The sequence below is a fragment of the Algibacter sp. genome (assembly GCF_039977455.1).
Taxonomy (GTDB): domain Bacteria; phylum Bacteroidota; class Bacteroidia; order Flavobacteriales; family Flavobacteriaceae; genus Algibacter_B.
Window position 1 is genome coordinate 288,358 of sequence record NZ_JBDWDG010000016.1, and the last position, 115,343, is coordinate 403,700.

A 115,343-nucleotide genomic window follows, 5' to 3' on the forward strand; every position below is an offset into this window, starting at 1 on the left:
GTAACATCATCTCCAAATTGGCCTAAAAACCACCAACTAAGATCATCAGGAGCTGGTCCTACGGCTATAGCTCCATTTTCAGGTGCAATCATCCATGTTCCTTCTATTGGTGACGGGCCTGAAGCTGTTTTCCAAAAATATAGGTTATCTATAAATATTAGACCGCCACTAGGTGTTCCAACAAATTTAAATTGCATAAGATTTTCTAACGGTAAACCTTGATCAGAAAAATCTGTTAATGGTATATCAAAACTATTCCACTGATTCGCTAATAATTGTTTAGTTACAAACCTTTCATCCTCGGGAGCAACACCACCTGGAAGTGGATAAATATCAATTGATAAATCTTCAGCAGACCAAATATCAATATGTAAGGTTTCCATAGAAGTGGCGTCAACAGGAGAGCCTATATTGATCCCTTCATAGTTTAAATTACTATACTGAATCATTGCATCACCATTCAATTCGAAAGGAGTATAAACTGTTGATTGTCCCCAATTTGGAAAAAAGTCTGTATCTGCAATATCTGTATAAACATCACTAAAAATGGATATAACGTCATTTTGACTACTAAAAGGAGAAGGAGCCGATTCTAGGGGTTGTAATATAGCTGTTACCTCAAATTCTACAACGTATTCTGTGGTTTGAATTGCTGCACTCATTGCAACAATTCTAATTGTATATGTTCCAGCATTTGTATATTGATAAGATATAGCTTCATCAATATTAAAATTAACAGGGTCGTCTTTTCCAGGTTCTCCAAAATATGCGGCAAAAGATGTAGCATAATCTGCGGTTGCTGTAACGTTTACTTGCTTTGAAATAGCCGCATCATTCTCAATAGTTACCACTAAGTTTTCTGGAGCTTTAAAAGATACTACTACATTTTGCGTTATTGAGGTTGTTAATCCATTTAAACCAACAGCTGTAATTGTAGCATCATAAACACCTTCTTCGTAAACGTGTTCTAACCTATTTCCAGGAATAATGCCTTCGGTACTAGCAGAACCGTCACCAGGCGTTATTGTATATGTTGCAACCCCGTCTCCTAGAGGTGTAATAGTTACAAGTCCTGTGTTATCTTGTGTTACACTTACTGCCGACGAAATATTAGCAGGGGCAGTAATGCTATTAACAAAATCTGTATCTCCATATGCATCTTCCTCACAACTCCAAACTAGAGTTATAATTAAGATGGTACTAAGAATATATTTTAATGTTTTCATAATGTATTTTTTAAGTTTTTAATAGCCCTCGTTTTGCGCTAATCCAGAAATATCTATTTCACGTTGCGGAATTGCAAATAATCCTTTTGTAGCAGTACTATATCCACTACCTAATACTGTGGCTGCTTGTCCAGTTCTAACTAAATCGAAAAAACGATCGCCTTCCATACCTAATTCTAGTCTTCTTTCATCCCAAATAGCTTGTACTGTTGCATTAACTCTATGGTTTTCGTCACCAAAGGCTCTGTCCCTTACCATATCTAAATACATTTGGGCATTTGCTGCACTACCAGAGGTAGCTCTAAGATTTGCTTCTGCAGCCATTAATAAAACATCTGCATAACGAATAATACGTTGATTGTTTTCGTAATTCAGTTCTATTTGTCCGCTTGTTTGCCCTTTTCTTGGCAAATACTTTTTATTATATAAATCGGTGTTTTTAAATGGTGCAACTTTAAAGGTTACATTAAAACTAGGATTGGCAGCTGCATAAGCTGCAACATCAAAACATGTAGCGTCTTTTCTTTGATCGCCATCCTCAAAAGCATTTGCTAAATCTTGAGTTGGTAAGTTTGTACTCCAGCCCGGGTTATAAGGCATATCGGCAGTACCGCTTAAGCCTCTAACACCACATTGTTGAACAGCATAATTTCCTTGTCCTCTAGTTTGACCACTCCAGTTGTAATATGGAGAACCGTTTGAGTATTGTACTTCAAAAATAGACTCTGGGCCATTTTCATTTTCTAATAAAAAGATACTATCATAATCTGCAATTAAACTAAAAGGGCCATTTACTACGTTTTCAAGCATTGGAACAGCTAAATCAAATTTTTCTTGATATAAATACACTTTTCCTAATAAGGCTTGAGCAGCGTATTTAGTAATACGACCTTGTTGAGATGCTGTTGGTGATAAAACACTAATAGCTTCCAATAAATCGGTTTCTATTTGTGCATATACATCTGCTTGAGGTGCTCTTTGTAATGATCCAAATTCATTAATACCTAATTTATCGTTGATAAATAAAGGCACATCACCAAACATTCTTGTTAAGTTAAAATAATAATATGCTCTTAAAAAGCGAACTTCTCCAAAAAGGGCTTCTTTACCTTCAAAATTTACTGTGTTTCCTAAAAGGTTAACATCTTTATATTTTAAAAGATAATTAGTTCTATTAACACCTTCGTAAGCTGATTTCCATAAATCTTCTAACGTACTATTATTTGCTAAAAGTTGATAATCGAAATCGTCTATATTTTGAAGTGTAAGTACATCGGAAGCATTTTCACCTCCAGCAACAGCATTATCAGAAGCAACGTCACCAATAACAACCATTTGGTTTAACCATTGTGTTGGTGAATAGCAGCTAACTGCCATAGTTTGATAATCTGATTCTGTTTGTAAATAATCTATTTCTGTTACAGCATACTCATCATGCGGATCGAATTCAACAACATCTGAACAACCCGTAAAGATTGAAAGTATAATGATTAACCCAATACTGTTTTTTATATTTTTCATACTAATATATTTTTTGGATTTTAAAATTTAAGGTCTAAACCAATTAGAAATGTTCTTGATTGTGGATAAGCCCCTCTGTCTATACCTGTATCTAAAATACCACCTGATATTTCAGGGTCATAGCCAGTATATTCCGTAAGTGTTAATAAGTTTTTAGCTTGCGCATATATCCGCACTTTACTAAATACATTATTTGAAGTTTCAGGTAAGGTATACCCTAAAATTAAACTCTTAATTTTTATAAAACTTCCATCTTCTACATATCTATCAGATGGTCTAATATTACTATTTGAATCATTAAATGTATAACGCGGGTTACTAGCATCGTTTGTTGTTCCTTCACCTGTCCATCGGTTTAAAATACCTCTATCTTTATTAGTATATAAGGCATTACGCTCGTAAGCTCTAAAAATATCGTTTCCTACAGAAGCATAAGTAAACATGCTTAAATCGAAGTTTTTATATTCAAATCCTAAATTCCAACCTAAAGTAAAATCTGCAAACGGATCTCCAATATCTGTTTTGTCATCATCATTAATAATACCATCATTATTAATATCTACAAAACGAATATCTCCTGGAGCCGCTCCTGCTTGAGTGGCATGTGCATCAATTTCAGCTTGATTTTGAAATAATCCATTAGTTTGAAACCCGTAAAAATAACCCGGAGAAAAACCTTTTTCGAATCGTGTAGCATTGTGTGCTTGACCATTAAAATAAGAACCACCGGTTACAAATGCAGTACCATCAGAATTAGTTTCTGTAACTAAGTTTTTAGAGGTCGTAAAAGTTAGTGAGGTATTAAAATTAAAAGCATCTCCACTGGTATTATAACCTAAAGTAAAATCGACACCTTTACTTTCTGTACTACCAATATTAGATTGTACAGGCTCTGATGTACCAGCATAAAGTGGCGGTGCATCTGTAAATAATAAACCTGCTACGGATTTATTAAAGTAATCAACTGTTACAGATAATTGGTTATTAAAAAATTTAGAATCAAAACCTATGTTATATTGTGTTTGTTCCTCCCAGCTTAATGTTGGGTTACTAAATGAATTTACTGTAGCTCCAGAAACAAACTCTGTTCCAAAAGTATAGCCATTACTATTTGCGGTTGAGTTATAACTTGGTCCGCCAACTGTAATGCTTACATATTGTGGATCCACATTTTCGTTACCTACTGTACCATAACTTCCTCTTATTTTTAAGAAATTAATGGTTTCAGAATTATAGAAATCTTCGCTAGAAACGACCCAACCTAAGGACCCAGCATAGAAATTTGCAAATTTATTATCGTCACCAAAAGCGATAGAACCATCGCGTCTTGCTGAAAATGATGCTAAATACTTATCTTGATAATCGTAGTTAATCCTACTAAAGAAAGACATATTTCTACGTTCTAAGTCTTGATAACTATACCCTGTATAAGCATTTGTGTTTAATTCTGTATTAACACCTGTAGCAGCACTAATATCTGCCCAAGCCCAAGAGTTATCTCTAACATCTTGTCTAGTAGTCCCTATTTCGTCACCCGTAGATTTACTTCTTGAAAGCCCTAAAACAACATCAAAATTATGTTTTTCATTAAGATTAAAACCATAAGTTAAAAAGGTTTCAAACGTATAGCTAAAGTTAGATTCTTCAGTTTCTGAAACACTGTTATGGAATGACGGTATTATACTTGTAGTACCATCACCATTATCAACAGTTTGCATTGGTACTGTGCCGTTTGGTAAATATTGACTAGATACATTATTTGGTCCGTAATAGGCTAATGGCGTAAAAGTTTTAGAAACATTATCCCACTTAGTATACCCTAAACGCGATGTAATTTTAAGATTATCTAGTATATCATATTGAAACTCGAATTTACCATATAACTTATCGCCGTTATTTTCATTATAAGTATCATCTAATCGTTGAACTGGATTAAATATTTCTGATAATAATAAATTACTATACCCATAAGTTGCAAAATCGTTAGGGTTGGTATTATAAACTGATACCGTAGGGTCGAAGTTTATAGCATTACCTAAAATAGAGTTAAATGAATTTTCTGCAATGGTTTTGCCTTTTATATTGGCATAACTCGTGTTAACTAAAAATTTTAATTTTGATGTTAATTGAAAATCTAAATTTGCTGTAAAGTTTACTCTATTAAAATTAGATTTATCATTACCACCAACAACACCACCTTGGCTTAAATATCCAGCTGATAAAAAGTAGCCCACGTTTTCTGAACCTCCTCTAGCTGAAATAGAATGTGAAGTTAAACTGGCGTCCTTAAAAACTTCGTCTTGCCAATCTGTACCTCTACCTAAACTAGAAATATCGGAGAAAATTAAATTTCCTCCAGCTGCCACACTACCTTCATTAGCCATTATAGCATATTCTGTTGCATTTAATAAGCCTAATTTTCTAATAACAGATTGTGTACCTGTATAGGTGTTATAATTGAATTCTGTTTTTTGATTTTTTCTTCCGCCTTTAGTCGTAACAACAATAACACCGTTACCACCTTTAACACCATAAATAGCTGTAGATGCAGCATCTTTTAAAATATTAAGCGATTGAATATCTCCTGAACTAATAGAATTTAAATCATCTAAAGATTGTGGCACACCATCAATAATAACTACTGGATCTCCTCCTGTGAAAGAAGGAATACCACGTACTAAAACTGTTGGTTTACTTCCTGGTGCTCCACTTTGAATTACAGAAACACCAGAAGCACTACCTTGTAAAGCTTCTTCAACCCGGGTAGGTTTTAGGTTTTCAATTGTTTCTGATTTAACTGTGGAAATAGCACCAGAAACTTTAGTAACTTTCTGCGTACCATAACCAACTACAACAACTTCTTCTAATTGTGCTAAATCTTCTTGTAATTGTACAGTTAATTTGTTGTTGTTCGATACCACTATTTCCTTAGTTACATAACCAATGTAACTAACCATTATAGTGGATCCTTTTTCTACTCCTGTTAAGATAAAGTTACCATCAAAATCTGTAGTGGTTCCTTTAGAGGTGTTCTTAACAATGATGTTCGCTCCAGGAATAGGAAAACCAGTTTCATCCTGAACATTTCCGCTTATATCTATATTCTGCGCACCTACGAAGGTTATAAAGAATAAAGCTAAAACTTGTAATAGCGTGTGTCTCATAAATATGTTAGTTTTTGTTTAAGGTAAAATTAAGAAGACCTTAAGGTATTATTAACAAAAAACACCTCAACAAAAAATATACATGATAAAAAAAAGTATCAAATTATATGAAAAACCCAATAATTATAGGCTTTTATTATCAAATTATACCTTAAAATATAATATGTAAAAAAGTAAAAAAACACTCAATGTTGTGGTGTTGTATAGGTGGAAATTAATCTTGTTGTGGAAATTAAATTTCTAAAATGTAATTTGTAAGACTAGATTCGCGAGCTAAATCCATTTTCTTTCTTAACCTGTAACGTTTCACCTCTACACTTCGTGAAGAAATATTTAATAAAGGTGCTATTTCTTTTGAAGATAAATTTAAACGTAAATAGGCACAAAGACGTAAATCGTTTGCTGTTAAACTTGGATGTAAACTTTTAATCTTTTTTAAAAAATCTTTATCGGCATTATTAAAAGCTTCTTGAAACAGATTCCAATCATCGGTATTATTAAGGTTTTTATCAATAATTTTTATAACCTTATTAATATTTTTTCCTTCGGCATTTTCTAATTCTTTTTTAATGGTATTTAAAAATTCGTTTTTCCTTATAAGATTCATTGTAGAAAGACCCAATTCTCTATTTTTAGCATCAATATCTTCTCTTAATTTTTCGTTCTTAAAGCGCATTAATTGCTGCTTATTCTCTAATTCTTTAAGACTTAATTCTCTTGTGGCTTTTAACATTAGTCTTTCGCGTTGCTTTCTATAATACCGCTTATAAATAATATGCATAAACAGGGAAAATAATAATATTGCAAGCACGTAAAGCGCAATTGCTAGGTTTGATAAATACCATGGCCTTTGTATCTGGAAAGTAAATGTTTTAATACCTTCTGTAAATTGATAGCCAACTCGACCTCTTACACTAAACGTATATTCACCAAAAGGAAGGTTTTCAAATAAAATAGTACCCTTACTAGACCAATCGCTCCAATTGTTATATAAACCAACTAGCTTATATTGATATTCTGGTTTTTGTATTTTAGAAAACTCCGAAATACTATATGAAAACTGGATATTGTTTTCTTTGTTTTTAAATTCGGGAACAGTAGTTATATCAACATATTTAATACTATCTTTTACTTTAGAGGTACTTACTTTTATTTGATTTATGGTAATCTCATGATCTTGGTTACCTAGTTTATCTAAATCCAAAACAAAATATCCGGTGGTGGAACCAAATAAATACTTTTGGTCTCCCAAATGTGTAACGCTTTCATAATCTAACACCCCTTTTCTTAAATCTTCGGAAAAAGAAATGCTGTTAATTCTATTGTCCCCACTTAAACTAGATGTCGTAGCATACTTAATTCCTTGAGATGAAAAGCTCCATAATTTATTTGTTAAACTATCTGAAACAATTATACCTGAACTAAAATTATCTTTATCAATTAACTGACTTAATACACTATCCTTTACAAATTTATTAGAAGCTTTTTGATACTTAAAAACGCCGTTAATATTTGAATATAAAATATCGCCGTAGTGTTTTGTTAAACTAGAGTTATGCTTAATAGGCATTAGGCTATCCTTGGTAATTTGTATTATTTTACTAAACCCTTTATCCATTTTAATATTAAATGCCCCCTTATATTCATGGACAAGGTACACCTCATTATTATCAATAAACTCAAAGAATCTACTAGAAATATCGAAACCTTTTATTTTATTTCTAAACTGCCATTTGCCATTACTTTTATGTAAAACATTTAATCCGTTATAATTCCCCTGAATTAGTAAATCTTTATGCTTAGCAATAGGTTTAATTTGCCAAGTACCCTGAACATTAGCTATTTTGGTAGCCTTTTTGTTATTAACTATAAAAGTACCTGAATTATGCCCACAGAACAACGTATTATTAATAATATCTAAACACCAAACTTGCCCTTGAGTACCTTCTAAAAATTCTACTTTTTGGTTACTATCTAATGGTTTACAAAATAACCCTTGATTTGTACCCAAATAAAGCTTGTTATTATATATTTTAGAAGTATAAACACTACCTATCTTACCATTATAATCATAGTAAATATGATAAGGCGATTTAATATTTATGCAGTTTATTCCGTTATCTAAACCTAGCCAAATATTTTTATCGATATCCTCATAAAGTGCTAAAATTGTATTATTACTTAAACCATTAGATTGGTTAATTTTATAATTTACATCGCCATTTTGAGTAATATGAATAAGGCCATTAGAGATGGTGCCTAAAATAAAGCTCCCATCTTTAAGTTGTATACTACTAAAGACACTTATATTTTTTAAAACTGCTGAAGCAGAACTAATCCAAGGATTTAATTTATTATTTATTAGTTGAAAAAAACCATGGTCTTGCGTAAGAATAATAGGTGTTCTATTTGAAGTAAAAATATTTACAATAACATTGTTTTTAATAAGATCGTTATTAGAAACTAAAACGCTATTTCCATTTTCTATTTTATATAAACCATTATTTAAACTTTGAAAATAGAAATTAGTATCTACTTTAAAAAGTCTAGATATTTTAGTTGGAGAGTTAACAATACCATAACTTTTAGTTACTTTATTATAAATAATAATACGATCTAGAGATTGAAATAATATGGAATTATCCATAGACATGATATTCCAAAACTCTTCATCTTCCAGTAAATCGATTTCTAAATGTTTGGAAAGTGATGTATAATTTAAAACCCCATAATTATTTTTTTTCCAATACCCAAAATCGTGATAACTCCCCGTATAAATCAAACTATCTATAACATGAACAGCCCTAATATTGGTTTGGTTTGGCGAATCATAAAACGTCCATTTCGCGCCGTTATATTCTAGCAACCCTTTATTATTAGCAACATATATAAACCGACTACTAGATTGCGAAATAGACCAATTTTGTGGTTCTGCCCCATAATCTTCGGGATAAAATACATTTATCGGTGGTCTTTCTTGAGAAGCTGCTTTTAAAAAAAACAAACACAAAAAAAGAGACACTAGGTATTTACTATATTTCACTAGTTTTAGTTTTGTTTAGTTACCAAGGTAGTAAAAACAGCTTGTATAAGCAACACTGTATAGTTTATGTATTGAGAAATTAAAATGATATAAACGCAAAAAACCTTCTAAATAGAAGGTTTTTCTTATATACTTATTTTTTATTTTTAGGAGAACTTATTCTTCAACCTTTGTGATACTTCCACCTAAAATTTTACTTTCTTCAATTTCTTTTGGATTTCCATAAATTAAAATTTCACCACCAGCTCTCACCTTGGCTACTACTTTTTTACTAGCATTTACTTGAGCTTGGCCAGCTGCTTTAATAGAAACTTGGCTCACTTCTGTTTTTAATTCTTTACCGTTATAAATCCCGCCAGTATAAATAGAAATATCTTGATTATTTGCTTTACCGGATGCCTTAACCGTACCACCAGTTACCGCACGAACATTAGTATATTTAACACCGAGGATGACATCAATATAAGCGCCTTCTTGAGCATTTAAATCTATTTCGAATTGCTCAATAAGATCTTTTGAATGTACTTTTGCACCTTCATTAGCATCAATAACATCAACATTAGTATAAAATAATTTTACTTTAGTATCATTACCATCAAAAGCTTCTTCAAACTTCATTTTTATTTTTAAAGTACCATTTTTATTATTTACTAAAACGTGTACAGCATTCTTTCCGGTAACGGAAACTTTATCGATATCCGATTTTATTAGTTCTACTTCTATTAAATCATAAACTTTTAATTCGTTAAACTCTCCAACAGTTTTTTCTATTGGATTTTGTGCTAAACACACAGTTGTTACAAACAGTACAATTACTTTAATTATAGTTTTCATTGGTGTTATTGTTTTTTATTTTAACGCAAAACTATCAAGAATTATTCCATTAGTTATTTACTTTATGAAAACTTTATTATACGCTATTATAAAACATTAACAGCAGTACCTGTAACAGATATAAAGAAATAGGATCCGGCTTCGGTTTCCATATCTAATTGAATGCCTACAATAGCGTTAGCTTTTAAATTAGCAGCATTTTCTTTTAAATTTTGAAAGGCTTCTTCTTTTGCTTTATGAATAACCTCTGAAATTAAAGCATTGTTTTTTTCGGTTTTAAAAGAAAAAGATGTTTTTATAACACTTGATACACCGGTAACAATACCTAAGTAATCATTAATTTTAAAACCTTCTATTGAATTTGTTGTTGTTAATACCATGAAAAATTATTTTGGTTATGCTTTTAGTTTGCGTTAGGGATTGAGGCTTTGTTGAAGCTCTTTTTGCATTGGTGCACATATGCAACACAAAAAAGCGACTGCCGAAATGTTTACATTCATGAGTTCATTAATTTATAATGGAAACTAACGAACTAAATCCCGCTACTTGTGGTAACGCCCTAATAGTTATAAATATATTATTGTTGTGGTTTTCCTAATAGATTAAAATCGAGATGTTTTTTAACTAAATCGGTGTTTTTAACTTTAACGACTACCTCGTCACCCAATTGGTAAACCATGCCGTTACTTTTACCAACCATAGCGTATAGATCTTGATCGAAGGCGTAATGATCGTCTTTCATATCGCGAACGCTAACCATACCTTCGCATTTATTAGTAATTATTTCTACATAAATCCCCCAGTCTGTTACGCCAGAAATGACACCAACAAAGGCTTCGTCCTTATGGTCTTCCATAAAACGAATTTGCATGTATTTAATGGAGTCGCGTTCGGCTTTTGTTGCTAGGTTTTCCATATTACTGGAATGGTTACATTTTTCTTCGTAATCCTCTTCACTAACCGATTTTCCGCCATCTAAATAGTGTTGTAGTAACCTATGGGCCATAACATCTGGATAACGACGTATTGGCGATGTAAAGTGGCTATAATAATTAAAAGCTAAGCCGTAATGCCCAATGTTATGGGTGGTATATTCGGCTTTACTCATACTCCTAATAGTTAAAGTATCAACCAGGTTTTGCTCTTTTTTACCGTTTACTTCTTTTAGTAAATTATTTAAAGATGCGGTTGTACTTTTTCTATCTTTGAAATTTAATTTATAACCAAAACGACCTACAACATTTTGTAATGAGGCTAGTTTACTATCGTCTGGCTCGTCGTGTACACGGTAAACAAATGTTTTTTTAGGTGATTGTTTACCAATAAATTCTGAAACTTTTCGGTTTGCCAATAGCATAAACTCTTCGATAAGTTTATTGGCATCTTTACTAGTTTTAAAAAATACGCCTACTGGATTAGCAGCTTCGTCTAAGTTGAATTTTACTTCTACTTTATCAAACGAAATGGCTCCATCGCGCATGCGTCTCCCTCTCATAATTTTTGCTAATTCGTCCATTTTTAATATGGCATCGGCTAATTTTTGATCGGTTTTATATGTTTTCCCTGTTAAAGAAACCTCTGCGGGAATAACATTGGTTTTAGATTCTATTACCGCTTGCGCTTCCTCGTAAGCATAACGTGCATCACTGTATGTTACCGTTCTGCCATACCATTCGTTTTTAATTTCTGCTTTATCATTTATTTGAAAAACTGCCGAAAATGTATATTTTTCTTCGTGCGGACGTAAAGAACAGGCGTTGTTTGATAATACTTCTGGAAGCATGGGTACCACACGATCTACTAAATATACAGATGTGGCACGCTCGTAAGCTTCATCGTCTAAAATAGTACCTTCTTCCAAATAATGTGATACATCGGCAATATGAATTCCTATTTCGTAGAGTCCGTTATCGAGCACTTCAAAAGACAGAGCATCATCAAAATCTTTAGCATCTTTAGGGTCTATGGTAAAGGTTAAATCTTTACGCATATCGCGACGTTTTGCTATTTCTTTTTCGGTAATAGACGTGTCAATGTTGTTTGCAAAAGTCTCTACTTCGTGTGGAAATTCTAATGGTAAACCATATTCTGCAAGTATAGCATGAATTTCGGTGTTGTGTTCTCCTGGTTTACCGAGAACTTCAAGTACTTTCCCGTTTGGAGAATCGGCCTTTTCTGGCCAATCCTCTAATAATACTAATACTTTATCGCCATCTTCGGCTTTATTTATTTTGTTAATAGGTACAAAAATATCTTTGTACATTTTATTACTATCAACTACTACAAAAGCAAAATTCTTTTTCTCGTGTATTTGAATAAGACCAACATACTCTGACTTTGCACGTTTTATTATATTGGTAATCTCACCTTCTGCCTTACCACGTTTTCTTCGTTTGTAGGCATAAAACTCAACTTCATCGCCATGTAATGCTTTGTTAATATTATTGGATGCTATAAAGACATCGTCTTCAAAATCGTCGCAAATAATATATCCGTTTCCTTTAGCCGCTAAATCTAGTTTTCCAATGTGATATTCTGTGTTAACAACAGCTTTAAATTTACCTCGTTCTACTTGTTCTATTTCTTGTTGGGTAGCTAATTTGGCAAGCGTTTTTATAATTTGATTCCTACTACTGGCATCGTTAACTCCTAATTTGGCCGCAATTTGCTTATAATTAAAACTCTGGTTTCTTTCTTTTTTTAAAATACTTAAGATGGTATTTGTTAAGTTGGAAATACCTTTCTTTTTGGATTTTCCTTTTCTTTTTTTACTCATGTAATTATTGTAATCTTTATATTTCCTAAGGTATTGGAAATTTGTTATTAAATAGCATTATTAATGTGAAGAATTTGCTTTTTCTTTTTACAAAGCTACGGTTTTAATATTAAATGGGTGTTTTGTTAATATTATTTTATGAAAAAAGGCTCACAAATTAATGTGAGCCTTTTTAAGTTTTTATTCTATAACTTAGCTTTTATTAATTTTTAACAACCTGTTTAAATACTGTTCCTCCCTTATTTTCAAGCCGTAATATATAAATCCCCTTTTTTAAACTACTAAAATTTATAGTTTGTTTATTGGTATTTAAAACTATTATGCCTTGTAAATTTATGACTGTAATCTTATTAATAGTATGAATACTTTTTACTGTTAAAATATTACAAACAGGATTTGGAAAAATATTGTAATCAGCATCTTCTGTTTTGTTAATTTCTGTGCAGCTTTCGCTTATTTTTGCATGCTTATCAAAATTAATGTGTTTAGAGGTATAACTATTTTTATTTAAATAACTAATGTCTTCTTTATCTACCTGAATACAATATAACTTACTATTTTTTGTTGTATTTAATGCAGTAAATTTTGTTTCTTTTTCATTTTTCAGGTTTAAACTTTCTAATTGATTAGAAGAGCAATCTAAGGCCGTTAATGCTGTATTTGAACTTAAATCTAATTGGATGAGTTTATTATTTTGACAATACAATGTTTCTAAAGCAGTAAAATATTCAATACCCGTTAAATCTGAAATACTACTTTTACTAATATCTAATTTTTTTATACTTTTAATGGCACTTATAGATACATAATTATCTAAAAAATCGTCATAGCCGAGATCTATTAAATGTTGCTCAAAGTAATTATCAGGTAAGTAAGCAGATAGATCATTATTACTACAATATTCAGAATATCTAGCAATATTATCTTTACCATTATACCAATTAGCATTACTATATTCTGTAAAATCTACTTGAATACAGGTTAAATCTGGGTTTTGTTTCGCATAAAAATATTCAATTTGCCTGTTATTACCATTTTTTAAATTTAATCTAGTTAGTTTATTATTACTACATTCCATTTTTCTTAAATCTGTATGAAAACTCAAATCTAAACTCCCTAAATCATTTCCAAAACAACTCAACACTTGTAAAGCTAGATTGGAACTCAAATCTAAACTTCTTAAGTGATTTTTATAACAAAACAATTCTCGTAAAGCTAGATTGGAACTCAAATTTAAGGTACTTAATTCATTACTATTACAGTCTAAATATTCTAACTGCGGATTAGAGAACAAATTTAAACTGGTTAATTCATTATCATCACAAACCAACGTTTTTAAAGATGTGTTTGAATTTACGTTTAAGGCTATTAAATTATTAACACTAGAATGTAAAGATTCTAAAGCTATGTTAGAACTTAAATCTAAAACGATTAATTCATTACTTCTACAATCTAAAGATTCTAAAGCTGTATTAGAACCCAAATCTAAACTGGTTAATTCATTATTACCACAACTCAACATTTTTAAAACTACATTAGAACTCAAATTTAAAGAGGTTAATTCATTAAAACTACAACCCAATATTTCTAAAGCTGTATTAGAATTCAAATTTAAAGCGCTTAATTCATTATTAAAGCAATGCAACTCTATTAATGCTGTATTAGAACTCACATCTAAAGTGCTTAAATCATTCAGTGCACAATTCAAATATTCTAAAGCCGTATTAGAACTCACATCTAATCTAGTTATATTATTATCCTGACAGTAAAAGGTTTTTAAAGCAGTAAAACCTTCAATACCTGTTAAATCTAATATATTTTTATTATTTATATTTAAACTTGTTTCTCCACTTATATTAGATGTTAATACATAATTATCTAAAGCATCATCAAGTCCTAAATCTATTAAGGCTAGTTCGAAGTTATCATCGGGCACGTAAGTTCGTTGTGCTGAAAGTGTTGTAGTAACTAATAGTAAATAAATAATAAAGTTAAATTTGTTCATGATTTCTCAATTTTAATTATTGAATTAATAGTGTAAAAAACGAAATCATTTATATATTAAATAACAAATATTTTAATACATAAAGTATTGTTTTTTTACACACTTAAATATATTTAGTATTAATTAAAAACCATTCTTCTATTGTAACATTATATGCAATTATTATAACATTTTAAGATAATTTATTGAATTGAAAGGTTATGTTATTTAATTTTTGAAATAGTAAAAAAAAACGTTTTTTTATCTTAGAAATAACGGAATACCTTTTTAATATTAATAAAAAAGGCTCACAAATTAATGTGAGCCTTTTTAAGTTTTGAAAGAATTATTACTATTCTTTGAGTATTTTTTTGGTTGATTTGCCTTGGTTGGTTTCAACTTGGATAAAATATATGCCCTTGGATAGTTTAGAAACATCCATAGTATTTTGCATCTCTTGATTAATAAGTTGCCCTATATGATTATAAATACTTAGTTTTTTTAGTTCAAAACCATTTTGAAGATGAATAGTAAGCTTTTCTGAAATTGGATTTGGATATAACCTAAAACTAATATCCGATATTTCGTGTACACCTAACGATTCGCAACTTTCACTAAATTCAGTAAACTTATCTATACAAAAATGTTTAGCTCCATCACTTTTCCAATAATTACTACTATAATCCTTATTATCTACCTGTATACACATTAAACCATTATTTCCAGTAGTATTTAAATAAGTAAAATTAGCATTATTGCCATTTTTTAAATTTAACGCTTCCAATTGATTATCGGAACAATTTAAATATGTTAGTGCGGTGTTTAAACTTAAGTCTAAGTTAGTAAGTTTATTGTTTTGGCAGTACAATGTTTCTAAATCAGTAAAATATTCTATACCGGTTAAATCTGAAATATTTTTATTACTAATATCTAGTTTTTGTATATAAATTAATTTATCTAACAAAACATAGTCATCTAAAATATCATCAATCCCTAAATCAATAAAATATTGCTCGAAAAAATTATCAGGTAAATAAACCAAAAAAGGGTTAAAACAACTATTATTATAATTAGCAATATCATCTTTATGAGACCAATTTGCGTTACTATAAGCGGCATCATCTACCTGAATACATGTTAAATTAGGATTTGAGGTGGCCTCAAATCCTAATACTACGTCGCTATCAAAATTTATATTATTTCCGTTTTTTACATTTAAATATGTTAATTCGTTATCCGCACATCGTAATCGTACAAGGGTAGTATTTGCACTTACATCCAAACTTGTTAATTGGTTTGTAACGCAGTATAGCAATTCTAACTTTGGGTTTAAACTAACATTTAATTGGGTTAATTCATTACTATCACAATTTAAAGTTTTTAAATTTGGAGTGCAAGCAACATTGAGAGATTTTAAATCATTAACATTACAAAACAAGGTTTCTAATAATCCATTAGAACTTAAATCTAAACTTGTAATATTACTATAAGAACAATCTAAACTTACTAAACTTGTAAAATCCTCAATACCAGTTAAATTTATAATACCAAAATCATCATTTCCAAATCTACTATTACTCACATCTAAATTTGTAATATTATTTATATTACCTGATACTACAAAATTGTCTAAAACATCATCATAACCTAAATTTATTAATGCCTGTTCAAAATTATCATCGGGTATATATGTTAATGATGGTAACAAACAATATTCATCGTAAAAAGCAGTATCATCTTTAAAAGACCAGTTCGCGTTACTATAAGCAGCATCATCTACTAAAATACAGGATAGATCAGGATTACCACTAGCATCAAAACCTATTACAATATCAGAATCAAAATTATGGTTATTTCCATTTTTTACATTTAAAAACTCAAGCTTATTATCCCCACAACGTAATCTAACAAGATTATGATTTGATCTTACATTTAAACTTGTTAATTCGTTAGTTTCACAAATTAAAACTTCTAAAGCCGGGTTAGAAGTTACATTTAAACTTATTAAATTATTAGATCTACAAATAAGCCATTTTAAAGCTGTATTAGAACAAACATTAATACTAGTTAGGTCGTTAATTTCGCAAAACACATACTCTAAAGCAAGATTGGAGCTTAAATCTAAACTTGTTAAACTATTAATACTACAGTTTAATTCTTCTAAAGCAGTAAAATCCTCTATACCGGTTAAATCCTGTATACCAAAAATATCGTCATCAGAAAATCTAGAATTACTTACATCTAAATTTGTTATACCATCAATATTACTTGTTAGTACATAGTTATCTAAAACATTATCATAGCCCAAATTAATTAATGCCTGCTCAAAATTATCATCAGGAACATAAGTTTGTTGTGCAAAGAGCATTGAGAAATAAAAGAATACGGAAAGAAAAGAGTAAAATGTTTTCATCATACCAAATTTTAGGTTAATAAATTAATTTGCTAAAATTCTGTGAGGAAAACTAAATTGCTTTTTAGTTGTAGATATACAATGTACGAAATAATTCCATTTTAATTAAATTAATACCATATTTTCTGTATTTTTTAGACTTATATATATTCATTTTTCTTTTAAAATTTAAAAAAATAAATGGTGGTTATTATAGTGTGTTAATAGCGGTATAACTTTTTTAGTAATAATGAAAAAAGGCTCACAAATTAATGTAAGCCTCTTTAAAAAAAAATAAAAGTATTATTCCTATTCTATTACTATTTTTTTAGCCGATTTACCAAGGTTGGTGTCTACCTCAATAAAATATAAACCACTAGCTAACTGGCTTACATCTATTTTTGAAGTTTTTACAGAATATAGATATTGACTTTGAATGTTGTAAATATTAATTTGCTTTAATTCTTGACCTTGAGTTAATTCGATATTTAAAACATTATTTACAGGGTTTGGATAATATGAAAAGTAGTCCAAATTCAAGTTTTTAGTTGATAAAACGTTATTATTTATATCATAAATGCGTACATGTCCCGAATTTTCTCCTCTCCCATCATTTAAAGGCGCTCCAATGGCAACTATGTTTCCACCGGACGATAAACTCACTGAAGTACCCGATGAATCTGCTGTATTTTCACCATCTATATCATTACCCAATTGAATCCAATTGCCGTAATTATTTTTAAAAATTCGAACATGGCCAGCAAATGTTCCTCCATCATTATTTTTTGTTGCTCCAATTGCTACGATATCACCTTGGTCTGAAAGACTAACTGAAAAACCAGAGGTATCATAAGGATTTTCTCCATCAATATTATTACCTAATTGTACCCATTTATTATCTTGATTTTCAAAAATACGTACATGGCCGGACTTTGTTCCGCTTCCATTGTTATTATAAATAGATCCTATAGCTATAATATTACCATTTGAAGATAAATGCACAGAGCTTCCTGAATTATCATATTCATTTTCTCCATCAATATCGTTACCTATTTGTATCCAATTATTATCTTGATTTTCAAAAACACGAACATGACCAGAATCTTCACCGTTACCATCATTTAAAGTTGACCCAATGGCTATAATTTTACCATTTGAAGATAGACTAACTGAAGAACCAAATTGATCTGAAGCTGCTTCACCATCAATATCACTTCCTATTTGTGTCCAAGTGTCTGAAATGTTTTGATATACTCGCACATGTCCAGAATCCGTTCCATTATCATCATTAAGATAAGCTCCAATAGCTAAAATATTACCATCTGCAGATAAACTAATAGAACTTCCAGAATAATCATAAGCATTTTCACCGTTTATATTTTCACCTATTTGAGTCCAAACACCAGATTTATTTTCGAAAACACGAACATGTCCCGAAGCCCATCCATTAGCTCTATTTCCATATGCACCAATTGCAACAATATTTCCATTTGCAGATAAGCTTACAGATTTCCCAGAAAAATCTGTATTTCCTATACCATCTATATCTGAACCTATTTGTGTCCAATTATTTATTTCATTTTTATAAACACGTACATGACCGGAATGGGCATTTCCACCACTTTGATTATCGGGTGCACCAATTGCAACTATATTACCATCTGCAGATAAGCTTACAGAAGTTCCTGATTTATTATTACCTGCTTCACCATTAATATCTGAACCTATTTGTTCTTGCGATAAAGCGATTAAAGGAACGAATACTAAATAATGTAAAAAATTTTTCATTTTAAAAGTCTTATTTTTATTAACTATTTGCAAATAAACGAATTATAGATAAAATAGACTTGAATTTTACTAGTGTTTTTTTTATGAATTTTAGGTTAAAATGATAGTTATCCACATATATATATATATATTCATTTTTCTTTTAAAATTTAAAAAAATAAATGGTGGTTATTATAGTGTGTTAATAGCGGTATAACTTTTTTAAGTTTTATTTTGATATATATCTTATAGAATCTTGTTGATACGAAATGAACAATTTTAAAATACTTAAGTCGTTTAATTTAAAGCGATTTATAATTACTATTAACAATTGTTAATAACTGCTATTAACAACTATTTTTAATAAGTATTATAAACTTTTTGACTCACAACTGCACATATAAGACTTATAACTTAACTATAAATTTACATTAACTAATTTGCATGTTAACTAAAGGTTATTGATTGTAAAATTTATTGGATAATCAATGTTTTTCTTTTAAAAACTAATTAACAGTTATTAACATGTCATGCACATAATAGTACACATTGTTTATAAGTCTAAATAATATTCTATTATAATATAGATTCCCTTTTTTATTTTTCTTTAATACAATAATGTAACTTCTTTATACAATACAGGTTAAGTAAAAAGGCTATCTCAATCCATAATTTACTACCTTTGTAAGTATAAAAATCAATATACATAATAATGACTATTTCTATAGGAAACGACCACGCAGGTACCGATTATAAATTTGCAATAATAGAACTTTTAGAAACTAAAGGTTATAAAGTAATTAACCATGGCACTGATGTTTTAGATAGTGTAGATTATGCAGATTTTGTACACCCTGTTGCAAATGATGTTGAAACTAACAAAGCAGATTTTGGTATTTTAATTTGTGGTAGTGCAAATGGTGTTGCTATGACGGCTAATAAACACCAAAAAATTCGTGCTGGTTTATGCTGGACTAATGAAATAGTAGAATTGATTAGGCAACATAATAATGCTAATGTATTATGTATTCCTGCAAGGTTTACAGCTATTCCTCAAGTATTAAAAATGGTAGAAACATTTTTAAATACCGAATTTGAAGGGGGAAGACACCAAAATAGGATAGATAAAATTCCATTGTCTTGTTAAATGGAGCATCATCATGCTAATAATCACTCGCATGCTCATTGCGACTTAAAAGGTCGTAACCTACTTATTTCTATTTTTTTAAACATTATTATAACTATTGCCCAGGTTATTGGTGGTTTAATTTCTGGAAGTTTAGCTTTATTAAGTGATGCATTGCATAATTTTAGTGATGTTATATCTTTAATTATTAGTTATTTAGCAAATAATTTAACTAAAAAGAAAGCGTCTTTTCAAAAAACCTTTGGTTATAAACGTGCCGAAATTTTAGCTGCATTTATTAATGCTGCCACGTTAATTGTTGTTGCTATTTTGTTAATTATTGAAGCTGTAAAGCGATTTCAAAACCCTCAACAAATTGAATCTGGTTTAGTAATATGGTTGTCTATAGTTGCCATTTTAGGAAATGGTTTTAGTGTACTTTTATTAAAAAAGAATTCTGAAACTAATATGAATATGAAAAGCGCCTATCTTCATTTATTAACGGATTTGATGGCAAGTGTGGCTGTTTTAATAGGCGGTCTTTTAATGAAATATTATCAACTTTTTTGGGTAGATAGTGTGTTAACTTTTGCGATAGCAATTTATTTAGTTTGGATGGGCTTTGATTTATTAAAGGATTCAACCAAAGTACTTATGCTGTTCACACCGGATACCATATCTATAAAACAAATTGTTAACGAAATAAATGCATTTGAAACTGTAAAAAGTATTCATCATGTGCATGTTTGGCAACTTAATGAAGACGAAATTCATTTAGAAGCCCATATCGATTTTAATCAAGATATTAGCCTATCTCAATTTGATACTATTTTACATGATATAGAACATTTAGTATTTGAAAAGTACGATATTAATCATGTAAATATTCAACCAGAATTTGGGAAAAATGATACCAAGGATATTATTGTTCAGGATTAAGTTCCTGCAACGGCAGGAATCTGCTTCATATTTTGATAAATTATAGTTTTAACTTCAATTATAAAGGTTGCTACGACCTATAAATAAAGCCTTTAAACAACTAATTATTATGTTAGATATTAAAGTAAAATCTTTTAATGAACTTACTACAAACGAGTTGTATTATCTATTGCAATTACGTAGTGAGGTATTTGTTGTAGAGCAAGATTGTGTTTACCAAGATATTGATGGAAAAGATGAAAAGTCATTACATATATTAGGTGTTAAAAACGGCAAAATAGTGGCTTATACTCGAATTTTTAAACCTGGCGATTATTTTGAATGTGCTAGTATTGGTAGGGTAGTAGTGGCCCAAAATGAAAGGAAGTACAAATATGGTTATGATATTATGAAGGCTTCCGCGGAAGCGATAAAAACATATTTTAATGAAACCACTATAAAAATATCGGCACAAGTATATTTATTAAAATTCTATAATAATTTAGGTTTTAAAGAAGTTGGAGATACGTATTTAGAAGATGGTATTCCTCATATGGCAATGATAAAAGGCTAGTTTTCTAGCGTTTTAATGCAAAATAACCTCGTACCACCTCATGTGTATTTAAAATAATTTCATACCAATAACTACCACTATTTAATAATTGGCCATTATACGTCCCATCCCATCCCATAGTAGTACTTGGTAAAAATTTTAAAAGCTTGCCGTATCGGTTATAAATTGAAATGTTATTAACAAGGTTTAATCGATCATAAACTTGCCAAACATCGTTTATACCATCGTTGTTTGGTGTAAAGTATTTTGGAATAAAATAATCTTCGTTATTAATAATCACGGCGAAACTAGTTTGGTTGCTATAGCAAAGCGTTTGGTTAAAAACGTAAATAGTTTGGGTACTGTTAATTACATCTCCAGTATTTAAGGCTGTTCCCATGCCATTAGGCTCAGTAAAATAATTCCCATTATTTAGTGATGGTAAGGTATAACTTGTTCCAAATACAGTCTCTAAGCTATCAACAGGAATAAAATCGCTGCAAGCGTCATTAGAATTTACATAATTAGTAAAATTTGAAGGTTGCCAAGTCGTATGGTCGGCATCAGGATTATCCACTACAACACAATTTAAATCTGGATTTAAATCAAAATCCATTAGTGTGATGTTTCCGTTATTCCCGTTTTTTAAATTTAAACTACATAAGGTGTTACTACTGCAATTTATTTCGGTTAAATTAACATTATAAGAAAGATTTAAAGTAGAAATTCTGTTTTCAAAACATAGTAATACCGTCAGTTTACTATTATTTTCAAGGTATAAAGTTGTAATGTTATTTTGTTCGCAGGATAAATATGATAGGTTAGTAATATTACTAACATTTAAATTAGTTAAGCTATTGGATCCGCATTGCAATCTGTTTAAACCAGTGCTACTTGAAATATCTAAGGACGATAAATTATTACGTTCGCAAATCAATACATTTAAATTAGCATTGTTTGAAGTATCCAAACTTGTAAGCTGATTATCTTCGCAACGTAACGAAATTAAACTAGGGTTTTGCGAAACATTTAAGTTTGAAAGTTGATTATTGAAACACCATAAAATCTGTAAATTAGTATTGGAGCTAACATCAATACTTGATAATTGATTGTTTTGAACAAAAAGTTGGTTTAAGCTTATAAAATCTTCAATACCTGTAAGGTCGGAAATAATTAATCCGGTAACATCAAAGCTTAAATCTAAGCTTGTTACAGAATTTATATTAGAAGTTGGTACAAAATTATCTAAAGGTCCAGCATCTAAGCCTAAATCGATTAAAACTTGTTCAAAACTATCATCTGGAATAAATGTATTTTGAGAAAGGCAGCAAAAGGAAACCAAATAGAAACTAATTAGGAAAAATTTAGTTTTGGTAGCCATTTAAATTTAGTTGCTAGGTTTACTAACGTATGTTATAAGAATTTCAACGCGTCTATCTAATTCTGGATCGCCACCAAGAGGAAATTTTCGTCGTAACCCAATGTGTCGCATACGTTTTTTATCGATACCTTTTTTAGCAAAATAGTCATACACATATTTTGCACGAGCAGCAGATAAATCTCTTTTTTTAGTTTGTCTATTAACAGCATCTCTGCTATATTGTGTACAACACACATGCCCTTGAATAGTAAAGTATATATCTTCGCGTTCTAATAGCGCATTAGCAATAGAATCTAATATTTTTTTTGAACTTGGGGTAACCGAAGCATAACCCGTTTTAAATAAAATATTTTTAAATAAAATTTTATCGCCTTTATTGCCTTCTTTAATAAGATCTTCAATACCTTTTTCTATTTTAGGTTTTGGCGTGCTATCTACAACCTTTTTAACCACCGGTTTTGGTAGTTTAGGTTTTACTATAATTTCTACTTTTCGGTTTAAACCTCGTATTTTTAAAAGATTTTCTTCTTCAATTATTTTTAAAAGTATTTCACCTTTACCATCTACATTAGATATTAAATCTTCGCTAATTTCGTTATTTGCAAAAATAGCTTTAATAGCATCTGCACGCTGTTGTGAAAGTAATAAGTTGTAGGTGTCTGCACCTCTATCATCACAAAAACCAAATATTGAAATAGATTCTATGTCTATATCATTTAGGTTAGATATGAATAAAAGTAAACGGTTTTCTTCGGTGTTTGGAACTTCGTATTTATCGGTATTAAAATATACTTCGTGTGTTAAATCTTTTTGAGAAAAAGAAAAAACAGAGCTTAAAGTAAAACATATTAACACTAATAATTTAGTCATATATAGGTTTTGAATAGGTGATAAATATACTATATTTAATCTAAAATCATGCCAGAAGTCAACAAGTATGGGGTTCTTCGTAATTTAATAAGTCTGCTTTTAATTTAAAAAACCTTGATATGTTATTGGGTTAGCAAGTATATTTGTAGCCTTTTTAATTTCGTTATCATGTATTTCCAAATATTCATACAAGCCTTCTCTATATACATATTGCTTAACAATATCTTTGGTTAATAATTCTAATAAATAGTTTTTATTTTCATCTATTATATCGGTTTTCGATGTCTTTAAATTAGAAATTAAAGTATTGTAATCGTATTCAATATTATCGTTTAATTCTTCTTTTTGTGCTATTTCAAAAGCTTTTTTAAGGGCCTTTTCGGTATCTGTTTCAAATGAAAAATTATTTGTTTTTAAGAAGTTTTTAAAATCTAAAAAATCAGCATCCGTTAGTTTTAAACTGTTAATATCGCTAATGCTGTGGCTGTAATGATATTTCGTAGCATAGTCAAAAATTAAATTATTGTTAATAATAGCCGTTGTAATAGGCGAAATTTTATACGAACCAACTTGGGCATCAGGAAAAACACCACCCCCATCAAAAACTTGTCGTCCATTTTTAGTTTTAAAGGCATTATAATTTTCTTGTTTTACTTTAACGGCTTCTCCTTTTTCATTTCTATTCCAATAATCTAAAGCCTGAATACAACGTCCAGAAGGCGTGTAATATCTTGAAATAGTAATTTTAACCTGTGTACCATAAGTTAAAATTTTAGGGCGTTGTACTAAACCTTTTCCAAAACTGCGAGATCCAACAATTACCGCTCGGTCTAAATCTTGAAGTGCTCCAGATACAATTTCGCTAGCCGAGGCACTTTTGCCATCAATTAAAATAACTAAAGGAATTTCGGTATCAATAGGTTCATCCGTTGTAAGATAGGTACGGTTGTATTTTTTTACCTTGGATTTTGTAGTTACTACCAATTGATTTTTTGGCACAAAAAGGTTTACAATTTTTATGGCTTCTCTTAGTAAGCCACCGGGGTTGCCACGAAGGTCTAAAACGATATTTTCGGCACCTTGGGCTTTTAAATCGCGTAAAGCATAATTAGTTTCGGCATGGGCTTTTTTGTTGAATTTACTTAAAACAATATAACCGGTTTTATCGTTTATCATAGAGAAGTGTGGAACTGCTTTAATCTCTACTTCAGCACGTTTTATACTTGTTGTTTGAGTTTTTCCTTGGCGTTTAAAAACAACCTCTACTGAGGAGTCTGGAGGACCTTTAAGTAAATTGCCAGGATAATCATCATAACCTTCAATTAAAGTATTACCTACTTTTATAATTTCGTCTCCAGCTTTTAAACCTGCTTTATCTGCAGGGTAACCTTTGTAAGGTTCTATAATAATTAGTTTGTCTTTTTGGGTTCTTATTTTCGCACCAATACCTGTATAGTCGCCCGTATTGTTAATCCTAGCCGCTTCAACATCTTGTTCGTTCATAAAATTAGTATACGGATCTAAATCTGCAAGCATACTTTTTATGGCGGTATCCATTAAATCGCCAGGGTTTGTTTCGTCCACATAATTCATATTTAATTCCTTAAATAATGTGGTGAAAATTTCTATTTGTTTGGCAATTTCAAAAAAATCGTTTTTAAAAGCTGTAGTTGAAAAAAACAGAACACCAGCTAGTATTGGAATTATGATTTTCTTTTTAAATATATTTTTCATGATTGATTATTTTTCTGAAATTCTGTTTGTAAACTTTTCAAACAGAATTTTCATTTTATTTTCAACGAGGTCTAGGCTAGGTTTGTCTTTTCCAATGTACAAAATCATAAACGCATGCTGAGTTGTTAAATTGTTAAAATAGTTTGATTTATTTAATCGGTAAACTTCTCTTAATAAGCGCTTTATTCGGTTTCTGTCTACAGCAGTTTTAAAGTTACGTTTACTAACGGAAACTCCTGTTTTTGCAATTAAATTACCATTAAAAGCGGTACCCAAATACACCAAACGTAATGGGTAGGCCGATACTGATTTCCCTTCAGTAAATAATTGGTCAATCAATTTTTTACTTTTAAGCTTTTCTTTTTTACCGTAAGTGTAATTCAATAGGTTTGTTTTAAGGCACCAAAGGTAAGAAAATAAAAAAACCACTTATTAACTAAGTGGTTTTTGAAATTTAATTTTTTTTACAAATGTTTACTCAATAAGTACGGCATCATTTGGCATATCAAAATAAGCGTTTTCAATGTTTGGTTTAAAAGAAATATTATCAACAGTAATGGTTGTTATGTGCTCACCAGCTGTTTCATTTTCTGTTAACCAATGTGTATGATATCCTGTTGGAAACTCAATACCATTAACCGTTTGATAGCCTTGAATTTCCATAAATTTTTCTGGAGAATGTTTCATTTTTCCGTTTTTAAAATATTCTGGATAAGAAACGATGTAGCGTATAACCGCTAATTTATGTGTTGTTTTACTAAAATACAGGATATAATAATCATCTGGAGCATCACCTGTACCTGGACTAAAAGTTACTTTGATAGTATTAAAAGCTTCATTATTATGCGTTTTATCTTCTAGTTTTTCAAAATTTACGCCTTCGCCATCAAAAACAAAAGGTTGCGATAAAAAGTAATGAGGTGTTAAGGCCCAAAAACGCATATCGAAAGGAAAAGCTAAAGAGTCCTTTGTTTTTTTCCATGATTTTTCACCTGTCCATCCAAACTCATCGGTTGGGTCTGTAAGGCTTTGGTGGCGTGCTTTGTTACTCCAAGTATCGATAGTTTGATGGGTATTACGACGTGTTTTTCCATCTAAAGGTAAATAGTCGAAATGAAATGATAATGGCCCATTACTGTACCATGTTTTAAGTCCGCCATGGGCTTCCATAGCTTGCCAAATTACTTTTCCGGCTTCAGTACTTTGCAATAATTTTTTAGATTTTTCAACACGGGCATTAATCCAAGATTCTGGTTTTATAGCTAAATCTTTAGTCGTGGTTTCTAAGCTTGTAGGTTCTGTTTTTTTCTCTGTATTTTTTTTACAGCTTGTGGCAAATAAAGATGCACCTAAGGTTAAAGTTAGTAGTATTTTCTTCATAATTTTTGTTGCTAATTTTTTTTTTACGAAGTAACTCTTTAAATATTTAAATTATGTTAAATTCATTTTAAATGCTTTATGACTTTTTCTTAAAGTTTTGGGTGTGTTAAAGCATTAGGCATAAAAAAACCACTTCGTTTTTACACTAAGTGGTTTGTTATTATAATAATATGAAATGTTATTTTTTATTATTCTCCTTATTAATATCTGCCATTAATTCTTTAGGATCTATTTGAACGGATTTTACTGTTTTTGATGTTTCGAAGGTATATGTTGGATATGCCCACGCCCAATCTTTAATGGTAGTCGCCGAAGTTGGTTTTTCACCTCGCATTATTTGTAAAGGGATGTAAAAATCTTCAGTTGAACCATCATTATAAGTTACTGTAACATCTAGAGGCATTGGCATAACGCCTATACGCTCTAAGGTAATGGATTTGCCATCAATATGTTTTACACCATAATCAATAGTGTTAGTAGTTTGTGCAAAATCTATTAAATACCAATCTAGTTCTAAACCAGATACTTTTTCGGCAGTTCTAATAATATCTAAAGGCTTTGGGTGTTTAAATGCAAAGTCTGTAAAGTACTTTTTAATGGTTTTTTTAAGGTTGTCGTCGCCAATAACATAACCTAATTGCGACATAAATACGGCCCCTTTACTGTAAGCCGAAATACTATAGGCTTGATTGTATGTATAACGATCTGCATGTGTGGTAAGCGGTTGTTCCTTTCCAGAAGTTGCTAAATATATATATCCTTTATAAGAACTTTCGTTAGGATTTGCTTTTCCTTCATTAAAGATATCATTCATAGCCCAGTTACTAATATAGGTGGTAAACCCTTCGTCCATCCACTCATGTTTAGCTTCGTTTGATGCTAATAAAAACTGAAACCAAGTATGAGCCAACTCGTGTGCTGTAACACCGGCTAAACTTCCAAAACTACGTTCACCGGTAATTAATGTACACATGGCATATTCCATACCGCCATCGCCACCCTGAATTACTGAGTATTGATCAAAAGGATAGTTACCAATATGTTCTGAGAAATACTGCATCATTTCAACCGTTTTAGATTGTAATTTTTTCCAGTTTTGCTTGTGTTCTGCGCTTAATGTGTTTTTGTAATAGAAATTTAAAAGCGGACCATTAGGCACTTGTTTAGTATCATGAATGTAATCTGGATCTGCAGCCCAAGTAAAATCGTGTACGTTTGGTGCTTTAAAATGAAGTGTCTTTTTATTGCCTTCAATTTTAGGATTATCTTGTAAATAGCCTGTTCCACCTACAACATAATCTTTATCGATGGTTAATTTTACATCATAATCACCCCAAACACTAATAAATTCGCGACCAATATATGGGTCTGCATGCCAACCTTCAAAATCGTATTCGGCTAATTTAGGGTACCATTGTGTCATTGAAAGCGCTACGCCTTCCTTATTGTTTCTACCAGAACGACGAATTTGAACAGGGACTTGAGCATCAAAAAGCATATTAAAAGTTACGCTTTCTCCGGGTTGAATAGGTTTTGCTAATTCTACCTCTAGTACCGTACCAACAGTTTCATGTTTTAAATCAACACCATTTTGTTTTAATGAGTTTACTTTAATAAAACCAATTTCATTTGGACTTAACTTGCTAATTCTGTCTCCAACTCTAGAATCTGGGTCTGCAATAGTTCTTGAACGCACATCCATTTCGCTCCCTGGTTGAAAAGCGTTAAAATATAAGTGATAAAATACTTTATTTAAAACATCTGGAGAGTTGTTTGTATAGACTAATTCTTGTTTTCCTTTATATTGATAGTTGTTTACATCCATATCAATATCCATTTTGTAATCGACATGTTGTTGCCAATAACAAGATGCTTTGGTAGTAGAAGTTGATGGCGTTTGTGGCACAGAAACAGCCATGTTTTTTTGACTACTACAAGACAGTAATAATCCGATAATTAATGTGGAAAGAATAAAACGATTCATAGATTTGTGTAGTAAAAAAAGGTTGTTAAATGATGTTTTAACATCAAAAAACAACCTTTATAATTTATAATATTTTATTTAGCTAATTTAGCCGCCATAATTAAAGCATTATAGGCATTTACCATTTTTGCAGATTTACTTAAATCTGCAAACGGACGAATATCTTCAGAGTTTCCTCCAACAATAACTTTAGAATTAATGGCTAAACCAGAATCCATTATTATTTGTTTTACTTGAGCAGCGCTTAAGTTTGGGTACTGCGAACGAATTAATGCCGCTACACCAGCAACAGCTGGAGCAGCCATTGATGTTCCGCCCTTAGTTTGGTAATCGTTTTCTGGAGTTGTAGAGTACACACTTGCTCCTGGAGCAAATACATCTACATTTTGTTTTCCGTAGTTAGAAAAATTAGCAACCATTGACGACCCATATTTAGGAGCCAAAGCACCAACTCTAATATAAGTGTCTGAAATTTCTTTATAATTTACATTATCATCTGGAAAGTTTGGTTCTGAATCTACATCTTTACTGTCATTTCCGGCAGCATGAACAAAAATGACATCTTTTTGCGAGGCGTAAGTAATAGCTTCGCGAACCCAATCGCTATGTGTAGAAAAGCTTTTACCAAAACTTCCGTTAATAATAGAAGCGCCATTATCTACAGCGTAACGAATGGCTAGGGCTACATCTTTATCGTACTCATCGCCATTAGGTACAGCTCTAATACTCATAATCTCTACGTTGTTAGCGACACCATTTGCGCCTTTGCCATTATTACGTTCGGCAGCAATAATACCTGCTACGTGGGTACCATGACTTTCAGTGATTTTAACAGGTTTTACATTACCATTACCATAAAATTTGGTAGACATATCGTCTGGGTTGTCACCAGTAATACGACCATTAAAATCTTTATTTAAGTTATAGTTTAAACGGTCGTTAATACTTTCTAAACCGTTTTCAATTTCTTTTACCGCATCAGCTATAGAATCCATACCATTGTTTAGCATATAGTTTGCTATTTGCTGCGCTTGCGCTAAACTTTCATTTTCAGGTTTTAAATCGGCTACTTCTTTTTTAGTATAATCTTTTTTACCAAAGTGTTTTGTTAATGCTGCATCGGCTGTTTGAAGTTGTTGATAAATTTGCTCATATTGAGTTTTTCTGCCTAACCAAGTTTGATATTGACTGTCGTATTCTGTTTTGGCAGCAGCATAATCAGGATGGCTAGTATTTCCGCTAGCTAAAATTCTAACAAATTCTAATTGTTCATTGTATCCTTCTCCTAAAAAGTTCCATCCGTGTACATCATCAACATAACCATTATTATCATCGTCTTTTCCGTTATTTGGAATTTCATCTTTATTGGTCCAAATCACATCATCCAAATCTTCATGATCGATATCAATGCCACTATCAATTACTGCAACAATAACCTTTTTTCCTTTTTTATTTTTAATAATTTCAGCGTAAGCTCTATCAACACTCATTCCAGGAATGGTATCTTTTACTAAATCTAAATGGCCCCAATTGTGCGCTTCTGCTTCAGTTAGTTTAGAAACTTTTAGTGGTGATGAATCGATGTTTTCAACGGGTGTTGATAATATAGGTGCGACACCGCCACAACCAGACATTAAAACTGCAAGGAATGCAGATTTTGCTATTAAATTAATTGTTCTCATGGTATTATATTGAATTAGTCATTTTTTATTTTAATTGAATATTTCTTCGCAGGTATGTAACCCTTTTAATCGCACACCATTTTCGGTATTATGTACGGTAATAATTTCGTGATGCGCATCATGTTCTAGAAATAAATAGAAATTTTGCTCTGCTGCTAAATTTAAAAAGTTTTCTTTTTCGGAGAGCGTTAATAAAGGCCTAGTATCATAGCCCATTACATAGGGTAGTGGTAAATGACCAACAGTTGGTAATAAATCGGCCATAAACGCAATAGTTTTACCTTTGTATTTTATAAGAGGAATCATTTGCTTATCGGTATGTCCATCGGCAAAAAAGATATCGAAACCTAGTTGTGAGTCTTTTAGAAAATTATCTTCTGGAAGTGCTGTGAATTTTAATTGTCCACTTTCTTCCATAGGCATAATATTTTCTTTTAAAAAGGATGCTCTTTCACGCCTATTAGGCTCGGTTGCCCATTTCCAATGGTCTTTATTGCTCCAAAAATATGCGTTTTTAAATGCCGGTTCGTAGCCCGTTCTGTCCTTATTCCATTGAATACTTCCACCACAATGGTCAAAATGTAAATGGGTCATAAACACATCGGTAATATCATCACGATGAAAACCGGCTTCTTTTAAAGATTTATCTAAACTAAAGCCACCCCAAAGGTTATAATAACTATAAAATTTATCGGATTGTTTATCACCCATCCCATTATCAATTAAAATAAGGCGGTTGCCATCTTCAATTAATAAGCAGCGCGTCGCAATATCTATCATGTTATTGGCGTCTGCAGGGTTTGATCTGTTCCACAATACTTTAGGTACAACACCAAACATGGCGCCACCATCAAGCTTTAGGTTTCCGGCATTAATAGGATGTAATTTCATAGGAGTGTAAAATTAAGAAATCTATATTAAACCCTTGAAAAGGTTAAGAATTTATTAAGAATTCTTTTACGATTAATCGTGTTTTTTTTTATGCTTTTGCAATAACTTGCCTTAATCGTTTACCAAAATCATATAGGGCTTTGATTTCTTTAATACTAGCTAAACGTTCTTTTCCAAAAATTAGGAGGGCATTTCCGTTAGATTCAACATGGTAATAAGGATTACTTTCAAAGAAATGTGTAACGTCATCATTAAAAAACTTTGCTATTTCCGCACGGTTATCACCCAATAAATAAAAGCGATTTGAAAAATCATCATGATTATCAATGTCAATATCTTTATAGCCAGCAAAGGCTGAAACTTTTTCTAGAAATCCTTCTTTATCTAAGGTAAATTTTGGAATAGTAAAATCTAAATCGATATGAAGCATCGTTTTTCTACCTTCTTCTTTAGCAATAAATTCACCTTCAGAAAATTCGATATCAAATATTGAAATATAACAATTATTATCGGTTAATTTATTGTAAATATGGTTGATGTGTTTTGTGCTAAAAAACGAAAAACTATTTAAAAAGGACACCTTTTTTTTCCTTTTAGGAAGATATATTAAATTATAATCTTTAGCTAAAGTCTCCATACTTGTTTGGCGTCTTGTTAAGCTGTTTTTTATAATATTTGGTACAGGTAGTAAGCGTCTGGAAGCAAAAGGGTGTTTGGTATCTGTATCGTGCATATCCAATCCAACAACATCAAAATGACCGCCACGTTTATCAAATAATTCTTGGTAGTTACTAATGTTTTCTAAAACGGTATCATCAACAAAATGACACAACGAAAAATCTACTATAACATCTTTATTTTCTGGAATGGCATCCAAATGTTTTTTTAGCCTGAAGTAGTTTAAAAAGCTACAAAAATGTTTTACACTTACATAGTAGTTGTTTTTCTTACCTTGTTCCATGTACATTAAAACGTTAGGTTTTGCTATGTTTCTTACAATTAATCCATAACCTAAATGCCTATTGATAATAATATGAATAATAAATGTTGTTAAAACCCCAGCTAGAATACCTGTAATTAATCCAATTTTAAGGGTAACAATTAGCGTAACAAAAAAGATAATAAGTTGCTCTTTACCAATGGAAAACATTTTAGTGATAACCTTTGGCGATGCTAGTTTATAACCTGTATAGACTAAAATAGCCATTAAGGCAGGAAGCGGAATTCGGGTAAGCTGGGTGCTAAAAAAAGCAATAAATAAAATTAAAAAAAAGGCATGGAAAAAATTTGAAGATCGGTTGGTTCCGCCTTGATTTACGTTTACCGAGCTTCTGGCTATAACCGTTACTACATTTAAACCACCTAATAAACCACTTCCTACAGTTGCTAAACCTAAAGCCTTTAAATCTCTATTCACATTAGAACGTCGTTTTTCTGGATCTAATTTATCAACAGCTTTAATACTTAAAAGCGATTCTATACTAGAAATTAGGGTTAAAGCTAAAACGCTACCCCAAAAAGAAAAACTTAAAATACCACTAAAATTCGGTGTTGGAATATCTGCGATAATTTCTTGTATACTGGGAATTCCAGAAACCATGTACTGTGGTGCAATAGGATTAGCTTCGTGTAAACCAAACTCGAAATAATAACTAAAGGCTATGGATAAAATAACAATCCACATAGGTGCAGGTATAAGCTGTAAATATTTATTTCTAATTTTAGAATAAAACAGCATTATAGTTAAACTTAAAATACCAGCTAAGGCAGCAAATATTAAGCCTTTATTTTCGTAATGAACGGCATCGTTTATAGTGAAAGGAATTTCTACTAAGTAATCAATAGTATCGGCTCTTTTAATTTTATGAGCCATCATAATATGAAACTGTTTTCCTAGAATAATTAAACCAATAGCCGCAAGCATACCTTGTATGGCAGAAGATGGAAAAAAATCTGCTAAAGCTCCCATTCTAAAAAAACCTAATAGTAAGAGTAAAATACCCGAGCACACAATGGCGATATATGCACTTTCTAAACCTAAAGTTGTTATGGCCACTAAAAGCACACCTACTAAACCATTTCCAGGACCCACAATAGTAATGTGGCTACCACCTAAAATAGACACCATAATACCGCCTATAACTGCAGCAATTATACCTGCAATTGGTGGGGCATCACTTGCCATGGCAAGACCTAAACCTAATGGTAAAGCAATAAGACTTACCACAAAACCAGAAAATATATTTTTAGGTAAGACTTTAAAAAAGGCGCTTATGTTATTTTTTTTCGGACTCATTGAAGGATTAAAACATCGGTTGGTAATTCTGTTAAAATATGTTCTATATCATGCGGAAATAAGCGATCCCAAAAATTCATTTTAGAAGGGCTATTCATAATTAATAAATCGGCTCTTGAAATTTGTGCATAATGCCCAATAGAATAACCGCGTTTACCAAAAATAGGCTGTAATTTTATGGTTTTATTTTTGGTATATTTTTCTGGAATATGCTTAATAATCTCATTTACCCTTGAGTTTTCTCTAAGTTTAATACGTTCTTTAACGATATTGGCGCGTCTTAACGATTTATCATCGTCAACTTTTATATGAATTTCTTCTTGATCAATTTCTTCAACAATCGTTATTTTTTCGGAATTAACATGGTTGGCAACATAAAATGCAGCAGTAATGGTTTGTTCCGTTTTTGGGTCTTTCAAACCATTTACAACAATATGTTTACAAGGATTACTTTCAACCGAAGGTTTTATAAGAAGTAAAATAGAGCATTTAGCTTGACGTGTAATTTTCCTAGCAATGGACCCCACGTAATATTTTAAAAGCTTTTCACGCTGTATAGCACCTAGAATTAACAAATCTATTTTTTTTTCTTCGGAAGTAGATAAAATAACATTAACAGGGTCACCCGGTTTAAAAACAACTTCATAGTCTAGATGGTCTTTTTCAAAGCTTTTTAGACAATTGCTTAGCACACCCGTTTTTTCTTCTGATGCTTCGCCAACATGAATTAATATTAATTTGGCATTAAAAAATACAGATAACCTAGCGGCTTCAAATAGGTTAGCTTTTAAGTTTGGAGAAAAAGCTACTCCAATTCCAATACTTTTAAAAGACTTTAAATACAAAGGGTTTATTAAAATTTTAATGTAAAAGTTGAAAGATAACATTTTTTCAAAACATTAAATCATGGGTTTTACTTAATTTAGTGTTTTTAAAAAAACAAATAGCCTATGTTAGAACTTGCAGGAATTATTATTTTAGGAATATTAGCACAATGGGTAGCTTGGAAATTTAAAATACCTGCTATTTTACCTTTAATTTTAATTGGTTTATTGGTTGGACCAATTGCTGCAGCGTTTTTAAGCGAGGATGGAAGTAAATGGATTGAACCTATTTGGAATGGCGAAAAAGGGCTATTTCCTGGACAAGGCTTATATTATTTTGTTTCATTGGCTATTAGTATTATTCTTTTTGAAGGAGGTTTAACCTTAAAACGTTCAGAAATTAAAAATGTAGGCCCTGTAATTACCAAGTTAATTACCCTAGGTTCTGCTGTCACATTTTTTGGTGCTGGAATATTGGCGCATTATATTTTTAACTTAAGCTGGCAATTATCATTCTTGTTTTCTGGGTTAATAATTGTTACCGGACCTACGGTAATAACACCTATTTTAAGAAATATTCCGCTTAAAAAAGATATTTCTACAGTTTTAAAATGGGAAGGTATTTTAATAGATCCTATTGGTGCTTTGGTTGCCGTTTTGGTTTTCGAATTTATTAGTGTAGAAGGCGATAGTGGTTTTACAAAAACCGCGTTAATAGAGTTTGGTAAAATTATATTATTCGGTACCACCTTCGGGTTTACCTTTGCACATGCATTGGCGTTTGCTATAAACAAGAAATTTATTCCGCATTACTTATTAAATGTAGTGTCTTTATCTACTGTTTTATTGGTTTTTGTGGAATCCGAAATTTTTGCTCACGAATCTGGTTTACTTGCCGTTGTTGTTATGGGAATGGTTCTAGGTAACGGAAAACTAGAAAATATAAAAGAATTACTTTATTTTAAGGAGTCGTTAAGCGTTCTTTTAATTTCAATATTATTTATTCTTTTGGCAGCCAATATTAATATTGAAGACCTGATGTTGCTTTACAATTGGGACACCGTTATTTTATTTGCGGCCGTTGTGTTTGTAATTAGGCCGCTAGCTGTATTTTTAAGTACCATGCGCTCCAAGCTAAAGACTAACGAAAAGGTGTTTATAAGTTGGGTAGGGCCACGAGGAATTGTGGCAGCAGGTATTGCTTCGTTATTTGGAAGTAAACTTATAAAGCAAGGTGTTGAAGGTGCCGAATATATTACCCCTTTGGTTTTTATGATTGTATTAGGAACCGTTTTATTAAATGCCACAACGGCACGCTTATTTGCTAAATTAGTTGGTGTTTTTCTTAAAAAATCTGATGGTATTTTAATAGTAGGCGCATCAAAAGTGTCCAGGCTTTTAGGGCATTATCTTTTAACGAACGGCAGGCATGTGGTTTTAATTGATAGTAACGAAAGTAATATTAGAAAAGCTAAGGAGTTAGGTTTAGAGGCTATTAGTACCAATATTTATTCTGAAACATTAAGCGATAATATTGAACTTAACGATGTTGGCTATTTAATGGCTTTAACAGGAAATCCAGATATTAATAAATATGCTATTAATAAATTAAGTAAACAATTTGGAGAAAATGGTGCTTTTAGGTTGGTTACAACTCAAGAAATGCTTGATGACACCACTAACCCCAAGGAAGGATTATTTTCACATAGAGATGATTATAGCGCGCTTTTAGAGCTAACAAGAGCGTATCCATCCATTCAGGAAATTGACTTAGAAGATAAAGCACATTATGATACCCTTATTAAAATCTCTAACGACGATATGGAGATTATTCCATTGTTTGTTAAAGATAATGAAGGTGAATTTCATATTATTTCTTCTCATAATCTAGAATTTGAAGATATTGAACCAGGTTACCAATTAGTTTATTTAGGAAAACCTTTTGATATTGATGAGGTTCCTACTGCTGAAATTATGACAGGAAAGGAAGATTAGTAGCGTTTGTATTATGGGGCTGGGGTTTGGATTATGCCCCATGTTTTGTAAATTACATAAACCTTCAAGTATTGTCCACCTTAAAATTGACCCAGTTTGATATCCTGCTAGAACTTTTTTTGGTTATAGTTTGTGGTCGGTAGGTTTTAACCGTGTTTTAAACCTTAATTTCTAAGCTTTTTAAGCTATTAAAGGTATCATTATAGAAATGATGTATGATTGATTTAGCTTAGACGGATTAAAGTTTAGCTACCTAATATCTCCAATATAAATATAGACCTAAATTTACCCTGTATATAAGGCAACATGGATTATTTTAATAACTTTTGGTTTTTCATACTGCCACTTTCTGTTTTAGTTAAGTATTTTTATAAAGGTGAAAAACAAATAAAAAAAAGCCTCTCTTAAGTTAAAAAGAGAGGCTTAATGTTTTAATGCAATAGGTTTTTATTACCCAATAATATGAAGTTCTGTAAATTCTTTAGTGAGTTTTAAACAATTATTGCCAGCAAGTTTAAGATCTTCAAAAGGAATAATAACATTATCTACTTCAACTTTCTTAATTTCAAAAGGTAAGCCATGTAAGTGTAGCTTAAACGTTTTATATGTAGTTGTAAATTTACCAGATTTATGTTGTTGAATTATCAACTCTTTTTTCTTACCAGATAAATTAAAATCTCTTAAACTAAACCTTCCTTTAATATAATCATAACCATCAGTTGCATCTTCATAAACTTGAGATGTTTCTTTGCCTTCAGTATAATAAACATCTAGTATAAGTTCGTCGATAGTTTTTTCGCCTACATACTGTTGAATAGGATATTTAGGTATAATAGCACCTTCTTTAACAAAAATTGGCATACTATCTAAATCGGCCTCTACCCATTGTTCTGTACCACCTTTAACAACTTCGTCTGTCCAGAAGTTATACCATTTACCTTGAGGGAAGTACATACGTCTGCCTTTTTGGTTTGGTCCTGTTATTGGACAAGCTAATATTTTTTCACCAAAAATAAACTCGTCATTTCTATAATGTGTTTGTGGATCATGTTGATCGTATAATACTAACGATTTTAAAATTGGAACGCCCTCTTCGGCATATCTCCAAAATGCGGTATATAAGTAAGGTAATAATTGATATCTTAATTCAATAAATTTTCTTACTACGTCTGTAATGGTTGTTCCAAAAGCCCAAGGTTCTTGGTCGCCATGGTCTCCAGAAGAGTGTGTTCTACAAAACGGATGGAAAATCCCTAATTGAATCCAACGTGCGTAAAGCTCACCATTAGGTTGCTCTGCAAATCCTCCAATATCAGATCCTATAAATGAGAATCCAGACATACACATACGTTGTGCTTGTAGGTTTGCAATAGTTAAATGATCCCAGGTAGCAATATTGTCTCCAGTCCAACTAGACGTATAACGTTGTGTACCAGAATATGCAGCTCTTGTAATAACAAAAGGTCTTTTAGGGTAAGAGAACTTCTTTAAACCGTGGTATGTGGCGCGCGCCATTTGCATACCGTAAACGTTATGTGCTTTTTTGTGACTACAATGGTTTCCGTCGTAATTATGTCTTACATCATCAGGAAACGTTTTTCCAGGAACATCCATTACGGCCGGCTCATTCATATCGTTCCAAACGCCTTTAACTCCTATGTCTTCAACAAGTTCTTTAAATAAATTTGACCACCAATCTCTAACCTCAGGATTCGTGAAATCTGGGAAATAACACTCCCCAGGCCAAACCTTACCTTTCATATATGGACCATCGGCGCGTTTACAGAAGTAGTCTTTATCTAAACCTTCCTTAAACACCGAGTAATCCATGTCTATTTTAATTCCTGGATCTATAATAACAATGGTTTTAAAACCATCGTCTGCCAATTCTTTTACCATTCGTTTAGGGTCTGGGAAATACTCTTCGCTCCAAGTAAAGCAACGAAACCCTTCCATATAATCGATATCTAGATAAATAGCATCACAAGGTATTTGTAATTTTCTAAATTTAGCTGTAATTTCTTTTACGTTCGACTCCGGATAATAACTCCATTTACACTGGTGGTAACCTAAGGTCCAAAGAGCTGGTAATTCGTGTGGCTTACCTGTTAAATCGGTGTAATTAACTACTACATCGGACATTTCAGGACCGTAAATAAAGTAATAATTCATTTCGCCACCTTGCGCCCAAAAACTTGTAATGTTTCTACGTTCGTTACAAAAATCGAAAAAAGACCTAAAGGTATTATCGAAAAAAATCCCGTAAGATTTTTTGTTGTGTAATGCGGTGTAAAACGGAATGGTTTTGTAAATAGGATCTGTATCCCTACCATAAGCATAAGAATCTGTTACCCAGTTTTCAAAACGTTTTCCTTTAAGGTTATTATCTACAGGTTTATCTCCTAAGCCATAATAGCTTTCACCAGGTTGAGCGGTTTTCGACATTTTAACAATATCGCCTCCAAGCTCGTAACTTTCCTCCCAATGGAAACCTAATTCGTCTTCACAAATTAAAGATTTATCCTTGGCATCATACATAGATGTTCTTAAATCTAATTTTGAAATTTTACAGATAAGTTTTGATGTAGTAATTATATAATTGTCTTCATCTTCCGTAACCTCTAAGTGATTATAACCTCTACTAGCATATTTGGTAATGGCATAAGAAAAATCATTGTCGAAAATACCAGTTGTTGTAAACCGGAAGCGAAGAATACTATCTCGACGCACTGTAACTTCAAGTACAACACCATTAGCAGTAGTGAATGAAAGTACATTAAGATTCTTTTCGTATGAAATTATTTTTGAAGGAAATAAATTCCCTTTATATTCTAATTCTGTATTTAATATCATATTAAATTATGTATTAACAATAATTTGCGAATTTACTAAAATTATAAGACCTTAATTGGTTCTTTTTATTAAAAATAGGCGAATAGTATTGCATATAACCCAAATTTTAACTTGTTAATTTATGGATAGTATAACATTTAGTAAATTGGTTATTATTCTGTTTTTTTAAACAGGTAATTTCTTGGAATATGAAGTTAAACCCTTGATGTAAGAAGAATTATACCTTAGTTTTTTTTATTCTAAAACTAAGGATGGTTAATAGTTTTCATTTAACAACTAATTAAATATTAGTTGTTAAATGAAAAAACTCTTAATTATTTAAATTTAAAAATGGTTACACCTAAAGGAGGTAAAGTTATTTCTGCCGAAAAATCCTTTCCGTTCCATGACTCTTTTTTAATGGTTATTTCTTTTTTGTTTTTTATACCACTTCCGCCAAAATCTTCATTATCACTATTAAAAATTTCAACTAGTTTTCCTTTTGCTGTTACTCCAATTTTATATTTTTTTCTAACGGTTGGTGTTAAGTTGCAAACTACAACTACATTGCCATCTTCTTTATAGCCTTTTCTAATATAAGAAATCACACAGTTTTCATGGTCGTCATGACTAATCCACTCAAAACCTTCACCACTAAACCCTTTTTCGTAAAGTGCTGGCGTGTTTTTATAAATAGCATTAAGCGATTTATAATAGTTTTGCATGTCTTTATGTGGTTTAAATTCTAGTAAATTCCAATCTAAACTTTCTTGAAAATTCCACTCATTATATTGTCCAAATTCACTACCCATAAACAATAGTTTTGTTCCAGGATGAGTAAACATATACCCATATAATAATCGTAGGTTTGCGAAGCGTTGCCACTCGTCTCCAGGCATTCTTCCTAGAATAGAGTTTTTACCATAAACCACTTCGTCATGTGATAAGGGAAGCATAAAGTTTTCGGTAAAGGCATAAGCTAAACTAAAGGTGATTTCGTTATGATGGTATTTTCTGTAAACAGGATCTTTAGCAAAATATTCTAAGGTATCGTGCATCCATCCCATCATCCATTTCATACCAAAACCTAAACCACCAACAAATGTTGGTTTAGATACCATTGGAAATGCGGTAGACTCTTCTGCAATAGTTTGTACATCTGGAAAGGAGGCATATATTTCTTCATTTAATTCTTTTAAGAAGCTTATTACGGCTAAATTTTCTCTTCCGCCATAAATATTTGGTTCCCATTCGCCATCTTCTCTAGAGTAATCTAAAAATAACATGGATGCAACAGCATCTACACGTAAACCATCAGCGTGATATTGATCCATCCAAAAAACAGCATTACTTATTAAAAAAGAGCGTACTTCGTTGCGCTCATAATTAAAAATTAAACTTTTCCAATCTTGGTGGTAACCTTTGCGTTTGTCAGGGTGTTCGTATAAATGTGAACCATCAAAAAATCCTAAACCGTGAGGGTCTTCAGGGAAATGTGATGGCACCCAGTCTAAAATAATTCCTACTCCTGCTTGGTGTAATTTATCGACTAAATATTTAAACTCTTCAGGGTAGCCAAAACGTGATGTAGGGGCAAAATAGCCTGTAACTTGGTAACCCCATGAAGGATCGTATGGAAACTCCATGATTGGCATAAGCTCAACATGCGTAAAATTCATTTCGCTAACGTATTTTACTAAATCGTCAGCTAGTTCATAATACGACATAAAGCGATCCTCTTCTGTATGTCTTTTCCAAGATCCTAAATGGACTTCGTAAACAGAGTAAGGCGCATCAATAGCATTATGCTTTTTACGGGTTTTCATCCAGTCTTTATCTTTCCACTTATAATTATCATCCCAAACTATTGATGCTGTATTTGGGTTATGTTCAAAGCGCCTAGCATAAGGATCGGCTTTTTCTGTTTTAATATCGTTGTTGTGGCTTTGTATTTTGTACTTATAAGTGGCTCCTTTTCCAATTAAGGGAATAAAACCTTCCCAAATACCACTAGAATCCCAACGTACATTTAATTGGTGCTCACCTTCCATCCAATAGTTAAAGTCTCCTATTACAGAAACCTGTTTAGCTGTAGGTGCCCAAACCGCAAAATATACACCGTCAATCCCATCAACAGTTACAAGGTGAGATCCAAATTTTTCATATAATCTAAAATGCTTTCCAGCTTTAAAAAGGTTTATATCAAATTCAGTAAATAAACTGTGAACTTTTACTTGTGCCATGTTATTTAGTTTATGGTTTTTAGCAAATTAATTGCTAATATTATTTATTTATTTATTTTAAATATGTGAAAAGGCATAGTAGGATGTAATTCTACATAACACCACTCACTATTCCAATTATAGCGACTATCGGTTATTAAATCGTGCATTTCAAGATTTTGCCCATGATGAGCGCCAATATCGTGCAAAGGAACTTGTACTGTACCTTGTTGCGAGTTGTGAGCATCCAAACTAATGATTACAAATATTTGATTTGTTCTGTCCTCATTCCATTTATAAAAAGCTAATAGGTTATCGTTTCCTATATGGCAGAATTTAATATTGTTGGTTTGTTGAAGCGCAGGATTATTATGCCTAATATAATTTATTTTGGCTATAATTGTTATTAGTTTGTTCTGAATTTCCCAATCGTAGTGTGTGATTTGAAATTTTTCTGAATTTAAATACTCTTCTTTTCCAAGAAGTGATTCTGATAACATATACTCGAAAACAGGCCCGTAAATTCCAATACTAGAACTTAAAGTAGCAGCAAGCGCATAACGTTGTATATGTTTAGATTCGTTGGCGCCTTGTAAATGATGTGGGTTAATATCTGGTGTATTTGGCCAGAAATTAGGCTGCATATATTCTTTTAGTTCTGAAGTCGTTAATTCTGTAACATACTCTATAATTTCATGTTTGTTTTCACGCCAGGTAAAGTATGTGTAAGATTGTGTATAGCCCTGTTTAGCTAACTGTTGCATAACTTTTGGCGCCGTAAATGCCTCGGCTAGAAAGATAACATCTGGATGTTTAGCTTTTACTTGAGAAATAATCCAATTCCAGAAATAGAATGGTTTAGTATGTGGGTTATCTACTCTAAATATATTAATACCACAGTCTATCCAATACATTAAAATATCTAAACATTCATTCCACAAACTCTTATAGTCTTCACTTTCCCAATAAATAGGAAGTATATCCTGATATTTTTTTGGTGGATTTTCTGCATATTGTACCGTACCGTCTGGTCGCCATTTAAACCAAGAAGGATGTTCTTTTACCCAAGGGTGGTCTGGTGCAGCTTGCAGCGCATAATCCATGGCAATTTCAAGATTGTTGTCTTTGGCTTTTTGAATTAATGATTTAAAATCATCTAAAGAACCTAATTGCGGATGAATATCCTTATGTCCACCATATTGTGAACCAACACCCCATGTAGAACCAACATCACCTTCTTTAGCTTCGGTAGTATTGTTTTTTCCTTTTCTATTAACTTCTCCAATAGGATGGATAGGTGGTAAATACACCACATCGAAGCCCATGTTTTTAACTCTAGGAAGTAAACGCTCACAGTCTTTAAAGGTGCCGTGAACTCCAGGATGTTCTGATGCAGAACGTGGAAAAAATTCGTACCACGTACTAAATCGCGCCTTTTTTCTATCTACATATACTTGATATTCTTTTGAGGTGTTATCAAGAAGTTTAATAGGGTTGTTGTAGAAAATTTGGTATAACCTATCGGTAGTTGCTTCTGTTATTGCTTCGCCATAATTATCTTCATTTTTAAAAAGTCTATGAAGGTGTTCTAAGTAGGCTTTATCATCGGCAGATACTTTATTTAATAGAGCTTCAATAAACTCGGCACCTTCAAGTAATTCAGAAAACACATGTTGTCCATCGTTAATTTTTCTTATTAACCCATAACGCCAATTTAGAGCATAATCTACCCAAGCTTGTACTTTATAGGAATAAAAACCTTGAGTATCGACAGTAAAAGCCGCTTTCCATTCGTCATTGGAGGTTAGTGTCATTCTTGTTTCTCTCCAATCATTCTCTTTTTCTGGTTTATATAAAATAGATGCGCCTAAAACATCATGACCATCGGCCATAATATGAGCATCTACATTAACAATTTCATTTATAACACGTTTAATATAATATTCGCCACAGTTTACACTTGGTGAAACATAGTCTATTACAACTCTTCTTTGGTCTTGCATTTTTATTAATTATAATAAGAAAAATAAAAGGTTATTTATATTACAGTTCCTTTTGGTATTGTTACACCGTTTTTAATTACAACAATGCCATCTCTTATACAATACGTTTCGGTTTCTGTATCTTCTAAATGTTTTCCTCCATTTATTCTAACATCATCTCCAATACGGCAATTTTTATCGAGGATGCAGTTTTTTATAAAGCAACGCTCGCCAATACCCATTAAATTTTCAATTTTATTGCTTTGCATATCGTCAAGAGATTCGTAATAATCTGCTCCCATCATATATGTATTTATAATAGTCGATTCTTTACCAATTCTTGAACGAATACCAATTACCGATTTTTCAATTTTAGCAGCCCCTATAATACAACCTTCCGATACTACAGCTTTGTCTAAAACCGTACCCGCAATTTTTGTTGTTGGTAACATTCTTGCGTGTGTGTATATACGTTTATCTCTATTGTATAAATCAAACTTAGGAATATCATCTGTTAATCCTAAATTGGCTTCAAAAAATGATTCTATAGTTCCAATATCTGTCCAATAACCTTCGTACTGATAGCTTAACGTTTTGTGTTTATCAATAGCCTGTGGTATAATTTCTTTCCCAAAATCGTTAGTATCTGGGTTTTTCATTAAATCTACCAGTAAATTTCTGTTAAACACGTAAATACCCATAGATGCTAGATAATTACGTCCTTGAGATTTCATGTCCTCACTTACCTCCGATGTCCAATCTGGTAATAAGCTGGCGTCTGGTTTTTCAATAAAAGAGGTGATTGTACTTTCGTCATTGGCTTTAAGGATACCAAAACCTGTAGCGTCTTTAGCATTTACAGGAATGGTTGCAATAGAAATTTCGGCTCCACTTTTTTCATGGGCTTCAATCATTTTATCATAATCCATTTGGTATAATTGATCGCCAGATAAAATTAAAGCATACTCAAAATCGTGTTGTAAAAAATGATGCATACTTTGTCTTACTGCATCAGCTGTTCCTTGAAACCAAGTTTTACTTTCTGGTGTTTGTTCTGCTGCTAATACATCCACAAAGGCACTACTAAAAAAACTAAAATGATAGGTGTTTTTAATATGTTTGTTTAATCCAGCAGAATTGAATTGCGTTAATACAAAAATACGTTTGATGTCTGCGTTAATACAATTTGAAATTGGAATATCTACCAATCTGTACTTTCCTGCTATTGATACTGCTGGTTTTGATCGTCGGTCTGTTAATGGATATAGTCTAGAACCTTGTCCACCACCCAGTACAATGGATAAAACTTTATTGTTAATCATATCTTTTGGTTTTTATAGTTTGTTTGTTAATTTATTTATATTATAGACTTATACAGGTCTTCAACTTGTTTGGCAATGGCAATCCAATCAAAATAATCTTCAACACGTTTTCTACCATTTTTTGCCATAGTTTCTCTTAGCGTTTTATCGCTAATAACCTTATTAACTCCGTTGGCCAAATCTCTTGAAAACTTATCGGGATCAATAGGTTCAAAAGGGGCTTCGGTTTGCTGCTCTAAAGGAATAAGCAAACCTGTTTCGCCATGTACAACAACCTCCTTAATACCTCCAACAGCGCTAGCAACAACGGCAGTATTACAAGCCATAGCTTCAATATTTATAATGCCGAAAGGTTCATAAATAGAAGGGCAACAAAATACATCGGCATGCGAGTATAATTGAATAATTTCTTCTTTTGTTACCATTTTATCAATCCAAATTACATTATTGCGTGTTTTTTGAACTTCGGTTACCGCGTCTTTCATTTCTTGTCCAATTTCCGGAGTATCTGGGGCGCCGGCACAAAGTACTATTTGGGTGTCTGGATCTATATATTTTATGGCATTTACTAAATGTATAATTCCCTTTTGGCGAGTAATTCTGCCCACAAAAAGCACATAAGGTTTGCTTTTATTAACACCATATTCATCTAGAGTAGATGTTTCTGGTGTGGTAATGTATTGTTGAAGGTTTATACCATTGTAAATAACATGTACTTTGCTTTCGTCAACATTAAAATGTTTTAAAACATCTTCTTTTGTTTCTTCGGAAACCGCAATAAGCGCATCGGCCATTTCGATAGCTGTTTTTTCAACCCATGATGAGGCATCATAACCTCGACCTAATTGTTCGCGTTTCCAGGGACGTAATGGCTCTAACGAGTGTGTGGTAATTACCAATGGTGTTCCGTAGCATAATTTGGCAACTATTCCCGCAAAATGTGCATACCAAGTATGACAATGTACCACGTCGGCATCAATAGGTTCTGCATTCATTTGAATACAGGTGCTTAAGGTTTTAAAAACAGACTTCAGTTTATCGTCGGCGCCATCAAAAACAGGATTATCAAAAGGGAAACCTTTAACTGTTAAGTTGTTTGATGTTGCATCTTGATCTCCAAAACACCTTACATCCATTTCAATTAATTTAGCCAATTCATCAGCTAAATATTCAACATGTACCCCTGCGCCACCATAAACATAGGGCGGAAATTCTCTTGTGTAAAAAAGTGCTTTCATATAAGAAAAAATGTAAAATAAAAGTATTTAAACCATACAACTAAAATGAAATATGATATTTAGAAATAACTTTTTATTATGATAAATTCAATAAAATACCTAGTCTATTTTATATAGGATGGTTTATTGAAAATCAAGCTAAAGCCTTCAAAAAATACTATTTTGTTAATAACAATTATTGCAAAAAAATGCAAAAAGAACATAATTATAAAATTAGGCAAATAGGGATTATTAACGTGTTTATAGCACGTTCAAGAAGTAATCCTATTTACTTTGTTATAAACATACAAAATATTTATTAACAATATTTGTGATGTTTTATTTTTATGAAAAAAAAGGCGTTTCTATGCTTAAAAGAAATTATCGATAAAAAAAATAAGAAAAATAGCATATTTCGTTTTAATCATTCAACCAATAACCTGAATACGTAAATAAATATCTTTGAAGATAATCTATTTTAAAAGGATTTGGTTGTTAATTTGATTAAAAACTCCTTTATAATTACGAATCAACTAAAATGAGCTAACGAAAATAGGTTGTTATTTGGTTTAATTTTGTAAGAATGGCTTTTTCCTAGGTTTGGCAGTTGAAAATGGTAACAAAATTGGTGGCAAAAATAGAAACAGAGATTGATACTAAAAGATATGGGCCTATTTATATTGTTTTAAAGAACGTTCTTGCATTAGAAAGCATTCATCATGAACATCTGATTTTAGGAAATAAAAAAGCTCCTGAAAACCTCAGAAGCTTTTAAATTTTAATAATTGTTTATTTTATTTAGGCCGTGTTGTTAATCATTCAGCTTCAAAACTGCCATAAACGCTTGCTGAGGTATTTCAACATTACCAACTTGACGCATTCGTTTTTTACCTTTTTTCTGTTTTTCAAGCAGTTTACGCTTACGCGAAATATCACCACCATAACATTTAGCGGTAACATCTTTACGAAGTGCTTTAATGGTTTCTCTAGAAATAATTTTGGCACCAACAGCAGCTTGAATTGGAATATCGAATTGCTGACGCGGAATTAATTCTTTAAGCTTCTCACACATCTTTTTACCAATGTTTTGAGCATTGTCGGCATGTATTAAGGCAGAAAGTGCATCAACCGTTTGGGCATTCAGTAAAATATCTAATCGCACTAATTTTGAAACCTTCATACCAATTGGATGGTAATCAAAAGAGGCATACCCTTTAGAGACTGTTTTTAATCTATCGTAAAAATCGAATACAATTTCCGCTAATGGCATTTCAAATGTTAATTCAACACGCTCGGTAGTTAAATACGTTTGGTTTATGATAAGTCCGCGCTTTTCAATACAAAGCGACATTACGTTACCAACAAAATCGGCTTTTGTAATTATGGTTGCTTTAATAAAAGGCTCTTCAACGCGGTTTACAGACGATGGTTCTGGTAAATCGGAAGGGTTATTTACAATAAATGCCTCATCAGGATTTTTATTGGTGTAAGCATGGTAAGATACATTGGGAACCGTAGTAATAACGGTCATATCAAACTCACGCTCTAAACGTTCCTGAATAATTTCCATGTGTAACATGCCTAAAAACCCGCAACGGAAACCAAAACCTAATGCTGCCGAACTTTCTGGTTGAAAGACTAACGATGCATCATTTAATTGTAATTTCTCCATCGAGGCCCGAAGCTCTTCGTAATCTTCAGTATCTACCGGATAAATACCGGCAAATACCATAGGTTTTACATCTTCAAAACCTTCTACAATATTGGTTGTTGGGTTAGCAAAATCGGTAATGGTATCACCAACTTTTACCTCTTTGGCAGTTTTAATTCCAGTAATTAAGTAACCAACATCACCAGCTTTTACGCTTTGTTTTGGGACCTGATTTAGTTTTAAAGTACCAACCTCATCGGCATAATATTCTTTATCTGTAGCAACAAATTTAATTTTTTGTCCTTTTTTAATTTCACCATTAAATACTCTAAAATACGTTTCAATACCTCTAAAGGTGTTGTAAACAGAATCGAAAATTAAGGCTTGTAAAGGTTCGTTAGGATCACCTTGTGGTGCAGGAATACGGTCTATAATAGCTGCTAAAATATTATCGACACCAAAGCCCGTTTTTCCACTAGCATGAATAACTTCCGATGGATCGCAACCTAATAAATCTACAATATCATCGGTTACTTCTTCTGGGTTGGCACTTGGTAAATCCACTTTATTAAGTACTGGAATAATTTCCAGATCGTTTTCTAAAGCTAAATATAAATTAGAAATAGTTTGTGCTTGTATACTTTGCGCAGCATCTACAATAAGTAGTGCACCTTCACAAGCGGCAATAGATCGAGATACTTCGTATGAGAAATCTACGTGACCAGGGGTGTCAATTAAATTTAAAACATATTTTTCGCCATTAAGTTCATAATCCATTTGTATGGCGTGCGATTTAATGGTAATACCACGTTCGCGCTCTAAATCCATACTATCTAGTAATTGCGCTTGTTGCTCTCTAGCAGTTACAGAGCCTGTATAATCTAATAAACGATCTGCAAGTGTGCTCTTACCGTGATCTATATGTGCAATAATGCAAAAATTTCTAATGTTTTTCATAGTCAACAATCTTCATAAAAAGATTCTGCAAATATAGATGTTTTAAATGAGGCTTTAATATTCAATACATGGAAATTGTATTATCTAACTATTTGAAATGTTCATTAGGCCTTAAAAGTTATTAATTTTTTATTTCAATTTCTTACTGTATTGCTTCAAAAAGCTTCAAGATACAATATATGTAAAAAAGTAATGTAGGAAATTAAACTATTAGCTACCTTTCAAGTCTTAATTATTGATGAATTCTATTTACGTCCAACCATGCTAAACCAACAATCTAAGACTACAAAGCAGATATTACAATGTGTTTTATTTTTAATTTTAGCTACCCATTATACGTTTTCTCAACAAAAACCTTCAGGCACAGAGGGAAGTAAGGCTATTCCAGATATAGAAAAAGTATACTTACATACCGATAGGTCTAATTATGTAATGGGTGAAGATTTATGGTATAAAGCCTATTTAGTTTATGCATTTAATAACTTACTTTTTGACCATAGTAATATTTTGTATGTAGAATTAATTGCCGCCAACTCTATAATAATTGCGCGTAATAAAACAAGATTGGACGAAGGTTTAGGTTATGGTGATTTTAAATTAACTGATTCGTTGGGAGTAAAACCCGGAAAATATCAAATTCGTGCGTATACTAATTGGATGCGAAATTTTGGTGAAGATTTTGTTTTTAGTAAAGAAATTGAAATTTTTGATGTTTTCGATAAAATTAATAAAAGCTCTCAAGACCCTTTATTACAAGCCACGGAGCCTAATAATATAAACGCAGTAACTAAAAGTGATATTAACCTACAGTTTTTTCCTGAAGGCGGATCGCTAATTGAAGATGTTTTAAGTGTTGTGGCTTTTAAAGCTGTTGATAGTCTTGGTAACCCTGTAGAGGTAAGAGGTAAAGTTTTTGATGCTAATGGGACCTTAGTTACCTTGTTAGGGAGTTTGCATGATGGTATGGGTAAGTTTATAATAACGCCTAAAAAAGGGGAAAGGTATTACGCGAAAATCACCAACTCAAATGGAGAGGAAATTTTAGAGGTTAAGCTTCCCAAAGCTAAAGATCAAGGCTATTTATTAAGTGCTGTTAATGTTAGAGGAAAGGAAATGATAAGCATTAAAACGAATGCGATTACCATAGCCAATTATCAAAGTGCGCCAGTTAAAATAGTGTGCACATCAAGAGGGGTTTCATATTTTGAAGGCTCTCAACCTTTAAGTCAAACCAGCATCACATTTGAGTTGCCTAAAACAAATTTACCCGAAGGAATTTTGCAAATAACCTTGTATGATGCGCTTTTAAGACCGCAAAGTGAACGCTTAATTTATATTGAAAAAAATAAAGACATTAACGTGGTTTTAAATACAGCAAAAGACGTTTATAAACCAAATGAAAAAGTAACCGTAAACATTTCTTCTAAAACCAAAACGGGAGAAGCTGTACCAGCTAGTTTTTCGTTAAGTAGTGTCGATGTAAACGGTATGCAAGACTTTAAAGATTTTGGTACTAATATTTGTTCTTATTTTTTGTTGGAGTCTGATATTAGAGGAAAAGTACACAACCCGAGTTATTATTTTGATAGAACTAACCCAAGACGATTAGCGTATTTGGATTTTTTATTGCTAACCCAGGGCTGGAGAGATTTTTTATGGAAAGAAATGCCCAAAATTAACCCGTATAAAGAAACTTATATTGCAGAAAAAGGAATCACCATTTCAGGAACGGTAAAACAAATTGAAGGTGATATCCCAAAACCTAATAACACAGTTCTTTTAAACATGTTTAATAAAGGGAAAATGAGGTCTCTTACTGGAGTAACAGATTCTAAAGGTGAGTTTAAATTTGAAAATTTGGTTTTTATGGGACCAACTACCATGATGTTAAACACCAAAAATGATAAAAAGAAAGAACGTGGTATGTTTGAGTTAGATTCCCTTCACTTACCGCCTTTGGCTTCTAACTTTTCAAGGGATAGTACTATTGTATCATCAAAAAGTTCGACCATAAAAAACAATATTTATAGAAAAAATATAGCCTTTGGTATTTCAGGTGAAACGGTTTTAGACGCCGTAGAACTTAATGGTAAGGGCAAAAGTGACGTACCTAAAAGTTTGTATGGTACACCTGACGATAGTTATATTATTGATGAAGATACACCACATTTTTCTAGTATTTATTTATTACTTCAGTTTAAAATACCAGGAATACAAGTTAGTGGAACTTCAATTAAATTCTTCGGAAATTCAGGATCGGCACAAATAAGAATTGATGGCGTGCCTTTTGATGGCGATATTGGGTTTATTTACCCTGACGATGTTGCTAAAGTAGAATCTATGAATGGACCAAGTGCCTCTGTATTTGGATTGGACGGGGCAAATGGCGTAATATTAATATATTTAAAGGAAGGCGCTCTTAACAGGCGAAGTAAATCGAAAGAGAAACCACATTCCATAACAAAACAAATTGAAGGGCTATATGATGCGCGTATTTTTTATTCGCCAAAACTAGAGGCTATTTCTTTTGTGGTGGATAATAGCGATGCTATAAGAAACACACTGTATTGGAATGCTTTTGTTCATCCAGATGAAACAGGAAATACCCAAATAAATTATTATAATACTGAGGTTGAAACCGATGTGAAAGTTACTTTAGAAGGACTTACCGCAACAGGTATACCTATTGTGGTTAAGACGCAATATGCCATTAAGAAATAATAGTGATTTTTATTTTTTTGTCTTATTTATATACCTGGTTGTGGTATGATTTGTGTCACAAGAATTTTAAACTAATTAATAAACCGAACTAAAACAATATAAATGCACCATTCATTAAACCAAAAATTAAAACATAAAACGCTATTTTTTTTAATTTTAATGGTGGTCTCGATTCCGTTATTTTCTCAAGACAAGCCATCTATTCCAGATATAGAAAAAGTATATCTACATACCGACAGAAGCACTTATTTAGCAGGAGAATCTATATGGTACAAGGCGTATTTGGTGTATGCTTACAATCATTTATTGTTTGATCATAGTGGTATTTTGTATGTCGAGTTGGTATCGCCAGACTCTAGAGTTATAGCGCGTAATAACACCAAATTAATAGGCGGATTAGGTCATGGCGATTTTGAACTAACAAAATCTAACGGAATAAATAAGTTGGGTAAATATCAAATTCGAGCGTATACCAATTGGTCTCGAAACTTTGGAAGTGATTTTGTGTTTAAAAAAGAAATTGAAATTATAGATGTTTTTGAATCTCAAAAGCGCGCCAATAGTGCAGCGGCAATTTCTAAGATGGATAATAATAATCAAAATACAATATCAATTACAAAAGCAAATTTAGACATTCAATTTTTCCCAGAAGGCGGATCATTGCTCGAAAATGTTGCTAGTGTTGTAGCATTTAAGGCAGCCGATAAAAATGGGAATCCGGTAAAAATACAAGGGCAAATTCTTGATGCTAAAAACGAGGTAGTAACCATGTTTGCAAGTGTACATGATGGTATGGGGAACTTTGTTTTAAAACCAGTTAAGGGAGAAAAATACCATGCTAAAATTACGGTGGCTAATACTACTGAAATTGAGGTGCCGCTTCCAGGAGTAATCGCTGAAGGCTTTGTTTTAGGAGCTAGAAAAATAAAAGACACCGATATTTTAAGCATAAAAACCAATGAGTACACTTTATTAAAATATCCAAATTCTAATATAACTTTACGATATGCTTCTAGAGGAGTTTCTTATTTTGAAGAAACAGTAAGCTTAACCAAAGGTAGTTTGTCTTTACAATTACCAAAAGACAATCTGCCAGAAGGTATTTCTCAAATTACATTGTATGATGAAGAAGGCCGCCCACAAAGTGAACGTTTGGTTTACATCAATAAAAATCAGGATGTAAATGTTGGTTTAAGTACCAATAAAAGATCTTATAAGCCACGCGAAAAAGTAATTTTAAAGGTGTCCTCTAAAAATAGTTTAGGAGAAGCGGTTGCTGCAAGTTACTCATTAGCAAGTACCGATCTTAATGGTGTTAAAAACGAAGAGGACTATGGCACAAACATTAGTTCTTACTTTTTGATGGAATCGGATATTCAAGGAAAAGTTCACGATGCAGGTTATTATTTTGACGCTAATAACATTAATAGATTTAGGTTTTTAGATTTGTTGCTTTTAACACAAGGCTGGAGAGATTTTTTATGGAAACAATTGCCGGAGGTAAAAGAAAACCCTGCTTATAAGGTTGAAAAAGGCATTAATATTAGTGGCCGAGTAAAGCAACTTTTTGGAAATAAACCAGCAGTTGGCAATACCATTTCCTTGGCTGTTTTTAATAAATCCATAGAATCATTTACTGAAATTACAGACAATGACGGTGCATTTAGTTTTAACGATTTAGCAATTACAGGTAAGGCACGTATTATGTTAAATACAAAAAATAAAAAAGGTAAAAACAACGGTATGTTTGTTCTCGATTCTATTTTTAGTGCGCCCATTGCAGTCGATTATAAGGCTAAAACTGAAAGCACTAACCATACAACAGAAATGAGCATTCTATCAAATAATATTTATAGAAAGCATATCGAGTTTGATGTGTTGCCAGAAAATATTTTGGATGAGGTAGTTTTAACAGGAAAAAAGAAAGAAGCTACCATGAAAACCATGTATAGCAATTTAGCAAATAGTTATACCATAGAAACAGATACGTCGCCATTTACAGATATTTTTCAGTTACTAACACAAGCTGTGCCGTTACTTGAAATTGTAAACAATGAATTAATTAAGTTTAGTAGAAACAGTGGAGGTGCACTTATAGTAATAAACGATACTACTATTTTAGACCCAAGTATTGATGAAACCGAGCCTTTAAACATCTATAATTATTTAAGCAGCTTTCATCCGGACGATATTCTAAAAATAGACTCAGATAATAGTGCCGTTGCTACTATGATGTTTGGTAGTGCGGGTCAAAATGGTGTTATCATGATTTACACAAAAACTAATAAAGATTATACTTCAGGCCCAACAAAAAAGGATTTACAATCTATTAAAAAACAGATTGTCGGTTATTATGAAGCTCGTGTTTTTTATTCGCCAGACTTAAAAAATGCTACCGAAAAAAACAGGAATGCAGCCATACGTAATACCTTATATTGGAATCCATATGTTCATCCAGATCCTACAGGAAATTCACAAGTGGAGTATTATAACAGTGCTGTAGAAACCGAAGTAAAAATAACTTTAGAAGGTATTACTGCAACAGGTATTCCAATTGTGGTAAAAACTAATTACAGTATCGAGAAATAATAAGTGTTTAGGCAACTTACTACGTTAAATGGTTCAAGAAGGAATTTGTAAAACCTTCAATTTTTATAAAAATAGGCGATTTTATGGTACATTTGGAACTTATGAGAGCTATAATTTTATTACCATTTTTAATTTTTAACGTCTTTGGTGCTTTTGCGCAAATAAGTAATGTTTCAGAAGAGTTTTTGTTGCCAGCTAGTTTATCTGAATCTTCGGGTATTATCTATTTTAATAATAAACTTATAACACATAACGATTCTGGTGGCGAAAACAAGCTTTATGAAATAGATGTAAATACCGAACAAATAACCAGAACGGTAACCATCAGTAACGCGACAAATGCAGATTGGGAAGATATTACACAAGACGACACCTCAATTTATATAGGTGATATTGGTAATAATAATGGTAATAGAACCAATTTAAAAATCTATAAAATTAGTAAAGCAGATTATACAACCTCTACAACTATTACTGCCCAAATTATAGATTTTAGCTATACCGATCAAACCGATTTTACGGCAAATCCCAATAACAATATTTGGGATGCCGAAGCATTGGTGTCTTATAACGCCGATAATTTAATGCTGTTTACAAAAAACTGGGTAGATGGTGTTACCAAGGCTTATGTAATACCTAAAATTCCAGGTACACATGTAGTAAGTGCGCAACCTACAACGCTAAGTAGTAACGGACTTATTTCGGGCGGAACCTATAATCCAGCCACAGGAAAATTATATTTGGTAGGTTATACAGAAGCACTGATGCCTTTTGTTTGGGATTGCGAAGGTTTTAATACAGCAGATGTGTTTTCAGGAACCAACACCCAAACGCAACTATCAACTTTAGGGCAAGAGCAAGCCGAAGCTATCACGTTTATAGATGAAAACAGCTATTATATTACTTCGGAGTCTTTTTCATTTACTGCGGGTGGTTTTACCGTTTCAGACGATGCTAAACTTGTTTCATTTTCAACAAACGACGAGGTGTTATCTAACCCCAAAATTAAAACAGACAACCTGGTAGCATTGTACCCTAATCCAGCAACACAAGTTTTAAATGTTAAAAGTAACGAAGCTTTTTTGTCGGTCGAAATTTTCAATTCACAATTCAAAAAACTTTATCAAGGGCAGGAAGATACTATCAATTTAACCACATTCAGTCCCGGGCTTTATTTTGTGAAAGTGCACTTAAACACTAATTTATATGCTGTTAAAAAGCTTGTAAAACAATAGGTATATTTCTAGGTGTTATGGTTTTAAGTAGTAATTAATTTTCTAATGCATCATGCGGGTTTAATACTTCATCGTATATTTGTGCCCAATTAATCTATTTAATAGTTTTTTAAATGTCGATTGAGCACCTTTTTGTTGTAGGGGCTTGCAGGAAAGATAAATATCAAGAAAATTTAATTCATTCCATTTTTTTAACCGGCAATTAAAAAGCATTGAATTTAGGTTAGCGTAAATTAAGCAAGCGCTTAAGGTAGCTTTTGTAAAAAGTAAAAAACGTTACAAGAAAAAAATCACAGAATTAGACAAAAAATATTTTGGTAAAAATAGACAATATAGAACTTCCTGATTTTCCATTGCTTTTAGCGCCAATGGAAGATGTTAGCGACCCACCGTTTCGTGCACTATGTAAAGAGCAAGGTGCCGATGTGGTGTATACCGAGTTTGTATCTAGCGAAGGTTTAATTCGTAATGCGGCAAAAAGCGTTATGAAACTGGATATTTATGAAAAAGAGCGTCCAGTAGGTATTCAAATTTTCGGAGCTAATTTGGATAGCATGTTGCAAACTATTGATATTGTTGCCGAGTCCAAACCAGATATTATTGATATTAATTTTGGATGTCCCGTTAAAAAAGTAGTAAGTAAAGGAGCAGGTGCAGGTATACTAAAAGATGTCTGTTTAATGGAACAGCTTACTGCCGAAATGGTAAAACGTACCAACATTCCTATAACTGTAAAAACCCGTTTAGGTTGGGATCACGATTCTATAAAAATTGTTGAAGTTGCCGAGCGTTTGCAAGATGTAGGTTGTAAAGCCATTGCCATACATGGTAGAACCCGGGCGCAGATGTATAAAGGCGATGCCGATTGGAAACCTATTGCACAAGTAAAAAACAATCCACGCATGCACATTCCGGTGTTTGGAAATGGCGATATTATAAGTCCGGAGCGCGCTATGGAAATGCGTGACGATTATGGATTGGATGGCGCTATGATTGGGCGAGCAACCATTGGGAACCCTTGGTTTTTTAAACAGGTAAAACACTTTTTTAAAACCGGTGAGCATTTAGCACCAATATCCTTGGAAGAACGTGTTGAGGCGGCACGCCGTCACCTACAAATGTCTATCGATTGGAAAGGCGAGGTTTTAGGTGTTTTTGAAACCCGAAGACACTATACCAACTACTTTAAAGGCATTCCACATTTTAAGGAACACCGTATGAAAATGGTGACTTCGGATCATTCTGAAGACGTTTTTGCAGCATTCGACGAGGTTCTAGAAAAGTTTGCAGGATATCAATTTACCGAGTAGTTTAATTATTAGAGCAAATGGCAAGCCACCGCGCTATTCGCTATACCTTTTTGCAAAAAGGCAAAAAGGGTGCCGCTACTATCGCTTTTGTACCCATCAGCTAAAGTCGGTTTTAAACCAAAGCCCCGTTTGCACCAATAACCTGTCCGGAAATCCATTTAGATTCATCACTGGCTAAAAACACAACAACATGAGCAATATCAATTGGTTTTGCTAGTCTGTTAAAGGCATTCATACCACTGAGTTTATCAATAAACTCTTGAGATTTTCCTTTTAAAAACAACTCGGTTTCCGTAGCTCCAGGAGCAAGTGCATTAACCGAAATACCACGCCCGATTTCTTTAGAAAAGACACGTGTCATTTGTTCTACAGCTGCTTTTGTCGATGAATAAATACCATAGGTTGGAAACATTAATTTTGCTGTACTTGATGATATATTAATAATATTACCGTTATCGGCCAATTTACTATCTGCTTCTTGTAGTGTATTAAAAACACCTTTAACATTAACATTAAATTGACTATCAAAGTCATCCTCGGTGCAATCCTTAAGTAATTTAGAAGTCATAATACCAGCATTGTTTACTAAAACATCAATTTTACCATAAGTCTCAATGGCTTTATCAAAGAGATTTACAACATCGGCTTTTTGACTAACATCCGCTTTTACAGAAATAGCTGCACCGCCATTTTTAACAATAGTGTCTACCGTTTCTTGAGCTTCTTCTTCACTATTAGAATGGTTAACAATTACTTTTGCGCCATTTTTTGCTAACTGTATAGCAATTTCTTTTCCTATGCCTTTAGATGATCCGGTTACTATTATAACTTTTTTTTCTAGATTCATAATATGTATTATTTAAGAGCAATTAGTTTATTTGCTATCATGATTAAATTAGATTCTGATAATTCTGGCTTAGTTGCTAGTGGATACAATTGAGCTCCCGGACGACTAATAAAAGCGCCTCTCCAATTAGCCCATAGTGCACCAGCAATATCCCAACCATGTGCGGCTACCAACATGCATTCGTTAGGTTGAACACCCATTTTTCTTGCTGCCCAATCGTAAGCATCGGCATGTGGTTTAAATTTACCCATATCTTCAATGCTTAAACGTTGTTCAAAATATTCGGTTAATCCAGCGTTTTTAAATTGGGTCTCCACGCCTTTATTAGATGAGTTTGTGAAAGATACTAAAGTATATCCAGCATCTTTTAAACTTTGCAAAGCTTGTTTTACTTCTGGGTGTGCAGGTATAGAACGTAATGGTCCTAAAATAGCTTCTCTTCCTTCCTCTTCGGTTATCGAAATATTATGGTTAGCAGCAACCATTTGTAGTGCTGCAGAGCCTATAATTCCAAAATCATTATACTGTCTACCAACGGTAGTTACCAAAGAATATTGTAACATGGTAGTAAACCAAAGTGGTAATAAATCTGGGCGATTGCCTAATACTTTACCAACACTTTCTTTCATGGCTGTTAAATCGAGTAGGGTTTCGTTTACATCAAAAAACAATACTTTGGGTGCTTTGCTAGATGCTGTGTTTGTGGTTTCATTATTTGCTGAGGCAAATGCTAAGTGTGGTGCAGCTAAACCTACCATAGCTGATTTCTTTAAAAAATCTCTCCTTTTGTTTGTGTTCTTTTTCATAGCAATTCTTGTTTTATAAAACATACCATTAGGTATGTTTTTAGTGTAAAAAAATATTAATTTTTAATTTGTTCTAAATAAATAGATAGTCCTGCGATGTATTGGTCTAAAATAACATCGGTATCATAAAGTTTTCTAATGCCTCTTACACCTTCAAAAGCGCTAATTAAATACACGGCAACGGCTTCGCTAGATGTGGTTTTCTTAATAGAGCCTTCTGCTTTACCGCGTTCTAATAATTGGATTAAGGCATCGCGCCACCTATCAATTATTTGTTTTAGTGCCATTTGGTATGCGGTTTCAAAATCGCCAATTTCGTTTATAAAATTGTTTGTTGGGCAACCATGTTTTTTCTCGTGTAAAGAGAAAGATTTTAACCTTTCCGAAAACGTATTTTCTAGTATATCTACTACATTTCCGGTTTGTTGCAAAGGCTCTATCATGCCTTTAAAAACGCGTTCTTGTAGTTTGGAGCTTATTACGGCAAGACCTAATTCTTTTTTGTTTTTATAATGATGGTAAAACGCCCCTTTTGTGAGTTTGGTGGTTTTCATTATAGTGTCTACACTCGTGGTTTTAAATCCGTTTTTATAAAATAGTTTAAAAGACTCGTTGAGTATAGTCTGTTTTGTGAATTCCGATTTTTGCTCCTGTAACATATTACAAAGGTATATAAAAAATACTAGTAGGTATGTTTTTTAACTTTTTCTGGTAAGTTATATGTAGTGCGGATAAAAATAATTTGTGTGTTATGCTATTTGTTGGAAGATAAACCTGCGAGAAGGATTGATGCGGCATCCTTTTTTGTAAGCTTAAAATAGTTTGTAATTTAGGTTATATCTAGTTTGAATTAAAAAATAACGGTTGTAGAAGGCTAACTAAAAGTGCTTACAAAAAAGATATAGCGGAAAGCCTGTTTGCCATTTTTCTTGGCAACTCGCCCAAATAACTTATACGGTTTTTACCATGTTTTTAGTAATACGTGCCGATGCAATTTTTGAAGCCACCACGCCTAGGACAGAAATGGTAATAAAAACTAAAATAATGTTTTCGAATTTTATAGTAACAGGATAGGCTAATGTTGGGGTTATCATGACCAAGCTAAACGTTTTTTGTAGTCCTGTAATAATAAGTGCTAAAATTAATCCAATAATACCACCCACAATACTCATTAAACTACCTTGATAAAAGAAGATTTTCTTGATGTCTTTAATAGTGGCGCCTATATTAAATAAGGTGTTTAAACTACGTTTTTTGTCCAACATCATCATTATTAACGAACCAATAACGTTGAAAAAGGCAATAATTAAAACAAGGGTAAAAATGAGGTAAACAGCTAAATTTTCGGTGTTTAGCATTTTATATAAGGCATCGTTTAATTGGGCTCTATTTTTTAATATAATTTTATCGCCTAAAATAGCTTTTATGTTTGTTTTGGCTTGAGTTTCATCAACACCTTTTTTTAATTTAAATTCTATTGATGTTATTTGATTAGGCTTATAACTTAATAAGTTTCTAGCTAAATCTATTGGTGCATAAATATAGGCATCGTTTAGCTGTTCGTTTATATTAAACACACCAACACTAATTGCTTTTACGGTATTAAATGCATTTTTGGTAGAGGTTATTTGGGATTTTCCGGGTTTTGGAACATATACCGTAATTGGTTTTGTAAAATCTAAAACGCCTAAGGATAAACTGTTGGAAATGCCCCAACCTAACACAAGTTGATTCGATTTTTGTTCTAACCAATTGCCATGGTCTAGCGTTGAGTCGATTGCTACAACATCTTGAAAATGTTTATCGACCCCTTTAATAAAGGCAAAACTATTTTTGTCATCAACAGTTAAAAATATGCGCTCTTCAATAATTTTTGAGTAGCTAGCAATATCTGATAATGCATCGAGTTTCAAAGTTTCAGCTTCTGTTAGTAAAAAGGATTTACCAAGAGTGGTTTCAGCTTTTAAATCAGGATCAACTTGACTAGTAAACTCTAATGTAAAATCTTTTAAACCGGCGAACCCAGAAAGCACAACAAATAATGAAGCCGACCCTAATATAACGCCTATTATAGCTATGTATGTAATAAAATTTATAGCGTTGTTAGAACTCTTGGAGCGTAGGTAACGTTTTGCTATGTATAATGGGAAGCTCAATTAAAAAACTATGATTTTTTTCTTTTATCTAAAATAGAAGGGTCTTTTATTGGGTTTTCTTTTCCTTTTAACGATTTTTCTATCTGGTCTATATATTCCAAAGAATCATCAATAAAAAATTCTAAATTAGGCATTCTACGTAGTTGGTTTTTGGTACGTTGGGCTAATTCATGACGAATTAATGGTGTGTTAGATTTTATACCCTCAAGTAGTTCCTTGCCTTTATCATTTGGGAAAATACTTAAATAAACTTTTGCGACACCTAAATCTACAGTAACTTTAACTTTGGTTACCGATATAAGGATACCTCGCATGCCGCCTTGGGTGGCTGCACCTTGTAATACATCTACTAAATCGGTTTGTAAAACCGAACCTATTTTTTTTTGCCTTTGGCTTTCCTCTGCGTTACTCATGTTTAATACCTGTTAAAGGTTTAGATTGCAAAAATAACGGTTATTTAAGGATTATGTTACTTTTGGATTACTATTTTCGTATTTTGATGATGAATTAGCGTTATGTCTAAAAAGATTTCCGGCTTAAGGGAAATGAAAAATTAATTTGCAATGAATAAAATTGAACATATAGGAATTGCTGTTAAAAGTCTTAAAGATTCAAATAATTTGTTTTCAAAACTTTTGGGAGAATCGCATTATAAGACCGAGGAAGTAAAAAGTGAAGGTGTTAATACCTCTTTTTTTAAGGTAGGCGAAAATAAAATTGAATTATTAGAGGCTACTAAAAAAGATAGCCCAATTGCAAAATTTATAGAAAAAAAAGGCGAGGGTATTCATCATATTGCTTTCGATGTTGATGATATAGTATCTGAAATTAAGCGACTTAAGCAAGAAGGTTTTACCCTAATAAATGAAACACCAAAGCAAGGCGCAGATAATAAATTGGTTGCTTTTTTACACCCAAAAACAGCAAACGGCGTATTAATTGAATTGTGTCAAGAGATAAAGCAATAATTTTTCTTGCTAACAATTAAAATAAGTAGTAATATTGCACTCCAATTTCGGTCCTATAGCTCAGTTGGTTAGAGCACCTGACTCATAATCAGGTGGTCCATGGTTCGAGTCCATGTGGGACCACTTAGAAATTGTAAAGCCTTTCATGTATTTGAAAGGCTTTTTTTATTTCATAACTCCTTTCCAGGTTGTACTGTAGTACTCGTTTTTAAAATATTTTTACTTTTTATGCGTTAAAAGCATAATGAAATATTAAAGGTGTACCATCATTTCGTTTTTTGGATTTCCAAAGTTCAAAGTAAATTTCCTTTTAATAATATATTTTAAATGGTAAGCGGCGGGATTCTTTTGGATTTACGTTAAAATACATATATTTACGTCGTAAATAAAAAGTGTGGGATAACTGTTTATTTAATTTTTGAATAATGTTCTTATTGAATATTTGTGAAAATACTGAGAAAAAATGCGTTTCGTCGAGTTTTTTAGTACTTTTATGGATGTTTTTAAGGTGGTTAAATGAGATTTATTTTGTGAACTCGCTTTTTTTTATACATTTGTGACCCAATGATAATACAAAACAAAAGAATTTTTGCCTCAATCTTATTTGTATTAATAAGTTTTGTCTGTGCATCTCAGTCTCTTCCGGCGCCACCTGTACCAGGTCCGCCACCGCCACCAGGCTTCCCTATTGATGGAGGTATTGTAACTGGAGTGGTTTTTGCACTGGTTTATGGTGCAAAAAAACTATTATCTTCAAAGCGTAGTTAGAAAGCTAGTTGTTTAAGTTTACCAGTTTAGCAACATATTTACCTAAAACATCAAATTCTAAGTTTACAAGTGTACCTATTTTAAAGGTGTTAAAGTTTGTATGCTCATAAGTGTAAGGTATTATGGCGACACTAAAAGTATCTTTTTTAGAGTTTACCACCGTTAAACTAGTGCCATTTACGGTTATAGAGCCTTTTTCAATAGTAATATTATTTAAGGTGCTATCGTACTTAAAGGTAAATACCCAACTGCCGTTTTCTTCTTTTATTGCTACACATTCTGCCGTTTGATCAACATGGCCTTGTACAATATGTCCGTCTAGCCTATCACCAAGTTTCATGGCCCGTTCAAGGTTTACTTTGTCCTTTAGTTTTAGTGTGCCAATACTTGTTTTATCTAATGTTTCTTTTATTGCTGTAACTGTATATTCATCGTTGTTTATTTCAACTACAGTTAAGCAAACACCATTATGGGCTACACTTTGATCTATTTTAAGTTCAGGAGTTATAGTGCTTTTAATCGTTATATGAAGGTTTTCTAATTCAGTTTTTAAATTTGAAACCACACCAATATTTTCAATAATTCCCGTAAACATAGTATTGTTTGTTTATTTGGTTAAATTTGCGCTAGTATAAGAGTTTCAAAATTACGAACAAAAGTTGTCATTTCTAATGAAGGAAGAAGAAAATATAATTGTAGGCATATCTATTGGTGACTTAAATGGAATTGGAGGAGAAATTGTTTTAAAAACCTTTGAAGATCCTAGGTTTTTAGATTTTTGTACCCCTGTGATTTTTGCGTCAGCAAAGGTTATGACTTTTTTTAAATCGCATTTTAAGTCTCAGATAAATTTCAATATTATAAATAATATAGGTCAATTAGTTCATAATAAGGTGAATGTACTTAACTGTTGGAATGAGCCTGTTAAAATAGAATTTGGAAAAGAAGATATTAAAATTGGAAATTTTGCTATTAAATCTCTAGAAGCTGCTACCAAGGCTTTAAAGGAAAATGAAATCCATGTTTTAGTAACAGCGCCTATTAACAAGCATAATATACAGTCAGAAGATTTTAAATTTCCAGGTCATACTGATTATTTAGCGCAACAGTTGGAAGGCGAAAGTTTAATGTTTATGATTACAGATACGCTTAGGGTCGGTTTATTAACCGATCATGTGCCTGTAAAAGATGTTGCCACACATATAACACCAGAATTAATAGAGCAAAAAATAAGTACTGTTTACAATTCTCTTAAAAAAGATTTTAAAATAGAGCGACCAAAAATTGCTGTATTAGGTATAAATCCGCATACAGGAGACAATGGTGTAATAGGCAGTGAAGACGACGATATATTAAGACCAACATTAAAAAAAATAAAAGAAACTGGTAAATTAGTTTATGGTCCATACGCTGCCGATAGTTTTTTTGGATCTAATAATTACAAGAATTTTGATGCCATTATAGCATCATACCACGATCAAGGATTAATACCTTTTAAAACCCTGTCTTTTGGTCAAGGTGTTAATTATACTGCGGGACTTAACAAAGTAAGAACCTCGCCAGATCACGGTACCGCTTATGAAATAGCTGGTAAAGGTGTTGCCGATGAGAACTCTTTTAAAGAAGCAGTATTTAGTGGTATTAGTATTTATAGAAACAGGATGAGTTATGAACAACTCACCGCAAATCCATTAAAGAAAGCACCTCGAAAAGGGTATCGTTAATTGATTGATTATTAGTTAAAACCTTAATAAAAACAAGCCTGTAAAAACATAATTAAAAAAATGTTGATAACTCGTGTTAGGTAAATAAAAATTTATATATTTGCAGGCTCAAAATAGATGCGATAATGAAGCTGTTAAAAGAGTTTACAATCCCGTTTGTAGGATTAAAAGTTGGTAAACATCATTTTGAGTACAAAGTTGAGCAAGCGTTCTTTGAACATTTTGAGTATGAAGATTTTAATGATGTAAACATTAATGTTGATTTAATATTAGAAAAAAAGTCAACATTATTAGAATTACATTTTAAAATTTCTGGATGGGTTAATATAAATTGCGATTTAACAAATGAAGCATTTAATCAGCCTATAGAAAATGAATTTGACTTGGTGGTTAAGTTTGGTGATGAGTATAATGACGAGAATATTGATATTTTAATTGTACCGCATGGTACTTACGAAGTTAATATTCAGCAGTATATTTACGAATTAACTATACTTGCTGTACCAATAAAAAGAATACACCCAGGAGTTGAAGATGGTACATTAGATTCTGAAATACTTGATAAATTAGAAGAATTAAGCCCAAAGCTTAAAGACAAAAAAGAAAAAGAAGAGGATATCGATCCTCGTTGGAATACATTAAAGAAATTATTAACGGATAAATAAACATATAAAATGGCACATCCTAAAAGAAAAATCTCGAAAACAAGAAGAGATAAAAGAAGAACTCATTACAAAGCAACTGCGCCACAGATTGCTACATGTCCAACAACAGGTGAGGCTCATTTATATCACAGAGCGCATTGGCACGAAGGAAAATTATACTACAGAGGTCAAGTATTAATTGACAATTCTGAAGAAATAGAAAATGTAGCATAATTATATTATGCATGCATATATAAAACGCTCATTTATGAGCGTTTTTTTTATGAAATACTTTTTCTAATTAACAAAAACGCGTAATTTGTATATTATTAGGCCAAAATTTAGTAGTTTTCCTAAAAAATTGGATGTTTTTGTCCAATTTTAACGATTTTTTGGTCAAACAAACTTTAAAGGTATGAGTAAAATCTCAGCAGCCATTACAGCTGTAGGCGCTTATGTGCCAGAATATGTATTAACCAATCAAATTCTTGAAACGATGGTTGATACAAACGATGAATGGATTACCTCTAGAACAGGAATCAAAGAACGTCGAATCCTTAAAGATGACGGAAAAGGAACGTCTTACCTGGCCATAAAGGCAGCACAAGATTTAATAAACAAAAAAGGTATAGACCCTAAGGAAATCGAGCTTGTTATTGTTGCAACTGCAACTCCAGATATGAAAGCCGCTTCAACAGCATCTTATACCGCTTCAGAAATTGGAGCAACAAATGCATTTTCTTTTGATATGGATGCCGCTTGTTCAAGTTTTTTATTTGGAATGTCTGTAGCTGCAAGTTATATTGAATCGGGGCGCTATAAAAATGTATTACTTATTGGAGCCGATAAAATGTCGTCTATCATTAATTATAAAGATAGAGCAACATGTATTATTTTTGGAGATGGTGCTGGTGCGGTTTTATTCGAAGGTAATGACGAAAATTTAGGGCTTCAAGATGAGTATTTAAGAAGTGATGGTACAGGTAGAGAATTTCTGCAAGCCACTTACGGAGGGTCATCTCACAAATTAACTGCTGAAATTTTAGAAAATGGCGGGCAGTATGCTTTTCAAGAAGGAAGAACAGTATTTAAAAATGCCGTATTTAATATGGCTGATGCTGCTGCTAAAATTTTAGAGCGTAATAACTTAACAAAAGATACTGTAGATTGGTTGGCTGCACATCAGGCAAACAAACGTATTATTGATGCTACGGCACAACGTATAGATCTAGAGGATAGTAAGGTAATGATCAATATTCACAAATACGGGAATACAACATCTGCAACTTTACCTTTACTTATAAATGATTACGAATCACAACTTAAAAAAGGAGATAATGTTATATTTGCTGCCTTTGGAGGAGGATTCAATTGGGGAGCCATTTATTTAAAATGGGCCTATAATTCAAAATAATAACCACTAACTAATTATTAACAATATGGATATTAAAGAGATTCAAAACTTAATTAAGTTTGTAGCAAAATCTGGTGCAAGTGAGGTTAAATTAGAAATGGACGATATAAAAATCACCATTAGAACAGGATCAGATTCAGACACAACAATTGTGCATCAGGTTCCTGCTGCTCAATTACCACCCCAACCAGTTGTTTCTGCAGCACCTGTTGCCGAAGCTCCTGTTGCTCCTGCTGCAGCCGCTACACCGGCAGCCTCAGAAGACTCAAAATATATTACAATCAAATCACCAATAATTGGTACTTTTTATAGAAAACCAGCTCCAGATAAACCTTTATTTGTTGAGGTAGGTCAAACAATTGGCGAAGGTGATGTCCTTTGTGTTATTGAAGCCATGAAACTTTTCAATGAAATTGAATCTGAAGTTTCAGGAAAGATTGTTAAAATTTTAGTTGATGATTCTTCTCCGGTAGAATTCGATCAGCCATTATTTTTAGTAGACCCATCATAACCTATTAAAAGTTCCAATACACAAATCTCAAAATCCAATATTTGGAATTTGGCGATTGGAATTTGTAATTTTTAATTTAAAAGGTATGTTTAAAAAAATATTGATAGCCAATAGAGGAGAAATAGCACTTCGTGTTATTAGAACCTGTAAAGAAATGGGCATTAAAACGGTAGCAGTTTATTCTACTGCAGACGAGGAAAGTTTGCACGTAAAATTTGCTGACGAAGCCGTTTGTATAGGGCCACCAGCAAGTGGTGAGTCGTACTTAAAAATGTCGAATATTATATCTGCGGCAGAAATTACTAATGCAGATGCCATTCATCCAGGTTACGGATTCCTGTCAGAAAATGCTAAATTTTCAAAAATTTGTGAAGAGCACGGTATAAAATTTATCGGGGCATCTCCAGAAATGATTGATAGAATGGGAGATAAGGCAAATGCCAAAGAAACCATGAAAGCAGCCGGAGTACCATGTGTACCAGGTAGTGAAGGGGTTATAAAAGATTTTAAAGAATGCGAAAAGTTAGCCGTTGAAACTGGCTACCCTGTAATGCTTAAAGCTTCTGCTGGTGGTGGAGGTAAAGGTATGCGTGGAGTATTCAAACCAGAAGATCTTAAAGATGCTTGGGATTCTGCAAGACAAGAATCTAAAGCTGCCTTTGCAAATGACGATATGTACATGGAAAAACTTATTGAAGAGCCAAGACATATCGAAATTCAAATTGTAGGTGATTCTACAGGAAAAGCATGTCATTTATCAGAAAGAGATTGTTCTATACAACGTCGTCACCAAAAATTAACCGAAGAAGTTCCATCGCCATTTATGACGACAGCTTTGCGTAAAAAAATGGGAGATGCTGCAGTAAAGGCCGCAGAATACATTAAATACGAAGGCGCAGGAACTATTGAGTTTTTGGTAGATAAGCACCGTAATTTCTACTTTATGGAAATGAACACGCGTATCCAAGTAGAGCACCCAATCACAGAGCAAGTTATCGATTTCGATTTAATTCGCGAACAAATTCTTGTTGCTGCAGGTGTGCCAATTTCAGGTAAAAACTATACGCCAAAATTACACTCAATCGAATGTAGAATTAATGCCGAAGATCCATTTAACGATTTTAGGCCATCACCAGGAGTTATTACTACATTACACGCTCCAGGAGGTCATGGTGTGCGTTTAGATACACATGTTTATGCAGGTTATGCTATTCCACCAAACTATGATTCTATGATTGCTAAGTTAATTACAACAGCGCAAACTAGAGAGGAAGCCATTAATAAAATGAAGCGTGCTTTAGATGAGTTCGTAATAGAGGGTATAAAAACTACCATTCCGTTCCATAGGCAACTTATGGATCACCCAGATTATTTAGCAGGGAATTACACCACTAAATTCATGGAAGATTTTGTTATAGAAAAACAAATTGAAGAATAAATATTTAAAACTCCGGAAGTCATTTCGGAGTTTTTTTTTGCGTTACCACAAGGGTCGGGCTTTCCACTATATCTTTCTTGTGCTACTCATATATTTTATCAAGGTTTTTCTAAATACCCTATTTAAATTTTAACCTTTAGTTAATGTTAAGCACAAAAAAGGATGTCGCTGCAATCCCTAACGCGGGCTAGTCCCAGGTTTTTCAGTCGTCGGTCAAAGTCATTTCTATTATGTGTACATTCGTTACAGATTCTCTGCAAATCAGGAGGGATTAAGGGAGGTGTGAAATAGGCTTACATAAATTTTCAAAAGCACTAACGTAACTCTAAACTTCAATAAAAAATTATAACTTAGCTTCATGAACCTTTCATATTGGGAAATAAAGTCATGGCTGTCAAATACCGACTTCTGTATTGTTGGTAGTGGCATTGTAGGTCTTACTTGTGCCCTTCAACTAAAAGAGCGGTTTCCAAAAGCTAAAATTTTAATCCTCGAAAAAGGAACATTGCCACAAGGTGCTAGTACAAAAAATGCTGGATTTGCCTGTTTTGGGAGTTTAAGCGAAATATTAGAGGATTTAAAAACACATTCCCAAGCCGAGGTCCTTCAACTCATTCAAAAGCGTGTAACAGGATTAAACCTATTAAGACAAACCTTAGGAGATCATCAATTAAACTTCCAGCAATTAGGTGGTTATGAATTGTTTTTAAATTCAAATCAAGACCTGTTTCAATCTTGTATTTCTAAAAGAGAAGTTATCAATACCTGGTTAAAGCCTCTTTTTAAATCTGATGTTTTCAGTATTAGAGCTAATAGCTTCAATTTCAAAAATGTTAATAAGCAGTATGTCTTTAATCAGTTTGAAGGTCAACTCGATACCGGAAAAATGATGGAAGCCTTATTAGAAAAAGTGCAGTCTAAAGGCATTAAAATTTTAAATAATGTGGAAGTTGAGCACTATTCAGAAGCTACTAATTCAGTAAAAATAAAAACCAATCAATTTGAGTTTTCGGCTTCCAATCTTTTTATTGCCACAAACGGATTTGCATCTCAGTTAATTAAAGAGCATGTAAAGCCAGCAAGGGCACAGGTGTTAATAACTAAACCCATTAAAAATTTAAAGGTTAAAGGCACGTTTCATTTAGATAGAGGCTACTATTATTTTAGGAATGTAGCCAATAGAATTTTACTTGGTGGTGGTCGAAATTTAGATTTTAACACCGAAGAAACCACAGAGTTTAAACAAACAAGGTTAATACAAAATAGGTTAGAAACACTTTTACAAAGCACCCTTTTACCAGAAACGCCGTTTGAAATTGAACACAGATGGAGTGGTATTATGGGTGTTGGTAACCAAAAAAAAGCCATTGTAAAACAACTGAGCACTAACGTGTTTTGTGGGGTAAGACTTGGCGGAATGGGAATAGCCATAGGAAGTTTAGTTGGCAAAGAATTAGCAGGTCTAATTCTTGGGCAGACAGGAATCTCATTTCAATAGATAAATAGTAAACATGTTAAAAAGATTTTTCCGCTTTGTTTTAAAAAGTACCTTTTGGTTGGTTGTACTTTCTGTAGCTATGGTATTCCTTTATAAAAAAGTACCTGTTCCAGCAACACCTTTAATGGTTATTAGAAGTATCGAACAGTATCAAGAAGATAAAGATATGGTGTGGGTACACGATTGGGTGGCCATGGATAATATTTCAAAAAATTTACAATTGGCGGTGGTTTGTAGCGAAGATCAATTGTTTTTAAAACATGAAGGTTTCGATTTAAAAGCGATAGAAAAAGCCTATCAATACAATAAAAAAGGAAAAGGAATTAAAGGCGGAAGTACCATTAGCCAACAAACCGCAAAAAATGTTTTTTTATGGCCGAAACGCAGCTGGCTTCGTAAAGGTTTAGAAACCTATTTTACGTTTTTAATAGAAAAAATTTGGACTAAAACGCGTATCCTAGAAGTGTATTTAAACAGCATTGAAATGGGAAATGGTATTTATGGTGTTGAAGCGGCTTCGCAATTTTGGTTTAAAAAACCCGCTTCTCAACTAACGCAAAAGGAAGCTGCCGCAATTGCCGCTATTTTACCAAATCCACGTAAATACAGAGCCAATCCTGCAACACCTTATATAAACTCTAGAATAAATTGGATTGTAAAACAAATGGTTTATTTTGGGGCCTTAGATTTTAAAACAAATGAGTAGCTCTTTAAATATAAAACAAAACCTATATAATGCTTGTTTTCAGTTTATAGAAAACAGATTATTAATGGTTCAAAACAGCATAAAAGAAATACAAGAGTCTTTAAATAGCGAAACTAAAAGTAGTGCTGGCGATAAACACGAAACGGGTCGAGCCATGTTACAATTAGAGCGAGAAAAGGCCGGAAATCAACTAGCTGAAATTGAAAAAACAAAACAATTACTTTCTAAAGTAAACAGCGATACTATATCAAAAACTGTTGGTTTAGGAAGTGTGGTATATACCACAAAAGCTAATTATTTTATAGCTATAAGTGCTGGCGAGTTAAAGGTTGATAATGAAAACTTTTACGCTATTTCAGCAAACACTCCAATTGGGCAGTTGTTAATTGGAAGAACATTAGAAAGTGAAATTGTTTTTAGAGAGCAAAAATTTGTAATTACAAAAATCTTGTAAAGATCTAGTTTTCTAACCTTTCTGGTCCAGTATAAGTATTCAATTGAGCTTCTACAAGGGTTCTTTTAATTATAGAATTTCTTATTATTTTAAATATTGTTATTAAGAATACCGTGCCTAGAAGTGCGCAAACACCAACAAAAACAAGAATGTTTTTAAGGTCTTTTTTTATTTTTTCTTGGTCTTCAAAACTTAAAAAGGTTTTACTTTTTGGGTTGTAAAAACCGGTAACTACAAATGTTTTCTCTAAACTACCTTTAATAGAATAGGTGCTTTCTTTGGGAGCATTAAAACAATTATCATAAAGTTTAAAAAGGGGTGTTGTAGGTTTTAAAACGGTTAAAATGGAATCTAATCTTTTGGCCTTATATAAGCGGTTATTAAAATCTCTTAACTGTATTTTAAAGGCGTTATCCACGGATTTTTCCTAAAGGCTAGAATCTGTATTGTTTTTAAACCCAAATTGCTCCATATTTTTTTTTAATTGGAGTTTATAGCTTTCTTTGTCTGGTTTTGTAAACGATTTAGGATTAAAGTAATAACGATAGTAAGCGCCTGAAGATGGATTGTTGTAAATCCGATCTCGTTCTGCTTGAGAAAGCACATAGTTTTCGCCATTAAAATCATAAGGGCGTTTAAATTGGTAAACCCATGCGTTATTAATTTTTATATACCTGGAACCTGGTAGCGTCTTTAAGGCTTCGGCATTATCTAAAATAACGATGTTTTCTTTTGTTTGAATAAGTTGCGATATATCTTTAAGATATTTGATATCCCGATTCGTAAAAAGCGCTATAATTACAGGAATAATTAGTACAATACTTGCTATGTTTAAAAACGAAAGTGGTTTGGCTTTTTTGAGACCGTTTTTAATTTCATAATCTAAAGATAAGGTGTCGTTAATTGAAACTACATATTGTGAAGCACCTTCATTAATAGCCACAGCCCCATCTCTAACAATGTACTCATAGCTAAAGGATTCTTCTTTTAAAGATTTTAAATAGTTCCGCCAATGCCAAGGTATTTTTACTTTAGATCCATTTATGGTGTCGTAATATCTACCGTTTTTTACGTGTTGCTCATAAATGCGTTCGTAAAAACCAGTTGCTTTATGGATTGTGGGGTCTATTACATGTTCCTTATAGCCTTTTACAAACCAATTAATACCATATAAAAGCATTATTAAAACGCCAAACATGATATTAATAATTACATGATTTTCGTCTTCTTTACTGTAAATTATAATGGCAACAATAGCTATTATTCCAGCAATAATAACAAACATGCCTAGTAATAGTTTTTTGGTTCTGTTTACTTGGTTGTAAACAAAAGCTAATTCGTTAGCGTTTAAAGTTCTTTTAGTAAACATGTAGAGGTTTCTCCTTGGCTAGATCAATTAATGTTCGATTACCTTAAGAAATAATTCTGTGCCTTTATTAGCCTGCATGCTAAATTCAAAAAATACTTGTTCGCCGTTTAAATCAGCCTCAATTAAATAATAATGTCCTTTAAAAAATGACTGTTTTACAATAGCCTTTAATTCTGATTGGTCTACAACTTTTAATTGATGGGCATAAACTATTTGGTTGTTAAGAACATTAAACTCGCCAAAAAAAGAAGCAATTAAAGGCGTTTTAGGGTTTTTATAAAGTGTTTCGGGGTAATCGTTAACTGCAATTTTATTGTCGTTTAAAACAATCATGCGGTCTGCAAAACCTAAAACATCTTCTTTATCATGGGTGGCAACAACGCAAGTAATATTGTGTTCCTTTAAGTACCTAAAAACACTTCTACGAAGGCTTTGTTTTTTAAAATTATCAATATGACTAAAAGGCTCGTCTAACAAAATAATTTCGGGTTGTTTGGCTAAAGCACGTGCTAAGGCGACACGTTGTTTTTGTCCGCCACTAAGAGTTTTAACTTTGGTTTTTGAAAACTTAGTAAGCTCAACAACTTCTAGTAATTCTTCAGTACGTCTTTGTTTTTCTTCAGGATAAAAACGAGACAGGAATTTACCTATATTTTCTTCAACCGTAATAAAAGGCATTAAATCAAATTCTTGTGCTACATATTTCATGAAATCGTAGCCTACAACTAGGTTGTATTTTGGACCTAATATTTCTTCGTCATTCCAGAAAACATGACCTTTATCTAAATCGTATTCACCATATAAAACTTTTAATAATGTACTTTTTCCAGAGCCGCTTTCACCTATAATAGCAACATGTTCGCCTTGTTTCGCATTAAAAGAAATAGCGCTTAAAACAGGGGTTTTATTATAAGAAAAAGTTAGGTTTTTTACGTGTAGCATAGGTTAACAAAAATAACATAAAAAATGCTTTGGCTGAATTTAGGTTGGGTTAATAGTGTTTAATTTTCATGTGTACACCCCATATTATGAAGTGTAAAGCCAAAAATATCAGCGTATTGGGCTATGGTTTTGCTAACCGGTGTTCCAGCGCCATGGCCTGCATTGGTTTCAATTCTTATTAAAGCAGGATGATTGCCTGTTTGTTTTGCTTGTAATTCGGCGGCAAATTTAAAACTGTGTGCTGGCACCACTCTGTCGTCATGATCGCCTGTTGTTATTAATGTTGCAGGGTATTGAACACCTCTTTTTATATTGTGTAAAGGTGAGTATGCTTTTAAATAATCGAACATGTCTTTGCTGTCTTCAGCGGTTCCATAATCGTATGCCCAACCTGCTCCAGCAGTAAATGTGTGATAGCGCAACATATCTAAAACACCTACAGCTGGTAGAATAACTTTAGCTAAATCTGGACGCTGGGTCATTACTGCACTAACTAACAAACCTCCATTTGATCCACCACGTAATGCTAGATATTTAGATGTTGTGTATTGGTTTGCTATTAAGTATTCTGCGGCTGCGATAAAGTCATCAAATACATTTTGTTTCTGCAATTTCGTTCCCGCGTCATGCCAAGTTTTACCGTATTCGCCACCACCACGAATATTGGGTATTGCTAATACACCACCCTGTTCTAGCCAAACCGCATTGGTAATACTAAAAGCAGGGGTAAGACTAATATTAAAACCACCATAACCATATAAAATAGTTGGGTTTTTACCGTTAAGAATTATCCCTTTTTTGTGGGTAATCATCATGGGGATTTTGGTGCCATCTTTTGATGTGTAAAACACTTGATGGCTTTCAAAATCGTTAGTTTTAAAATCTATTGAAGGTTGCCAATACGGTTCGTAATTACCGGTTTTTAAATCGAATTTATAAATGCTACTTGGTGTGCAATAGTTTGAGAAATAGAAGTAGCACGACAGCTCTTCTTTTTTACTAGAAAATCCGCTTGCCGTACCTAAACCGGGTAAATTTAGTTCTCTAAGTAATTCCCCGCTATACGTATATTGTTTTACACTAGAAATGGCATGAAGCATATAATGTGCAAATAGATAACCACCACTTTTAGTAACAGTTAAAACCTGATTGGTTTCTGGAATAACATCTACCCAATGGTTGGGTTCGGGGTTTTTAAAATTTACGGCAATTACTTTTTTATTTGGTGCGTTTAAATTAGTTACCAAAAACAGTCTGTCCCCTTCATTATCAAGAACGTGAGTGTCTGTTTCGGTAGTATTAATTAGTGTTTTTAAAGTGCTGTTTGGTTTAGAAAGGTCTTTTATAAAAACCTTGTTTCCGGAGGTTGATACTCGGGGAGTAAGAACTAAAAAACGATTGTCTTGGGTTACTTTTGCATAAATATAGCGGTGTTTCTCTTCCGGTTTGTCGCCATAAATTAAAAGATCATTTTGTTGAGGTGTTTTTATTTTGTGGTAATATACTTTATGCTGATCAGTTTTTGCAGATAGCTCACTGCCTTCCGGTTTGTCGTAGCTAGAATAGTAAAAGCCTTCATCTTTAAACCATGAAATTTGAGAAAATTTTATGTTTATTAGCGCATCTTCAATTATGGTTTTACTTAGAACATCCATAATAAAAAGTTTTCTCCAATCGCTTCCGCCTTCTGAAATGGTATAGGCTAAAAATTTTCCGCTTTTTGAAAAACTTATAGCACCTAATGAAATGGTACCATCTTTAGAAAACGTATTAGGGTCAAGGAAAACTTCTGCTTTACTATTTTCATTTTTTTTTCGGTAAATGACATCTTGGTTTTGTAAGCCATCGTTTTTAGAAAAATAGATAAAATCACCTTCTTTAAATGGCGCGCTTATTTTTTCGTAATTCCACAAGGTTTCTAATCGTGATTTTAATTGCTTTCTGTATGGAATATTGTCTAAATATGCATTAGTAAGTTGGTTTTGTGTTTCAACCCATGTCCTGGTTTCTTTGCTTCTATCGTCTTCTAACCAACGGTAAGGGTCTTTAACTTCAACTCCAAAATAGGTATCTGTAACATCAACTGATTTAGTAAATGGATATTTCACGTTGTATTCTAAAATTTAAAAATAATGATGATTAAGTAGAGAGAAGTATCTTTTTTACTACAAAAATATAATAAAAAAGCCTCTTTACGTTAATTAAAGAGGCTAAAATTGGTTTATTTAGTTGATAAAGTATATTATACTAGTTTGTTTTCAATTAAATATTCAGCAATTTGAATGGTGTTAGTAGCGGCACCTTTACGAAGGTTATCGGCAACAATCCACATGTTTAATGAATTTGGTTGCGTTTCGTCTCTACGTATTCTACCAACAAAAACCTCGTCTTTTTCGTGAGCAAAAATAGGCATAGGGTAGGTGTTAGTTGCTGTATTATCTTGGACCACAACACCAGGAGTTTCACTTAAAAGTTGTCTTACTTCTGCTAAATCGAAATCATTTTCAAATTCTACATTAACAGATTCAGAATGCCCACCTGCTGTAGGAATTCTAACTGCGGTTGCGGAAATAGAAAATGATCTATCGTTCATGATTTTTTGAGGTTCTCTTGCTAATTTCATTTCCTCTTTAGTATATCCGTTTTCTTCAAAAACATCACAATGTGGTAATGCATTTCTTCCAATAGGATAAGGATATGCCATTTCACCTTCAATACCAGCAATTTCATTTTCTAATTGACGAACAGCTTTAACACCTGTACCTGAAACGGATTGGTAAGTAGATACCACAACGCGTTTCATTTTATATTTTTTATGAAGTGGATTTAATGCCATAACTAATTGTATTGTAGAACAATTAGGGTTAGCAATAATTTTGTCTTCGTTAGTTAATTCATGTGCATTAATTTCTGGAACTACCAATTTTTTAGTTGGATCCATTCTCCAAGCTGAAGAATTATCAACCACTGTTGTTCCTGCTTCTGCAAATTTAGGAGCCCATTCTAATGAGGTTTCTCCACCAGCAGAAAATAAAGCGATATCTGGCTTCATAGAAACAGCTGTTTCTAATCCAACTACCGTATAATCTTTTCCTTTATAGGTTAATGTTTTTCCAACCGAACGTTCTGAAGCAACAGGGATTAACTCTGTTACAGGGAAATTACGTTCTGCAAGAACTTTTAACATTACTTCGCCAACCATTCCAGTTGCACCTACTACAGCTACTCTCATCGTTTTATAGATTTAAAAAATTTGTGTGGACAAAACTAAGTATTTATTACATTTTAAAATGTAAAAAAAGCCCTCATTTTAATAAAACGAGGGCTTTTTAACAACAAATAACAGGTTGTTATTTAATTAACAATTTGTTATTTTTTAAGTAAATCTCTAATTTCTGCTAATAAATCTTCTTGAGAAGGTCCAGCTGGTGCAGCAGGTGCTTCTTCAACAGGTTTTTTAGTTTTGTTATAAGCTTTTATAATGATGAACATTACCAGGCCAACAATAATTAAGTTAACAATGGTGTTAACCCAAGACCCCCACATAATAGCATTTTCTGGTGATGTTACAGCGCCTTCAGCATTAACAACTGCCTCATCAAGTATTATTTTTAATTCTGCAAAATCCATTCCGCCAGAGAAGTGACCTACAATTGGCATAATAATATTATCTACAAATCCTTTTACAACGGCTCCAATGGCTCCTGCCATTATTACGGCTACTGCAAATTCTACGACGTTACCCGTCATGATAAAATCCTTAAACTCTTTTAACATAATTTTTAAATTTTAAGTTAGTATTAATAGGACACAATTTACATAAAAAGTCACAAAATGTTAAACCTTCTATTTGATTAATTTAATATCAAACGTTTTATTCTTTGCGATATAGCTGTAATAAGCTCGTAGGAAATGGTACTAACGCTAGTTGCTAGGTTTTCGGCAGTGTCGTGTTTACCAAAAATAATGACTTCATCGCCCTCCTTGCATTCAATATCAGTTATATTAACCATTATCATGTCCATACAAACATTACCAATTATTGGTGCTTTTTGTCCGTTTATGTTTACAAAGCCTTTTTCATTACCGTATGGCCTCCCAATACCGTCGGCATGTCCTATTGGAAGCGTGGCTGTTTTTAATATGCCATCACTTTTATAAGCGCGATTATAGCCTACAGAATCTCCTTTATTAATGGTATGAATTTGAGATATGATTGTTTTTAAAGTCGCAATTGGAGTTAGGTGTTGGTTTTCTTTTTCAGAGTTTCCAAAGCCATATAAGCCAATGCCGCTTCTAACCATATCAAAATGAGCTTCTGGGTAATTAAGTATACCCGAAGTATTACATATATGTAATATAGGTTGGTAGCCTATTTGCTTTGTGACATTTTCGGCAATACTTTTAAACGTTTTAATTTGCTTTAAGGAGAATTCTTTTTCGTTTAAATCTTCGCTAGCTGCCAAATGAGAAAATATAGATTTTACATGTACAGCTCCCGTTTCTTTTACCTTTGAAACTATGGTTTTAACTTCGTGCTCAGAAAACCCTAACCGGTTTAATCCTGTGTTAAATTTAATATGAATAGGAAAATTTGTTTGTTTTTCTGTGGAAGCGAACGCTATAAATTCATTTAAAATTTTGGAATTATATAAGCTAGGTTCTAAGTTATGGTCTAATAATGCTTTAAAATTTACAGATTGCGGATGCAACACTAAAATAGGTTTGGTAATCCCCGCATTTCGCAGGGCAATACCTTCGTTAATATAAGCTACAGAAAAATAATCGGCATTTAAAAGTTGTAAATAATTCGCTATTTCACAGGCATCACTGCCGTATGCAAAAGCCTTAACAACTGCTAAAAATTTGGTGTTTGGTTTTAGCTTAGATTTTAGGTGTTCAAAATTATGTTTAAGTGCTTTTAAATCTATCTCAAGTACCGTTTCGTGTGCTTTAGGCATTGGAGTTTTTGGGTTTTGTTTTTACTTCTTCAACCTCATTAACCTTCATGTTTCTTACCTTTTCGCGAAGCATGGCTTTATAGTATGCTGCCCTACTTAAGGGTTCGTACTCATTTACCTCGCCAAGTAAAACAAGATTTTCGTTTTGGTTTTTTCTGTAACTATACTGGGCTAAATTGCCTGTTCTAGTGCAAACGGCATGTACTTTTGTAACATATTCAGCAGTTGCCATTAAATTGGGCATAGGTCCAAATGGGTTGCCTTTAAAATCCATATCTAATCCAGCCACTATAACACGAATTCCTTTATTAGCTAAGTCGTTACAAACACGTACAATTTCATCATCAAAAAATTGTGCTTCATCAATACCAACAACATCGCAACCATCGGCCAAAATAGGAATGTTGGCAGCTGCAGGTACGGGTGTCGAGCGTATTTCGTTGGAGTCGTGTGAGACTACCATTTCTTCATCATAGCGCACATCAATTGCAGGTTTAAAAATCTCCACTTTTTGTCTTGCAAATTGAGCACGTTTAAGTCTACGAATAAGTTCTTCGGTTTTTCCAGAAAACATAGAGCCGCAGATTACTTCTATCCATCCAAATTGTTCTTTATGATTTACTGTATTTTCAAGAAACATTTCGTAATTTTAACACTAATTCGTAGTCGATTATCATTTGTATAAAGGTGACGTAAATTTATTAAAAAAACAAAAGGCTAAAGTGCAATAATTTAAAATTTATAAACAATGAAGAAGAAGGTTGAATCTGAACTCGTTAGTATAGCACACAGGATTCTTAAATTAAAGGGAAAAGAAGATGTTTTAAAAATGCATGCCGAGGTTTCTGCGCTTTATGAAAAGCTATCAGTTATGAAATTTGCACACGAAAATTTTGAAGGCGATTTGCCTACTATTGGTAATAATTCGTCCTTTTTCGGTATGTTGAATACCGCATTTAACAATGTAGTAAGCGATAACATTGAGGTTGAAGATAAAATTTATGTAAATCTTGATTCTGTTGAAGAGGATGACATTATGGAGCCCGTAATGAATAAAATTAAAGATATGGTTGCTTTTATGCCAGAAGAAACAGAAGGTTCCGAAGAATCTGATTCGGCTATTGAAGAAGATGTTTTTATGGCTAAAGGGCCGGAGAAACAACAAAATATAGAAGATATTACAGCAGGTTTTGGAGATATTCCTGTTTTTGATCCTGTTTCTAATTCAAAAAACGGCGTTCCTTCTAACAGTAAAAAATCCTTAAATGATAAATTAAAAATTGGTGGATTAAAAATTGGGCTAAACGATAAAATTGCATTTATTAAGCATTTGTTTGATGGGAAAAGTGAAGATTACGATCGCGTTTTGTCGCAATTAAACACCTTTGTAACCTATGCAAATGCCAAAACCTTTATTGTACAAATGGTAAAACCAGATTATAATAATTGGGAAGGAAAAGAGGAATTTGAAGAGCGTTTTATGCAAATAATAGAAGCTAAATTTAATTAATATTTGGGTGCTTGCTTGCCGTCAGGTAGGTTACCGTACAGAAAAAGCGCGGTCGTGCTTTTCATTCATAGTTTTGGCTCGATGTGCCCCTCGCCAAAAGCTAACCATTTCAATCACTAACACATGAGTAAACTATATATAGTTCCAACACCCATTGGAAATTTAAAGGATATCACCTTAAGAGCCCTTGAGGTTTTAAAAGATGTCGATTTAATTCTGGCCGAAGACACCAGAACCTCAGGAAAACTCTTAAAACATTTTGAAATTTTGACACACATGCAATCGCATCATATGCATAATGAGCATAAAACGGTTGAAAGCATTATTCAAAAATTAAAAGGTGGAACTTCGGTGGCGCTAATTAGCGATGCGGGTACGCCAGCCATTTCAGATCCTGGATTTTTATTATCGCGTGCCTGTATAGAACATGGCATTGAAGTTGATTGTTTACCAGGAGCTACGGCATTTGTGCCGGCTTTAGTAAATTCTGGCTTACCAAACGATAAGTTTGTGTTCGAAGGCTTTTTGCCAGTTAAAAAGGGCAGACAAACACGATTATTACTTTTAGCTGAAGAAACTAGAACCATGATTTTTTATGAAAGTCCACATAAATTAGTAAAAACCTTAGGGCATTTTTGTGAGTATTTTGGAGAAGAAAGACAAGTGTCGGTGTCGAGAGAATTAACAAAAATGTTTGAAGAAACCATTCGAGGTACAGCCAAAGAAGTATTAGAATATTATACCAATAAACCTCCAAAAGGCGAGATTGTTGTTGTAGTAGGAGGAAAAGATAAATAGAATTAAAGTATTAAAATGAAATTAGAATCATTCAAGAAAAAATTAAAAGAAGACCCAAAGGCTATTGCGTTTACAGACACCATGGGCGCTATAGAAGAAAATTACGAATTTGAGCCTACAGCGTTTAAAAACGGTACTTTAGAAAATGCCAAAGGACAAAACTCGGGCTCTTGTAAATTATTTGCTTTTGCTAAAACGCAAGGTTTTTCTAAAGATGAAACCTTAGCTTGTTTTGGGCAATATTATTTTGATGAGGTTTTAAAAGATCCTAACGGAACAGGACACCAAAACATTAGAAATTTTATGAATACAGGTTTTGAAGGTTTAAGTTTTGAAGGGAACCCGTTAACGGAGAAATAAAACTTACTTTAAGTATTCTAAACGTGTTCTAGAAGCTAAAACTAAATGCAAGATTTACTCCATAATATAAAACAATGCACCATTTGTGCAGAGCATTTAGCTTTAGGTCCAAGGCCTATAGTTTCTGCGCATCCGGAGTCTAAGATTGTAATTATTGGTCAAGCTCCCGGAATTAAAGTACATACCACAGGAATTCCTTGGGACGATGCTAGTGGTAAACAATTACGAAAATGGCTTAATGTTTCAAATAAAGAGTTTTACGATGAAACTAAGTTTGCTATAATCCCCATGGGGTTTTGTTATCCCGGAAAAGGAAAAACGGGCGATTTACCACCACGACCTGAATGCGCACCACAATGGCATAAACCCTTGTTAAATCAACTTAAAAACGTAAAACTCGTTATTTTAATTGGTATGTATGCTCAAAAATATTATTTGGGAAAAACGGCTAAAAATACCTTAACAGAAACCGTTGATAATTTTCAAGACTACCTGCCCAAATATTTGCCTTTACCGCATCCATCACCTAGAAACAGATTTTGGTTAACTAAAAATCCTTGGTTTGAAATTGACGTGTTGCCGGTATTGAGGGAACGGGTAAAAATAATTAATGCCTAATTAAAACGGCTAACAGCTGTTTTGAGATTCTGCCTGCGCAGGAATTAAACATGCTTTCCTTTTTCCCAACCATGTTTTCCTAAATACTGTTCGCCACTTTCTACGGCGCCACTTTCAATAGAAGTGCCCATAGAATCATTCCAGCGGTTTAAATACCCAAATAATGAAATAACACCAAGCATTTCAACAATTTCACCTTCATTCCAATATTGGTGCAAACGTTGTTTAATAGTTTCATCGACTGCATTTGGAACTTGGCTTGCTGCTAAGCTAAAATCTAATGCAGCACGTTCGGCATCGCTAAAAGCAGGGTGTGTCCGGTATTCCCAAATATTATCTAGTTGCTCTTGTTCCGCGCCATAGCGTTCTGCAGCTCTTATGGCATGCGCTTGACAGTATCTGCAACCTGTTGCGTTGCTAGACACCCAGGCAATCATTCGTTTTAAAGCAGAAGTTACTTTTCCTTCATTAGCCATAACCGCCATGTTTAGGTTTATAAATGCTTTACTTATGGCTGGTCGGCGTTGCATGGTTAATACCGAATTTGGACAAAACCCTAAGGTTTCATTAAAAAATTCGGCTAGTTTTTTAGTTTCTAAATCATGATCGGCAGAAAGCGGAGTTACTAGAGGCATAATTTTAAGTTTTCGTTATTCTCAAAGGTATAATTTTATTAACTTCACGTCTAATAAAAAAGAAATTTATGGAGGTTATTTTAAAGCCTTACGAATTAAAATTAAGACATACTTTTACAATTTCTCGCGAATCTCACGATGTGCAACCATCCTTAATTGTGCAATTGAAGGATGGTGGTTATTCTGGTTTTGGTGAAGCAACATCCAATCCGTATTACAACATTACGGTTAAAAAGATGATGGATGACTTAAGAAAATTAGAGCCTTTAATAGCTTCTAAAAGTAACCTAAGTCCGGAGCTGTTTTGGAACGAAATGTATGTGTATTTAAAAGACAATATGTTTGCGTTGTGTGCTTTAGATTTAGCTTACAACGATATCTATGCTAAGAAAAAAAGTAAAAAATTATACGAGCTTTGGGGGTTTGATACGTCTAATAATCCGCTTACAGATTATACGATTGGTATTGATTCTATAGATAAAATGATTTCTAAAATGAAAGAATTTCCTTGGCCCATTTATAAAATAAAATTGGGTACTAAGGAGGATATAAAAATTGTTGAAGCCTTAAGAAAACATACCGATGCTATTTTTAGAATTGATGCTAATTGTGGCTGGACAGTTGATGAGACTATTAGTAACGCAAAAGCATTAAAGGCCCTAGGTGTAGAGTTTTTAGAGCAGCCATTAAAAGCAGATGATTGGGAGGGGCATAAAACGGTATTCAAAAACTCGGTGTTGCCGGTAATAGCTGATGAAAGTTGTCAGGTTGAAACAGATATTGCTAAGTGTAATAACCATTTTCATGGTGTAAATGTTAAGTTGGTTAAATGCGGAGGTTTAACACCTGCAAAAAGAATGCTTAATGAAGCTAGAGCGTTTGGTATGAAAACCATGGTGGGGTGCATGACGGAATCTTCGGTTGGTATTTCTGCAATTGCTCATTTGTTACCACTTTTAGATTATGTAGATATGGATGGCGCCTTATTGCTTTCTGAAGATATTGCACATGGTGTAAATATTAATGAAGGCGTAATTGAATATAGCAATACAAACGGAATAGGTGTTTCTTTAATATAATGTGTTAATGATTGTAGAAAATTTTCCAGATAGAACGGTAATTGTAGACGGAAAAGAATATTTGTATTTTGGAGGAACGGCATATTTAGGACTACCAACAAATCCTAGTTTTCAACAAGCATTAGTAAACGGAATTGCTAAATGGGGCTCTTTTTATGGGAGTTCAAGGCAATCCAATATAAAATTATCTGTTTTTGAAAAAGCAGAAACCTTATTTGCTAAACAAATTGGATCAGAAAAAACACTCACCACATCTTCTGGTACTTTGGCAGGAAAATTAGTTTTAGAAAGTTTGTCTCGTAGCAAAAGCACATTTTATCATTATCCTAAAACACACCCTGCTGTTTTACATGCTGAGAGTATGCCTTTGTTTGAAAATGGTAAGTTACACGAAGACCTCATTAATAATACAGAAGAGCATATTGTTATTACTGTCGATGCGGTTTTAGCATTAGATGTCGCCCCAACATCATTTCAATTTTTAAACCATATTTCATCAAGTAAACACATAACCCTTGTTATAGATGAATCGCATAGTATTGGTGTTTTAGGTACAAATGGAGAGGGTATTTTTAAAAGCATTTCTAATAAAAATATTAAGCGAAAGGTATTAGTGGCTTCATTAGGTAAAGCTTTAGGGCTTTCGGGAGGGGTTATTGCTGCGGATATTGATTTTATTGAAACCATTAAAAAGGAAGCTCTTTTTGTTTCTTCGTCTTGCGCTAGTCCAGGGTATTTGGAATGTTATTTGGAGTCGCAGGATATCATTAAAAACCAACAAAGAAAACTTAAAGCTAATTTGAGTTTTTTACTTGAAGATTTAAAAGCATCCACAGCTCTTAAATTTAATATAAACTATCCTGTTATTTATTTTGAGGGCGAATCGGTTTACGATTATTTTTTAAACCAAGGTATTATTATAACAAATTTTAAGTACCCAAACTATACTGGTTTAATGAGTCGAATTGTTATTAATGCAAACCATACAATAGCCGATTTAACTGAGTTAAAACAGGTGTTAAAAGGGTTATAAAAAACCCCGACAAAATAAATTGCCGAGGTTCTAATTTGGTTTTAACAAAATTTCAACTTATTCAAATAACCAAATATCTATAATTGATGTGCTCTCATCATAAGAAATGTTTTCATTAGAATTTGTTTCAGATGATGGGTAGATAGAACGTCTAAACCATTTTCCTAGATATTCGCTTTCAGAATCTTCTTCTAATCTAAGTTCTAAGTCTTTAAATACATCCGACGAAAAATTATAACGACGCATATCGTTATAGGTTTCTATATTATGAATATTGGCAATGTATTTTTCTTTCATTATATGGTTTAGCATTAAACCTGCTTCGCCAACAGCAACAGCCGTATCTGCCATATAATCGGTGCCATCGGCTCCTATTTCTTCCATGTTAGCAGCAATCCCAGCCATATAAGCGTTATATGCGGCGGCTGTGGTTCCTGTGCTTGTTGTGGTGCCTCCATTTGCTAAAAATTCGGCTTCAGCTTTTATAAACATAGCTTCCGCATAGGTTAGTAAAATTAAAGGAGATGTGGTACTAGTATGGTATCCACCATCTTTATAGTAGGTATTTGCTGGTTCCCCATCAGAAGATAGACCAGTTCCACCATTCATAAAACCACGCCAAGGGTCACCTACTTCACCTTCATTTTCAAAAATTTCTGGTAATCTCGGGTCAATGTCTATAACACCACTTTCAAAAGGGTAAGTTGTACCATTCATCATGCTAATTATTTGATCATTCGGTCCGCGGAAAAAGTTTGCAGTAGCTCGTGCTAAAATATTTGTTGAATAGTAAGGATTTAGTTCGCCCTCAGGAAACTCTAGCATAATGTTATCACTATTAGAAGCAAGTCCTTTGTTAATAGAGGCTAAAACATCGGCAGCTGTTGTTTCTCCATTTTTCATTAATTTTAGCTGCATTCGGGCTTTAAAGGTATAAGCTGCTCTTAACCACTTATCGAAATCGCCATCATAGAATAAATCTTCATTACCCATAGATATTTGAGAATTATCAGGTCCTTCTAAATCTGCAATGGCTTCGTTAAATAGATTTAAAGCTTGGTTGTATACTGTTTCGCCATCATCTAAAACGGGATACGGGTAAACAAAAGGTTCGCCAGCTTCAGAATATGGGACATCGCCCCAACATTCTACGGCTAAACTCATGTTTATAGCTTCTAGAATTTTGATAACAGCTTTATAGTGAATAGCGCCTTGAGCATCTGCTTTTGCTTTTAAAACCTTAATATTTGGAAATCCTTCTGTATATATATTTGCCCAGGTTGTAGATGTGCTAGTTAAACCTGCAGCTCCATAACCGTAGGATGCAAAATATTGTGTGTAATTACCATACGATAATTCGGCATAGTAAAAAGCATAAATGGTATTGAACATAACAGGTCCAATAATATCCTTCATGTCTAAGGCGTCTTCGGTCTGCGCACTCGATGGCGTGTTTACGTCCAAATAGTCGTCGCAACAATGTAATCCTGTAGTTAGTAAAACTAAGAGGAGTATATTTTTTATTGTATTTTTCATAATGTCTTACTTTTTTTAAAATCCTATAGTTACACCAATCGAATAATTTTCTGCTAATGGAATACCTCGACCAGTAAAACCATATTTGTTACTTCCTGCCGAATAATCGCTACCTTCTGGATCGAAACCATCAAAAGGTGTCCAAATTAAAATATTGTTAGCATTGGCGCTTATTACAAATTCGCTAAGATGTAATTTGTCTAAGAAGGATTTGTTTAAGCTGTAGGTAACACCAAGGCTTCTTAGTTTAACCCATGATGCGTCTTGCAATAAATATTCTGCGTTTCGTCTTCCGTATCCAGTCCAATTAAACAATCTATAGGCAGAGGTAGATTCTGGCGAAAAATCTGCAACTGTTGTATTGGGAATGTAAGTTCCGGCATTGTTAGGGTCTTCCATAACACCATCAAAAAGATATTGTCCGTCGCCATCTCTAAATTGCCTTGAAAATTCGGATTGTCCCATTCTGTTTAAAATGTAACGTTGCCAGGAGTATTTATCGCCACCCTTTTTCCATTCAAACAAGAAGTTTAAACCAAAATTTTTCCATTTAATGTTGGAACCTAAACTCATTATAAAATCTGGAGTAGCATCACCAACTATAACTCTATTTTCATCTGTAATGGTTGTAGTTGGTAATCCTGCGGCATCAAGAATAAGTTCGCCATTGTCTGTTCTATCAAATAGATAGCCGTAAATGGAACCAATATCATCACCTTCCCTAGGTTGTAAATATAAATAAGCTCCAGTAAGATCGGTAGAGAAGTTTATATAAGGCACCTCTTCTGGTAAATCAACAATTTTCCCATTGCTTTTAGCAAAATTATAAGTGAGGTCGATGTTTAAATCGTTGCTTTTTACAATATCGCCGCTAATTAAAAGTTCGTGACCGCTTGTTTCATACAATCCAGAATTTCTTAATAAAGACGTAACACCTGTAGAAGGTGCTGTACTAGCAGGGAATATTGCATCGTAAACTTTGTTTTTAAAGTAAGCGTAATCTACTCTTAATTTGTTTTTAAAGAATCGGAAATCTGCACCGTATTCCCAGCCTTTTGTCATTTCAGGCTTTAAATTAGGGTCTGCAATGGTTTTGTCTGCAATATAGCCTCCTGTTCCTGCCCATGGGAAATTGGCATCAGGGTAAAAATAAGATCCTACTTGGCCAAATGAAGTTCCGTTTCCTACTTGAGCGTATGAGACTCTTAGTTTTCCGTAACTAAAAATATCTTTATTGTTAAATAAACTTTGTACATCGTAAGCTAAACTTACCGAAGGATAGAAATACGAGTTGTTATCTTCTGGTAATGTTGAATTCCAGTCATTTCTACCTGTAACAGATAAGAATAGTTTGTCATCATAATCTAATTTAAACTCTCCAAATAAACCAATTAACCTTGTTTGAGATGTATAATTACTTATAGAATAATTTTCTTGAGTATTACTAATATGATTAAAATGAGGAATGTTTAAGTTTTGGCCATACATTCTGTATGAGCGTCTTGTGTTGTCTTTAACTGAATTTCCAATTAAAACCGATCCTGAGAGCTTTTCGCTTATATCGTGATCTAGAGTAACAATAAGGTTAGATTCTAAACCTGTAAAGTCATAGTTTTGATCGACAATAAATCCATTTACTTGTGAACCTGTATCTAACTCTGGCGGAACAAAACGATTTAAATATGTGGTGTAATTATCAATTTGAGCTGTGTAATTTACGTTAACCCAATCTATAGGCGACCAATTTAAGTTTATACTTCCTAACCAACGGTTGGTGTCTTCAGTTAATCCACTTATATATGCGTTGTATTTTGGGTTGTCAATCCATCCTGGGTAAGGATTTCTAGCAGAACCATCTGCATTAAGAAAATCGTTAATAGGAAATGTAGGTGACCAATAACCCAGGGCGCTTATTATAGATTTATCGCCACCTGTAGGTTTTCTTGAATCAGATTTTGTAAACATTACAGAAGAGTTAATTTTAAGGTTGACGGTAACTTGGTAACCCGCTTTAAAACGTAATGCTGTCTTTTTAAAATCGGTATAAGGTATTAAACCATCTGTTTTAGAATTAGCTGCCGAGAAATAATAGTCCAACTTTTCGCTAGCACCAGAAATTCCAAAGTTTATGTTTTTATTAATTCCTGTTTCGAATAATTCATAAGGGTCGTAAAACTTGTCGTTTGATAAATCTAGGGTAACGCCATCTTGCAAAACAGAATCTTCAGAATATCTAACACCAAAATTATAAGGTCCTGAGGATGATGTGCCAGAAATAAAAGAGTAGCCCGTTTCAGAATCAGGGAAATATAAGGTGTTTGTTTCTCCGTAAATACCTTGACGGAATTCGGTTTGTAGTTCTGGAGCTTTAGTTACATTACTCATGGTTGTGGAAAGGCTTAAGCTAATTTTAGGTTTGCCCTGTTTACCCTTTTTTGTTGTAATAACAATAACGCCATTGGCGCCTTCCATTCCGTATAATGCTGTGGCAGCAGTTCCTTTTAAAACGTTAAATGTTTCAATATCGTCTGGGTTTAAATCACCAATTCTACTAGCAAAAGAGAATTGCTCATTACTACCCGAAGCGTTGGAACCTGCTGAAGGTAAAATGTCTCCAGAAAACGTATCGTTGTTTAGAGTAACACCATCTAAAACAATTAGTGGCTGGTTGTTTTGGCTTGGATTCATTGAGGACATCCCTCTTATTAAAATATCAAAACCTCCTCCAGCTGTACCCGATGGGTTGCTAATTTGTAATCCGGCTACCCGACCCTGTAAAGCAGATATTGGGTTTGTGTTTCCTGTTAAATTAAGATCTTCTGTCTTTACTTGTGTTACAGAATACCCTAAGGATTTTTCTTTCTTTTCAATACCAAAAGCGGTAACAATAACTTCACCAAGGATGTCGGCGCTTTCTTCTAGTTTAACATTTAATGTTGTTCCTGTTACTGTTGCCTCATTAGTTGTAAATCCTAAAAAAGAAAACAGTAATACATCGCCTTGTTTGGCAGAAATTTTATAATTTCCATCAAAATCACTTGATGTTCCGTTACTAGTACCTTTTACTTGAATGTTTACACCAGGTAATGGTACGCTAGAAGCATCCGTTACTTGACCACTTACAGTAATATTTTGTGCAAATAAAAAACTGCATGTGGTTGTAAAAAAAACAAGAAAGGAGAGGGTTGCTTTTTTCTTCATAAAATAGAGTTTGAATTGTTAGTCGTTCAAATATATTGTTTTTTTATTATTTAGCAATATCTGTTGAAGTATTATTTGTAAAGTGTGTATTTTGTAAAATATATTTATTAAATGTGTTAAAATGTATTAGTTTACAATAGATTCTGTAATTTAAGGCCTTAAGAAGAGGACTACGTAATTATTTTAAAATTATTAATCAATGAGTGTATACCTTAATAGGATATTGTTGTTAATTTTGGCTTGTGGGCTTTTAAATAGTTGTAAGTCTGTCTTCATAAAAAAAGGCATTGCAAAACAAATTGAATCGCCCTTTTATAACAATCAATTTACAGGGTTGTTAGTTTATAATCCTAAAACCAACGATACTGTGTTTAAGTATAATGCCGATAAATACTTTACACCAGCTAGCAACACTAAAATATTTACCTTATTTACGGCATTGCAAGTTTTGCCTGAGCAACTTCCGGCTTTTAAGTATGAGGTAAATAATGATACTATAACTATTCAAGGTGTTGGCAACCCTACTTTTTTACATCCCTTTTTTAACGATAGTACAGCACTAAAATTCGCGAAATCATATAAAAAAGTAAATTTAATTCTAGATAATTTAGTTGATGATAAATTTGGTCCTGGTTGGGCTTGGGAGGATTATGACACCTATTTTAGTCCTGAAAAAAGTAGTTTCCCTATGTATGGTAATGTGCTAACTATTAGCAGTCAAGACAGTTTGCAAAGTACTCCAAGGCTATTAAAAAATAACATTCAGCTTTCCGATTCTAAAAAGCGAAGAGATTATAACGCTAATTCATTTTATTACAACCCTAAAAAAAAAGATACTATTGAGGTTCCTATGGTTGTTACTCCCGAACTGATAACTAAATTTTGGCAAGATTTATTACCTAATAAAGTTGAGGTTTCTAGGTTTTTAGGAAAACAGTTGAACCAAATGGCCTATAGTATTCCTGCGGATTCTTTGTATAAACGCATGATGGTGGTTAGCGATAATTTTTTAGCAGAACAGATGTTAATTATGGCATCTTCTAGTCTTTCAGACACCTTAAGTTCAAGTAGAATACGTGATACTATTCTAAATAATCAATTAAAAGATTTAAGGCAAAAGCCTCGTTGGGTTGATGGTTCCGGGTTAAGTAGATATAACTTATTCACACCAACCTCATTTGTTCAAGTGTTAACAAAATTATATAATAAATTACCCGAAGAGCGCTTGTATAATTTATTTCCGGTTGGTGGAGAATCTGGTACTTTAAAACGTTATTATTCGGGTGTTAGCAAACCTTATATTCATGCAAAATCTGGAACAGTAGGGAATAATTATTCGTTAAGTGGCTATTTAGAAACTAATTCTGGCCAAACTTTAGTTTTTAGTTTTATGAATAACCATTACAAAACATCAACTAAGGAAGTTAAAAGGCGTATGCAGCTAATTTTTGAATGGCTACGCGATAATTATTAATTCTGGTTTTTTTACAGTCTTTTTTTAGAAAGCTTGGGGTAATCTATATGTTGTTTTACAATCATTTTATGTTAACGAAAAATGAATTTAAAAGCTTAGATTATTGTTTTAGGTATTTATGTAGTATTTTTGATACTTACAGGAAATAAAAAACAGTTAAAAAAATGGCAGTTGAAGTTACCACAACATGGTTAGGCGATATGAGGTTTGAAAGTACAAACCCTTCAGGACACAACTTATTTATTGATGCAGGAGAAGAAAACGGAGGTAAAGGTGAAGGGTATCGCCCAAAAGCTTTAATGTTATCGGGATTAGCAGGGTGTTCTGGTTTGGATGTAGCGGCTTTAATAAAAAAAATGAAGCTAGATGTTGATACTTTTAAAATTGAAACCGAAGCAAATTTAACTGATGAGCATCCTAAATATTACGATAAAGTAGCTTTGCATTTTCATTTTTATGGGAATAAATTAAACGAGAAAAAGCTACAACGTGCGGTTGATTTATCTATTGAAAAATATTGTGGTGTTATGGAAATGTTTCGCCAATTTGCAGCATTAACTATAGAAACACACTTTCATAAAGCTTAAAAAGTAACCGCTAAAGTTTGCTTTTTATATCAAAATTGCTACTTCTCAATGCGCTGGACATTAAACACAGAACCTTCAAAAGAAAAAGTTGAAGCTTTGCAAGAAGCCCTTCAGGTGGATGTTATTACGGCAAAGTTATTGGTTCAAAGAGGTATAAGCGATTTTGAGAGTGCTAAACGTTTTTTTAGACCACGTTTGGAAGATTTGCACGATCCTTTCTTGATGAAAGATATGGATAAGGCTGTAGCACGTATAGAACGGGCCATTGCTAATAAAGAAAATATTTTAGTTTATGGCGATTATGATGTGGATGGTACAACGTCTGTAGCCTTAATGTCTTCATATTTAAAAACAAAGCATAATTTAATTTATACATACATTCCTAATAGGTATGATGAGGGTTATGGAGTTTCATATAAAGGAATAAATTTTGCATTAGAAAATGATTTTTCGCTAATTATAGCGTTAGATTGTGGTATAAAATCTGTTGACAAAGTAGCGCATGCTAAAACACTTGGTATCGATTTTATTATTTGCGATCACCATAGACCAGGAGACGAAATTCCAGATGCAGCAGCTGTATTAGATCCAAAAAGGGAAGATTGTAATTATCCATTTAAAGAGTTGTGCGGATGTGGTGTTGGTTTTAAATTAATTCAAGCATTAGCCTCTAAAGACGGTAAAACAGCTGAAGATTTAACCGCGTATTTGGATTTGGTAGCCACTGCTATTGGAGCAGATATTGTTCCTATTGATGGGGAGAATAGAGTGTTGGCTTATTTTGGTTTGATAGTTATAAATACAAACCCTAGGTCTGGTATAAAAGCCATTTTAGATCAAGTAGAAAAAACGACCTTAACTATTACAGATGTTGTTTTTATTGTGGCTCCAAGAATTAATGCTGCAGGACGGATGAAACATGGTAATTATGCCGTAACATTATTGTCTGAAGAAGAGCCTGATATGGCTAAAAAGTACGCAGCAGAAATTAATGAGTATAATTTAGATAGACGTGAAACGGATAAACGAATTACAGAAGAAGCGCTTAACCAAATTGAAGAACATAAAGAACAGAACCGCCTTACTACTGTAGTTTTTAATGAAGATTGGCATAAAGGCGTTATTGGTATTGTCGCTTCTCGCTTAATAGAGTCCTATTACAGACCCACACTAGTATTTACTAAAAGTGGAAATAAATTAGCTGCTTCTGCACGATCGGTACAGGGTTTTGATATCTATAATGCTTTAGGGAATTGTAAGGAATATATTGAGCAATTTGGCGGACATAAATATGCTGCTGGTTTAACACTAGAACCAGAGAATTATGAAGCCTTTAAACAAGCTTTTGAAGATGAGGTTTCTAAAACTATAGATAGAGATTTATTGACACCTGAAATTAAAATTGATGCTAAAATTAATTTAGATGATATTACGCCTAAATTTCATAGAATTTTAAAGCAATTTGCGCCGTTCGGACCTAGTAATATGACCCCGGTTTTTATGAGTGAAAATGTAATGGATACCGGCTATGGAAAATGTGTTGGGGCAGACAAAACTCATTTGCGTTTAACGGCAACTCAACCAGGATCATCAACTAAAATAGTAAGTATAGGTTTTGGATTGGGTAAAAAAATAAATAAAATTTCCGACGGTAAATTATTTCGTACTGCTTATTCTATTGATGAAAATGAATGGAATGGTAATGTTAGCTTACAGCTAAAGTTAAGAGATATTAAGAAGCAAAAGTAATAGATTTTAAAACTTAATTATGGCTAAAACCGATCCGTATGCGGCACTACGCATAAAGGAATTTAATATATTTTTATTACTTCGATTGTTTTTGGTTTTTGGATGGTCTATGCAATTTATAGTAATAGAATGGCAAGTCTATTCTTTAACTAAAGATCCACTTTCTTTAGGGATTATTGGGCTTATGGAAATTATACCGGCCTTTTCTATGGCTCTTTTTTCAGGACATATTGTGGATCAAAAGGAAAAACGAAACCTTCTGGCCATTTGTATAGCTGCTTTTTCTCTAATAAGTTTAGGCTTGTTTTTGTTAACTACAAGTGCTGTTGTAGGTCATTGGTCTACAACCTCGGTATTGTATTTTATTTACGCGCTTGTATTTTTTGGTGGATTTTTGCGATCTTTTTTTGGTCCCATTATTTTCTCTTTAATAGCCTTAATTGTGCCTAAAAGGATATATCCTAATGCAGCAACCTGGAGTACGAGCACCTGGAAAACTGCTGCGGTTTTAGGGGCGCTTTTTGGTGGGTTTTTTATAAGTTGGATTGGAGTGCCAAACACCTTGTGTATTGTTTTTATTTTAGTGGTTGTCTCTTTCTTTTTAACCTTTTTAATAAAAAAGAAACCTATTTTAAATAAAAATATTGGCGAACCTGTAATGGAAAGCCTAAAAGTGGGTGTTCGATTTGTGTTTCAAAACAAGGCTATTTTAGGGGCCTTAACTTTAGATATGATTGCGGTTTTATTTGGTGGCACAGTGGCTATCCTTTCTGTTTTTGCTCAGGATGTCCTAAAAGTAGGAAGCGAAGGTTTTGGTATTTTAAACGCTTCAATATCTTTAGGAAGTATTATTACTATGTTTATTACAACCTATATTCCTATTAGTAAAAACACAGGTAAAAAGCTGTTAATTGCGGTATTTATATTTGGAATTAGTATTATAGGTTTTGGCTTGTCTTCAATTTTTTGGGTGAGTGTTTTAATGTTATTTATTAGTGGTGCTGCAGATGGAATTTCTATGATTATTCGTCAAACCATATTGCAACTAAAAACACCTGATGATATGCGTGGGCGAGTATCATCTGTTAATTCCATGTTTGTAGGTTCATCTAATGAGCTTGGTGCTTTTGAGAGTGGATTAGCAGCCAAATTAATTGGTCCGGTTGCTGCGGTTGTTTTTGGGGGAATAATGACTTTGGTTACCGCTGTTACTATTGGAATAAAAAACCCAGTGTTACGAGATTTAGATTTAACAACCGATATGGAAGCGAATGAAACTAATGATTAATAGTTTTCTTTAAATTATATTTATCTCAAATAAAACAGCAATAAAAATGAAACAGATTATCATATTTTTACTAGTTATTATTGTGTTAACCTTAGGTTATAGCACATATATGGAATATAAGCGTTTTACTCCCCCAGAGTATGCGTATACGGCCAATGAACATATTGATTTAAATTACCATGATAGGTCTTTTTTGTTAAGGTATTATAAAGCTATTGAAGACTTAAATGGATATGTAATTACGCAATGGAGTGTTAGTGGTATAGATGTAAGAAATCCAGAGTCTGATGATAAAGTGGTATTAGCTGCTATTTCTAATTATACAGATAAACTTGGTGTTGTAAAGTTTTATGAAGACCAGTTAATGAAATCTAAAGCCTTAAAAGAAAGTGGTTTAACTAATGCTAATATAGGTTGTTGGAAAGTGAAGGTATAAGTCAAGCTGAATTTGAAAAAGCAAAAGCACATACTAAATTGATTACCCTTTTTAATAATCATATTTCGGAGTTAAGGATAGGGCAAAAAAGTGTTTTTATTTTTGAGCTTCAAAAACTGTTGGTTAAAAATGGGTTTGGTATTCCTGTAGATGGTTTATATAAAGCGATTACAAGGGACGCTGTTCAATCATTTGAAGAAAAAAACGGACTATTTCCGGATGGTAAAGTAGATTTAATAACCTTTGAGGCTTTATTGAAATAGCTTATTTATATTCTTTAAGCTCTATATGTTCACCGTCAAAAACGCCATAAGTATAATATTGAATCCAATCGCCAAGGTTAATATATTTGGATGTGCTGTTAAGGTCGATGTTTAAAGGTAGATGTCTGTGACCAAATACGAAAAAATCTCGATGTTTATCTTCTAATTTTCGTTTGCAATATTGTACCAGCCATTCGTTGTCTTCGCCAAGAAATTTAGCGTCATCGTCGCCAGATATAAGTTTGTTTTTTACCGATAGGTGTTGTGCCATCCGCACACCTAAATCTGGGTGCAACCAACGAAATAGCCATTTGCAAAACGGATTTGTAAACACTTTTTTCATGCGTTTATAGCCTTTGTCTCCAGGGCCTAAACCATCGCCATGTCCTATTAAAAAGGTTTTGTTGTTAAAGGTGAATTCTTTGGGTTTGTGATAAACAGGAATGTTGAGTTCTTCTTCGAAATAACCATTCATCCAAAGGTCGTGATTACCCACAAAATAGTAAATAGGAATTCCGGAGTCGCTAATTTCGGCAAGTTTACCAAGGGTTCTTGTAAACCCTTTTGGTACAACAGTTTTAAATTCCATCCAAAAGTCGAATAAATCGCCTAAAAGAAAAATGGCTGCAGCGTCTTGTTTTACTTCGTCTAACCACGCTACGAACTTTTTTTCACGAGGAAAAGAAGCCGCTTTGGTTGGTGCGCCCAAATGATTGTCTGAGGCGAAATATATTTTTTTTCCTTTTGGAATTTGCATGCGTAAATATACTAATTCCTGTGGATGCTATATTATTTGATTTTAATATTTTGAAAAAGTATAATTATTGTAAACTTAGTCGGGTTTGTAAAAAAAATATGCTATGCTAAGAAGTTGACAAATATGACTGCCTTAGGGTTTATAGTGGTTAGCTCACAGCCCGACAAAGGAGGTTGAGGGCTTGTTGCCTTCAACTTCGCTAAAGATAAGCTCTAGGTCCGACCCTTAGGTAGCGCCAAAAAAAAAGCAAACCTATTTCTAGATTTGCTTATTTATTTTTAAATGCGAAACAGGTATTATTTAGCTTCTGCGTAACGTTTTTCTACTTCATTCCAGTTAACTACATTAAAAAATGCGCTAATGTAATCTGGACGACGGTTTTGGTAGTTTAGGTAGTATGCGTGTTCCCAAACATCTAATCCTAAAATTGGAGTTCCTCCACAACCAATTCCTGGCATTAATGGGTTGTCTTGGTTTGGTGTAGAGCAAATTTCTAATTTACCACCTTTATGCACGCATAACCAAGCCCATCCTGAACCAAAACGTGTTCCAGCAGCTTTAGAGAATGCAGCAATAAACTCATCTTTAGAACCAAAAGTAGCATCGATAGCGTCTTTTAATTCGCCAGATAAACGCCCTCTGTCTTCTGGGTTTAAAACATCCCAAAATAAAGAGTGGTTGTAAAATCCACCTCCGTTATTTCTAACAGCGCCGTTATCTAAATCTAAATTTTCAAGAATATCGTTAATTGATTTTCCTTCTAAATCCGTTCCTGCAATAGCGTTATTTAAGTTGTTTGTGTATCCTTGGTGGTGCTTAGTGTGATGTATTTCCATGGTTCTAGCATCAATATGAGGCTCTAAAGCATCATAAGCATATCCTAATTTCGGTAATTCGAAAGCCATAATTTTTTTGTTTTTAGTATTTATATTTAATTTAATTCAAATTTACGCATAAAACAGGTTAATAAAAAATAATTAATTGTTATCAACTCATCGATAGTTTTTATATTGTAACAAATCAATCTTTATGCAGCAAACACATCCTTTTACTATTTATAATGCTTCTGCAGGTAGCGGGAAAACTTATATGTTAGTTAAAGAATATTTAAAAATACTTTTTAAGTCTAATCATCCGGAACCTTTTAAGCGTATACTGGCCATTACCTTTACTAATAAGGCTGTTGCCGAAATGAAAGGACGCATTGTAGATATGCTTAAAGTGTTTTCGGATCCTGCTATTATAAAAAAGCCAACACCTATGTTTAAGGATCTTTGCGAGGAATTGCAGATGGACCCGATGGTGCTTCATGAAAAATCTGACCATTTATTAAATACGATTCTACATAATTATGCCGCTTTTGATATTTCAACCATTGATGGTTTTACACATAAGTTAATACGAACTTTTGCCCACGATTTAAGATTACCTTTAAATTTTGAAGTTGAGTTAGATCAGGATTCGCTTTTAAATGAAGCTGTAGATAGTTTAATATCAAAAGCAGGAAGTGATTTAGAGCTCACTAAAATTTTGGTTGATTTTGCAATTGAAAAAGCTGATGATGACAAGAGCTACGATGTGGCTTTCGATTTTAATAAAATTGCTAAACTTTTGGTTAAAGAAAACGATTTGCCATTTATTGATACCTTAAAAGATAAAACCTTAAACGATTTTAAGGTGCTCAAAGTGCAATTACGAAGTGAGATTTCTTCTGTGGAACAAGATATAGTTGAAAATGCCAAAACAGTACTTGATTTAATTGCCCAATCTGGCTTGGAATTTAAAGATTTCTCTAGTGGTTATTTACCAAAACATTTTGAAAAACTAGCCAACGAAAATTTTAGTGTAAGTTTTGGTACGAAATGGCAAGAGGATATTGAAACAAAAACTTTGTATCCTAAGAGGGTTAGCGATGATGTGGCCTCTAGAATAGAACAAATACAGCCGCAATTGGCTGCTAGTTTTCAGGCTACCAAAAGAGCCGTTTTTCATGTTAAGTTTTTAAAGGCATTTTATAGAAATATTACGCCGCTTTCGGTTTTAAATGCAATTAATAATGAGTTAAATGCTTTAAAAGAAGAACAGAATAAAATGCTAATTTCAGAGTTTAATGCTATTATTAGTAAGGAGATTGCGGGCCAACCTACACCGTTTATTTACGAACGCTTAGGTGAAAAATTTAAGTATTATTTTATTGATGAGTTTCAAGACACATCGGTTATGCAATGGGAAAATTTAAAACCATTGTTAGATAATTCGCTTTCTGGAATTAATGGAAGTACCATGTTGGTAGGCGATGCTAAACAGGCTATTTACAGGTGGCGTGGAGGAAAAGCAGAGCAGTTTATGGATTTGTTTAATAAAAAGGATAAACCGTTTCAAATAGACCAAGTTGTAAAACATTTAGTAGAAAACTATCGGAGTTTTAAAGCGGTGGTAAATTTTAATAATGGGGTGTTTAAATTTTTGGCAAGTACCTTTTTTAATGAAGCCCAACACCAAGACCTTTACCAAAACTCTAAACAGAATATAACCGACGAGAATGATGGCTTTGTAAAGCTAACGTTTTTAGATTTAGATGCAGAAGATAAAAGGGATGAGTTGTTTCCGGAAGAAGTTTTAAAAACTATAAATTTATGTTTAGAAAATGGTTTTAAATTAAAAGATATTTGCGTTTTAGTAAGAAAGAAAAAAGAAGGCGTTGCCATTGCCGATTATTTGAGTCAACAAAAAATATCGATAATTTCTTCTGAGACCTTATTGCTTAATAATTCGCCTGAAGTTGTTTTTATAAATAATGTTTTGGCACTTTTAGTTAAGCCAGAAAATAATGATATTAAAATTCAAGTTTTAAACTATGTAACGACACTTTTTAATATTGAAGAAAAGCATGATTTTTTTACGGCACATATTAATACACCAACAGATGAGTTGTTTAAAAGTTTCGAGGCTTTTAATGTATTTATAGATGCTAACATGTTATTGCAACGTCCGCTTTATGATTTAGCCGAAACTATTGTTAGAGGGTTTGGTTTGATTAAAAAATCCAATGCCTATATTCAGTTTTATTTAGATATTGTTTTAGATTTTTCAATGAAAAAAGGATCTGATGTTTCAGGGTTTTTAGATTATTTTGAAAAGAAAAAAGATAATTTGAGTATTATTTCGCCCGAAGGTCAGGATGCGGTACAAATTATGACTATTCATAAATCGAAAGGTTTAGAGTTTCCTGTGGTTGTTTTTCCTTATGCCGATTTAGATATTTACCGTGAGTTAGAGCCTAAAGAATGGTTTAATTTAGATAAAGAGAAATATAATGGTTTTTCCAACACGCTTTTAAATTATAATAAAGATTTTGAGCATTATGGTCAAGAAGGTTTACGAATTTTTAATAAGCATCAATCTGAACAAGAATTAGATAATATAAACGTCTTGTATGTAGCATTAACGCGCCCCGTAGAACAGTTACATATTATTTCTACTAAAGATATTTCAGCTAAAGGTGAGGTAAACAGTAAAAAGTATTCTGGATTATTAATTAATTATTTACAACATTTGGGTATATGGCAAGATTCGGAACTCGAGTATAGCTTTGGAGATCCTAAAAAGACTTCAGATCGGGTTGAAAATAAAAAAGAAACCTATTATCAGGAATCGTTTATTACAACAGCTAAAGAAGACCATAATATTAACGTGGTAACAAAATCTGGTTTATTATGGGATACTAATCAACAGGAAGCTATTGAGAAGGGGAATTTAATCCATAATATTTTGGCTAAAATTGAAACTATTGATGATGTAGAGGTTGTAATGGAGGACTTTTTAAAGAATTCTACCATACAAAAAGAGCAAATAAAATTACTTACCGATAAGGTGTTGCAAATCGTTAATCACCCCCAGTTAAAAGGGTATTTTACACGAGGAATTACTATTTATAATGAACGGGATATTATTTCTAAAGACGGATTTATTTTGAGGCCAGATAGGGTTATTGTTAATTCTGAAAATGAAGCCGTAATACTAGACTATAAAACGGGTTCTGAAGATGTAAAATATGCTCAGCAGTTGCAAACTTACCAAGATGTGTTAGAAGATATGAATGTTACCGTTAAAAAAAAGATTCTTGTATATGTGAATGATGATATTTTAGTGAAAGCTGTTTAATCGAGGGGGCTAATAAAAACAGCCTATGGCAGAACAGCATATCTTAACAAAAGGAACATTTATATAAAGATATTCTAAGTAGGTGGTATTTGAATAAACTTACTAGTTTTGATAGGGGTGTTAATGCGGTTTTTGTACTTGTTATCTTTAATTTTAAACTGCGGTAAACTAGAGTAAATAAGCCTATATAACAAGGGTTTGTGTTGTAAGATTCTTTTTTCAAGAGGTTGCTGTGATAAAAGCTGTAATTCGGGTGTAACTCTTGGTAGCGCACACAAAATCACATTTTTATAAGACTTTGAAGAACTTTAGTTATGTAAGGAAAACACTTAAGGTTATCTAAATTCATTATGAACTATCGATGAACTACTTGTTTAACCTATTTTTTTATATATTTGTCTTTGTTAATAACATTTAACAACTTACTTTTGCAGTAAATTTAACACTTAAAATTAAACTTTTGAATATGAAAAATCTTAGCAGATTATTGTTCGCTATGTTGCTTGTACTTGGTTATAGCAACGTTAATGCGCAAGACCAAAACAACCCATGGCAAATTTCTATTGGTGTAAACGCAGTTGATTTCTATCCTACAGGAGACGGAGCTCTTTCTAAAGGAGGATTCGCTAGTGAGTCTTTTGGTGATGAATTCGCAAATGCTACCGCACACTGGAATGTTTTACCTTCTTTATCAACGATCTCTGTATCTAAATATTTAAGCGATGGTTTTTCTTTTGGAATTACTGGGTCTTTAAATAAAATTGATAAATATGGTGATATTAGTGTAAATCCTGATGTAACTAATGAGGTGTCTGATTTATCATACTATGGTGTAGATGGTACAATTAAATATAACTTCCTTCAAGGAACAACTATCGATCCTTTCTTAGGTCTTGGTGGTGGTTACACTTGGGTTGATGAAATTGGTGCTGGTACTGTAAATGGAACTTTAGGTTTCAACGTATGGTTTAACGAAAACATTGGTTTAACTGTGCAAACAGCTTACAAGCATGCTTTTGAAGATTACTTAGACACACATTTCCAACATACTGCTGGTATTTCTATCAAATTTGGAGGTACTGATACTGACGGTGACGGGATATATGACAAAGATGATGCTTGTCCAGATGTTGCTGGTTTAGAAGCTTTCAACGGTTGTCCTGATACTGATGGTGACGGAATCGAAGATAGTAAAGATGATTGTCCTAACGAAGCTGGTTTAGCTGAGCTTAATGGATGTCCTGATGCTGATGGTGATGGTATTGCTGATAACAAAGATAACTGTCCTACAGTTGCTGGTTTAAAAGCATTAAACGGTTGTCCTGATGCTGATGGTGACGGTGTAACTGATGCTGATGATAAATGTCCTAACGAAGCTGGTCCTTCTGCAAACCAAGGATGTCCTTGGGCTGATAAAGATGGAGACGGTGTGTTAGATAAAGATGATAAGTGTCCAGAGGTTAAAGGTACTGTTGCAAACAATGGTTGTCCTGAAGTATCTCAAGCTGTTCAAGCAACACTTAACGCTTATGCTAAAACGATCTTATTTGATACAGGTAAATCAACAATTAAAGCACAATCTGCTGCTGTATTAGCTGATATCATAGGTATTCTTAAAGAATACCCAACAGCTAAATTTACAGTTGAAGGTCATACTGATAGCGTAGGTAGCGAAACTTTAAACCAAAGATTATCTGATTCTAGAGCTAATTCAGTAAAAGAATATTTAGTTGAAAATGGTATTGATGCTTTCAGATTATCTGCACTTGGATACGGAGAGGCTAAACCAATTGATACTAATAAAACTAGAGCTGGTAGAGCAAACAACAGACGTGTAGAAATTAACTTAGCTAAATAAGAAATAGCTAATTAAATTTTAAACAAATAAGTTTACAAAAAACGCTTCGGATATCCGAAGCGTTTTTTATTTTTATAAAATGACAACTTTCATTCACGATGTTTTAAACGATTTACAAAACGATAATCAGAATTTTTCTGAAATAACTTTTGTTTTGCCCAGTAAAAGAGCAGGACTCTTTTTAAAGCATCAGCTTGCTGAGGTTGTAGAGAAAACTATTTTTGCTCCAGAGATATTAAGTATTGAAGAGTTTGTTGAGGATTTATCGCGAATACAATCCACCTCTAATACCGAACTTCTTTTCGAGTTTTATTCTATTTATATCCAATTAACTAAAAAAGAACGTGCAGATTCTTTTGACTCTTTTTCAAATTGGGGTCAAATTTTACTTCAGGATTTTAACGAAATTGATAGGTACCTTATTCCTCAAGAAAAAATCTTTAATTATTTAAGTGATATTCAGGATTTACAACATTGGTCGTTAGAAGAACATCAAACCGACTTTGTTAAAAATTATTTAGCTTTTTGGAAGAAACTTTATAATTATTATAATGCTTTTTCAAAGCATTTATTAAGTAAAAAGATTGGTTATCAGGGTTTAATTTATCGGGAGGCGGTTAATAATTTAGAAAGCTATATTCAAAGTAATACAAATAAGAAGCATGTTTTTTTAGGTTTTAATGCCTTAAATACTTCGGAAGAAACCATAATTCAAGCATTATTAAAAAATAAGTTGGCAAGAGTTTATTGGGATGTCGATTGCGTATTTATGGATAATAAAAAACATGACGCAGCCCTGTTTACTAGGCAACACAAAAATAACTGGTCGTTTTTTAAAAACAATTCGTTTAATTGGATAGCCGAAAATTATTCTAAAGAAAAAAATATTTCGGTATTTGGTGTGCCTAAAAATATAGGACAGGCAAAACACATTGGTAGTATTTTAGAATCCTTGCAAAAAAACAATGGTTCATTAAAAAGTACTGCTGTAGTATTGGGTGATGAAAATTTATTAATTCCTGTACTTAATTCCTTGCCTTCATCTATAGATGCATTAAATGTTACTATGGGGTTTCCTTTAAAGTCTATTCCTTTAACATCTCTATTTGAAGTTCTTTTTCAGTCCCACAAAAGCAATACAAGTTCATTTTATTTTAAGGATGTTATTAAAATAATATCACATCAATTTATAAGACCATTATTTTTTATTGATGGGGTAGATTATGCGGCTTTAATTATCCAAACTATTGATAAAAATAACCTTGTATATTTAAATAAGGAACGCTTATCTAAAATGGCTAATTTATGCCATTCAACTATAAACTTATTGTTTTCTAATTGGGAAAACTCTATTTCATTTGCCTTAGAGAGTATATTCAAATTAATATTGGCTATCAAAGCTAATTTGGATAAGGAGAAGTCATCGAATTTATTACAATTGGAATACGTTTTTCGTTTTAACGAATTATTTACCGAGCTTTCAAGATTAAATGAGGAACATCAACATATTAATGATATTTCAACCTTATTTAATGTTTATAAAGAGTTGTTAAGCACGGAAACTCTAGATTTTCAAGGCGAACCATTACAAGGTTTACAAATTATGGGTATGCTAGAGTCTCGGGTTTTAGACTTTGAAACCGTTATTATAGCCTCGGTAAACGAAGGTATTTTGCCAGCTGGAAAAAGCAACAACTCCTTTATTCCATTTGATGTTAAACTAGAAAACAACTTACCTACATTTAAAGAAAAGGATGCTGTGTATACCTACCACTTTTATAAACTTTTACAACGTGCTAAAAATATCTATATAACCTATAATACGGAGGCCGATGTACTAACAGGAGGAGAAAAAAGTAGGTTTATTACACAGTTGGAGCTAGAAGGTATTCATAACATTAATAGTAAAATAATAACACCTCAAGTACCTAGAATAGAAAAGGCACTAAATACCGTAAAAAAGAATAGTGATTTACAACAACGATTAGTTGAAGTGGCTAAGAGAGGATTTTCACCTTCTTCGCTAACAAATTATATTAGAAACCCTATCGATTTTTATTATCAGAGTGTTTTAAAAATTAGAGAACATAATGATGTTGAAGAAACTGTTGCTGCTAATACCTTAGGGACCGTTGTTCATAATACCTTAGAAGATTTTTATAAACCTTTTGTTGGGCAGTTTTTGACCACCGACAGAGTTAAAAAATTAAAACTCGACATAGAAAACAGGGTTACCTATCATTTTAAAAATGAATATAAGGAAGGGGATATAACAAAAGGTAAAAACCTAATTATTTATGAGATCGCTAAACGTTATGTAAATAACTTTTTAAATCTTGAAATAAAAGCTTTAAACGCTGGAAACAAAATAAAAATTATAGCTATTGAAGCGGATAATGATATAGAAATTAAAATACCTGAAATTGATTATCCAATAAGAATAAAAGGTAAGGTTGACCGTGTAGATGAGTGTAATGGTATTACAAGAATTATTGATTATAAAACGGGTAAAGTAGATCAAAACCAAGTAGAAATTGTTAATTGGGAAGATCTTACAACAGATTATAAAAAGTATAGCAAGAGTTTTCAGGTGCTTACCTATGCTTATATGATGAATCAATCTCTAATGATCAAATTGCCTATAGAAGCTGGTATTATTTCCTTTAAAAACTTAAAGGCCGGATTTTTAAAATTTGGAAAAAAGGATAAGCCTTCTAGTAGAAGTAAAAATGCTTTAATTACTGAAGAAACCCTAATCTGTTTTGAAACAGAGCTAAAAAAACTTATCATGGAAATATGTAATCCAAATATTGATTTCACGGAAAAAGAAGTTTAAAAATGAATATTACAAAAAATAGTGTCATTTCGGGAAAACACGATAAACCTATTGTTGCTGATGTTTTTTATAATAAAAACAGCACACAAAAACCGGTGGTTATATTTTGCCATGGTTACAAAGGTTTTAAAGATTGGGGGGCGTGGGATTTAATGGCGGAAGCATTTGCAAATGCTGGTTTCTTTTTTGTTAAATTTAATTTTTCACATAATGGTGGAACCGTTAATCAGCCCTTAGATTTCCCTGATTTAGAAGCCTTCGGAAATAATAACTACACCAAAGAGTTGGATGATCTCGAATCGGTTATCGATTGGATTAGTAATCATACCGAATACCAGGCAGAAATTAATACAGACAATATTAATTTAATTGGACACAGTAGAGCTGGAGGCATTGTAACTATAAAGGCTGAAGAAGATAATCGAATTAAAAAGGTAATTAGTCTTGCTGGTGTTTGCGATTTCGGAAAAAGGATATCTACCATTGGAAATTTGGATGAATGGAAAAGAGAGGGCGTTAAATACGTTTTAAACGGTAGAACGAAACAACACATGCCTCACTTTTATCAGTTTTATGAAAATTTTGTAGCCAACGAAAAGCGATTGACTATAAAACGTGCTGTTTCAAATTTAAAAATACCGTATTTAATCATTCATGGCGATGCGGACACTAGTGTTTTAATTGAGGAAGCTTATAATTTACATGATTGGAATTCTAATAGTAAACTAGAAATTATAGAAGCGACTAATCATGTTTTTGGAGCATCGCATCCATGGCAACAAGATAACTTGCCAAAGGCGTTAAAAGAAGCGTTAATTATAAGTATTCAGTTTTTAAATAATTAAAACTAACGCTTTATGGTGGAGAAGATCGGATTCGAACCGACGACCTCTTGACTGCCAGTCAAGCGCTCTAGCCAACTGAGCTACATCCCCTTGTTTTTATTTTAAACCGCTTAAAACTAAAACAGGTACTTTACTAAAGAAATCCTTTTTTAAAATAGTGCTCTTTTCCCATTTTTTGACAAAAAAGCCTCGTTTTCTTCTAACAACACATAACATGTCTGGATTATTAGATTGGAAATGCTCTAAAACGCCTTGAAATGTAGTCGCGTTTCCGCTTTTAATAACTCGACTAACTATAGAGTTAAGTTCCTCTTTAATTTCAAAATCTCCTTCGTTGTAAAAAGGTGTTTTTACAAGTAATAGGTTTAAAGTAGCGTCAAATTTGTTTTTAACATCAAGTAAAGGGTTTAAGGCATCTTCTTTTTTTATAATAGCCGATTTTACTGCCATTAAAATGGTTTTAACTGGCGAAAATTTATATCCCTCAGGAATAATAAGTGCAGGGACATCCATTTGTTTAACAATTTTACCCGAAGTTTTACCTAAATATACTTCATCTTTAATGGAATTGGTTCTTGGTTCTATTAAAACCAAATCAACATTAGCTGCTTTACAAGCTAATTCTAAGGTGTCAACTAACTTTCCCTTTAAGGTTTTAACAATTATTTCAACATTTTTTTGGTCAATTTTAGAAACCAAATCATCTAAAAACGCTTTACTTTCTCTTTGAATAATATCGTCCACACGAATCATGGTGCCTGCTTTAGTATAAACATTATATACTTGTACTATAAATAGTTTGGCGTTAAAAGCTTCGGCAAAATCTACAGCATATTGCAAATGGCTTATTGCATTTTTTGAGGATCCAACTGGGACTAAAATATTCTTCATACCAATGAGTTTTAAAGCTAAATTTACAATAAATTTGTTGCTAAAATAAACATTTTAATAATTAGAAAAGAGGCTAGCATCGATATAAGTAAGAATTTAAATTTTATAAGAGGATGCTTAGATCGTTTTAATTCAAGCAATATTCATCAATGGAGCGGGATTTTCCTTATTAAAGCGATATTTCAAAAAGGTTTTAATTATTACAAATTGTAGGTTTTTCCTAGGTTAAGTATCTACCCATTTCATTGTTACTAATTAGTTTTATGAGCACAAACATTAGTTTAAAACACATAAATAAATTGGCTATTCCTGCATTAATTGCTGGAGTATCCGAACCTATTTTGTCTTTAACCGATGCTGCTATTGTTGGAAATATCCCAATAAATGCCACAGAATCTTTAGCTGCGGTAGGTATTGTTACCACATTTTTATCCATGCTTATTTGGGTTTTGGGGCAAACTAGAAGTGCCATTTCATCTATTGTGTCGCAATACGTAGGTGCTAATAAATTAGAAAAGGTTAAAAATTTGCCTGCTCAGGCTATTTTTATCATTACATCCCTTAGTCTGCTTATCATTGCTTGCACCTATCCATTTGCAAAATATATTTTCAAACTATACAACGCTTCTGGTTTAATATTAGATTACTCAGTAGTGTATTATAAAATCCGGGTGCTAGGATTTCCTTTCACCTTATTTACAATTGCCGTTTTTGGTGCTTTTAGAGGTTTGCAAAACACATACTATCCCATGATTATTGCTGTTATAGGTGCAGCATCAAATATCATTTTAGATATTATTCTGGTTTACGGAATAGAGGGTTTTATAAATCCAATGCATATAGAAGGTGCTGCCTACGCAAGTGTAATTGCTCAAATTTTAATGGCTTTATTTTCGGCTTATTTTCTTCTTAAAAAAACAGAAATTCCTTTAAAACCAAGTTTTCCTTTTAATCCAGAAATTAAACGATTTCTGTTAATGATTTTTAATCTATTTATACGCACCATTGCTTTAAACGTAACGCTGTATTATGCTAGTTCTTTTGCTACAAGCTATGGAGCAGCATATATAGCAGCTTATACCATAGCAATAAATTTATGGTTTTTAGGCGCGTTTATAGTCGATGGTTATGCTAGTGCAGGTAATATTTTATCAGGTAAATTATTAGGGGAAACAGCATATGGTACACTTATTAAGTTGAGTAATAAACTTATTAAATATGGTGTTATTATTGGTATTGCTTTGGGGGTATTAGGTGCTATATCCTATTATCCAATTGGACGAATATTCACTAAAGAACCCGAAGTTCTTGAAGTGTTTTATAACGTTTTCTGGGTAGTTCTTGTTATGCAGCCCTTATGCAGTCTAGCTTTCATTTTCGATGGTATTTTTAAAGGCCTCGGTAAAATGAAATATTTACGCAATGTACTCCTCTTCTCAACTTTTATTGTTTTTTTACCCATATTATTTTGGCTTGATAATTTAGACTATAAACTCCATGGTATATTTATAGCCATAACTTTTTGGATAATGGCTCGAGGTATACCATTAATTATAAAATTCAGGCAACTATTTTTGCCACTAGTTCAAAACAATTAACTTTGCATAATAGCACAACCAACTAATATGAATCTATTCATTGCTTTACTTCAGCAAGTAGATATTGAAGAAAAAATTAATAATGCACCAGATAAAGGCTACGAAATAGGTGTTTTTATTGGTTCTATACTTCCATTTGCAGTGCTTGTTACATTAGCCTATGTAGTTTACCACTACAATAAAAAAAGAAATAAATAAGCGTTATGGATATCACGAGCATCTTGTCATTTTTAAGCGGAAGCGGACTATTCCTAATTTTAGGGTTAGTTTTAATAATTGTATACTTTGTAAACAAAAGAAAAAGAAGATAATGGGAAATAACATTCGTATTACAAAACAGTTCTCTTTCGAAACCGGTCACGCACTTTATGGCTACGACGGAAAATGTAAAAACGTACATGGCCATAGTTATAAACTATCGGTAACCGTTATTGGTAAACCCATTACGGATACCAATAACGTTAAATACGGTATGGTAATAGACTTTGGTGACCTTAAAAAAATCGTAAAAGAAGAAATTGTAAACGTATTTGACCACGCCACGGTTTTCAACAAAAACACACCTCACGTCGAGTTAGCAAAAGAGTTGCAAGACCGTGGGCATAATGTTTTATTGGTAGATTACCAGCCTACTAGCGAGATGATGGTATTAGACTTTGCTAAAAAAATAAGTAAAAGGTTGCCAGACCACATCAAACTTCATTCTTTAAAACTTCAAGAAACCGATACGTCGTTTGCACAATGGTTTCAGTACGATAATATTTAGGGCGTTACCACAAGGGTCGGGCTTTCCGCTATATCTGCTATATCTTTTTTGCTGAAAAAGCAATAAAGGATGCCGCTACAATCCCTAACGCGGATTCACAGCCAAAAACAGTCTTAAAATCACCTGGGTTTTGTATTAGAAAGTGCAGAAATTTTAATTCTAAAAAAGAAAAACTACTAAAATGAAAAAGGTGAACGTTAGTCCACCTTTTTGCCCCAAATCTACCATGAACTTAACCTACTTATGTTATGGTGTTGCAAATATATAGTAGGACTACTGTATGTGGAAATAATTTAGTTAAACTACGCAATTATTGGCTTAAACGATATAAAACTAGTTAATTAAGACTAAAGGGTAAGATTATCATTTTCTGTTGTGTAGTTCACTTTATGGTATAAAAAAAGCCGAACAGAAGTTCAGCTTTTTTTGCCCCAAATCTACCATGAACTTAACCTACTTATGTTATGGTGATACCAATTTATGTGTATTTTAAGTACTAAAATTATTTTTTAGATGAAAAGCATTTTTTTGGGTTAAAATGCATATTTTATGGTTTAGCCACATCTAAATTATTAATTTAATAATTAATAAGCACGTTCATTATTGCCTTCATAAAAGTTAATAAACGCTCGGTTTACAACCCTATTTCCACCTACTGTTGGATAATCTCCAGTAAAATACCAATCGCCTAAATGCTCTGGGCATGCTTTATGTAGGTTTTCCACCGATTGAAATATAATTTTCACTTCAGCCTTAATGGATTCATGACTTAATAACTCGGCTATTTTGTTAGAAATTTCTTGGTCTGTAAACGGGTCGTAAATTTCTTTTACAAAATTCTTAACTAACTTATCTTGTAATTCTGTTTGCGTTAAGCATTTTTTGTAAACATCCTTAACGATATCATATTTACCAGCTTCTTTTAGTAACTCTAAGGCAGCTCTAAAAGCAACAAGGCTTTCTAAGTTAGCCATATCAATACCGTAGCAATCCGGATAGCGAATTTGCGGTGCAGAAGACACCACAATTATCTTTTTAGGATTTAATCGATCTAGCATCTTTAAAATACTCATTTTTAAAGTTGTACCACGTACAATACTATCATCAATGATTACTAAGTTATCCGTAGGTTTAATTACACCATAAGTAACATCATAAACGTGTGCAACCAAATCATCTCTACTACTATCTTCAGTAATAAAAGTTCTAAGTTTCACATCTTTTATGGCTATTTTTTCTATTCTAGCACGTTCAGATAAAATCTCAGTAACTTTTTCGGCTGATAATGAACGCTGTCCATTTAATATGGCTGCTGTTTTAGTTTTATTTATAAAAGCATCAGCAGTTTCAATCATTCCAAAAAACGACGTTTCAGCAGTGTTTGGGATATAGGAGAACACCGTATTTTTAGTGTCGTTATTAATAGCCTCAAGTACTTTAGGCATAAGTAACTTTCCTAAAGTTTTACGCTCTTGGTAAATTTCGGCATCACTTCCTCTTGAAAAATAAACACGCTCAAACGAACACGATTTTCTTTCTAAAGGTTCTAATATTTTTTTAATCGCAACTTTACCAGATTTTTTGGTTATAATAGCATGTCCTGGATCAAGTTCTTTAACATCATTAAAATCTACGTTAAAAACGGTTTGAATTACCGGACGCTCCGAAGCAACAACTACAATTTCATCATCCTTATAATAATATGCCGGACGGATTCCTGCCGGATCCCTTAATACAAAAGCATCACCATGTCCAATAAGACCAGCCATAGCATAACCGCCATCCCAGTTTTTTGCTGCACGACGCAATATTTTGCCAACCTTTAAGCGTTCTGCTATTTGTGGCGAAGCGTTTTGTTTATTGTAACCTTCTTTTTTTAAGTCTTTATAAATTTTACTAACGGCATCATCTAAAAAATGACCAATTTTTTCCATAATAGTTATGGTATCGGTATATTCTTTAGGGTGTTGCCCTAATTCAATAAGATTGCCAAAAAGCTCTTTAACATTGGTCATGTTAAAGTTTCCGGCCATTATTAGGTTTCTGTGCATCCAATTGTTTTGTCTTAAAAATGGATGAACACTTTCTACACTGTTTTTACCAAAGGTTCCGTAACGTACGTGTCCTAATAATACCTCGCCTATATAAGGTATGTTTTTTTTCTGCGCTGCAACGTCATTTTTATATTCAGGATGCGCTTCAAGTTCCTTATTTATACGGTCGTTAATTTGAGCAAAAATATCTTGAATAGGTTGTTGTTGAACCGATCGAACTCTACTTATATAACGTTCTCCCGGTTTTGTATCTAATTTTATACTTGCAAAACCTGCACCATCTTGCCCACGATTGTGCTGTTTTTCCATCATTAAATACATTTTGTTTACACCGTAAAATGCACTGCCATATTTTTCTTTATAAAACTCTAAGGGTTTTAAAAGTCTAATCATTGCAATTCCGCATTCGTGTTTTAAGGCATCACTCATAACTTGTAAATGTTTTCGCTTTACTAACTAATTCTGTTTCCTCGGTTAAAATATTGATTATTTGAATTTTAAGAGGTAAACCGTTTTTTAATCAAAAAACGCACTCTATTTTAGAGCGCGTCAGTTTATGTTAATTCTATATCAAATTGCGTTAATTGCTTAAATTGTAGCAATCGTTTATGTACTTCTGGATTCGATAAATTTTCCATGCGTTCTGTACCAAACTTCTCCACACAAAACGAAGCTAATGTCGATCCATAAATAATGGCATTCTTCATGTTTTCAAAAGAGACATCACCAGTTTTGGCAAGGTAACCAGCAAAGCCACCTGCAAATGTATCTCCTGCTCCAGTTGGATCAAAGACTTCTTCTAGCGGTAAGGCAGGTGCATAAAATACATGGTCGTCATGAAATAACAATGCGCCATGTTCTCCTTTTTTAATCACTACATATTTTGGTCCCATCTCATGAATTTTTCTTGCGGCAACAACTAAAGAGTATTCTCCAGTTAATTGTCTAGCCTCTTCATCGTTTATGGTAATGACGTCTATACGTTTTATTACATTTAATAAATCGTCTAATGCGCAATCCATCCAAAAGTTCATCGTGTCTAAAATTACCAATTTTGGTTTTTTAGTCATTTGATCTAATACACTAGATTGGACGATAGGATGTAAGTTTCCTAACATTACGATTTCGGCATCTTGAAAATCCTGAGGAACTACAGGGTTAAAATCTGCTAAAGTATTTAATTCCGTAACTAAGGTGTCACGAGAATTCATGTCGTTATGGTATTTTCCACTCCAAAAGAATGTTTTACCTTCTTTTACAATTTCAATACCAGAAATATCAATATTTTTATTTGATAAAAGGTCTAAATATTCTCCTGGAAAATCGCCACCAACAACAGAAACAGCCGCGGCATTAATATTAAATTGAGAGGCAGCAAGTCCTATATAAGTTGCAGCGCCACCAAGAATTTTATCGGTTTTACCGAAAGGCGTTTCAATAGCATCAAAAGCTACGGTTCCTACTATTACTAATTTGCTCATAAATGAGGTGTGAATTTAAGCTGCAAATATAAGCCTTTTTATAGTTTACTGCGACTATATTTTTTTCAATAATGGAGATTGTAGGATTACTAGTGTTTTGATTGAAGGATCTACCTAGCTGCTGTTTTTAAGTTAAATGCTATTATAAAAGTATTTAACCTTGTTGTTATTTGTCAAATCAATAAAAGGTAAAGCGAATTATTTTAGAAGTACTCGTTTATTTTCGACCAAAATCTGCTGGTATTTCGCCCCAAGCTTTGGTTTCCCATTTTACAATAACTGTTTTGTAAGTATTGTTTTTTAACCAATCGATAGCGCGATCTACTAAATCGAAAACGGGTTTGTTCTTATCATTGCGCTCTAGCTTTGTATTGCACGTTTTCTTTTTAACCCAGCTCATTGCTGTTCTAGAATCTGTATATAAAATTCTGTCGCTATTATTCTTTTTCAAAATAGCCAAACCATGTACCAAAGCTAAAAACTCACCAATGTTATTGGTGCCTTGTTCAAAAGGACCCTGGATAAAAATTTGTTTTTTTGTTTTAGTGTCGACACCGCGATATTCCATAATACCTGGGTTTCCACTTGACGCAGCATCAACCGAAATGGAGTTGTAGTTAGGTTGGCCTATTTTTTTAAGCTGTTCGTGAGATAATTCACTTTTAAATTTCGACTTTTTTCCTATATAATCGAAATAGTTGCCATCTAGAGCTTCGTTGGCCGCTTCGCGTGTGGCAAAGGATTTGTATTGTGCACCAGGATAATCTGTAATTTGCTTTTTACAAGCATTCCAGGATTCAAAAACACCAGTTTTATGCCCTTGCCAAACGGTATAATATTTCTTTTTCTTCTTGCTCATTTTTGTCATTCCCTCGAAGGAGGGAATCTTTTTAAAAGTAGTTCTAGTTTTTTTTAATGATGAAATTAGAATTTATTTTGGGTTTAGAAATTTATTTTTCTTGCGAATTTAAAATGTCAGCAACAACTTTCGGAAAGTGTTCCATTTCCAATTCATGTATCTTACTTGCCACATTTTCTGCGGTGTCATTAGGATTTACATCACATTTGGCCTGAAAAATGATTGCGCCTTCATCATAATGTTCATTTACATAATGAATGGTAATTCCGGTTTCGGTTTCTTTATTTTCAACAACAGCTTTATGAACGTTCATGCCATACATGCCTTTTCCTCCAAATTTTGGTAATAATGCAGGATGTACATTTATTACTTTATTAGGGAATTCATTTAAAATATGTTCAGGGAATTTCCATAAAAAACCAGCCAATACAATTAAATCTGGCTTTGAGGCTTTTAAAATATTAAGCACGTCATGAGTTTTGGAGAGCGCTATTTTATTGAATGACAGGGCGCTAACTTTTAGTTTTTTTGCGCGCTCTAATACTTTGGCATGGGGATTGTTAGTTAGTACTTGAATAACAGTCGCATTATCGCTGTTGTGAAAAAACTTAATTAGATTTTCAGCATTAGTACCACTCCCGGACGCAAAAATTACAATACGTTTCATTTTACAGACTATAATGTTAAAGATTATTCGAACAAAAAAAAGAATAATTATTAACAATTAGAAGGTAAAAACTAAATACTTAAAAGGAATTTTAGTAAATTACCATCACATTTTTAAACTAAAGGTGATTTATAAAATAAAGTTTTTTATTTTTGCCAACTAATTAAAACATTAAAATTAAAAAATTATGTCAGACATTGCATCAAGAGTAAAAGCGATTATCGTGGACAAATTAGGAGTAGACGAAAACGAAGTTGTTACTGAAGCTAGCTTCACAAACGATTTAGGAGCAGACTCTTTAGACACTGTAGAATTAATTATGGAATTCGAAAAAGAATTCGATATTCAAATACCAGACGATCAAGCTGAAAACATCGCTACAGTAGGTCAAGCTATTTCTTATATTGAAGCAGCTAAATAAGTAAAAAACAATCAAAATACTTTATGGAATTAAAGCGAGTTGTAGTCACAGGTTTAGGCGCTTTAACACCAATTGGCAATACCAAAGACGAATATTGGGAAGGCTTAATTAGTGGTAAAAGTGGAGCTGCGCCTATAACATATTATGATACCGAGAAGTTTAAAACAAAATTCGCTTGCGAATTGAAAAACTTTAACGTTACTGACTTTATAGATAGAAAGGAGTCTCGAAGAATGGACAAGTTTGCTCAATACGCTATGGTAGCAGCAGACGAAGCCATTGAAGATTCTAAATTAGATCTAGACAAAGTCAATAAGTTGCGTGTTGGTGTTATTTGGGGAGCAGGTATTGGTGGATTAGAAACCTTTCAGAATGAAGTTTTAAACTTTGCATCTGGAGATGGAACACCGAGATTTAATCCATTTTTTATTCCTAAAATGATTGCTGATATTGCACCAGGTAATATCTCTATAAAACATGGTTTTATGGGGCCTAATTACACAACGGTTTCTGCATGCGCCTCGTCTGCAAACGCTATGTTCGATGCTCTAAACTCTATACGTTTAGGTCATACAGATGTAGTTGTTACAGGAGGAAGTGAAGCAGCAGTTACTATAGCTGGTATGGGTGGTTTTAATGCTATGCATGCACTATCTACTAGAAATGAAAGTCCAGAAACGGCATCTAGACCTTTTGACGCTACCAGAGATGGTTTTGTTTTAGGTGAAGGCGCAGGGGCATTGATTCTAGAAGAATACGAACATGCAAAAGCAAGAGGGGCTAAAATATATGCAGAATGTATTGGAGGAGGTTTATCTTCTGATGCTTATCATATGACGGCGCCGCATCCTGAAGGTATTGGTGTTATTGCGGTAATGAAAAATTGTTTAGAAAATGCAGGCCTAAAGCCGGAAGATGTAGACCATATTAATACACATGGTACATCTACACCTTTAGGAGATGTTGCAGAACTTAAAGCAATTACTGAAGTATTTGGAAGTCACGCTAAGAACATAAATATTAATTCAACAAAATCAATGACAGGTCACCTTTTAGGTGCCGCTGGAGCTATTGAAGCTATATCGGTTATTTTGGCTATGGAACACGGAATGGTGCCACCAACTATTAACCATACTACAGTAGATGAAAACATTGATCCAGAATTAAATTTAACTTTAAATAAGGCTCAAAAGCGAGACGTTAAAGTAGCAATGAGTAATACATTTGGATTTGGCGGTCACAACGCTTGTGTAATATTCAAAAAATTAGATTAAATCCCGAATGGATAGCATTCGTAACATACTAAATTCCCGTTTTAAACGCAACGGGAATTTTTTTATGGAATTAACTAAAATTCTAGGGTTTAAACCTAAGAAAATTAGGTACTTTAAAAAAGCCTTTACGCATCGGTCTATGAATATTAAGGACACTAAAGGCAATCCGTTTAATTACGAACGGTTAGAGTTTTTAGGCGATGCCATGTTAAGTTCGGTAATTGCTTCTCATTTATACCTTGAAGTACCAAGTGGTGACGAAGGGTATTTAACTAAAATGCGGTCTAAAGTAGTTAGTAGAGAGCACCTTAATGAATTGGGAAGAGATTTAAAACTAATTGACTTAGTTGAAAGTAAAATTCCGCCAGGACAGTTTGGCGATAATATTCATGGGAATTTATTTGAAGCCTTAGTAGGGGCCATTTTTTTAGATAGAGGATACAAGTATTGCGAAAAGTTTATTTTTAAACGCATTATAATTCCTCATGTAGATATTGAAACGCTAGAAGGAAAAGTAATAAGTTACAAAAGCTTACTTATAGAGTGGTGTCAAAAAGAAAAGAAAACTTTTGGTTATAACGTTTATGAAGATACCGGTAATGACGATGTTCGACATTTTTCTGTAAAACTTTCTATCGATAATAAGGTTATTGCTAAAGCTAGGGCTACCTCAAAGAAAAAGGCTGAAGAAAAAGCGTCAAAACGCGCCTTTTTTGCCTT

General features: G+C 32.9%; 90 protein-coding genes and 2 tRNA genes (2 of these 92 only partly in view). 41 read left to right on the top strand and 51 right to left on the bottom strand.

Annotated elements, in window-relative coordinates:
• The 10 genes from ABJM36_RS07270 to ABJM36_RS07315 form a co-directional block, all read right to left on the bottom strand.
• A protein-coding gene (locus tag ABJM36_RS07270) for a hypothetical protein (RefSeq protein ID WP_348450693.1) crosses the window boundary here: on the bottom strand, positions 1–1,226 show its 5' portion. It extends 877 nt beyond the left edge of the window; the window shows 1,226 of its 2,103 coding nt (coding positions 1–1,226); its start codon is at positions 1,224–1,226; the stop codon falls past the left edge of the window.
• A gap of 18 nt (positions 1,227–1,244) precedes the next feature.
• A complete protein-coding gene (locus ABJM36_RS07275; RefSeq protein ID WP_348450695.1) occupies positions 1,245–2,747 on the bottom strand; it encodes a RagB/SusD family nutrient uptake outer membrane protein in 1,503 nt (500 codons plus the stop codon).
• A gap of 20 nt (positions 2,748–2,767) precedes the next feature.
• On the bottom strand, positions 2,768–5,911 hold the full coding sequence (locus tag ABJM36_RS07280; protein WP_348450697.1) for a TonB-dependent receptor: 3,144 nt from the start codon (positions 5,909–5,911) through the stop codon (positions 2,768–2,770).
• 232 nt (positions 5,912–6,143) lie between these two features.
• Complete coding sequence (locus ABJM36_RS07285) at positions 6,144–8,954, bottom strand: triple tyrosine motif-containing protein (protein WP_348450699.1); 2,811 nt, start codon at positions 8,952–8,954, stop codon at positions 6,144–6,146.
• A 156-nt stretch (positions 8,955–9,110) separates the two neighbouring features.
• Positions 9,111–9,788, bottom strand: coding sequence for a head GIN domain-containing protein (locus tag ABJM36_RS07290; RefSeq protein ID WP_348450701.1), 678 nt, complete (start codon positions 9,786–9,788; stop codon positions 9,111–9,113).
• 86 nt (positions 9,789–9,874) lie between these two features.
• The gene (locus ABJM36_RS07295; RefSeq protein ID WP_348450703.1) at positions 9,875–10,168 is read right to left on the bottom strand and encodes a heavy metal-binding domain-containing protein; all 294 of its coding nucleotides are present in this window, start codon (positions 10,166–10,168) and stop codon (positions 9,875–9,877) included.
• Between the two features lie 197 nt (positions 10,169–10,365).
• Complete coding sequence (rnr, locus tag ABJM36_RS07300; RefSeq protein ID WP_348450705.1) at positions 10,366–12,564, bottom strand: ribonuclease R; 2,199 nt, start codon at positions 12,562–12,564, stop codon at positions 10,366–10,368.
• Between the two features lie 202 nt (positions 12,565–12,766).
• The gene (locus ABJM36_RS07305) at positions 12,767–14,569 is read right to left on the bottom strand and encodes a T9SS type A sorting domain-containing protein (protein ID WP_348450707.1); all 1,803 of its coding nucleotides are present in this window, start codon (positions 14,567–14,569) and stop codon (positions 12,767–12,769) included.
• A gap of 331 nt (positions 14,570–14,900) precedes the next feature.
• Positions 14,901–16,964 carry a T9SS type A sorting domain-containing protein gene (locus ABJM36_RS07310; RefSeq protein WP_348450709.1) on the bottom strand — a complete coding sequence of 688 codons (2,064 nt, stop codon included), beginning with the start codon at positions 16,962–16,964 and terminating at the stop codon, positions 14,901–14,903.
• Positions 16,965–17,249: 285 nt separating this feature from the next.
• Entirely contained in the window at positions 17,250–18,728 is a 1,479-nt protein-coding gene (locus ABJM36_RS07315; RefSeq protein ID WP_348450711.1) for a T9SS type A sorting domain-containing protein, read from the bottom strand.
• Positions 18,729–19,419: 691 nt separating this feature from the next.
• On the opposite strand from ABJM36_RS07315, the gene ABJM36_RS07320 reads away from it, so the two are divergent.
• The 3 genes from ABJM36_RS07320 (at position 19,420) to ABJM36_RS07330 (ending at position 21,325) form a co-directional block, all read left to right on the top strand.
• Complete coding sequence (locus ABJM36_RS07320) at positions 19,420–19,854, top strand: RpiB/LacA/LacB family sugar-phosphate isomerase (protein WP_348450713.1); 435 nt, start codon at positions 19,420–19,422, stop codon at positions 19,852–19,854.
• Entirely contained in the window at positions 19,855–20,772 is a 918-nt protein-coding gene (locus ABJM36_RS07325) for a cation diffusion facilitator family transporter (RefSeq protein WP_348450715.1), read from the top strand.
• A 109-nt stretch (positions 20,773–20,881) separates the two neighbouring features.
• The gene (locus tag ABJM36_RS07330) at positions 20,882–21,325 is read left to right on the top strand and encodes a GNAT family N-acetyltransferase (protein WP_348450717.1); all 444 of its coding nucleotides are present in this window, start codon (positions 20,882–20,884) and stop codon (positions 21,323–21,325) included.
• Positions 21,326–21,329: 4 nt separating this feature from the next.
• Here the strand turns inward: ABJM36_RS07330 and ABJM36_RS07335 are convergent, their stop codons facing one another.
• The 10 genes from ABJM36_RS07335 to ABJM36_RS07380 form a co-directional block, all read right to left on the bottom strand.
• Positions 21,330–22,685 carry a T9SS type B sorting domain-containing protein gene (locus ABJM36_RS07335; RefSeq protein WP_348450719.1) on the bottom strand — a complete coding sequence of 452 codons (1,356 nt, stop codon included), beginning with the start codon at positions 22,683–22,685 and terminating at the stop codon, positions 21,330–21,332.
• Between the two features lie 6 nt (positions 22,686–22,691).
• Entirely contained in the window at positions 22,692–23,555 is an 864-nt protein-coding gene (locus ABJM36_RS07340) for an OmpA family protein (RefSeq protein WP_348450721.1), read from the bottom strand.
• A 99-nt stretch (positions 23,556–23,654) separates the two neighbouring features.
• Complete coding sequence (locus ABJM36_RS07345; protein WP_348450723.1) at positions 23,655–25,289, bottom strand: S41 family peptidase; 1,635 nt, start codon at positions 25,287–25,289, stop codon at positions 23,655–23,657.
• A 6-nt stretch (positions 25,290–25,295) separates the two neighbouring features.
• On the bottom strand, positions 25,296–25,673 hold the full coding sequence (gene rnpA, locus ABJM36_RS07350; RefSeq protein WP_348450725.1) for a ribonuclease P protein component: 378 nt from the start codon (positions 25,671–25,673) through the stop codon (positions 25,296–25,298).
• Positions 25,674–25,763: 90 nt separating this feature from the next.
• A complete protein-coding gene (locus ABJM36_RS07355; RefSeq protein ID WP_348450727.1) occupies positions 25,764–26,669 on the bottom strand; it encodes a hypothetical protein in 906 nt (301 codons plus the stop codon).
• A gap of 178 nt (positions 26,670–26,847) precedes the next feature.
• The gene (locus ABJM36_RS07360; RefSeq protein WP_348450729.1) at positions 26,848–28,653 is read right to left on the bottom strand and encodes a M1 family metallopeptidase; all 1,806 of its coding nucleotides are present in this window, start codon (positions 28,651–28,653) and stop codon (positions 26,848–26,850) included.
• A 74-nt stretch (positions 28,654–28,727) separates the two neighbouring features.
• Positions 28,728–30,335: a S8 family peptidase gene (locus ABJM36_RS07365; RefSeq protein WP_348450732.1), complete on the bottom strand. Its 1,608-nt coding sequence runs from the start codon at positions 30,333–30,335 to the stop codon at positions 28,728–28,730.
• A 30-nt stretch (positions 30,336–30,365) separates the two neighbouring features.
• Positions 30,366–31,226 carry an MBL fold metallo-hydrolase gene (locus ABJM36_RS07370; protein ID WP_348450734.1) on the bottom strand — a complete coding sequence of 287 codons (861 nt, stop codon included), beginning with the start codon at positions 31,224–31,226 and terminating at the stop codon, positions 30,366–30,368.
• Positions 31,227–31,314: 88 nt separating this feature from the next.
• The gene (locus tag ABJM36_RS07375; RefSeq protein ID WP_348450736.1) at positions 31,315–33,522 is read right to left on the bottom strand and encodes a SulP family inorganic anion transporter; all 2,208 of its coding nucleotides are present in this window, start codon (positions 33,520–33,522) and stop codon (positions 31,315–31,317) included.
• On the bottom strand, positions 33,519–34,367 hold the full coding sequence (locus ABJM36_RS07380; RefSeq protein ID WP_348450738.1) for a universal stress protein: 849 nt from the start codon (positions 34,365–34,367) through the stop codon (positions 33,519–33,521). Before ABJM36_RS07380 ends, ABJM36_RS07375 begins: the two co-directional genes overlap by 4 nt.
• Before the next feature lie 105 nt (positions 34,368–34,472).
• Between ABJM36_RS07380 and ABJM36_RS07385 the strand changes: the two genes are divergently transcribed.
• The gene (locus ABJM36_RS07385; RefSeq protein WP_348450740.1) at positions 34,473–36,341 is read left to right on the top strand and encodes a sodium:proton antiporter; all 1,869 of its coding nucleotides are present in this window, start codon (positions 34,473–34,475) and stop codon (positions 36,339–36,341) included.
• Positions 36,342–36,791: 450 nt separating this feature from the next.
• Here the strand turns inward: ABJM36_RS07385 and ABJM36_RS07390 are convergent, their stop codons facing one another.
• The 6 genes from ABJM36_RS07390 to lepA all read right to left on the bottom strand — a co-directional run bounded on the left by ABJM36_RS07390 (position 36,792) and on the right by lepA (position 48,524).
• On the bottom strand, positions 36,792–39,194 hold the full coding sequence (locus tag ABJM36_RS07390; RefSeq protein ID WP_348450742.1) for a glycoside hydrolase family 31 protein: 2,403 nt from the start codon (positions 39,192–39,194) through the stop codon (positions 36,792–36,794).
• Between the two features lie 314 nt (positions 39,195–39,508).
• A complete protein-coding gene (gene glgB, locus ABJM36_RS07395) occupies positions 39,509–41,416 on the bottom strand; it encodes a 1,4-alpha-glucan branching protein GlgB (RefSeq protein ID WP_348450744.1) in 1,908 nt (635 codons plus the stop codon).
• Between the two features lie 44 nt (positions 41,417–41,460).
• Positions 41,461–43,398: an alpha-1,4-glucan--maltose-1-phosphate maltosyltransferase gene (locus tag ABJM36_RS07400; RefSeq protein WP_348450746.1), complete on the bottom strand. Its 1,938-nt coding sequence runs from the start codon at positions 43,396–43,398 to the stop codon at positions 41,461–41,463.
• Positions 43,399–43,433: 35 nt separating this feature from the next.
• Complete coding sequence (locus ABJM36_RS07405) at positions 43,434–44,699, bottom strand: glucose-1-phosphate adenylyltransferase (protein ID WP_348450748.1); 1,266 nt, start codon at positions 44,697–44,699, stop codon at positions 43,434–43,436.
• 35 nt (positions 44,700–44,734) lie between these two features.
• A complete protein-coding gene (gene glgA, locus ABJM36_RS07410) occupies positions 44,735–45,937 on the bottom strand; it encodes a glycogen synthase (protein ID WP_348450750.1) in 1,203 nt (400 codons plus the stop codon).
• A 790-nt stretch (positions 45,938–46,727) separates the two neighbouring features.
• The gene (lepA, locus tag ABJM36_RS07415) at positions 46,728–48,524 is read right to left on the bottom strand and encodes a translation elongation factor 4 (protein WP_348450752.1); all 1,797 of its coding nucleotides are present in this window, start codon (positions 48,522–48,524) and stop codon (positions 46,728–46,730) included.
• Positions 48,525–48,785: 261 nt separating this feature from the next.
• Between lepA and ABJM36_RS07420 the strand changes: the two genes are divergently transcribed.
• From ABJM36_RS07420 to dusB, 4 genes are all read left to right on the top strand, one after another.
• Entirely contained in the window at positions 48,786–51,245 is a 2,460-nt protein-coding gene (locus ABJM36_RS07420; RefSeq protein ID WP_348450754.1) for a hypothetical protein, read from the top strand.
• A gap of 102 nt (positions 51,246–51,347) precedes the next feature.
• Positions 51,348–53,834, top strand: a complete 2,487-nt coding sequence (locus ABJM36_RS07425; RefSeq protein WP_348450756.1) for a hypothetical protein — start codon at positions 51,348–51,350, stop codon at positions 53,832–53,834.
• A gap of 101 nt (positions 53,835–53,935) precedes the next feature.
• Positions 53,936–55,069, top strand: coding sequence for a T9SS type A sorting domain-containing protein (locus tag ABJM36_RS07430; RefSeq protein ID WP_348450758.1), 1,134 nt, complete (start codon positions 53,936–53,938; stop codon positions 55,067–55,069).
• Between the two features lie 314 nt (positions 55,070–55,383).
• Positions 55,384–56,379 carry a tRNA dihydrouridine synthase DusB gene (dusB, locus tag ABJM36_RS07435; RefSeq protein WP_348450760.1) on the top strand — a complete coding sequence of 332 codons (996 nt, stop codon included), beginning with the start codon at positions 55,384–55,386 and terminating at the stop codon, positions 56,377–56,379.
• A gap of 112 nt (positions 56,380–56,491) precedes the next feature.
• Here the strand turns inward: dusB and ABJM36_RS07440 are convergent, their stop codons facing one another.
• The 5 genes from ABJM36_RS07440 to rbfA all read right to left on the bottom strand — a co-directional run bounded on the left by ABJM36_RS07440 (position 56,492) and on the right by rbfA (position 60,601).
• Complete coding sequence (locus ABJM36_RS07440; RefSeq protein WP_348450762.1) at positions 56,492–57,226, bottom strand: SDR family oxidoreductase; 735 nt, start codon at positions 57,224–57,226, stop codon at positions 56,492–56,494.
• Between the two features lie 8 nt (positions 57,227–57,234).
• Positions 57,235–58,032 carry a haloacid dehalogenase type II gene (locus ABJM36_RS07445; RefSeq protein WP_348450764.1) on the bottom strand — a complete coding sequence of 266 codons (798 nt, stop codon included), beginning with the start codon at positions 58,030–58,032 and terminating at the stop codon, positions 57,235–57,237.
• Between the two features lie 56 nt (positions 58,033–58,088).
• Entirely contained in the window at positions 58,089–58,691 is a 603-nt protein-coding gene (locus ABJM36_RS07450; protein WP_348450766.1) for a TetR/AcrR family transcriptional regulator, read from the bottom strand.
• Positions 58,692–58,982: 291 nt separating this feature from the next.
• Positions 58,983–60,188 carry an FtsX-like permease family protein gene (locus ABJM36_RS07455; RefSeq protein ID WP_348450768.1) on the bottom strand — a complete coding sequence of 402 codons (1,206 nt, stop codon included), beginning with the start codon at positions 60,186–60,188 and terminating at the stop codon, positions 58,983–58,985.
• A gap of 8 nt (positions 60,189–60,196) precedes the next feature.
• On the bottom strand, positions 60,197–60,601 hold the full coding sequence (gene rbfA, locus ABJM36_RS07460; RefSeq protein WP_348450770.1) for a 30S ribosome-binding factor RbfA: 405 nt from the start codon (positions 60,599–60,601) through the stop codon (positions 60,197–60,199).
• A gap of 150 nt (positions 60,602–60,751) precedes the next feature.
• Here rbfA and mce point away from each other — a divergent pair, with 150 nt between their 5' ends.
• Together mce and ABJM36_RS07470 are read left to right on the top strand one after the other, a co-directional pair.
• Entirely contained in the window at positions 60,752–61,156 is a 405-nt protein-coding gene (mce, locus tag ABJM36_RS07465) for a methylmalonyl-CoA epimerase (RefSeq protein WP_348450772.1), read from the top strand.
• A 49-nt stretch (positions 61,157–61,205) separates the two neighbouring features.
• A tRNA-Ile gene (locus tag ABJM36_RS07470) sits at positions 61,206–61,279 on the top strand.
• 649 nt (positions 61,280–61,928) lie between these two features.
• Here ABJM36_RS07470 and ABJM36_RS07475 read toward each other — a convergent pair.
• The gene (locus ABJM36_RS07475; RefSeq protein WP_348450774.1) at positions 61,929–62,519 is read right to left on the bottom strand and encodes a riboflavin synthase; all 591 of its coding nucleotides are present in this window, start codon (positions 62,517–62,519) and stop codon (positions 61,929–61,931) included.
• Positions 62,520–62,595: 76 nt separating this feature from the next.
• Here ABJM36_RS07475 and pdxA point away from each other — a divergent pair, with 76 nt between their 5' ends.
• The 9 genes from pdxA to ABJM36_RS07520 all read left to right on the top strand — a co-directional run bounded on the left by pdxA (position 62,596) and on the right by ABJM36_RS07520 (position 70,313).
• Entirely contained in the window at positions 62,596–63,648 is a 1,053-nt protein-coding gene (gene pdxA, locus ABJM36_RS07480) for a 4-hydroxythreonine-4-phosphate dehydrogenase PdxA (RefSeq protein WP_348450776.1), read from the top strand.
• Positions 63,649–63,773: 125 nt separating this feature from the next.
• The gene (locus ABJM36_RS07485) at positions 63,774–64,313 is read left to right on the top strand and encodes a DUF177 domain-containing protein (RefSeq protein WP_348450778.1); all 540 of its coding nucleotides are present in this window, start codon (positions 63,774–63,776) and stop codon (positions 64,311–64,313) included.
• A 9-nt stretch (positions 64,314–64,322) separates the two neighbouring features.
• Positions 64,323–64,526, top strand: coding sequence for a 50S ribosomal protein L32 (gene rpmF, locus ABJM36_RS07490; protein WP_109352001.1), 204 nt, complete (start codon positions 64,323–64,325; stop codon positions 64,524–64,526).
• A 181-nt stretch (positions 64,527–64,707) separates the two neighbouring features.
• Entirely contained in the window at positions 64,708–65,706 is a 999-nt protein-coding gene (locus ABJM36_RS07495; protein WP_348450781.1) for a beta-ketoacyl-ACP synthase III, read from the top strand.
• Between the two features lie 25 nt (positions 65,707–65,731).
• Positions 65,732–66,217 carry an acetyl-CoA carboxylase biotin carboxyl carrier protein gene (accB, locus tag ABJM36_RS07500; protein ID WP_348450783.1) on the top strand — a complete coding sequence of 162 codons (486 nt, stop codon included), beginning with the start codon at positions 65,732–65,734 and terminating at the stop codon, positions 66,215–66,217.
• 85 nt (positions 66,218–66,302) lie between these two features.
• Positions 66,303–67,655, top strand: coding sequence for an acetyl-CoA carboxylase biotin carboxylase subunit (accC, locus tag ABJM36_RS07505; protein ID WP_348450785.1), 1,353 nt, complete (start codon positions 66,303–66,305; stop codon positions 67,653–67,655).
• 358 nt (positions 67,656–68,013) lie between these two features.
• Positions 68,014–69,153: an FAD-dependent oxidoreductase gene (locus ABJM36_RS07510; RefSeq protein WP_348450787.1), complete on the top strand. Its 1,140-nt coding sequence runs from the start codon at positions 68,014–68,016 to the stop codon at positions 69,151–69,153.
• Between the two features lie 13 nt (positions 69,154–69,166).
• A complete protein-coding gene (mtgA, locus tag ABJM36_RS07515; RefSeq protein ID WP_348450789.1) occupies positions 69,167–69,859 on the top strand; it encodes a monofunctional biosynthetic peptidoglycan transglycosylase in 693 nt (230 codons plus the stop codon).
• Positions 69,852–70,313 carry a 3-oxoacyl-ACP synthase gene (locus ABJM36_RS07520; RefSeq protein WP_348450791.1) on the top strand — a complete coding sequence of 154 codons (462 nt, stop codon included), beginning with the start codon at positions 69,852–69,854 and terminating at the stop codon, positions 70,311–70,313. The genes mtgA and ABJM36_RS07520 overlap by 8 nt, the downstream gene beginning before the upstream one ends.
• Before the next feature lie 4 nt (positions 70,314–70,317).
• On the opposite strand, the gene ABJM36_RS07525 is transcribed toward ABJM36_RS07520, so the two are convergent.
• From ABJM36_RS07525 to ABJM36_RS07560, 8 genes are all read right to left on the bottom strand, one after another.
• Entirely contained in the window at positions 70,318–70,731 is a 414-nt protein-coding gene (locus ABJM36_RS07525) for a hypothetical protein (RefSeq protein WP_348450793.1), read from the bottom strand.
• A gap of 9 nt (positions 70,732–70,740) precedes the next feature.
• Complete coding sequence (locus ABJM36_RS07530; RefSeq protein WP_348450795.1) at positions 70,741–71,682, bottom strand: hypothetical protein; 942 nt, start codon at positions 71,680–71,682, stop codon at positions 70,741–70,743.
• A gap of 27 nt (positions 71,683–71,709) precedes the next feature.
• Entirely contained in the window at positions 71,710–72,624 is a 915-nt protein-coding gene (locus ABJM36_RS07535; RefSeq protein ID WP_348450797.1) for an ABC transporter ATP-binding protein, read from the bottom strand.
• A 59-nt stretch (positions 72,625–72,683) separates the two neighbouring features.
• Complete coding sequence (locus ABJM36_RS07540) at positions 72,684–74,732, bottom strand: prolyl oligopeptidase family serine peptidase (protein WP_348450799.1); 2,049 nt, start codon at positions 74,730–74,732, stop codon at positions 72,684–72,686.
• A 134-nt stretch (positions 74,733–74,866) separates the two neighbouring features.
• Positions 74,867–75,856 carry an aspartate-semialdehyde dehydrogenase gene (locus ABJM36_RS07545; protein ID WP_348450801.1) on the bottom strand — a complete coding sequence of 330 codons (990 nt, stop codon included), beginning with the start codon at positions 75,854–75,856 and terminating at the stop codon, positions 74,867–74,869.
• 137 nt (positions 75,857–75,993) lie between these two features.
• Positions 75,994–76,401, bottom strand: coding sequence for a large conductance mechanosensitive channel protein MscL (gene mscL, locus ABJM36_RS07550; RefSeq protein WP_348450803.1), 408 nt, complete (start codon positions 76,399–76,401; stop codon positions 75,994–75,996).
• A 77-nt stretch (positions 76,402–76,478) separates the two neighbouring features.
• Positions 76,479–77,585, bottom strand: coding sequence for an alanine racemase (gene alr, locus ABJM36_RS07555; RefSeq protein ID WP_348450805.1), 1,107 nt, complete (start codon positions 77,583–77,585; stop codon positions 76,479–76,481).
• Positions 77,578–78,225: a thymidine kinase gene (locus ABJM36_RS07560; RefSeq protein WP_348450807.1), complete on the bottom strand. Its 648-nt coding sequence runs from the start codon at positions 78,223–78,225 to the stop codon at positions 77,578–77,580. Before ABJM36_RS07560 ends, alr begins: the two co-directional genes overlap by 8 nt.
• Positions 78,226–78,333: 108 nt before the next feature.
• Here ABJM36_RS07560 and ABJM36_RS07565 point away from each other — a divergent pair, with 108 nt between their 5' ends.
• The 4 genes from ABJM36_RS07565 (at position 78,334) to ABJM36_RS07580 (ending at position 80,871) form a co-directional block, all read left to right on the top strand.
• Positions 78,334–79,095, top strand: coding sequence for a hypothetical protein (locus ABJM36_RS07565; protein WP_348450809.1), 762 nt, complete (start codon positions 78,334–78,336; stop codon positions 79,093–79,095).
• A 123-nt stretch (positions 79,096–79,218) separates the two neighbouring features.
• On the top strand, positions 79,219–79,893 hold the full coding sequence (gene rsmI, locus ABJM36_RS07570) for a 16S rRNA (cytidine(1402)-2'-O)-methyltransferase (protein WP_348450811.1): 675 nt from the start codon (positions 79,219–79,221) through the stop codon (positions 79,891–79,893).
• A 15-nt stretch (positions 79,894–79,908) separates the two neighbouring features.
• Positions 79,909–80,253, top strand: a complete 345-nt coding sequence (locus ABJM36_RS07575; RefSeq protein ID WP_348450813.1) for a HopJ type III effector protein — start codon at positions 79,909–79,911, stop codon at positions 80,251–80,253.
• Positions 80,254–80,298: 45 nt separating this feature from the next.
• Positions 80,299–80,871, top strand: coding sequence for a uracil-DNA glycosylase family protein (locus ABJM36_RS07580; protein ID WP_348450815.1), 573 nt, complete (start codon positions 80,299–80,301; stop codon positions 80,869–80,871).
• A 44-nt stretch (positions 80,872–80,915) separates the two neighbouring features.
• On the opposite strand, the gene ABJM36_RS07585 is transcribed toward ABJM36_RS07580, so the two are convergent.
• Positions 80,916–81,506 carry a carboxymuconolactone decarboxylase family protein gene (locus tag ABJM36_RS07585; protein ID WP_348450817.1) on the bottom strand — a complete coding sequence of 197 codons (591 nt, stop codon included), beginning with the start codon at positions 81,504–81,506 and terminating at the stop codon, positions 80,916–80,918.
• A gap of 68 nt (positions 81,507–81,574) precedes the next feature.
• On the opposite strand from ABJM36_RS07585, the gene ABJM36_RS07590 reads away from it, so the two are divergent.
• Positions 81,575–82,585, top strand: a complete 1,011-nt coding sequence (locus ABJM36_RS07590; protein ID WP_348450819.1) for a dipeptide epimerase — start codon at positions 81,575–81,577, stop codon at positions 82,583–82,585.
• A 7-nt stretch (positions 82,586–82,592) separates the two neighbouring features.
• Positions 82,593–83,618, top strand: coding sequence for an aminotransferase class I/II-fold pyridoxal phosphate-dependent enzyme (locus tag ABJM36_RS07595; RefSeq protein ID WP_348450821.1), 1,026 nt, complete (start codon positions 82,593–82,595; stop codon positions 83,616–83,618).
• A 57-nt stretch (positions 83,619–83,675) separates the two neighbouring features.
• On the opposite strand, the gene ABJM36_RS07600 is transcribed toward ABJM36_RS07595, so the two are convergent.
• Complete coding sequence (locus ABJM36_RS07600; protein WP_348450823.1) at positions 83,676–85,154, bottom strand: SusD/RagB family nutrient-binding outer membrane lipoprotein; 1,479 nt, start codon at positions 85,152–85,154, stop codon at positions 83,676–83,678.
• Positions 85,155–85,169: 15 nt separating this feature from the next.
• Positions 85,170–88,355 carry a SusC/RagA family TonB-linked outer membrane protein gene (locus ABJM36_RS07605; protein ID WP_348450826.1) on the bottom strand — a complete coding sequence of 1,062 codons (3,186 nt, stop codon included), beginning with the start codon at positions 88,353–88,355 and terminating at the stop codon, positions 85,170–85,172.
• 199 nt (positions 88,356–88,554) lie between these two features.
• Between ABJM36_RS07605 and ABJM36_RS07610 the strand changes: the two genes are divergently transcribed.
• From ABJM36_RS07610 to ABJM36_RS07635, 6 genes are all read left to right on the top strand, one after another.
• Positions 88,555–89,829 carry a D-alanyl-D-alanine carboxypeptidase gene (locus ABJM36_RS07610; protein WP_348450828.1) on the top strand — a complete coding sequence of 425 codons (1,275 nt, stop codon included), beginning with the start codon at positions 88,555–88,557 and terminating at the stop codon, positions 89,827–89,829.
• A 164-nt stretch (positions 89,830–89,993) separates the two neighbouring features.
• A complete protein-coding gene (locus tag ABJM36_RS07615) occupies positions 89,994–90,416 on the top strand; it encodes an OsmC family protein (RefSeq protein ID WP_348450830.1) in 423 nt (140 codons plus the stop codon).
• Positions 90,417–90,464: 48 nt separating this feature from the next.
• Positions 90,465–92,165, top strand: coding sequence for a single-stranded-DNA-specific exonuclease RecJ (gene recJ, locus ABJM36_RS07620; protein WP_348450832.1), 1,701 nt, complete (start codon positions 90,465–90,467; stop codon positions 92,163–92,165).
• 19 nt (positions 92,166–92,184) lie between these two features.
• The gene (locus tag ABJM36_RS07625; RefSeq protein ID WP_348450834.1) at positions 92,185–93,453 is read left to right on the top strand and encodes an MFS transporter; all 1,269 of its coding nucleotides are present in this window, start codon (positions 92,185–92,187) and stop codon (positions 93,451–93,453) included.
• Between the two features lie 46 nt (positions 93,454–93,499).
• A complete protein-coding gene (locus ABJM36_RS07630; protein WP_348450836.1) occupies positions 93,500–93,889 on the top strand; it encodes a hypothetical protein in 390 nt (129 codons plus the stop codon).
• Positions 93,871–94,152 carry a peptidoglycan-binding domain-containing protein gene (locus ABJM36_RS07635; protein ID WP_348450838.1) on the top strand — a complete coding sequence of 94 codons (282 nt, stop codon included), beginning with the start codon at positions 93,871–93,873 and terminating at the stop codon, positions 94,150–94,152. The genes ABJM36_RS07630 and ABJM36_RS07635 overlap by 19 nt, the downstream gene beginning before the upstream one ends.
• 1 nt (position 94,153) lies before the next feature.
• On the opposite strand, the gene ABJM36_RS07640 is transcribed toward ABJM36_RS07635, so the two are convergent.
• Together ABJM36_RS07640 and ABJM36_RS07645 are read right to left on the bottom strand one after the other, a co-directional pair.
• A complete protein-coding gene (locus ABJM36_RS07640; RefSeq protein WP_348450840.1) occupies positions 94,154–94,909 on the bottom strand; it encodes a UDP-2,3-diacylglucosamine diphosphatase in 756 nt (251 codons plus the stop codon).
• Between the two features lie 296 nt (positions 94,910–95,205).
• On the bottom strand, positions 95,206–95,814 hold the full coding sequence (locus ABJM36_RS07645; RefSeq protein ID WP_348450842.1) for a superoxide dismutase: 609 nt from the start codon (positions 95,812–95,814) through the stop codon (positions 95,206–95,208).
• Between the two features lie 124 nt (positions 95,815–95,938).
• Here ABJM36_RS07645 and ABJM36_RS07650 point away from each other — a divergent pair, with 124 nt between their 5' ends.
• The 4 genes from ABJM36_RS07650 (at position 95,939) to ABJM36_RS07665 (ending at position 104,612) form a co-directional block, all read left to right on the top strand.
• Positions 95,939–99,073: a UvrD-helicase domain-containing protein gene (locus ABJM36_RS07650; protein WP_348450844.1), complete on the top strand. Its 3,135-nt coding sequence runs from the start codon at positions 95,939–95,941 to the stop codon at positions 99,071–99,073.
• A 466-nt stretch (positions 99,074–99,539) separates the two neighbouring features.
• Positions 99,540–100,931, top strand: a complete 1,392-nt coding sequence (locus tag ABJM36_RS07655; RefSeq protein WP_348450846.1) for an OmpA family protein — start codon at positions 99,540–99,542, stop codon at positions 100,929–100,931.
• A 79-nt stretch (positions 100,932–101,010) separates the two neighbouring features.
• Positions 101,011–103,767, top strand: a complete 2,757-nt coding sequence (locus tag ABJM36_RS07660) for a PD-(D/E)XK nuclease family protein (protein WP_348450848.1) — start codon at positions 101,011–101,013, stop codon at positions 103,765–103,767.
• 2 nt (positions 103,768–103,769) lie between these two features.
• Positions 103,770–104,612 carry an alpha/beta fold hydrolase gene (locus ABJM36_RS07665; protein WP_348450850.1) on the top strand — a complete coding sequence of 281 codons (843 nt, stop codon included), beginning with the start codon at positions 103,770–103,772 and terminating at the stop codon, positions 104,610–104,612.
• Positions 104,613–104,625: 13 nt separating this feature from the next.
• Here the strand turns inward: ABJM36_RS07665 and ABJM36_RS07670 are convergent.
• A tRNA-Ala gene (locus ABJM36_RS07670) sits at positions 104,626–104,702 on the bottom strand.
• A 6-nt stretch (positions 104,703–104,708) separates the two neighbouring features.
• Positions 104,709–105,503, bottom strand: a complete 795-nt coding sequence (locus tag ABJM36_RS07675; protein ID WP_348450852.1) for a universal stress protein — start codon at positions 105,501–105,503, stop codon at positions 104,709–104,711.
• 263 nt (positions 105,504–105,766) lie between these two features.
• Between ABJM36_RS07675 and ABJM36_RS07680 the strand changes: the two genes are divergently transcribed.
• From ABJM36_RS07680 to ABJM36_RS07690, 3 genes are all read left to right on the top strand, one after another.
• Entirely contained in the window at positions 105,767–107,101 is a 1,335-nt protein-coding gene (locus tag ABJM36_RS07680) for an MATE family efflux transporter (RefSeq protein ID WP_348450854.1), read from the top strand.
• 27 nt (positions 107,102–107,128) lie between these two features.
• On the top strand, positions 107,129–107,299 hold the full coding sequence (locus ABJM36_RS07685; protein ID WP_348450856.1) for a hypothetical protein: 171 nt from the start codon (positions 107,129–107,131) through the stop codon (positions 107,297–107,299).
• A gap of 112 nt (positions 107,300–107,411) precedes the next feature.
• Entirely contained in the window at positions 107,412–107,867 is a 456-nt protein-coding gene (locus tag ABJM36_RS07690) for a 6-carboxytetrahydropterin synthase (RefSeq protein WP_348450858.1), read from the top strand.
• 584 nt (positions 107,868–108,451) lie between these two features.
• On the opposite strand, the gene ABJM36_RS07695 is transcribed toward ABJM36_RS07690, so the two are convergent.
• The 4 genes from ABJM36_RS07695 to ABJM36_RS07710 form a co-directional block, all read right to left on the bottom strand.
• Positions 108,452–110,350, bottom strand: coding sequence for an amidophosphoribosyltransferase (locus ABJM36_RS07695; protein WP_348450860.1), 1,899 nt, complete (start codon positions 110,348–110,350; stop codon positions 108,452–108,454).
• Positions 110,351–110,475: 125 nt separating this feature from the next.
• Complete coding sequence (locus tag ABJM36_RS07700) at positions 110,476–111,402, bottom strand: PfkB family carbohydrate kinase (RefSeq protein WP_348450862.1); 927 nt, start codon at positions 111,400–111,402, stop codon at positions 110,476–110,478.
• A 217-nt stretch (positions 111,403–111,619) separates the two neighbouring features.
• On the bottom strand, positions 111,620–112,261 hold the full coding sequence (locus tag ABJM36_RS07705; RefSeq protein WP_348450864.1) for a ribonuclease H family protein: 642 nt from the start codon (positions 112,259–112,261) through the stop codon (positions 111,620–111,622).
• A gap of 91 nt (positions 112,262–112,352) precedes the next feature.
• Positions 112,353–112,928, bottom strand: a complete 576-nt coding sequence (locus ABJM36_RS07710; protein WP_348450866.1) for a phosphoribosylglycinamide formyltransferase — start codon at positions 112,926–112,928, stop codon at positions 112,353–112,355.
• Between the two features lie 187 nt (positions 112,929–113,115).
• Between ABJM36_RS07710 and ABJM36_RS07715 the strand changes: the two genes are divergently transcribed.
• The 3 genes in view from ABJM36_RS07715 to rnc are tightly spaced (at most 23 nt apart) and all read left to right on the top strand, a layout consistent with a single transcriptional unit that may run on beyond the window.
• The gene (locus tag ABJM36_RS07715; protein ID WP_007647141.1) at positions 113,116–113,349 is read left to right on the top strand and encodes an acyl carrier protein; all 234 of its coding nucleotides are present in this window, start codon (positions 113,116–113,118) and stop codon (positions 113,347–113,349) included.
• A gap of 23 nt (positions 113,350–113,372) precedes the next feature.
• A complete protein-coding gene (gene fabF, locus ABJM36_RS07720) occupies positions 113,373–114,623 on the top strand; it encodes a beta-ketoacyl-ACP synthase II (RefSeq protein ID WP_348450869.1) in 1,251 nt (416 codons plus the stop codon).
• A gap of 7 nt (positions 114,624–114,630) precedes the next feature.
• Positions 114,631–115,343, top strand: partial view of a ribonuclease III gene (rnc, locus tag ABJM36_RS07725; RefSeq protein ID WP_348450871.1) — the 5' portion only. Its footprint extends 28 nt past the window's final position; the window shows 713 of its 741 coding nt (coding positions 1–713); the start codon lies at positions 114,631–114,633; its stop codon lies off the right edge, out of view.

Coding starts and splice junctions, on each gene's coding strand:
- ABJM36_RS07275 (WP_348450695.1), bottom strand. CDS start 2,747: ATGAAAAATATAAAAAACAGTATTGGGTTAATCATTATACTTTCAATC.
- ABJM36_RS07280 (WP_348450697.1), bottom strand. CDS start 5,911: ATGAGACACACGCTATTACAAGTTTTAGCTTTATTCTTTATAACCTTC.
- ABJM36_RS07290 (WP_348450701.1), bottom strand. CDS start 9,788: ATGAAAACTATAATTAAAGTAATTGTACTGTTTGTAACAACTGTGTGT.
- ABJM36_RS07295 (WP_348450703.1), bottom strand. CDS start 10,168: ATGGTATTAACAACAACAAATTCAATAGAAGGTTTTAAAATTAATGAT.
- rnr (WP_348450705.1), bottom strand. CDS start 12,564: ATGAGTAAAAAAAGAAAAGGAAAATCCAAAAAGAAAGGTATTTCCAAC.
- ABJM36_RS07305 (WP_348450707.1), bottom strand. CDS start 14,569: ATGAACAAATTTAACTTTATTATTTATTTACTATTAGTTACTACAACA.
- ABJM36_RS07310 (WP_348450709.1), bottom strand. CDS start 16,964: ATGATGAAAACATTTTACTCTTTTCTTTCCGTATTCTTTTATTTCTCA.
- ABJM36_RS07315 (WP_348450711.1), bottom strand. CDS start 18,728: ATGAAAAATTTTTTACATTATTTAGTATTCGTTCCTTTAATCGCTTTA.
- ABJM36_RS07320 (WP_348450713.1), top strand. CDS start 19,420: ATGACTATTTCTATAGGAAACGACCACGCAGGTACCGATTATAAATTT.
- ABJM36_RS07325 (WP_348450715.1), top strand. CDS start 19,855: ATGGAGCATCATCATGCTAATAATCACTCGCATGCTCATTGCGACTTA.
- ABJM36_RS07330 (WP_348450717.1), top strand. CDS start 20,882: ATGTTAGATATTAAAGTAAAATCTTTTAATGAACTTACTACAAACGAG.
- ABJM36_RS07335 (WP_348450719.1), bottom strand. CDS start 22,685: ATGGCTACCAAAACTAAATTTTTCCTAATTAGTTTCTATTTGGTTTCC.
- ABJM36_RS07340 (WP_348450721.1), bottom strand. CDS start 23,555: ATGACTAAATTATTAGTGTTAATATGTTTTACTTTAAGCTCTGTTTTT.
- ABJM36_RS07345 (WP_348450723.1), bottom strand. CDS start 25,289: ATGAAAAATATATTTAAAAAGAAAATCATAATTCCAATACTAGCTGGT.
- ABJM36_RS07355 (WP_348450727.1), bottom strand. CDS start 26,669: ATGAAGAAAATACTACTAACTTTAACCTTAGGTGCATCTTTATTTGCC.
- ABJM36_RS07360 (WP_348450729.1), bottom strand. CDS start 28,653: ATGAATCGTTTTATTCTTTCCACATTAATTATCGGATTATTACTGTCT.
- ABJM36_RS07365 (WP_348450732.1), bottom strand. CDS start 30,335: ATGAGAACAATTAATTTAATAGCAAAATCTGCATTCCTTGCAGTTTTA.
- ABJM36_RS07370 (WP_348450734.1), bottom strand. CDS start 31,226: ATGAAATTACATCCTATTAATGCCGGAAACCTAAAGCTTGATGGTGGC.
- ABJM36_RS07375 (WP_348450736.1), bottom strand. CDS start 33,522: ATGAGTCCGAAAAAAAATAACATAAGCGCCTTTTTTAAAGTCTTACCT.
- ABJM36_RS07385 (WP_348450740.1), top strand. CDS start 34,473: ATGTTAGAACTTGCAGGAATTATTATTTTAGGAATATTAGCACAATGG.
- ABJM36_RS07390 (WP_348450742.1), bottom strand. CDS start 39,194: ATGATATTAAATACAGAATTAGAATATAAAGGGAATTTATTTCCTTCA.
- glgB (WP_348450744.1), bottom strand. CDS start 41,416: ATGGCACAAGTAAAAGTTCACAGTTTATTTACTGAATTTGATATAAAC.
- ABJM36_RS07400 (WP_348450746.1), bottom strand. CDS start 43,398: ATGCAAGACCAAAGAAGAGTTGTAATAGACTATGTTTCACCAAGTGTA.
- ABJM36_RS07405 (WP_348450748.1), bottom strand. CDS start 44,699: ATGATTAACAATAAAGTTTTATCCATTGTACTGGGTGGTGGACAAGGT.
- glgA (WP_348450750.1), bottom strand. CDS start 45,937: ATGAAAGCACTTTTTTACACAAGAGAATTTCCGCCCTATGTTTATGGT.
- lepA (WP_348450752.1), bottom strand. CDS start 48,524: ATGAAAAACATTAGAAATTTTTGCATTATTGCACATATAGATCACGGT.
- ABJM36_RS07420 (WP_348450754.1), top strand. CDS start 48,786: ATGCTAAACCAACAATCTAAGACTACAAAGCAGATATTACAATGTGTT.
- ABJM36_RS07425 (WP_348450756.1), top strand. CDS start 51,348: ATGCACCATTCATTAAACCAAAAATTAAAACATAAAACGCTATTTTTT.
- ABJM36_RS07430 (WP_348450758.1), top strand. CDS start 53,936: ATGAGAGCTATAATTTTATTACCATTTTTAATTTTTAACGTCTTTGGT.
- ABJM36_RS07440 (WP_348450762.1), bottom strand. CDS start 57,226: ATGAATCTAGAAAAAAAAGTTATAATAGTAACCGGATCATCTAAAGGC.
- ABJM36_RS07445 (WP_348450764.1), bottom strand. CDS start 58,032: ATGAAAAAGAACACAAACAAAAGGAGAGATTTTTTAAAGAAATCAGCT.
- ABJM36_RS07450 (WP_348450766.1), bottom strand. CDS start 58,691: ATGTTACAGGAGCAAAAATCGGAATTCACAAAACAGACTATACTCAAC.
- rbfA (WP_348450770.1), bottom strand. CDS start 60,601: ATGAGTAACGCAGAGGAAAGCCAAAGGCAAAAAAAAATAGGTTCGGTT.
- mce (WP_348450772.1), top strand. CDS start 60,752: ATGAATAAAATTGAACATATAGGAATTGCTGTTAAAAGTCTTAAAGAT.
- ABJM36_RS07475 (WP_348450774.1), bottom strand. CDS start 62,519: ATGTTTACGGGAATTATTGAAAATATTGGTGTGGTTTCAAATTTAAAA.
- pdxA (WP_348450776.1), top strand. CDS start 62,596: ATGAAGGAAGAAGAAAATATAATTGTAGGCATATCTATTGGTGACTTA.
- ABJM36_RS07485 (WP_348450778.1), top strand. CDS start 63,774: ATGAAGCTGTTAAAAGAGTTTACAATCCCGTTTGTAGGATTAAAAGTT.
- rpmF (WP_109352001.1), top strand. CDS start 64,323: ATGGCACATCCTAAAAGAAAAATCTCGAAAACAAGAAGAGATAAAAGA.
- ABJM36_RS07495 (WP_348450781.1), top strand. CDS start 64,708: ATGAGTAAAATCTCAGCAGCCATTACAGCTGTAGGCGCTTATGTGCCA.
- accB (WP_348450783.1), top strand. CDS start 65,732: ATGGATATTAAAGAGATTCAAAACTTAATTAAGTTTGTAGCAAAATCT.
- accC (WP_348450785.1), top strand. CDS start 66,303: ATGTTTAAAAAAATATTGATAGCCAATAGAGGAGAAATAGCACTTCGT.
- ABJM36_RS07510 (WP_348450787.1), top strand. CDS start 68,014: ATGAACCTTTCATATTGGGAAATAAAGTCATGGCTGTCAAATACCGAC.
- mtgA (WP_348450789.1), top strand. CDS start 69,167: ATGTTAAAAAGATTTTTCCGCTTTGTTTTAAAAAGTACCTTTTGGTTG.
- ABJM36_RS07520 (WP_348450791.1), top strand. CDS start 69,852: ATGAGTAGCTCTTTAAATATAAAACAAAACCTATATAATGCTTGTTTT.
- ABJM36_RS07530 (WP_348450795.1), bottom strand. CDS start 71,682: ATGTTTACTAAAAGAACTTTAAACGCTAACGAATTAGCTTTTGTTTAC.
- ABJM36_RS07535 (WP_348450797.1), bottom strand. CDS start 72,624: ATGCTACACGTAAAAAACCTAACTTTTTCTTATAATAAAACCCCTGTT.
- ABJM36_RS07545 (WP_348450801.1), bottom strand. CDS start 75,856: ATGAGAGTAGCTGTAGTAGGTGCAACTGGAATGGTTGGCGAAGTAATG.
- mscL (WP_348450803.1), bottom strand. CDS start 76,401: ATGTTAAAAGAGTTTAAGGATTTTATCATGACGGGTAACGTCGTAGAA.
- alr (WP_348450805.1), bottom strand. CDS start 77,585: ATGCCTAAAGCACACGAAACGGTACTTGAGATAGATTTAAAAGCACTT.
- ABJM36_RS07560 (WP_348450807.1), bottom strand. CDS start 78,225: ATGTTTCTTGAAAATACAGTAAATCATAAAGAACAATTTGGATGGATA.
- ABJM36_RS07565 (WP_348450809.1), top strand. CDS start 78,334: ATGAAGAAGAAGGTTGAATCTGAACTCGTTAGTATAGCACACAGGATT.
- rsmI (WP_348450811.1), top strand. CDS start 79,219: ATGAGTAAACTATATATAGTTCCAACACCCATTGGAAATTTAAAGGAT.
- ABJM36_RS07575 (WP_348450813.1), top strand. CDS start 79,909: ATGAAATTAGAATCATTCAAGAAAAAATTAAAAGAAGACCCAAAGGCT.
- ABJM36_RS07580 (WP_348450815.1), top strand. CDS start 80,299: ATGCAAGATTTACTCCATAATATAAAACAATGCACCATTTGTGCAGAG.
- ABJM36_RS07585 (WP_348450817.1), bottom strand. CDS start 81,506: ATGCCTCTAGTAACTCCGCTTTCTGCCGATCATGATTTAGAAACTAAA.
- ABJM36_RS07590 (WP_348450819.1), top strand. CDS start 81,575: ATGGAGGTTATTTTAAAGCCTTACGAATTAAAATTAAGACATACTTTT.
- ABJM36_RS07595 (WP_348450821.1), top strand. CDS start 82,593: ATGATTGTAGAAAATTTTCCAGATAGAACGGTAATTGTAGACGGAAAA.
- ABJM36_RS07600 (WP_348450823.1), bottom strand. CDS start 85,154: ATGAAAAATACAATAAAAAATATACTCCTCTTAGTTTTACTAACTACA.
- ABJM36_RS07605 (WP_348450826.1), bottom strand. CDS start 88,355: ATGAAGAAAAAAGCAACCCTCTCCTTTCTTGTTTTTTTTACAACCACA.
- ABJM36_RS07610 (WP_348450828.1), top strand. CDS start 88,555: ATGAGTGTATACCTTAATAGGATATTGTTGTTAATTTTGGCTTGTGGG.
- ABJM36_RS07615 (WP_348450830.1), top strand. CDS start 89,994: ATGGCAGTTGAAGTTACCACAACATGGTTAGGCGATATGAGGTTTGAA.
- recJ (WP_348450832.1), top strand. CDS start 90,465: ATGCGCTGGACATTAAACACAGAACCTTCAAAAGAAAAAGTTGAAGCT.
- ABJM36_RS07625 (WP_348450834.1), top strand. CDS start 92,185: ATGGCTAAAACCGATCCGTATGCGGCACTACGCATAAAGGAATTTAAT.
- ABJM36_RS07630 (WP_348450836.1), top strand. CDS start 93,500: ATGAAACAGATTATCATATTTTTACTAGTTATTATTGTGTTAACCTTA.
- ABJM36_RS07640 (WP_348450840.1), bottom strand. CDS start 94,909: ATGCAAATTCCAAAAGGAAAAAAAATATATTTCGCCTCAGACAATCAT.
- ABJM36_RS07645 (WP_348450842.1), bottom strand. CDS start 95,814: ATGGCTTTCGAATTACCGAAATTAGGATATGCTTATGATGCTTTAGAG.
- ABJM36_RS07650 (WP_348450844.1), top strand. CDS start 95,939: ATGCAGCAAACACATCCTTTTACTATTTATAATGCTTCTGCAGGTAGC.
- ABJM36_RS07655 (WP_348450846.1), top strand. CDS start 99,540: ATGAAAAATCTTAGCAGATTATTGTTCGCTATGTTGCTTGTACTTGGT.
- ABJM36_RS07660 (WP_348450848.1), top strand. CDS start 101,011: ATGACAACTTTCATTCACGATGTTTTAAACGATTTACAAAACGATAAT.
- ABJM36_RS07665 (WP_348450850.1), top strand. CDS start 103,770: ATGAATATTACAAAAAATAGTGTCATTTCGGGAAAACACGATAAACCT.
- ABJM36_RS07675 (WP_348450852.1), bottom strand. CDS start 105,503: ATGAAGAATATTTTAGTCCCAGTTGGATCCTCAAAAAATGCAATAAGC.
- ABJM36_RS07680 (WP_348450854.1), top strand. CDS start 105,767: ATGAGCACAAACATTAGTTTAAAACACATAAATAAATTGGCTATTCCT.
- ABJM36_RS07685 (WP_348450856.1), top strand. CDS start 107,129: ATGAATCTATTCATTGCTTTACTTCAGCAAGTAGATATTGAAGAAAAA.
- ABJM36_RS07690 (WP_348450858.1), top strand. CDS start 107,412: ATGGGAAATAACATTCGTATTACAAAACAGTTCTCTTTCGAAACCGGT.
- ABJM36_RS07695 (WP_348450860.1), bottom strand. CDS start 110,350: ATGAGTGATGCCTTAAAACACGAATGCGGAATTGCAATGATTAGACTT.
- ABJM36_RS07700 (WP_348450862.1), bottom strand. CDS start 111,402: ATGAGCAAATTAGTAATAGTAGGAACCGTAGCTTTTGATGCTATTGAA.
- ABJM36_RS07705 (WP_348450864.1), bottom strand. CDS start 112,261: ATGAGCAAGAAGAAAAAGAAATATTATACCGTTTGGCAAGGGCATAAA.
- ABJM36_RS07710 (WP_348450866.1), bottom strand. CDS start 112,928: ATGAAACGTATTGTAATTTTTGCGTCCGGGAGTGGTACTAATGCTGAA.
- ABJM36_RS07715 (WP_007647141.1), top strand. CDS start 113,116: ATGTCAGACATTGCATCAAGAGTAAAAGCGATTATCGTGGACAAATTA.
- fabF (WP_348450869.1), top strand. CDS start 113,373: ATGGAATTAAAGCGAGTTGTAGTCACAGGTTTAGGCGCTTTAACACCA.